We start from the raw sequence: 110,309 nt of genomic DNA, 5'->3' as shown, positions 1-110,309 counted from the left end.
CGGCGGTCTCCAGCGCGGCCCGGTAGCCGTCGACCCGGGCGCGGCTGCACATCATCCTCGACGGCCCGCTGATCGCCCCGATGCGGGTGTGGCCGAGCTCGACGAGGTGGCGGGTGGCGGCGAGCCCGCCCTGCCAGTTGGTGGCGCCGATCGAGGGCACGTCGGCGCCCGGGTCGCCGGCCGGGTCCATCACCACGAACGGGATGGATCTGCTGGTCAGCAGGGCGCGCTGGGACTCGTCGAGCCCGGAGAGGACCAGGATCACGCCGTGCGGGCGACGGGCGGCGACCTGGTCGGCCCAGGTCCGGCCGGGGGTGAGCCGACCAGCGCTCTCGCTGAGCACGACACTCAGCCCCGCGTCCCGGGCCACGTTCTCCACGCCCCGGATGACCTCCATCGCCCAGGCGCTCTCCAGCTCGTGGAAGACCAGGTCGATCAGGGGCGAACGGGAGGCCTCGGCGCGGCGGCGCCGGTAGCCGTAGGCGCGCAGGAGTTCCTCGACGCGGGTGCGGGTGGTGGGGGCGACGTCGGCACGGCCGTTGAGCACCTTCGAAACAGTCGGAGCGGAGACACCGGCCTGACGAGCGATTTCGGCGAGGGTCGCGGTCTGCGTTCCTGCGGGCTTCGGAGGCTTCATGCGGGCGATCGTATCCCTGCGCGCCCTCTTGACGAAGACCTTGTCCCGCCATAGGTTCCCGGAACATTCGGTGTTAGTCCCGAAACATTCGTGACGAAATACTCGTGAGCAGAGACGGGAGTTACATGACAACCGCTCCTTGGCGCGACTCCGCCCTGCCCGCCGCCGCCCGCGTGGACGACCTGCTCGCGAGAATGACCCTGGAGGAGAAGGCCGCCCAGCTGTACGGCGTATGGGTGGGTGCCGCCACGGACGGCGACGGCGTCGCCCCGCTCCAGCGCGAGATGACCGCCGACTACGACTGGGACGAGCTGATCACGCTGGGCCTCGGGCAGCTGACCCGCTCCTTCGGCACCGCCCCCGTCGACCCGGCGCTGGGCGCGCAGGCACTGGCCCGCGCCCAGCGCCGCATCGCCGCGGCGGGCCGCTTCGGCATCCCGGCGGTCGCCCACGAGGAGTGCCTGGCGGGCTTCACGGCCTGGGGCGCCACCGCCTACCCGGTGCCGCTGGCCTGGGGCGCGACCTTCGACCCGCAGCTCGTCGAGGAACTGGGCCGGTGCATCGGCCGCGACCTGCGCTCGGTCGGCGTCCACCAGGGCCTCGCGCCCGTCCTGGACGTCGTACGGGATCCGCGCTGGGGCCGCGTGGAGGAGACGATCGGCGAGGACCCGTACCTGGTCGGCACGATCGGCACGGCCTATGTGCGGGGCCTGGAGTCGGCCGGGGTCGTCGCCACGCTCAAGCACTTCGCCGGGTACGCGTCCTCGGCGGGCGGGCGGAACCTGGCGCCCGTGCGGGCCGGGATCCGGGAGTTCGCGGACGTCACCCTGCCGCCCTTCGAGATGGCGCTGCGGGAGGGCGGGGCGCGCTCGGTGATGGCGGCGTACACCGAGACGGACGGCGTCCCCGCGTCGGCCGATCCCGGCCTGCTGACCGAACTCCTGCGGGAGGAATGGGGGTTCACGGGGACGGTGGTCGCCGACTACTTCGGCATCGGCTTCCTCGAGACCCTGCACCGGGTCGCCGGTAGCGAGGCCCAGGCGGCGCGTCTGGCGCTGGAGGCGGGCATCGACGTGGAGCTGCCCACCCTCAAGTGCTACGGAAAGCCGCTGGTGGCGGCGGTACGGGAGGGCAGTGTCCCCGAGGCGCTGGTGGACCGGGCGGCCCGCCGGGTGCTGACGCAGAAGTGCGAGCTGGGCCTGCTCGACGCGGACTGGCAGCCGGAGCCGTCCGGCCCGGTCGACCTGGACTCGGCGGCGAACCGGGCGCTGGCCCGCCGGCTGGCCGAGGAGTCGGTGGTGCTCCTCGACAACCCCGACGGCCTGCTGCCGCTGGTCCCCGACACCCGTATCGCGGTGGTCGGCCCGCGCGCGGCCGACGCGCTGGCGATGCTCGGCTGCTACTCCTTCCCGTCCCATGTCCTCACGCACCACCCCGAGGTGCCGACGGGCATCGGCATCCCGTCGGTCCTGGAGGCGCTGCGCGCCGAACTCCCCGACGCCAAGGTGACGTTCGCGGAAGGCTGCGGGGTGTCCGACCCGGACGCCTCCGGCTTCGAGGAGGCGGTGGCCCGCGCGGCCGAGGCCGACGTGTGCGTGGCGGTGCTCGGCGACCGGGCCGGGCTGTTCGGCCGGGGCACCTCGGGCGAGGGCTGCGATGTCACGGACCTGCGTCTGCCCGGCGTACAGGGCGATCTGCTGGACGCGCTGATCGCCACCCGGGTCCCCGTGGTGCTGGTCCTGCTGACCGGCCGTCCGTACGCCCTCGGCCGCTGGCACGACCGACTGGCCGCCGTGGTCCAGGCGTTCTTCCCGGGACAGGGGGGCGGTCCGGCCGTGGCGGGAGTGCTGTCGGGCCGCGTGAACCCCTCGGGCCGCCTCCCGGTGAGCGTCCCGCACGTGCCCGGAGGCCAGCCGTGGACGTACCTCCAGCCGCCGCTGGGCCTGGCGGACGAGGTCAGCAACCTCGACCCGACACCCATGTACCCCTTCGGCCACGGGCGCTCCTACACGACGTTCGGGTGGGAGGACTTCGCGGGCACGGATCCGGAGATCGGCACGGACGGTTCGTACGACATCGCGCTCACGGTCCGCAACACCGGCGACCGCGCCGGAGCGGAGGTCGTCCAGCTGTATCTGCACGACCCGGTGGCCTCCGTGACCCGCCCGGACGTCCGCCTGATCGGCTACCGGCGGGTGGCACTGGAGCCCGGAGAAGCGGCCCGGGTCGCCTTCCGCTTCCACACCGATCTCTCCGCGTTCACCGACCGTTCGGGGCGCCGGGTGGTCGAACCGGGCGCGCTGGAACTGCGGGTGGCGGCATCCAGCGCGGACGTACGGCACACTGCACGGCTGAACCTCACGGGGCCGGCACGGGAACTCGGCGCCGACCGCCGGCTGCGGTGCGAGACAGCCGTGACGGCGGTCGGCTGACGAAAACACCCCTGCCCCCCCGGAGAACCGGGGGGGCAGGGGTGACATGGAGCGCCGGGCAGGCCTTGCACCTGCATTTCCCCGCAGGAAGCGGGGCGTCTTTCCTTGGACCACCAACGCACTGTGTCCGGACCGGTTTCCCGGCCGTTCACGTGTGATGATCATAGCGCATGGACAGCTGCGCGCACCACTCGGCGGTCGCCCCGGGCCCGGCCCGCCGCCCCGGCTCACCGGTGCGGCCCGCGAGGTCCGCGTCCCGGTCCGCGCGAAGAACTCGGGTCACTGGCCGGCACCGACCGACTCGAACCGCCAGCGGTGCACGGCCCGGGCGGCCAACTCCCCGTCCGGCTCGGGCAGTTCGGGCAGCTCGGCGTCGTACTCCGCGTCCCACCAGGTGATGACGAGGACACGGTCCTGCGGAGCGCGCAGGGTCTCCCGGCGCAGCGGCTCCCGGGCGAGCTTCTGCGCCCGGGTCCAGGCCAGCAGTGCTTCACCGCGCCCCGCCACCGCGCGGGCCTCCCACATCAGGGCGACCGTCACGAGTGCAGGTTCTCCTTGCTGACCTCGTGGACGTGGTCGTGGCCGGGGACGTGCGGGTCGGTCACCGGCAGGGAGGAGTCCGCCGACAGGTCCCAGCTGGAGGCGGCCCGGTTCCGGGCGACCATCTCGGCGCCGAGGGCGGCCACCATGGCGCCGTTGTCCGTGCACAGCTTGGGCCGCGGGACGCGCAGCCGGATGCCGGCGGCCTCGCAGCGCTCCTGGGCGAGGGCGCGCAGACGGGAGTTGGCGGCCACGCCGCCGCCGATCATCAGGTGGTCGACGCCCTCGTCCTTGCAGGCGCGCACGGCCTTGCGGGTCAGCACGTCCACCACGGCCTCCTGGAAGGAGGCGGACACGTCACGGACCGGGACCTCCTCGCCCGCCGCCCGCCTGGCCTCGATCCAGCGGGCCACGGCCGTCTTGAGGCCGGAGAACGAGAAGTCGTACGCCGGGTCCCGCGGGCCGGTCAGGCCGCGCGGGAAGGCGATGGCCTCCGGGTCGCCCTCCTTGGCGTAGCGGTCGATGACCGGGCCGCCGGGGAAGCCCAGGTTCAGCACGCGGGCGATCTTGTCGAAGGCCTCGCCCGCCGCGTCGTCGATGGTCGAGCCCATCGGGCGCACGTCCGAGGTGATGTCCGAGGACAGCAGCAGGGAGGAGTGGCCGCCGGACACCAGCAGCGCCATCGTCGGCTCCGGGAGCGGGCCGTGCTCCAGCTGGTCGACGCAGATGTGGGAGGCGAGGTGGTTCACGCCGTACAGGGGCTTGCCGAGGGCGTAGGCGTACGCCTTCGCCGCCGAGACGCCGACCAGCAGGGCGCCCGCGAGCCCCGGGCCCGCCGTCACCGCGATGCCGTCCAGATCCCTGGCGGAGACACCGGCCTCCTTCAGCGCGCGGTCGATGGTGGGCACCATCGCCTCCAGGTGGGCCCTCGAGGCGACCTCGGGCACCACCCCGCCGAAGCGGGCGTGCTCGTCGACGCTGGAGGCGACGGCATCCGCCAGCAGGGTGGTGCCGCGGACGATGCCGACGCCGGTCTCGTCGCAGGAGGTCTCGATCCCCAGGACCAAGGGTTCGTCAGCCATTGCTCTCTGTGCTCTCTGTTCCTTGTTCGGGGGTGGAACCGGTGGCGGAGCCGCCGTCGGGTTCCGTGGTGAGGCGCATCACCAGGGCGTCCACGTTCCCCGGCTGGTAGTAGCCGCGCCTGAAGCCGATGGGCGTGAAGCCGAAGCGCTCGTACAGCTTCTGCGCGCGGACGTTGTCCACGCGGCACTCCAGCATCACTTCGGAGCACTCGAAGGCGGACGCGGCCCGCAGCAGTTCGGCCAGCAGCACGCCGCCCAGGCCGGTGCCCTGGAGGTCGCGGGCGACGGCGATGGTCTGGATGTCGGCCAACTCGCCCTGCGCGGCCAGGCCGGCGTAGCCGACGATCCGGCCGCCCGTCTCGGCCACGACGTACCGCCGGGTCGCCTCGGAGCCCCGGGAGTGGGCCAGCTCGGACCAGAACATGCCCCGCGACCAGGCGTCCTCGGGGAAGAGGTCCTTCTCCAGCTCCAGCACGGGGTCGATGTCCCACCAGCGCATCTCGCGCAGTCGGGGGGTTGCGGGTTCGGTCACTTGGGGGTGACCACCTTGTAGTTCTTGGGGACCTGGGCGTCGGGGCGGCGCAGATACAGCGGCCGGGGAGCCTGGAGTTCCTCGCCCGCGGCCAGCTTCCCGGCGGCCAGCGAGGCGAGGGCGGCGGCGGAGACGTGCTCGGGCGCGTGCACCTGCGGGAAGGCGTCGGGGTAGAGCAGGGCGCCCGCGCCGACGGCCGGGAGCCCCGCCACCCGCTCGGCGATGTCGGCGGGCCGGTCGACGGCGGGGTCGGTCAGCCGGGTGCGGGAGTCGGCGTACTTCGCCCAGTAGACCTCCTTGCGGCGGGCGTCGGTCGCCACGACGAAGGGGCCCTTCTCGATGTCGGCCGCATAGGCGAGGGCGTCGAGCGTGCACAGGCCGTGCACGGGCACGCCGAGCGCGAGCCCGAACGTGTCGGCGGTCATCAGGCCGACGCGCAGCCCGGTGTAGGGGCCGGGCCCGATGCCTACGACGATCCCGGTGACGGCGTCGAGCTTCAGCCCGGCCTCGGCGAGCACGCGGTCGACGGCCGGCAGCAGCAGCTCGCCGTGCCGGCGCGCGTCCACCTGGCTCGAGGAGGCGATGACGTCCGTGCCGTCGTGCAGCGCGACGGTGACGGCGGGGGTGGCGGTATCCAGAGCGAGCAAGAGCACGCGAACAGCCTACGGCTCCAGCGCGTACGCGGCGGCCGTCCCGGCCAGGTGGTCACCGACTGCTACCGTCTGCATAAAGTTCTGTACGAAGTACGACAAATGATGTGATACGGCGAAGCGAGACAGAGGTGGACGTACGTGGCAGGGACCAGCGCGGGAATCGTGGCCGGCCTCACCGCGGCGGCCGTCGGTACGGTCGGCTTCCTCGCCTACCAGGCCTCCGCCACGGTCCCGGCCGGCCTCGGCGACAAGCCCCGGGCGAGCGCGTCACCCGTGGTCAAGGCACCCAGGGACAGAAGGAACCCCACCGCGCTGCCCGCCGTCTCCGGATCGGGTGAACGGGTCGTGTACTCGGTGGACGACGACCGGGTGTGGCTGGTCGGCGAGCGCAACCGGGTACTGCGCACCTTCAGGGTGAAGCCCGGCCGGGTGGATCCGTTCCCGGGCGCGTACGTGGTGACGTCCCGCTCGCACGCGGTCACCGGCACCGACGGCGTTCCCGTCGAGCACGTCGTGCGCTTCACCAGCGTGGACGACGTCGCCATCGGCTTCAGCGCCGCCGTGAACCCGGACCTGACCCCGGCACCGGACCCGACCGTGCGGACCGGCGGCATCAGGGAGACCCGGGCGGACGGACAGGCGATGTGGATGTTCGCGACGATCGGGGTACCGGTCGTCGTGGTCAGGTAGGGCGCGGGGACCGGGCCCGATGGCCCCAGCCCGATGGCCCTATGCCGCGTCGCGGTGCCGCTCCGCCGGCTCCTGCCGGTCCGGCTCGGGGGCCTGCGGGGGGTTCGAGATCGCCTTGGCAGCCGCGCAGGAGGCCAGCAGGTCGCGCATGGACACCCCGGCGGACAACACGGGCGGCCGCCGCGGCGCCGTGGGCTGAGAAGCGGGCATGGGACGCCTCCTGAGGTGCGGGGGCGGGCGTAGTTAGGCAGACCTAACTACGGGCTGGATACCATGTCATCACGGCTGCCAGGCCCGGCGCAACATGTTGCCGACAGCTTGTCGGAAAGTGTCGGGCGGTCTCAGGCCGCCAGTGCCTCCAGGTCCACGGACGCCCACCGCGCCCCCAGACCGGTGAGGGTCACATGCCGTACCTCGTCGGTGGTGTCTCCGACAGCGCGGTGGATGACGATCTGCAACCGGTCCTCGGTCAGCTCCTCGACCTTGCCCTCGCCCCACTCCACGACGATCACCGAGTCGGGCAGTGAGACGTCCAGGTCGAGGTCCTCCATCTCGTCCAGGCCGCCGGACAGCCGGTAGGCGTCGGCGTGGACGAGCGGCGGACCGTCGCCCAGCGACGGATGGACACGGGCGATCACGAAGGTCGGCGAGGTGACCGCGCCGCGCACGCCGAGCCCCTCGCCCAGCCCGCGGGTGAGCGTCGTCTTGCCCGCGCCGAGCTCACCGGTGAGCATCACCAGATCGCCCGCGCGCAGCAGCTTGGCCAGGCGGCGGCCCAGTTCCCGCATCTGCTCCGGGGAGTTGACGGTCAGCTGGGTCTCAGCGGGGTTGTGCGGTGCTGCTGGTGCTTCCATAGCCACTTACCGTAGCCCCTGCGGGCACGGCACCCGCGCGGGTGAGGAGGTCGGCGAGGCGGTCGGTGACCACTTCCGGGTGCTCCAGCATGACCAGGTGCCCGGCATCCGGCACGAGGACCAGTTCGGCCTCGGGCAGCAGGTCGGCGATGGCCTCGCTGTGCTCGCTGGGCGTGACGAGGTCCTGGACCCCGGCCAGCACGAGCACCGGCATGTCGGTGAAGCAGGCGAGCGCCTCGGTCTTGTCGTGGTCGGTGAACGCCGGATAGAACTCGGCGACCACGTCGATCGGCGTGGACTCGATCATGCGTTCAGCGAACCGGGCGATCGCCGGGTCGACGTCCCGTCCGGCGAACGAGTACCGCTTGATGATCCCGGCGAACAGGTCGGCGGTGGCCCGCCGCCCCTTCTCCACCAGCGCCGCCTGCTGCCCGAGCGCCTTCAGCACCCCGGGGAGCACCCGGCGCACCGCGTTGACGCCGGCGACGGGCAGCCCGAAGTTGACCTCGCCGAGCCGTCCGGACGACGTACCGACGAAGGCGGTGGCGACCACCCGGTCCCGGATCAGCTCCGGGTACAGCGCGGCCAGCGCCATCACCGTCATCCCGCCCATGGAGTGCCCGACCAGCACGATCGGGCCCTCGGGCACGGCCGCGTCGATGACGGCCTTGAGGTCGCGCCCGAGCTGGTCGATGGTGAGCGGCACCCCGTCCTGGACCTGGCCCACGCCCCGCGCCGAGCGGCCGTGGCTGCGCTGGTCCCAGTGCACGGTGCGTACGACGCCGCGCAGGGCGGCGCGCTGGAAGTGCCAGGAGTCCTGGCTGAGGCAGTAGCCGTGGCTGAAGACCACGGTGACCGGGGCGGGCGCCTTGCGGCCGAAGAGACGGCGCCGGCGCGGGGAGAGGTTCGGGCCGCCGGCGTCGGGCTCGACGTCGTCGACCTCGTAGTACAACTCGGTACCGTCGTCGGCGTGCGCCTTGCCCGGGGTGCCGCGCAGCGCCCCGAACGGACCCGTCGAGTCCAGCGCCAGCCGGGCCTTCCTGCGCATCCCCCGGCCGACGGTCATCCGTTCGATGGCGACACCGGCCGCCGCGCCCGCGGCGAGCACACCTATCGCGGCACCGGCGAAGCCGGTCGCCCTGCGCCAGCTTCCGGCCGCCCCCGCGGCGGAGGCGACGACGGCCGCGGCGGCGACGTCCGCCACGTCCGCCACGACCTCCGCACTGCTCTCGCTCACGTACCGCTCCTCATCACGACTGCTGCTGCCGTCACAGGTGTCACGGGTCTCACCGGGGCCATGCCACGGCGAGTTCCCTCCGCGCGGGTTACCCGTCCTGCCGGTCCGGTTCCCCGTTCACATAGACGCGAGGAACACGCGTTCCGATGCGCGTGACGATTTCGTACGCGATCGTGCCGGACGCCTGCGCCCAGTCCTCGGCCGTGGGCTCGCCCCGGTCGCCGGGCCCGAACAGCACGGCCTGCGCTCCCGCCTCGGGTTCGTCTCCCCCGAGGTCGACCACGAACTGGTCCATCGCGACCCGCCCGGCGACCGTACGCCACTTGCCGCCGACCAGGACAGGGCCGCTGCCGGAGGCGTGCCGGGGGATGCCGTCCGCGTAGCCGACCGGCACCAGGCCGAGGGTCGTCTCGCCCGGGGTGATGTAGTGGTGCCCGTAGCTGACGCCGTGCCCGCCCGGTACGTGCTTCACCAGCGCCAGCGACGCCGACAGCGTCATCACGGGACGCAGCCCGAAGTCCGCCGGGGTGCCGATCTCCAGGCTCGGCGAGATCCCGTACAGGGCGATGCCGGTCCGCACGAGGTCGAAGTGGGTCTCCGGCAGGGTGAGCGTGGCCGGGGAGTTGGCGATGTGCCGCACCTCGGGGCGCACGCCCCGCCCCTCCGCGTACGCCAGCATCTCCCGGAAGCGGAGGAGCTGGGCGTCGATCGAGGGATGCCCGGGCTCGTCGGCGGAGGCGAAGTGCGACCACAGCCCGGTGATCCGGACCAGCCCCTCGCGCTCGGCGTGCAGGGCCTCGGCGACGAGTTCGGCCCAGTCCGGTCCCGGCTGGCAGCCGTTGCGGCCGAGCCCGGTGTCGGCCTTGAGCTGCACGCGCGCGGGCCGGCCTGCCTGCCTGGCCGCCTCGACGGCCTCCCGCAGCGCCCACATACCGCTGACGGACACGTCGATGCCGGCCTCGATCGCCTCCCGCCACGGCCCGCCCGGGGTCCACAGCCAGCACAGGACCGGCCCCGGCAGCCCGGCCGCGCGCAGCGCGAGCGCCTCCTCGGGTGTGGCGGTGCCGAGCCAGCTCGCGCCCGCCTCGACGGCCGCGCGGGCACAGGGCACCGCCCCGTGGCCGTACGCGTCGGACTTCACCACGGCCATCAGGGCCGACTTGGGCGCGCGGGCACGCAAAGCCCGTACGTTGGCCCGCAGGGCGGCCAGGTCGATCTCGGCGCGGGCGCGCAGGGGCGCGGTCGGCACAGGTGGTCTTTCAGTCATCGCGCCCCCAGTGTCTCAGAGGCCCCCGGCAACCTCCGGGCGCAGGCCCCTCGCACGGTCTAGGAGCCGGGCCTGCGGCCCCACACGAATACCCGGTCGCCCTTCTTCAACACGCCCCACAGCCTGCGCGCGTCGGCCAGCTTGAGGTTCACGCAGCCCCAGGAGCCGACGGTGGTGTAGATGCTGCCGTAGACGGCGTGGAAGGCCTGGCCGCCGTCGAAGAACTGGGCGTACGGCATGGGTTGGTTGTAAAGGGTCGACCAGTGGTTCTTGTGCCGCCAGTACACGGTGTGCCACCCGGCCCGGGTGGCGTACCCCTTGCGGCCGCTGCGCATCGGCACCGGCCCGAACACCACCTTCTTGCCCTTCTGCACCCAGGTGACCTGCCGGCCCAGGTCCACGCAGGCGACCCGGTAGGTCCGAACCGGGCACTTCTTGGCCGCGTTGGGGTTCTTCTTCGCCGAGATGAGCATCATCTGCGCCCAGGTGACGGGTCCGGCGAAGCCGATCGCGGGCTTGATCTTGTGCTTCTTCTGGAAGTTCCGGATGGCCTTGCAGTCCGCCCCGGACTGCTTCCCGTCCACCTTCCGCTTCAGCCACCGCTCGACCTGCCGCTGGTAGGGGCCGGTCTGCTTGCTGCACGCCACCTTGGCGACGGCGTCACCGAGCGGCACGTACTCGATGAGGTCGTACGTCCCCGGCGCCGCGTCCCGCGGCTCGACGGCGTCCTCCTCGGGGCTCGGCGTGTACACCTTCGGCGGCAGCATCTGGTCGGGGGTGTCGAACTGCCAGGGCTGCTGCGGGCCCGGGGGGACCCCGGGCACCAGTTCGGTCATGGCGCCCGCGGCGGGCGGCGGGGACGCCGGGGTGGCGGCCCGGGTGGTCCCGGCCGTCGGGAGGACGGTGGCGGCGGCCAGGAGCACGGCGATGACCCGGTAGGCGGTGACCTGGTAAGCAATATGTCCATATTTCACACGATCAGCCAAGCGGCCCGCTCCCCCGAATCCCGGCAGCCGCGCGGGCAGGTCACCCGAGGGGTGGACGCCGCCCGCCGGGAGACGCCGGCCCGTACGTCAGTCGCGTACGTCCCGCCAGGCCTCCGGAATGGCCGCCGCCACGTCATGCGCCCCCGCCGGCGCCCCGTCCGCCGCGTACCGGCCGGCGAGGCCGTGCAGGTACGCCGCCGCGCTCCCCGCGTCCAGCGCCGACAGCCCCGACGCCAGCAGCGACCCGGCCAGCCCCGACAGGACGTCCCCGCTCCCGGCCGTGGCCAGCCAGGGCGTGCCCGTGGCGTTCACCCGTACGGCCCCGCCCCCGGCGTCCGCGACCAGCGTGGTCGACCCCTTCAGCAGCACGGTCGCCCCGTACAGCAGCGCCAGCTTCCGCACGGACTCCAGCCGTGCCCCTTCGACCTCCTCGCGGGCCACACCGAGCAGCGCGGCGGCCTCACCGGCGTGCGGGGTCATCAGCGTCGGCGCGGTGCGGGCCCGTACGGCGTCCCGGTCCGCGAGGCGCAGCCCGTCCGCGTCGATGAGCACCGGCACGTCCGTCTCCACCACCTCGGCGACGGTGACGGCGTCGTCCCCGGCGCCGGGCCCGACCACCCACGCCTGCACCCGCCCCGCCTTGTGCGGCCCCTGGTCGGAGACGAGGGTCTCGGGGAAGCGAGCGATCACGGTGTCCCCGGCGGGCCCGACGTAGCGCACGGCGCCCGCCCCGCCGCGCAGGGCACCCGACACCGCGAGGACGGCCGCGCCCGGATACCGCGCCGACCCGGCCGCGATGCCGACGACACCCCGCCGGTACTTGTCGCTCTCGGCGGCGGGCCGGGGCAGCAGGCGGGCCACGTCGGCGTGCTGAAGGGCCTCGAGTTCGGCCTCGGGGGGCAGCTCCAGCCCGATGTCGACGAGGCGGACGGTCCCGGCGTACTCACGGGCGGGGTCGATCAGCAGGCCCGGCTTGTGCGTCCCGAAGGTCACCGTCAGGTCGGCGCGGATCGCGGCCCCGCGCACCTCGCCGGTGTCCGCTTCGACCCCGCTCGGCAGGTCCACGGCGACGACGGCGGCACGGGAGACGCGGGCGGCCTCCGCGAGCGCCTCGGCGTCGGGGCGCAGGCCGCCCTTCCCGCCGATCCCGACGATGCCGTCGACGACGAGGTCGGCCCGGGCGACGAGGTCCTCGGCGGAGCCGCCGGGGCCGGCGACGGTGCCGCCCGCGCGGCGCAGTGCCGCGAGGCCACCCGGGTGGGTGCGGTCCGGGCTCAGCAGAACGGCCGCGACCCCGGCGCCGCGCCGGGCGAGCCGGGCGCCGGCGTACAGGGCGTCCCCGCCGTTGTCGCCGCTGCCGACGAGGAGCACGACCCGGCGCCCGTACACCCGCCCCAGCAAGTCCGCACAGGCGGCGGCCAGTCCGGCGGCGGCCCGCTGCATGAGGGCGCCGTCGGGGAGCCGTGCCATGAGCTCACGCTCGGCTGTCCTTACCGTCTCTACGCTGTACGCGGTACGCATGCGATCGAGTCTGCCCCGGATCCGGCCGCGCCTGCACCCCGAGCCCGGATCCGCTCACCCCTCCGCGACCACCACCGCCGACGCGACTCCCGCATCGTGACTGAGCGACACATGCCAGGACCGCACCCCGAGTTCGGCCGCCCTGGCCGCCACCGTGCCCTTCACTCTCAGCCGCGGCTGACCACTGTCCTCGACGTACACCTCCGCGTCCGTCCAGTGCAGCCCCGGCGGCGCGCCGAGGGCCTTGGCGAGCGCCTCCTTCGCGGCGAAACGCGCGGCGAGCGAGGCGATGCCCCGGCGCTCCCCGCTGGGCAACAGCAACTCGCTCGCGATGAAGAGCCGGTCGGCCAGCCCGGGCGTACGGTCCAACGACACCCGGAACCGGTCGATCTCGGCCACGTCGATACCGACACCGATGATGGTCATGGCGGGCAGCCTATGGCGACGGGCAGGTCCACGGGGCGCGGAACCTACTCCACCGTCACCGACTTCGCGAGGTTGCGGGGCTGGTCCACCTCGTTCCCCCGGGCGGTGGCGAGCTCGCAGGCGAAGACCTGGAGCGGGACCGTCGCCACCAGGGGCTGGAGCAGCGTCGGGGTCGCCGGGATGCGGATCAGGTGGTCCGCGTACGGGGCCACCGCCTCGTCGTCCTCTTCCGCGATCACGATCGTGCGCGCGCCCCTGGCCCGGATCTCCTGGATGTTGGAGACGATCTTGTCGTGGAGGACGGAACGGCCGCGCGGGGAGGGCACCACCACGACCACCGGCAGATCGTCCTCGATGAGCGCGATCGGGCCGTGCTTGAGCTCGCCCGCCGCGAAGCCCTCGGCGTGCATGTAGGCGAGCTCCTTGAGTTTCAGGGCGCCTTCGAGGGCGACCGGATAGCCCACGTGCCGCCCGAGGAACAGCACCGTGTTCTTCCCGGCCAGGGAGCGCGCGAGCGACCGTACCGGCTCCATGGTCTCCAGCACCCGCTCGACCTCGGCGGAGATCTGCGACAGGTCGCGGATGACGGCCCCGATCTCGTCGCCCCACTTGGTGCCCCGGACCTGGCCCAGGTACAGCGCGACCAGGTAGCACGCCACCAGCTGGGTGAGGAACGCCTTCGTCGACGCCACCGCGATCTCCGGGCCGGCGTGCGTGTAGAGCACCGCGTCCGACTCCCGGGGGATCGTCGAGCCGTTGGTGTTGCAGATGGCCAGCACCTTGGAACCCTGTTCGCGGGCGTGGCGGAGGGCCATCAGCGTGTCCATGGTCTCGCCGGACTGGGAGATGGCGATCACCAGGGTCTGCGCGTCCAGGATCGGGTCCCGGTAGCGGAACTCGCTGGCCAGCTCCACCTCGCACGGGATGCGCGTCCAGTGCTCGATGGCGTACTTGGCGATCAGGCCGGCGTGGAAGGCAGTACCGCAGGCGACGATGACGACCTTGTCCACCTCGCGCAGCTCCGAGGCGCTGATCCGGACCTCGTCCAGGGTCAGTGAGCCGGCCGCGTCGATGCGGCCCAGGAGCGTATCGGCGACCGCCTTGGGCTGCTCGGCGATCTCCTTGAGCATGAAGTAGTCATAACCCCCCTTTTCCGCGGCCGAAGCGTCCCAGTCGATGTGGTACGAGCGGACGTCCGCGGGACGGCCGTCGAAACCGGTCACCGTCACGCCGTCGCGGCGCAGCTCCACCACCTGGTCCTGACCCAGCTCGATCGCCGACCGCGTGTGGGCGATGAACGCGGCGACGTCCGAGGCGAGAAAGGCCTCACCCTCTCCAACGCCCACCACCAGCGGGGAGTTCCGCCGCGCGCCCACGACCACATCCGGTTCGTCCGCGTGCACCGCGACCAGCGTGAACGCCCCCTCCAGACGGCGGCACACCAGCCGCATGGCCTCCGCGAGGTCGGCGCTGGAGGAGAACTCCTCGGCGAGCAGATGGGCGACGACCTCCGTGTCCGTCTCCGAGGAGAGGTCATGGCCCCGCTCCGCGAGTTCCGCGCGCAGCGCCGCGAAGTTCTCGATGATCCCGTTGTGGACGACGGCGACCCGGCCCGCGTTGTCCAGGTGGGGGTGCGCGTTGGCGTCCGTCGGGCCGCCGTGTGTGGCCCAGCGGGTGTGGCCGATGCCCGTCGACCCGGTCGGGAGCGGCCGGTCGACCAGTTCCTTCTCCAGATTGACCAGTTTCCCGGACTTCTTCGCGGCGGCCAGGCCGCCGTCCGCCAGCACGGCGACGCCCGCCGAGTCGTAACCCCGGTACTCCAGCCGCTTCAGCCCGGCCATCACGACCTCGAGCGCCGACTGCGACCCCACGTATCCCACGATTCCGCACATGCGCCGCAGCCTACGACCCGAAGCCGGTCCAAAACTGTCTCCGCGTGCCCGAAATCGGAAATTCTCAGGGCACTTACCACCCTCGCAGGATCGATTGCAGCCATGTGCCGCACTAGAGCCGCGGCTGGGCGTGACCGACCCCACCCGCCACGCCGTTCAAACTCCGTTAACAATGGAATGTGATCTCTCCGGTCTCCTCGATGCCCCGGAGCGCCCACCGGCACAGGCCGGAGGCGACTCCCTACGTCGATCTCACTCGCGCCGAGTGGAGCGCGCTGCGCGACAAGACGCCGCTGCCGCTCACCGCCGAGGAGGTCGAGAAGCTGCGCGGTCTCGGCGACGTCATCGACCTCGACGAGGTGCGCGACATCTACCTCCCGCTGTCCCGGCTCCTCAACCTCTACGTCGGCGCCACGGACGGATTGAGGGGGGCGCTGAACACGTTCCTCGGCGAGCAGGGTTCCCAGTCGGGCACACCCTTCGTCATAGGCGTGGCGGGTTCGGTCGCCGTCGGGAAGTCGACCGTCGCCCGCCTGCTCCAGGCGCTGCTGTCCCGCTGGCCCGAGCATCCGCGCGTCGAACTGGTGACGACGGACGGGTTCCTGCTGCCCACCAGGGAGCTCCGGGCCCGCGGCCTGATGTCGCGCAAGGGCTTCCCCGAGTCGTACGACCGCCGGGCGCTCACCCGCTTCGTCGCCGATATCAAGGCGGGCAAGGACGAGGTGACGGCGCCCGTCTACTCCCACCTCATCTACGACATCGTGCCCGACCAGCGGCTCACCGTCCGGCGGCCCGACATCCTGATCGTCGAGGGGCTCAACGTCCTCCAGCCCGCGCTGCCCGGCAAGGACGGCCGCACCCGGGTCGCTCTGGCCGACTACTTCGACTTCAGCGTGTACGTCGACGCGAGCGGCGAGGACATCGAGCGCTGGTACCTCAACCGGTTCAAGAAGCTGCGCCAGACCGCCTTCCAGAACCCCTCCTCCTACTTCCGCAAGTACACCCAGGTCTCCGAGGAGGAGGCCCTCGACTACGCGCGGAGGCAGTGGCGGACCATCAACAAGCCGAACCTGGAGGAGAACATCGCCCCCACCCGGGGCCGCGCCGCCCTCATCCTCCGCAAGGGCCCGGACCACAAGGTGCAACGGCTGAGGCTGCGGAAGCTTTGACCGCTACCCTGCGGGCATGCTGCACCTGCGCCTGATCACACCGGCCGGCAAGACGGACGACGTGGTACGCCTGATCGAGAAGACGGTCGGCACCACGCATCTCGCCGTCATCCCCGGCGCCGCCCGCAACCCGGCCGGGGACATCGTGATGTGCGACGTGGCCCGGGAGGCGGGCGACGAACTGCTGACCGGGTTGCAGCGGCTGGGCATCGACAGCACCGGCTCCATCGCCGTGGAGAACATCGATCTGTCGCTGTCCGAGCGGGCCGACAAGGCCGAGGCGGAGGCGCCCGGCGAGGGCGCGGACGCGGTGCTGTGGGAGCACCTGACCGACGCGACGCACGAGGAGTCGACGCTGTCGGTGACCTACGTCGCCTTCATAACCCTGGCCACGATGATCGCGGCCTGTGGTGTGGTGCTCGACAACGCGATCCTGATCGTGGGCGCGATGGCGGTGGGACCGGAGTTCGGGCCGCTGGCGGGCATCTGCACGGCCCTCGTACGGCGTGCCCCGCGCCTGGCGGTGCGCTCGCTGACCGCGCTGCTGGCAGGCTTCGCCTTCGCGATGCTGGTGACCGTCGGCTTCACGTACTTCATGGACGGCGTCGGCCTGTTCACCAAGGTGCAGCTGGAGGCCGAGCGGCCCAACACCAACTTCATCTACCGGCCGGACGCCTTCTCGTTCGTCGTGGCCGTCCTCGCCGGCGCCGCCGGCACCCTGTCGCTGACCTCGTCGAAGTCGGGGGCCCTGGTGGGCGTGGCGATCTCGGTGACCACCGTCCCGGCCGCCGCGAACGCGGCCGTGGCCTGCGCGTTCACCGAGTACCACCAGGCCTGGGGCTCGACCGAGCAGCTCCTGCTGAACCTGCTGGGCATCGTCCTGGCGGGCACGCTCACCCTGCTGGCCCAGAAGTGGTTCTGGGCCAGGCAGCGCGAGCGCGCCCCCGAACTCGGCTAGCCCAGCGCCGATTTCACCGCGTCGGCGAGCCTGCCGGCGACCGAGCGTGCCTGGTCGATGTCGGCGGCCTCGACCATCACGCGCACCAGCGGCTCCGTGCCGGACGGCCGCAGCAGCACGCGGCCGGTCGAGCCCAGCTCCCGCTCCGCTTCCGTCACCGCGGCGGCGAGGTCGGCGGAGGTCTTCACCCGGGACTTGTCGACGTCGGGCACGTTGATCAGCACCTGCGGCAGCCGCTCCATGACCGAGGCGAGGTCCCGGAGCGTACGGCCGGTCTGGGCGACGCGGGCGGCGAGCAGCAGGCCGGTCAGCGTGCCGTCGCCGGTGGTGGCGTGGTCGAGGATGATGACGTGGCCGGACTGCTCGCCGCCGAGGGCGAAGTCGTGCCGCTTCATCTCCTCCAGGACGTACCGGTCGCCGACGGCGGTCTGCACGAGGTGGATGCCCTCGCGCTCCATGGCCAGCTTGAAGCCCAGATTCGACATCACGGTCGCGACGACGGTGTCGGAGCGCAGTGCGGAACGCTCCCGCATCGCCAGCGCGAGCACGGCCAGGATCTGGTCGCCGTCCACCTCCTCGCCGGTGTGGTCCACGGCGAGGCAGCGGTCGGCGTCGCCGTCGTGGGCGATGCCGAGGCCGGCGCCGTGCTCGATCACGGCGGCCTTCAGCTTGTCCAGGTGGGTGGAGCCGCAGCCGTCGTTGATGTTGAGGCCGTCCGGCTCGGCGCCGATCGTGATGACCTCGGCACCGGCCCGCGAGAAGGCCTCGGGCGAGACACCGGCGGCGGCGCCGTGCGCCTCGTCGAGGACGATCTTCAGTCCGTCGAGGCGGTTCGGGAGCACGCCGAGCAGATGGCTGACGTACTGCTCGAAGCCCTGGTCGTACGACCGTACGCGCCCGACCCCGGCGCCCGTCGGCCGCTCCCAGGGTTCGCCGTGGCGGTGCGCCTCGTACACGGCCTCGATCCGGTCCTCCAGCTCGTCGGCGAGCTTGTGGCCGCCGCGGGCGAAGAACTTGACGCCGTTGTCGGGCATGGCGTTGTGGCTGGCGGAGAGCATGACACCGAGGTCGGCGCCGAGCGCGCCGGTGAGGAACGCCACCGCGGGTGTCGGCAGCACACCGACGCGCAGGACGTCCACGCCCGCGCTCGCGAGGCCCGCGACCACGGCGGCCTCCAGGAACTCCCCGGACGCGCGCGGGTCCCGTCCGACCACTGCCTTCGGCCTGTGGCCCTCGAAGGTGCCCGCCTCGGCCAGCACGTGCGCCGCTGCGACGGAGAGCCCGAGCGCCATCTCGGCCGTCAGATCCGCGTTGGCGACACCGCGCACGCCGTCCGTGCCGAAGAGTCGTCCCACTTGTCCTCCTGAGGAAGCGTCAGTTGCGATGGCGGTCGCCGCCTGAACATCGGATCACACTAGCCTTTGAGCGTCTTGTGTCGTTATACGCCGTTGGGCTCGGATAAACGAACGCCCCGACGGCACAGTGGCGTGCCGCCGGGGCGTTCGGAGTACGAGCAGGCAGCTGTGATTAGCGCTTGCTGTACTGCGGGGCCTTGCGGGCCTTCTTCAGACCGGCCTTCTTGCGCTCGACCGCACGGTCGTCGCGCTTGAGGAAGCCGGCCTTCTTCAGCGGGCCGCGGTTGTTGTCGACGTCGGCCTCGTTCAGCGCGCGGGCGACACCGAGACGGAGCGCACCGGCCTGACCGGAGACACCGCCACCCGCGATGCGGGCGATGACGTCGTAGCGGCCCTCGAGCTCGAGCACCTTGAAGGGCTCGTTGACTTCCTGCTGGTGCACCTTGTTCGGGAAGTAGTCCTCGAGGGTGCGACCGTTGATCTTCCACTTGCCGGTGCCCGGGACGATCCGGACACGGGCGATGGCGTTCTTGCGGCGGCCCAGGCCGGCGGCCGGCTGGGGCTCGCCGAAGCGGGACGCGAGGGACTCGGAGGTGTACTCGCCCTCGACGGGGACCTCGGACTCGGTGGTGTAGCTCTCGATGTCGATCTCTTCGATCGGCTGCTCGGCAGTGGTCTCGGCCACGATTCTCCTCAGATTCTCTTCAGTCTTAGGGGGTGGCCGGACTTACTGCGCGACCTGGGTGATCTCGAACGGCACCGGCTGCTGGGCAGCGTGCGGGTGCTGGTCACCCTTGTAGACCTTCAGCTTCGAGAGCATCTGACGGCCCAGAGTGTTCTTGGGAAGCATGCCCTTGACGGCCTTCTCGATGGCCTTCTCGGGGTTCTTGTCGAGCAGCTCGTCGTAACGGACGGAGCGCAGACCACCCGGGTAGCCGGAGTGGCGGTACGCCATCTTCTGGGTCCGCTTGTTGCCGGACAGGTGCACCTTGTCGGCGTTGATGATGATGACGAAGTCACCCGTGTCAACGTGGGGCGCGTAGATCGGCTTGTGCTTGCCACGCAGGATGGAGGCCGCAGTGGAGGCCAGACGGCCCAGGACGACGTCCTGAGCGTCGATGACGTGCCACTGGCGCGTCACATCGCCGGGCTTGGGGCTGTACGTACGCACGGTTCGTAGCCTTCGCTTCGAGTGAATGGTCCTGAACAGGTCACCGAAACGATCACGACAGCCTGTACCGCACGGCGGCGACGCATACCGCGTACGTGGGGTCGCTGGTCATCGGCCCGGTGGACCGGTGTAAGGGCCCGTCCCGTGAGAATGAGCAAGCCAATACACAACGAACAGGCAGGATACCCGTGGCGCCGCGCCCCGGTCAAAACGGGCTCGCTGCCGCTGGGCTCCGCCGGTTCTCACGTCCAGTGTAGGCCGCCTCGCCACTGGGGCCGCCGCCTCCGCGCATCGGCCCTGAACGGGCCTCGCCCTCGAACGCCGGACGGGCTGGGTGATACGGGCCCGGGCGGGACGCCGGCGGAACAGGGAAAACAGGGGGCCGTGGTCGAGCCGGTCGTGGGTGGGGTTGCGGCGAAAGGTCCCCTATCGCACCTGGTAGAGGCGCACCAGCATCCCCCGCCCCCCGTCTAAGATGCGCCCCATGAGCTATGGGCAGGGGGGACCCCAGTCCCAGTGGGATCCCTGGAAACCGAACTCGCAGCAGCCTTGGAACGACGGCGGTGACGGCCGGTCCCCGGACTGGGCCGCGCTCGCCGATGCCTCGGAAGCGCGGCACAAGCGGCGCAAGGTGCTGTTCATCGGCGGCGGCGTCGTCGCCACGGTGGCGATAGGCGCTGCCGTCGCGATGAGCGTCGTATCGGCGAACAAGGACAACAGCGCCTCGGGCCAGCCCTCCGACCTGCCCGCGAGCGCCTCGCTGCCCAGCGGCTCCGCGTCGGCGCCGTCCTTCGAGCCCACCAGCGCGCCGCCGCCGCTGGACCCGAAGGACTTCATAGCCAGCGCGAAGAAGGACACGGCCCCGCTCAGCGCGGAGACGCTCTTCCCGGGCACCCAGCTGACCATGGGCGAGACCGTGTACAAGAAGGGCCCCACGGCCGACACGACGAACTGCGCCTCGGTCGCCGGCGGCACCCTCCCCAAGGTGCTCACCGGCAACGGCTGCACCCGCCTGCTGCGGGTGAGCTACACCAAGGACGGTGTCGCGGTGACCGTCGGTGTCGCCGTCTTCGACACCGAGGCCAAGGCCACCAAGGCCAAGGGCGAGGCCGACAAGAAGAGCATCGTGAAGTCGCTGTCGGGCAAGGGCGTCAAGGCGTTCTGCGACTCCGCGGTCTGCCGCTCGACGACCAACTCCTACGGCCGCTACGCCTACTTCACGATCGCCGGTTTCACCAACGGCAAGGACGTGACCACGAAGGACACCAAGGTGTTCAGCGCCGGTGACGACCTGGCCGAGTTCACCTTCCGGCAGATCCGCCGCCGGGGTGAGGCACAGGCCTCCGCGGCGGCGAACCAGTAGCCGGTCGGTGAACTAGGGCCGTCGCTTCAGGCGCAGTCTGATCGGCACCACCGCCGACTCCAGCTGCGTACGCAGGGTCATCTTCGAGACCCCCTCCGTGCGCTCCTCGAAGCGGATCGGGATCTCGACGGCGCGGTGGCCCGCCCGTACGGCCTTGTACTTCAGCTCGACCTGGAAGCTGTAGCCCGCGCTGTCCAGCGAGGCCAGGTCCACGTCACGCAGGGTGTCGGCCGACCACAGGTTGAAGCCGGCGGTGATGTCGTGGATGGGGGTGCCGAGGATGGTGCGCGCGTAGCGGTTGGCGAACCGGGAGAGCAGGACGCGGTGCGCGCCCCAGCCCTCGTCCAGCGAGCCGCCCTCGACGTACCGGCTGCCGACGACCAGGCCCGCCCCGGAGGTCACGGCCGCCTCCAGCATGCGCGGCACGGCCTCCACCGGGTGGCTGCCGTCGGCGTCCATCTGGACGACGTACTCGGCGCCCTCCTCCAGCGCGGCGGTCATGCCCGCGGTGTAGGCCCGCCCGAGCCCGTCCTTCTCGGTGCGGTGCAGCACGCTCATCCGGCGCCGCCCGGCCCCGTCCGCGTTGTACTTCTCCGCCAGCTCCTCGGCGACCCGCCCGGTGCCGTCCGGACTGGAGTCGTCGACGATCTTCAGGTGCAGCCCGTCCAGCGGCAGCCCGAGCACCGCCTCGGCCATCCGCGGCACGTTCGCCGCCTCGTTGTACGTCGGCATCACCACGGTGATCGGTACGCCGTTGCCCTGCCCCGTCATGCCTTCTCCCCTCGCGGCGCCGGTCTGCCCAGCGCCCGGAACCGCCAGCCCGCCGCGGTCCAGCGGTCCGCGTCGAGTACCCCTCGGCCGTCCACGATGTTCGGCCGGTTCACCAGCGCGGCCGCCCCCTCGGGGTCGAGCGCGCGGAACTGCGGCCATTCGGTCAGGTGCAGGACGATATCGGCCCCGCGCAACGCGTCCTCGGCCGACACGGCGTAGCCGAGCAGCGGGAAGGCCTTGCGGGCGTTGTGCATGGCCGCGGCGTCGTAGACGTTCACGTCGGCGCCGTCCAGGCGCAGCCGCGCGGCCACGTTCAGCGCGGGCGAGTCGCGGATGCCGTCGGAGTCCGGCTTGAAGGCGGCGCCGAGCACGGCGACCCTGGCGCCCAGGACGGCTCCCCCGCACAGTTCGCGGGCCAGCTCCACCACCCGGTCGCGGCGCCGCATGTTGATCGCGTCGACCTCGCGCAGGAAGGCCAATGTGGTGTAACTAACAGGTTTCGCAGCCTGCCGTGCCAGGCAACGACCGCTTGTTCCGCGCCTCCTTGTTCCGCGCGGCCAGCAGCTCGTCCGCGGGATAGCCGACCTCCTCCAGGGACAGCCCGTGCGGCCGTACGACATGCACCGCCGAGTCCCGCACCCCGGCCGCGAGCACCTTCCCCGGCCAGTCCGGCGTGCGGTGCCCGTCCCCCACGAACAGCAGCGCCCCGATGAGCGAGCGCACCATGTTGTGGCAGAAGGCGTCCGCACGGACGGTCGCGGTGATGATCCCGTCGGCACCCTTTTCCAGCCACAGCTCCTGGAGCGTACGGATCGTGGTCGCACCCTCGCGCTTCTTGCAGTACGCGGCGAAGTCGTGCTCGCCGAGGAGGTGCCGGGCGGCCTCGTTCATGGCGTCGACGTCCAGCGGCCAGTCGTGCCAGAGCACGTGGCCCCGCAGCAGCGGGTCGACCCCGCCGGGGTTGTCGGTGACGCGGTAGGCGTAGCGGCGCCAGATCGCGGAGAAGCGCGCGTTGAAGCCGCTGGGCGCCTCCCTGAGCGCCCACACCCGGACGTCCCTGGGCAGGCGCCCGGCGAGACGCTTGAGCAGTTTCCCGTGGTGCTCGACCCACACCTCCCTCGGCAGATCGACATGGGCGACCTGCCCGCGCGCGTGCACCCCGGCGTCCGTCCGCCCGGCCACGGTCAGCTCGTACGTCTCCCTGGACCGCGTGACCGTGCGGAGGGCGTCCTCGATCTCCCCCTGCACGGTCCGCCGGCCCCCGGCCTGCTTGGCCCAGCCGTGGAAGTCCGAGCCGTCGTAGGACAGGTCGAGGCGGACACGGACGTAACCGGGCGGTACTTCGTCACTCACGTACAGATCCTTTCAGGTACGCGAAAGCGGGCCCGCCCCGAAGGACGGACCCGCTCAACGCTTCGGCAGTGCCTCAGGCGTCCTTGTCGCCTTCACCAGCCGCTTCCGCGGCGGGCTCGGCGGCGACCTCCTCGGCCGGAGCCTCGGTGGCCTCCTGCGCCTTGGCCTCGTCGGCTTCCTTGACCGCACGCTTGGTGGCGGCCTCGGCCTCACCGGTCGCCTGCTGCGCCACCGTCAGCGCCTCGACCAGCTCGATGACAGCCATGGGCGCGTTGTCGCCACGGCGGTTACCGATCTTGGTGATGCGGGTGTAGCCACCCGGACGGTTCTCGTAGCGCGGGCCGATCTCGGTGAAGAGCGTGTGGACGATGCTCTTGTCCGTGATGACCTGGAGCACCTGACGGCGGTTGTGAAGGTCGCCCTTCTTCGCCTTGGTGACCAGACGCTCGGCGTACGGGCGCAGGCGGCGAGCCTTTGCCTCGGTGGTGGTGATACGGCCGTGCTCGAAGAGCGCCTTCGCGAGGTTCGCGAGGAGCAGCTTCTCGTGCGCGGCGCTGCCGCCCAGACGGGCACCCTTGGTGGGCTTCGGCATTGTTCTTCTCCTGTGTGTCTGCCCCGGCCGTATCAGGTACCGGGGTCAGTATCCGAGCAGGCGGTCGCCTGTCGGAGATCCGGAGGCAGCCCCCTAAGGGGCGCCTCCGGAAGGGGCGCGGGGCGGTGTCGATATGCGACTCCGTCGCGTGGGCGCGATCAAGCACAGCGCACCCACGCCCAAGTACGGACCGGAAGGCCCGAGCTCTTAGTACTGCTCGGTCTCCACGAACCCGGCGTCCGCGTCGTCGTCCGCGCCGAACGCGTCCGCCGCGGCGGTCGGGTCGAATCCGGGCGGGCTGTCCTTCAGGGCCAGGCCCATGCCGGCCAGCTTCGCCTTGACCTCGTCGATGGACTTCGCACCGAAGTTGCGGATGTCCAGCAGGTCGGCCTCGGAGCGGGCGACGAGCTCACCCACGGAGTGGATGCCCTCACGCTTGAGGCAGTTGTACGACCGAACGGTGAGCTCCAGCTCCTCGATCGGCAGCGCCAGGTCGGCAGCGAGCGCGGCGTCCGTCGGGGACGGACCCATGTCGATGCCCTCGGCGTCGATGTTCAGCTCGCGGGCGAGACCGAACAGCTCGACCAGCGTCTTACCGGCGGAGGCCATGGCGTCACGCGGACGCATCGCCTGCTTGGTCTCGACGTCGACGATCAGCTTGTCGAAGTCGGTGCGCTGCTCGACACGCGTGGCCTCGACCTTGTACGTGACCTTCAGAACCGGCGAGTAGATCGAGTCGACCGGGATACGGCCGATCTCCTGGCCCACCTGCTTGTTCTGCACGGCGGAGACGTAACCGCGGCCACGCTCGACCGTCAGCTCCATCTCCAGCTTGCCCTTGCCGTTGAGCGTGGCGAGGACGAGGTCGGGGTTGTGCACCTCGACACCGGCCGGGGGCGCGATGTCGGCGGCGGTGACCAGACCCGGACCCTGCTTGCGCAGGTACATCACGACCGGCTCGTCGTGCTCCGAGGAGACGACCAGCTGCTTGATGTTGAGGATCAGGTCGGTGACGTCCTCCTTGACGCCCGGCACGGTGGTGAACTCGTGCAGGACGCCGTCGATGCGGATGCTGGTGACAGCGGCACCGGGGATCGACGACAGGAGGGTACGGCGGAGCGAGTTGCCGAGGGTGTAGCCGAAGCCCGGCTCCAGCGGCTCGATCACGAACCGGGAGCGGAACTCGTCGACGACCTCTTCGGTCAACGAGGGACGCTGAGCGATCAGCATGTGTGGATCAGATCCTTTTTTCGTGGACGCCCGCTATTTGACGTCCGACGGAAACCGCACCCGTGAAAAGTGCGGGTGGTACTGCAAGGGTACGGGCGGTACGGCCCTTTTACGGTGTCCGTACCGCCCGGCTGTTACACGTGGGGGACAACCCCCACACCCCCGGCCGAAAACCCCGGAGGCGCAGCAAGCCCTTGAAGCGCAGACGTCAGACGCGACGGCGCTTCGGCGGACGGCAGCCGTTGTGCGGGGTCGGGGTGACGTCCTGGATGGAGCCGACCTCGAGGCCCGTGGCCTGAAGGGAGCGGATCGCGGTCTCACGACCGGAGCCCGGGCCCTTGACGAACACGTCGACCTTGCGCATGCCGTGCTCCTGGGCGCGGCGGGCAGCCGACTCGGCGGCCATCTGCGCGGCGAACGGCGTGGACTTCCGGGAGCCCTTGAAGCCGACGTGGCCGGCGGAGGCCCAGGAGATCACGTTGCCGGACGGGTCCGTGATCGAGACGATCGTGTTGTTGAACGTGCTCTTGATGTGCGCGTGGCCGTGAGCGACGTTCTTCTTTTCCTTGCGGCGCACCTTCTTGGCAGCGCCCTGACGTCCCTTGGGGGGCATCTCTTAACTCCTACGGGAGGTGGTCGGTCCTACAGCGAAGACCGTGGACAGAGGTCCGCTGCGGACTACTTCTTGCCCGGCTTCTTCTTGCCGGCGATGGCGCGACGCGGGCCCTTGCGGGTGCGGGCGTTGGTGCTGGTGCGCTGACCGCGGACGGGCAGACCGCGGCGGTGACGCAGGCCCTGGTACGTGCCGATCTCGACCTTGCGGCGGATGTCGGCCTGGATCTCGCGACGGAGGTCACCCTCGGTCTTGATGTTGTTGTCGACGTACTCGCGGATCGCGACGAGCTGCTCCTCGGAGAGGTCGCGAACGCGGGTGTTCGGGTCGACGCCGGTCGCTGCCAGCGTCTGCTGCGAAAGAGTCCGGCCGATGCCGAACACGTAGGTGAGGGCGATCTCCACGCGCTTTTCGCGCGGGATGTCAACACCGGAAACGCGTGCCATTCAATGGCTCCTGGTGATCTTCGGAGGTCTTCCGCAGGACCGGCTCCCAGCCGCCGTATCAGGTACGAACTGGGTCCCCGGCCTCCGGACCGGGGGTGTCGAGCCTTGATCGACTCGGGCCCTGCGTATGAACATATTCAGCTTGCGTCGCGCGAATCTCTGCGTCTGGTGCAGAGGGATCGGTCCTGCGTCAGCCCTGGCGCTGCTTGTGGCGCGGGTTCTCGCAGATGACCATGACCCGGCCGTGACGGCGGATCACCCTGCACTTGTCGCAGATCTTCTTGACGCTCGGCTTGACCTTCATTGGGTGAGGTTCTCCGGGTCAGTGCCATCGCTCCGGGCGGGCCCGGGGCTCGGGCAAGATCTACTTGTAGCGGTAGACGATCCGGCCACGCGTCAGGTCGTACGGAGACAACTCCACCACGACCCGGTCGTCAGGGAGGATACGGATGTAGTGCATACGCATCTTGCCGCTGATGTGTGCCAGGACCTGGTGGCCGTTCTGGAGCTCGACCTTGAACATGGCGTTCGGCAGAGACTCGACGACAGTGCCCTCGATCTCGATGGCACCTTGCTTCTTGGCCACGCTTCGCCCTTCGAATCGACTACCTTGATCGACTCTCCTGCTTCCCTTGCGGGCGCATGCGGACATGCGGGTACACGAGAGCCGACGAGTCAGTCTACGTCAGCGCACCCGGAAACACGAATCGGGAAGCCTGCCCGGCGCTCAAGATCGGTATGCACGGGAGCCGGGGGTGATCCGGGCCGTAGCCCGGGTCTTCAGGAAAGCCGGCCATTGTCAGGCCAGCGGGTCCGGGGCCGTGGCGATGCCGTGCTCGGCCAGCTTGGCCTTGCCTCCGTCGGGGGCCGTGAGGACCAGGGGGCCCTGGTCCGTGAGGGCGACGGAGTGTTCCCAGTGGGAGGACCAGGTGCCGTCAGTGGTGATGACCGTCCAGTCGTCGGAGAGGACCTCGGTCTTCGGGGTGCCCAGGGAGACCATGGGCTCGATGGCCAGGCAGAAGCCGGGGACCAGCTTCGGGCCCTTGCCGCGGCGGCGGTCGACGTAGTTCAGCAGGTGCGGGTCCATGTGCATCTCGGTGCCGATGCCATGGCCGCCGTAGTCCTCGATGATCCCGTAGCGGCCGCCGCCGGGCTTCGGCTGGCGGCGGATGTAGGTCTCGATCGCCCGGGAGACGTCGACCAGGCGGTTGCCCTGCTTCATCGCCGCGATGCCGGCCCACATGGACTCTTCCGTGACCCGGGAGAGCTCCACCAGCTCCGGGGCGTGACCGGAGCCGACGAAGGCGGTGTAGGCCGCGTCACCGTGCCAGCCGTCGACGATCGCGCCGCAGTCGATGGAGATGATGTCGCCGTCCTTGAGGACGACGTCGTCGGAGGGGATGCCGTGCACGACGACGTCGTTCACGGACGTGCAGATGGTGGCGGGGAAACCGCCGTAGCCCAGGAAGTTCGACTTCGCGCCGTGCTCGGCGAGCACCTTGCGGGCGACCTCGTCCAGGTCCTTGGTGCTGGCACCCGGCACCGCCGCCTCCCGGGTGGCCGCGTGGATCGCGGCGACGACCAGCCCCGCCGCACGCATCTTCGCGATCTGCTCGGGGCTCTTGATCTCCACTGTCAGCTCTGCCCTCTCACGGGAGTCCGGTCTTGTACACCACAACAGTACGGCCCCCGGCTGCGTGCCGACACGTGGTGCGCCGGTCACGGCCCGCCCCGGTCAGCGCCGGGTGAACAGCGGCGTCCAGCGGCTCTCGTCGCGCAGTTTCGTCGACCGGAAGCCGGAAAGCGGCGTGGTCCTGCCGTCCAGACCGACCAGGAGCAGCTGGTTGCGGAACTCACCCGAGCCGGGGTCGCAGCGCTCGGGATCGCACCGCCAGGCGATGAGGTGACTGTTGTCGGCCCACGCGAGCAACTCCTGGCCGGGAACCACCGCGGCCCGCTCGCCGGTCTTCACATCGCGCACCTCGGAGACGATCTTATCCCCTTCCCCCACGAAGGCGCCGGTCTCCAGCTTTCCGTCGGGGGACAGGACCGCCCCCGGGCCGGACTGGCGCGCCTCTTGATCCGGGGCCGGCGTCTCCTTGCCGCTCGCGTCGTAGAAGATCCTGCCCGCCTTGTTGTTGTTGCTGGGGGCCCACACCAGCTCCCCGTCACGGCTCCAGTGGAAGTCCTGACGCCCGCCGAGGGGGATCCTCTGCCCGCTCTTCTCGGCCGGCCGCTCGGCGAAGTCCGCCTTGCCGGAGGCGACATCGATCACATAGAAGCCGGTGCGACTCTGCTTCGGCCCCGGCACGGTCTTGTCGTTCAACCGGTAGGACGCGTCCTTGAACAGACCGTCCGGGTTGAGGCGGTACGCCGTCGCCAGCAGGCGTTTGCCGTCCGGTGAGAACTGCACACTGCCGACGCTCCTGTCGACCTTGATCCAGCGCTGCACCTTGCCCGTGGCCAGGTTCACCAGCCCTATCCGGTCGGCGGGCAGATCGCGCTCGAGCACCGCCGCGGTCCGCATCCCGGGGGCGACGGCCAGCCAGGCCCAGTCGGTCTTCTCGTATCGCCCGGTGGCCGTGTTGAGCAACCACCACTCGTAGGTGCCGATCGCGTTCCCGTTCGGCTGCTTCACGAGCTTCGCCGTGTAGTACGCCGAGACGGCGGCCTTCCCCGCCGCGATCAGCTCTCGAGGCGGCGACTGATCCGGGTGCGCCGCCACGCCCTTGACGTCGGTCACTTTCGCCGGCCCCCCATGCGTATCACCGCGGCGCAGGGCGAGCGGCACCGCGATCCCCGCGGCGACGACCACCGCGACGAGGCCTGCCACCACGAGGCGTCGAGTCTTGCGAGGGCGCGGCCGCGATCGTGGCCGTTCGGCGGAGTCCGCGGCCGGTCGCGCCTCCGGGGAGGACGTTTTGAACGCCGCGCGGGCATGCGGGTCGGGAGCCATGCTCGTACCTTCACGAGAGAGACGACTGGGACAGATCTGGTCGGCAGGTGTACGGACAACAGCGAAGGGGCTGCTCCCGCAACACCGGAGCAGCCCCTCTGGAGCGGATCTCTACCCACGAGCAGGTGCAGCATCAGCACGTGGGTCGAGAGCTAACGCGTCCGCGGTTTACTCGTTGAACCACTGCGGCGACCAGACGGCAGCGCCGCCACCGTTCCACCAGACCTGCATCTTGTAGACGGAGAGCTGGCCGATGTTCTCGCCCTTCTTGTCGCAGCCGGAGTCGCCGCCGTCGTCAAGGGTCCACAGCTGCGACTCGATGCCGGCGGAGTTCCGGACCCACAGGGCACCGGTCACCCCGTAACCGTCGGCCTTGGTGTCACAGACCGAGAACACGTCGCCGTCGTCGTGGAAGTGCATGTAACCACGGCCCGACGGAAGGTTGATCTGCTTGTCGCTGTCGGCCTGCGCCGAAGCGCCCAGCCCGACCACCAGGGCGGCGGACGCGCCGACCACCATGGCTGCACGCGCGAGCTTCGAGTTGATCATTACTTCTATTCCCCCAACAAGGTTGTGCGTCACCGGTGTTGCCGGTGAGGTCACATGAACACTATGTGGCCCATGCGTCGCATGTCCACATCAATTTCTTACCTCGTCGAGCATTGACAAAGGCTGCTCCGGCCCGTGGCCGGAGCAGCCTTGTACACAACACCACGGCCGCGGCGCCCCGGAGGGCGCCGCGGCCGGACGGTCCGCGATCTACTTGTTCTCGGCCGTTTCGCGCTTGAGCGCCTCCAGCGCGCGCTGCGTGATCTCGTCCACCGGGCCCAGCGAGGAGATCGTACGGACCAGCCCCTGAGCCTTGTAGTAGTCGATGATCGGCTCGGTCTGCGTGTGGTAGACCTCCAGCCGCTTGCGGACCGTCTCCTCGGAGTCGTCGTCACGCTGGTAGAGCTCACCGCCGCAGACGTCGCAGACGCCCTCCTGCTTGGGCGGGGTGTACGTCACGTGGAAGACGTGGGAGGAGTCCTTGCGGCAGATCCGTCGGCCGGCGATCCGCTTCACGACCTCTTCCTCGGGTACCTCGAGGTCGAGTACCGCATCGAGCTTGATGCCCTCGTTCTCGAGCAGCTCGTCCAGCGCCTCGGCCTGGGAGACGTTGCGCGGGAAGCCGTCCAGCAGGAAACCGCCCTCGGCGTCCGGCTGCTCCATGCGGTCCTTGGCCATGGCGATGGTGACTTCGTCGGGGACGAGGTTGCCGGCGTCCATGTAGGACTTCGCGAGCTTCCCGAGCTCCGTCTGCTGGCTGATGTTCGCGCGGAACAGGTCACCCGTGGAGATGTGCGGGATGCGCAGCTTCTCGGCAAGGCGTACTGCCTGCGTTCCCTTACCGGCGCCCGGCGGCCCGACGAGCACGATTCGCATCAGCGGAGGAACCCTTCGTAATTGCGCTGCTGGAGCTGGCTCTCGATCTGCTTCACCGTCTCAAGCCCCACACCCACGATGATCAGGATGCTGGTCCCGCCGAACGGGAAGTTCTGGCTTGCGTCGAAGCCGACCAACGCCATTGTCGGTACGAGAGCGATCAGACCCAGATACAGCGAACCCGGCCAGGTGATCCGGTTGAGCACGTAGCTGAGGTACTCAGCGGTCGGTCGGCCAGCCCGGATGCCCGGGATAAAGCCACCATACTTCTTCATGTTGTCGGCGACTTCCTCGGGGTTGAAGGAGATCGCCACGTAGAAGAACGCGAAGAACACGATGAGCAAGAAGTACAGAGTGATGTAAATCGGGTGATTGCCCTTGGTCAGGTTCTGCTCGACCCACGTCGCCCAGCCCGATTTACTGCCGGAGAACTGGGCCACCAGCGCCGGGATGTAGAGCAGCGACGACGCGAAGATGACGGGAATCACACCCGCCTGGTTCACCTTCAAGGGGATGTAGGTGGACGTACCGCCATACGAGCGACGGCCGATCATGCGCTTCGCGTACTGCACGGGGATGCGGCGCTGGGCCTGCTCGACGAAGACCACCAGGCCGACCATGACCAGGCCCACCAGGATCACGGTGCCGAACTCGATCCAGCCGCCGGCCAGGGTGCCCTGCTTCTTGATGGCCCACAGTGAGGACGGGAAGGTCGCGGCGATCGAGATGAACATCAGGATCGACATGCCGTTGCCGATGCCCCGGTCGGTGATGAGCTCACCGAGCCACATGACCACGGCCGTACCGGCGGTCATGCAGACGACCATGGTGATGGTGGTGAAGATCGCCTGGTTCGGAACGATCTGGCTGGCGGCCGAGCAGCTGCCGAACAGGGCGCCACTGCGGGCGGTGGCCACCAGGCCGGTGCCCTGCAGGATGGCGAGCGCCACGGTCAGGTAGCGGGTGTACTGCGTGATCTTCGTGGTACCCGCCTGGCCCTCCTTCTTCAGGGCCTCCAGGCGCGGAATGACCACGGTCAGCAGCTGAAGGATGATGCTCGCCGTGATGTACGGCATGATCCCGAGCGCGAAGATGGTGATCTGGAGCAGCGCGCCGCCGCTGAACATGTTGACCAGACCGAAGATGCCCTGATTGCCGGACGCCTCGGTCACGCACGTCTGGACGGCCTGGTAGTTGACACCGGGGATCGGAACGTGGGTACCGACTCGGTACGCCACGATGATGCCCAGCGTGAAGAGCAGCTTCTTGCGCAGGTCGGGCGTCCTGAACGCCCGGGCGAACGCGGTGAGCACGGTGCCTCCTGCGACCCCCGCGCAACTGCGTCAAGGGTGATGGTCTGAGTTTTCGACAAATACGTAACGGTCAACTGCCGCTCAGAGTGCCCGATGTGAGCACCCAGTGAAAGTGGGCAGTGCAGGCCACCTTACCGGCGAGACCGCCCCCTCTGGAACGACCAACCGGGGATACCCCAAAATGTGGGGTATCCCCGGTCGGGATCGCTCACGTCATCGAGGCGCCTGAGGGGTTCAGACGAGCTCGGTGACCGTACCGCCGGCGGCGGTGATCTTCTCCTTGGCGGAACCGGAGACGGCGTCGACCGTCACCTGGAGCGCCACGGAGATCTCGCCCTGGCCGAGGACCTTGACGAGGCTGTTCTTGCGAACGGCACCCTTGGCCACCAGACCCTCGACCGTGACCTCGCCACCCTCGGGGTAAAGCGCGGCCAGCTTGTCGAGGTTCACGACCTGGAACTCGGTCTTGAACGGGTTCTTGAAGCCCTTCAGCTTCGGGAGACGCATGTGGAGGGGCATCTGCCCGCCCTCGAAGCGCTCCGGAACCTGGTAGCGGGCCTTGGTGCCCTTGGTACCACGACCGGCCGTCTTACCCTTCGACGCCTCACCACGACCCACACGGGTCTTGGCGGTCTTGGCGCCCGGGGCGGGACGGAGGTTGTGGATCTTGAGCGGGTTCTGCTCCGCCATGATCAGTCGACCTCCTCGACCGTCACGAGGTGGCGGACGGTGTGCACCATGCCGCGGAACTCGGGGCGGTCCTCCTTGACGACCTGCGTGTTGATGCCCTTGAGACCAAGGGAACGCAGGGTGTCACGGTGGTTCTGCTTGCTGCCGATGTAGGACTTGACCTGCGTGATCTTGAGCTGCGCCATGATTACGCACCCGCCCCGGCACGCGCACGCAGCAGAGCCGCGGGAGCGACGTCCTCGAGCGGCAGACCACGGCGGGCCGCGACCTCCTCGGGACGCTGCAGGCCCTTGAGGGCCGCCACGGTCGCGTGCACGATGTTGATCGCGTTGTCGGAGCCGAGCGACTTCGACAGGATGTCGTGGATACCGGCGCACTCGAGCACGGCACGCACCGGACCACCGGCGATAACACCGGTACCGGGGGACGCGGGCTTGAGCAGCACGACGCCGGCAGCCTTCTCACCCTGGATGGGGTGGGGGATGGTGCCCTGGATCCGGGGGACCTTGAAGAAGTGCTTCTTGGCCTCCTCAACACCCTTGGCGATGGCGGCCGGCACCTCCTTGGCCTTGCCGTAACCGACACCCACGGTGCCGTCACCGTCGCCCACCACGACCAGCGCGGTGAAGCTGAAGCGACGACCACCCTTCACAACCTTGGCGACGCGGTTGATCGCGACGACGCGCTCAACGTACGCGGTCTTCTCGGCGGCAGCAGCGCCGCCGTCACGGCCCTTCCGGTCCCGCCGCTCGCCGCCACCGGCACCGCCACCGCGGCGCTGGGGTCCAGCCATTGGAATTACCTCTCTCTGTTTCCGCTAGCTACGGAACCGGCTCAGAACTTGAGCCCGGCCTCGCGGGCGGCGTCCGCCAGGGCGGCGATGCGCCCGGCGTACTGGTTACCACCACGGTCGAACACGACAGCCTCGACACCGGCGGCCTTGGCACGCTCGGCGACCAGGGCGCCGACCTGCTTGGCCTGCGAGGACTTGTCGCCCTCGCCACCGCGGACGGACGCGTCCAGGGTGGACGCGGACGCCAGGGTGTGGCCCTTGAGGTCGTCGATCACCTGCGCCACGATGTGGCGGTTGGAGCGGGTCACGACCAGACGGGGACGCTCCGCCGTACCGGCGATCCGCTTGCGGATCCGGATGTGACGGCGCTTGATCGCGGCGCGCTTGTAGGCGTCGCCCTTGAGGATCTTCTGCCCGTATGCCATGGCTTACTTACCCGCCTTTCCGACCTTGCGGCGGATGACTTCGCCCTCGTACTTGACGCCCTTGGCCTTGTACGGGTCAGGCTTGCGCAGCTTGCGGATGTTGGCCGCAACCTCGCCGACCTTCTGCTTGTCGATGCCCTCGACCTGGAAGCGGGTCGGGGTCTCCACCTTGAAGGTGATGCCCTCGGGCGCCTCGACGGTGATCGGGTGGCTGTAGCCGAGCGCGAACTCAAGGTTCGAGCCCTTGGCGGTCACGCGGTAACCGACACCGCTGATCTCGAGCTTCTTCACGTAACCCTGGGTCACGCCGGTGATCATGTTCGCCACCAGCGTGCGGGACAGGCCGTGCAGGGCCTTGTTCTGACGCTCGTCGTTCGGGCGGGTGACGTTCAGGACGCCGTCCTCACCCTTGACGATGTCGATCGGCGCGACGACGGTGTGGGTCAGCGAGCCCTTGGGGCCCTTGACCGAGACCGTACGGCCGTCGATGGTGACGTCCACGCCGGCGGGAACCGTGATGGGGAGCTTGCCAATACGCGACATAGCTGTTTCCTCCGTTCCCTTCCGCTACCAGACGTAGGCGAGGACTTCCCCACCCACGCCCTTCTTGCCGGCCTGCTTGTCGGTGAGGAGCCCGTGCGACGTGGAGATGATCGCCACGCCGAGGCCGCCCAGCACCTTCGGCAGGTTGGTGGACTTCGCGTACACCCGGAGACCGGGCTTGGAGATCCGCTTGATGCCCGCGATGGAGCGCTCACGGTTCGGGCCGAACTTCAGCTCGAGGACGAGGTTCTTACCGACCTCGGCGTCCTCGATCTTCCAGCCCGTGATGAAGCCCTCCTGCTGGAGGATCTCCGCGATGTGCGACTTGATCTTCGATGCCGGCATCGTCACGGAGTCGTGGTATGCCGAGTTCGCGTTACGCAGACGCGTAAGCATGTCTGCGATCGGATCAGTCATGGTCATGAATTGGCCTTCGGCCTCTCTCGCCGGGGTTTCCTGGTGCGCCATCCCTCTCCCCGATCCGAGACGGGACGGGTGCGGCGCGGTGGACCTACGGCGTAGTAAGTCGTACGGGCGGCAGACGCCCAACCCCACAAGCCTAAGGCATGCGGAGAAGGGCCCCTGCCGACCCAGATGCTTACCGAGAGCTTCCGGAATCCCTAAAAGGGGGATTACCAGGAGCTCTTGGTCACGCCCGGCAGCTCGCCACGGTGAGCCATCTCACGAAGGCACACGCGGCACAGGCCGAACTTGCGGTACACGGAGTGCGGACGGCCGCAGCGCTGGCAGCGGGTGTAGCCACGCACACCGAACTTGGGCTTGCGAGCAGCCTTGGCAATCAGAGCCTTCTTCGCCATCTCGCTCACGCCTCCTTGAACGGGAAGCCGAGGTGACGAAGGAGCGCACGGCCCTCAGCGTCGTTGGTCGCCGTGGTGACCACGGTGATGTCCATGCCCCGGGTACGGTCGATCTTGTCCTGGTCGATCTCGTGGAACATGACCTGCTCCGTGAGACCGAAGGTGTAGTTGCCACGGCCGTCGAACTGCTTGGGGGACAGGCCGCGGAAGTCGCGGATGCGCGGCAGCGCGAGCGACAGGGTGCGGTCCAGGAACTCCCACATGCGGTCGCCACGGAGCGTGACGTGGGCACCGATCGGCTGGCCCTCACGCAGCTTGAACTGCGCGATGGACTTGCGGGCCTTGGTGACGGCCGGCTTCTGACCGGTGATCGTGGTGAGGTCGCGGATCGCGCCCTCGATCAGCTTGGAGTCGCGGGCGGCGTCGCCCACACCCATGTTGACCACGATCTTGACGAGGCCGGGAATCTGCATGACGTTCTCGTACTTGAACTCGTCACGCAGCTTGCCCGCGATCTCCTCGCGGTACTTCTGCTTCAGACGCGGAGCAGTGGTGGTAGCCATCAGATGTCCTCACCCGTCCGCTTGGCAACGCGGATCTTGTTGCCTTCGTCGTCGAAGCGGTAACCGACACGCGTGACAACCTTGTTGCCGTCCTTCTCAACGACCAGCTGGACGTTGGAGACGTGGACGGGCGCCTCGGTCGTGACGATGCCGCCGGCCTGCGAACCGCGAGCGGTCGGACCGGCCTTGGTGTGCTTCTTGACCCGGTTGACACCCTCGACCAGGACCCGGTCCTCGCGGGGGTAGGCCGCGATGACCTTGCCCTGCTTGCCCTTGTCCTTACCGGTGATGACCTGGACCAGGTCGCCCTTCTTGATCTTCATGCTTACAGCACCTCCGGAGCCAGCGAGATGATCTTCATGAACTTCTTCTCGCGCAGCTCACGGCCGACCGGGCCGAAGATACGGGTGCCACGAGGGTCGCCGTCGTTCTTCAGAATGACGGCGGCGTTCTCGTCGAAGCGGATGTACGAGCCGTCCGGACGGCGGCGCTCCTTGACGGTGCGAACGATGACCGCCTTGATGACGTCACCCTTCTTCACGTTGCCGCCGGGGATCGCGTCCTTGACGGTGGCGACGATGACGTCACCGATGCCCGCGTAGCGGCGACCGGAGCCACCGAGCACACGGATGCAAAGGATCTCCTTCGCACCAGTGTTGTCGGCGACGCGCAGTCGCGACTCCTGCTGGATCACGTCTATCTCCTGATCGTCTGCCGGTTCCCGGCAGGGGCCTCAAGTAGAGGACCCCTGCCGAGCCTGGCGGAACTGACCTGCGGGGTTGGTCCCGCAGGAAATTACTTGGCCTTCTCGAGGATCTCGACGACGCGCCAGCGCTTCGTCGCGGACAGCGGCCGGGTCTCCATGAGGAGGACGCGGTCGCCGACACCCGCGGCGTTCTGCTCGTCGTGCGCCTTGAGCTTGTTGGTACGGCGGATGACCTTGCCGTACAGCGCGTGCTTGACGCGGTCCTCGACGGCGACGACGACGGTCTTGTCCATCTTGTCGCTGACGACGAGACCCTCACGGGTCTTGCGGAAGCCGCGGGCCTCTGCAGTCTGCTCAGTCACGTTGCTCTCACTCATCAGGCGCTCTCCACCGTCTCGATGCCCAGCTCGCGCTCACGCATCAGGGTGTAGATCCGCGCGATGTCCTTACGGACGGCCTTCAGCCGACCGTGGTTCTCGAGCTGACCGGTCGCCGCCTGGAAGCGGAGGTTGAACAGCTCTTCCTTGGCCTCGCGGAGCTTCGCCAGAAGCTCCTCGTTGCCCAGCTCGCGCAGCTCGGACGCCTTGGTACCGGCCGACATCACGCTTCACCTGCCTCGCGCTTGACGATCCGGCACTTCATCGGCAGCTTGTGGGCCGCGCGAAGGAGCGCCTCACGGGCGATCTTCTCGTTCGGGTAGGACAGCTCGAACATCACCCGACCCGGGTGAACGTTCGCGATCCACCACTCCGGCGAACCCTTACCGGAACCCATGCGGGTCTCGGCGGGCTTCTTGGTCAGGGGGCGGTCCGGGTAGATGTTGATCCAGACCTTGCCGCCACGCTTGATGTGGCGGGTCATCGCGATACGGGCCGCCTCGATCTGGCGGTTGGTCACGTACGCCGGCGTGAGGGCCTGGATGCCGTACTCGCCGAACGCAACCGTCGTACCGCCCTTGGCCTGACCACGGCGCTTCGGGTGGTGCTGCTTGCGGTGCTTGACCCTACGGGGGATCAGCATTTCGGTCAGGCCTCCGTTCCGCCAGTAGAAGAGGACGGCGCCTCAGCCGGAGCGGACGCGGGAGCCTCGGCCTTGGGGGCCTCGGCGCCGGCAGCCTGCTGCGGCTTGCGACCGCGCCGCTCGCCACCACGGCCACCACGGGCCGGGCGGTCGGCACCGCCACCGCGAGCCGGGCGGTTACCCGCACGGGCGGCAGCGTTCTCGGCGCGGACCTCGGCGATGTTCTTGACGTCGCCCTTGTAGATCCAGACCTTCACACCGATGCGGCCGAAGGTCGTCTTGGCCTCGAAGAAGCCGTAGTCCACGTTCGCACGGAGCGTGTGCAGGGGCACGCGGCCCTCGCGGTAGAACTCCGAGCGGGACATCTCGGCGCCGCCGAGGCGGCCACCGCACTGGATCTTGATGCCCTTGGCGCCGGCCTTCATGGCGGACTGCATGCTCTTGCGCATGGCCCGACGGAAGGAGACGCGGGAGGAGAGCTGCTCGGCGACGGCCTGGGCGACCAGCTGAGCGTCGGTCTCGGGGTTCTTGACCTCGAGGATGTTCAGCTGGACCTGCTTGCCCGTGAGCTTCTCGAGGTCACCGCGGATGCGGTCGGCCTCGGCGCCACGGCGGCCGATGACGATGCCCGGACGAGCGGTGTGGATGTCCACACGCACGCGGTCACGGGTGCGCTCGATCTCGACCTTGGAGATGCCGGCGCGCTCCATGCCGGACGTCATCATCCGACGGATGGCGACGTCTTCCTTGACGTAGTCCTTGTACAGCTTGTCGGCGTACCACCGGGACTTGAAGTCCGTGGTGACACCGAGCCGGAACCCATGCGGGTTAACCTTCTGGCCCATTACCGGGTTCCTTCCTTGCTGCTGACGACCACGGTGATGTGGCTGGTCCGCTTGCGGATCCGGTAGGCACGGCCCTGGGCACGCGGACGGAACCGCTTCAGGGTCGGGCCCTCGTCGACGTAGGCCTCGGAGATGAAGAGGCTGTCGACATCGGTGTGGTCGTAGTTGTGCGCGGCGTTGGCGATGGCGCTGTCCAGCACCTTGCCGACCGGCACGCTCGCGGCCTGCGGGGCGAAACGCAGGACCGCCTGAGCCTCCGTGGCGTCCATGCCACGGATAAGGTCCACCACGCGGCGGGCCTTCATGGGCGTGACGCGGATGTACCGCGCCTGGGCCCTGGCTTCCATGGTTGTCCTTCCAGTGTCTGTCATGGTCATTCCACCCCGCTACTAGCGGCGCTTCGACTTCCGGTCGTCCTTGACGTGACCCCGGAAGGTGCGCGTCGGCGAGAACTCGCCGAGCTTGTGGCCGACCATCGACTCGGTGACAAACACCGGGATGTGGGTCTTGCCGTTGTGCACCGCGATCGTGTGGCCGAGCATCGCCGGGATGATCATCGAGCGGCGGGACCAGGTCTTGATGACGTTCTTGGTACCGGCTTCGTTCTGAGCGTCCACCTTCTTGACCAGGTGGTCGTCGACGAAGGGTCCCTTCTTCAAGCTACGAGGCATCTCAACCCGTCCTTAGCGCTTCTTGTTCGTCTTGCGGCGGCGGACGATGTACTTGTTCGAAGCCTTCTTGGGCGAACGAGTACGGCCTTCCTTCTTGCCCCACGGGGACACAGGGTGGCGACCACCGGAGGTCCGGCCCTCACCACCACCGTGCGGGTGGTCAACCGGGTTCATCACGACACCACGGACGGTCGGGCGAACGCCCAGCCACCGCTTACGGCCGGCCTTACCCCAGTTGATGTTGCTCTGCTCGGCGTTGCCGACCTCGCCGACGGTGGCGCGGCAGCGCACGTCGACCAGGCGGATCTCACCGGACGGCATGCGGAGGTGGGCGTAGGCGCCCTCCTTCGCGAGCAGCTGCACGGAGGCACCGGCAGAGCGGGCGAACTTGGCACCGCCACCGGGACGGAGCTCGATCGCGTGGATCGTGGTACCGACCGGGATGTTGCGGAGGGCCAGGTTGTTGCCCGGCTTGATGTCGGCCCCGGGACCGTTCTCGACGCGGTCACCCTGCTGGAGGTTGCGCGGGGCGAGGATGTAGCGCTTCTCGCCGTCCGCGTAGTGCAGCAGCGCGATGCGCGCGGTGCGGTTGGGGTCGTACTCGATGTGCGCGACCTTCGCCGGCACGCCGTCCTTGTCGTGACGACGGAAGTCGATCACGCGGTAGGCGCGCTTGTGTCCGCCACCCTGGTGGCGAACGGTCACACGACCGGCGTTGTTACGGCCGCCCTTGCTGTGCAGCGGGCGGACCAGCGACTTCTCCGGCGTGGACCGCGTGACCTCGACGAAGTCGGCGACGCTGGCGCCACGACGGCCCGGCGTAGTCGGCTTGTACTTGCGGATTCCCATTTCTCAGTCCTCGTCCGATATCGGACGATCCGACCCGCTTACGCGGTCGGACCGCCGAAGATGTCGATACGGTCGCCCTCGGCGAGGGTCACGATCGCGCGCTTGCTGTCGGCACGCTTGCCGAAGCCGCTCTTGGTCCGCTTGCGCTTGCCCTGGCGGTTGATCGTGTTGACCCCGGTGACCTTGACCGAGAAGACCGCCTGGACGGCCTGCTTGATCTGGGTCTTGTTGGCGTTCGGGTCGACGATGAACGTGTACTTGTTCTCGTCGAGGAGCGCGTAGCTCTTCTCGGAGACGACCGGCTTCAGCAGGACGTCACGGGGGTCCGTGTACGACTTGCTCAGCGGGGTCTCGACGGTGTTCTTGCCCTCGGTGGCGTGGCGCTTCGCCTTGGCGAGACGCGCGGCCTTGGCGGCCTTGGCGGCCTTCGAGGCAATGCTCGGGTGACGCGTAGCCATCAGGCCTCGCTCCCTTCGGTGTCAGCGGCCTTGGGGCCAGACACGAAGGACTCGAAAGCGGCCTGGGTGAAGACCACGTCGTCCGAGACGAGAACGTCGTACGTGTTCAGCTGGCCCGGCTCCAGGATGTGGACCTGGGGCAGGTTGCGGGCGGACAGCCACGCGGCCTCGTCGGCGCGGTCGACGACCAGGAGCAGGTTCTTGCGCTCCGAGATCTTGCCGAACAGCGTCCGGGCGGCCTTCGTCGACGGGTTCTCACCCTCGACGACGCCGGAGACGACGTGGATGCGGTTGTGGCGGGCCCGGTCGGTGAGGGCGTGGCGCAGGGCCGCGGCCTTCATCTTCTTCGGGGTCCGCTGCGAGTAGTCACGCGGCTGCGGGCCGTGGACGACGCCACCGCCGGCGAACTGCGGCGCACGGGTCGAACCCTGACGGGCGCGGCCGGTGCCCTTCTGGCGGTACGGCTTCTTGCCGCCACCACGGACTTCACCGCGGGTCTTGGTCTTGTGCGTGCCCTGGCGGGCAGCGGCCAGCTGCGCGACGACGACCTGGTGGATCAGCGGGATGCTGATCTTCTCAACGTCGAAGATCTCCGCGGGGAGCTCGACGGAACCGGCCTTGTCGCCCGCCGGCGAAAGGATGTCAACAGTGCTCATCGGTTACCTCAGGCCCCCTTGGCCGCGGTGCGGACCAGGACGAGGCCGCCGTTCGGACCGGGAACCGCGCCCTTGATGAGCAGCAGACCCTTCTCCGCGTCAACGGCGTGGACGGTCAGGTTCTGGGTGGTGACCCGCTCGTTGCCCATGCGACCCGCCATGCGGAGGCCCTTGAACACGCGGCCCGGGGTGGCGCAGCCACCGATGGAACCGGGGGAGCGGTGCTTGCGCTGGGTGCCGTGTCCGGCGCCGAGGCCCTTGAAGTTGTGACGCTTCATGACACCGGCGAAGCCCTTGCCCTTGCTCTTGCCGGTCACGTCGACCTTCACGCCGGCCTCGAACACCTCAGCGGTGATCTCCTGGCCGAGCGTGTACTCGGAGGCGTCCGCGGTGCGGATCTCGACGAGGTGGCGACGGGGGGTGACGTCGGCCTTGGCGAAGTGGCCCTTGAGGGGCTTGTTCACCTTGCGCGGGTCGATCTCGCCGAACGCGATCTGGACGGACTCGTAGCCGTCGGCGTCATTCGTACGGACCTGGGTCACGACATTCGGGCCGGCCTTGACGACGGTGACCGGAACAACGCGGTTGTTCTCGTCCCACACCTGCGTCATGCCGAGCTTCTCGCCCAGGATGCCCTTGATCTGCTTAGCCATTCTCAGCCCACCAGCCTCAGAGCTTGATCTCGATGTCGACACCGGCCGGGAGGTCGAGTCGCATCAGAGAGTCAACGGTCTTGGGGGTCGGGTCGAGGATGTCGATCAGGCGCTTGTGCGTGCGCATCTCGAAGTGCTCGCGCGAGTCCTTGTACTTGTGCGGCGACTTGATGACGCAGTACACGTTCTTCTCAGTGGGCAGCGGCACCGGGCCCGCGACCGACGCACCAGTGCGGGTCACCGTCTCGACGATCTTCTTCGCCGAGGAGTCGATGACCTCGTGGTCGTAGGCCTTGAGCCGGATGCGGATCTTCTGTCCCGCCATGGCTACTCAGTAGTCCTGTCTCTTCTAACGCTCTGGAACCCGGCGGATTCCTTCTGCTGCCTTCGCTCCTCCGACCCACGCGGTCGGGTGTGTCGCGCTCCCGCCGACACAGATGTCCCTTGTTCGAACATCCCTGCGGAATGCGACGGCCCTTCCGGAACCGCGGACCAGGGACCTCAGGCCCACCGGGCGCCTGGCCGGTGCCGCGCCCACACTTCCCGGAAGATTCCCGTACGTCCGCCCCAGTGCTGCCATCAGGCAGTTAGGGCGACGAGTACTGTGGGACTCGCTTCCGGTCCTCCCGGCGGGAGGCGCGCAGCATCAACACTCGACCGAGCAACTCCGACAGTCTGCCATATGGGGCGGGGTGTCCGCCAATCGAGCCGGAGAGAATACCCCGAACGTGATGTAGGTCAAACCGATGGCCTCTGCGTGTCCGCCGCTCAGCGCGCTGAGCGCCGCGGTCACGCCGTCGCGGACGCCGGGCGCACCGCCGGGGTCGACACCGCCACACGGAGGGTGCCGTCGGCCGAGGGGGCCAGCTGGGCCACGGTCCGGTCCGCCGCGTTGCGGGCCAGGACCGCGGGGGCGCCGGCCGCGGTCGGGAGGGTCCGGACCGTCCACCCCGTGTCCTCCAGGTGGGCCTGCGCCCGTCCCAGCGCCTGTGCCATCGCGTCCTCCGCGAGCGGCTGGGTCGACCAGGCGTGGTGGGCGTACGTGTCCCCGCCGTCCTGGTAGGTGCCGAGGCCCTCCCCCTCCCGCGTGGGCGCGTGCCTGACCCGCAGTACGTCATAGAGGCGGCTGGAGTGGTCGAGGGCGCGGCGCTCGGCCTGCTCGTCGGAGGTGGTCTGCCGGAAGGAGGCCGGGTCGGCGGTGCCGGTGCCCTCCGCCGCGAAGCAGGGTGACGTCACGCTGATGGCCGCCAGTCCCTCGCCCTTGGCCTTGTCGACGATACCCGTGAGCGCGGTCATCCAGAAGTCGTCGGGCACGGTGCGCATGCTCACGGAGGGGAAGGGGTCGGACCAGTCTCCGTCCGAGTTCTGGAACTTGTAGCCCTTCTTCACCCAGGCGTCCCGGGCCTGGCGCACCAGCTTCTTCGCCGCGCTGCCGGGCACCCCGGTCAGCTGGTACGTGAGGGCGACCTGCCGGCGCTCGCCGGAGCTGTGATCGTCCGCGACGCAGGCGCCGACAGGCGACAGCCCTGTGCGCTTGAGGGTCGGCTTGGGGGACATGCCGTCCACGGCCTCGTGGATGACTTCCTCCGCGCGCTGGATTGCCTGCTGCTCGTCCATGGTGACCTGCTTCGATGGTGTACTGCCGCCGGTGTTCCCCGTCTGCCCCGACCCGCACGCCGCTACCGCGACCGTCAGCGCCAGCACGGCGACGGCCGACATCGTCCGGGACAGCCTCATGGGGTTCCTCCAGTCGCGATCTTCGCCATGTTCCTCAGGGAGTCACCCTCCCAGTACTGCGAGTGGGCGGGCATCAGACCGTCCGACCCCGGCAGCTCTCCGTCGGCGACCTTGAACGTCTGTCCGCCGAACTCGTCGGACGTGGGATCGTACCCGTACATGATCGAATGGTCGTCGAACAGCCGCGCGTAGGCCATCGGGTTCAGGGGTGCCAGCCGTCCGGCCGGCGGCGGGGCGAGGTTCACGAGGTCGTTCTTGGCCGTGGCCGCGTACACGTGGTCGGCCGGGATGTTCAGGTCCTTGGCGTGATTGACGCCCACGCCGGGACTGCCCACGAGGATCGCCCTGTCCACGGGCAGGTCGGGGTGGTCCCGCATGGTCTCGCCGGCCACGAGGGTGCCATAACTGTGGCCGAGGACCGTGGAGTTCACATCTCCGTTGTGGACGGTGTCGACGCCGGTCAGGAAGCTGTTCAGCGAGTCGCGGGCGTTGTCGGCGTACTTCGCATCGGTCGCGTCGCCCATGAGGTCCTGCGGGGCGTCGTAGCCGAGCCACATGATCGACGCCGTCTTGTGGGCGGGGTCGGTGACGCTCGCCTGGCCCTGGAGCAGTTCGGCGCGGCGGATGTCACCGTCGATGCTGCTCAGCTTGGTGCCTGTGCCGGGCACATAGGTCGCCACGTTGTCCGCGGTGTCGGGGTTGCCGATGGAGACGATGACGCGGCCGTTGTTCTTGTCGTCGAAGCCGAGCAGGTAAGGGCGGGTGCTGTCGTCGGCGTAGTTGTCGAAGCGGCTCTCGATCGCCTCCATGCCATCGAGCGGGCCCCGGGCGCTCTTCCGGGCCTCCTCCCAGTCCTTCCACGCCTCGCTCTCGACCTTCACCCCCTTCACCTCGGTGCCCGTCATCGGGTTGAAGTAGTTGGTGTACTTCTCGGGTTCGGGATGCTTCTTCAGCCAGGCGTCGTACTCCAGCTGCGCCTTGCCGTGGGCCTCGGAGAGCACGGTGCGGTTGGCCCCGTCACGCACGTCGGCCGGGAGTCCGTCCATCGCCCCGATCGAGTCGGGGTGGACGGCCGCGTAATCGGCCCGCTGCTCGTCGGTGAGGCCCTTCCACCACGCCGCGTTCTCCTTGGGGGTGCCGTGGGCGGGCGGGTGCGGGAGCGACTTCAGATAGTCGTCGGCGCCCTTGAGGACACCGCCGGTGTCCTTCTTCACGTCCGCCCAGTCACCCGCGGAGACGGTCAGGTCGTCGTCGGCCTTCAGCGCCCGCAGCTTCGGCGCCCACTTGTCGTCGGCCTCGGTGGCGTCCTGCAGGGCGCTGGCGACGCGGTCGGCGATGTCCTGGGCGAGCCTGAAGTTGGGGTTGGGGTCGAAGTTGCCCGCCTGGCGGTTGATGGCGGCCACCGTGGGGTCGGTGGTACCGGCGGCCGACCCACCCTTGGGGAGTTCGCCGTCGGTCTTGTCGCCGCCCGCCGGATAGGTCACCGAGCCGTCGGAGCCGACCGTGAACTTCGCGGCCTGCGCGTCCTCCAGCGCCGATTCGAGCTTCTTCTTGGCCGCCACGATCTCGTAACCGAAGGCGTCGAGCGCCGTGGCGACGAGACCGCACTCGACCTGGATGTAGTGGAAGTTCTGGGAGAGCGCCTGCAGTTGCTCGACGGCCGCGGTCGCGCCCTCACCCTTTAGGGACTGCCGCATGGCCCGGGCGACCTCGTTGTCGATCTTGTCCTGGGCCGAGGCGGCCATGTCACTCGTAGTGCGGTACCCGTCGGCCGCGTCGGAGTACTCACTCGGCTTGAGCGCCTTGAGCGTGGCGAGATCCATGACCCCCGGTCACTTCCCCTCGCCGCCGACGGCCGGCGTGTCCGCGTAGGCGATCTTCATGTTGCCGATCTCGGCCTTGATCGCCTCTTCGGTCTTCAGCTCGTTGTTGCCGGCCTTCTCCAGCACGTCCGCCAGCTTCTCGCAGCGGCCGATCACCTTGCGGACGTACTTCTCCCACGAGTCGTACACGTCCTTCTGGGCCGCCGCGGTCTGGCAGCCGGACCCCTTGCCGAGACCTTCCTGGTCGTCGGCCAGCTGTCCCAGGGCCTTGCCGATGCCCTCGCGCAGCGAGCCGACGCCGTGCCCGGCCCTGGCCCACACGGGCCGGTCCGACACGAGTGTGCCGGAACCGCCCGGATCCAGCGGAACGCTGTTCAACTGCATCTGAGATGACTGCCGTTCGGCCGCCGCGGCCTTGACCTGCTCCCACTCACTCCACGCCATGCGTGGCCCCCTCCCCGTGTCTTCCGGTCACCCCCGCGGACGAAGTCCGGGGCGCCGCACAGGCGTTCGGTGATCGTAAGTACCGTAGCGTGCCCCGGCCCGGGGTACGCGCGGGGCCGGGGCTCGCACGGAATCTCCACGTCCGGACCGTGATCGCGTCACACCCGCCTGCTCTCCAGCGGCCCCAGATACGTCGGCGTCAGCCCGCCCGTGTCGATCACCAACCTCTGCAGCACCACCGTCGGATCCACCATCCAGAACTTCAGCCGGTGCACCCCGGCCCGGCTCACCGGGTGCCGCGTCGCCGTGCGGTTCACGTTGTCGGAGGTGTTGCGGGCCCAGACCGCGTTGAGCAAGCCGTCGTCCGCGCCGACGTTGATGTCGACGGTCTGGATGTCTCCCCCGTCCAGGGACACCCCGTACCGCAACCCGCCCGTCGGCAGGGCCGGGTTCCGTGGTGACTGGTACGCCCACACCGTCACCTCCCCCGCCGACAACAGGCTGACCTCGTATTCCAGCCGCGGCGAAGATCCTCCGGGCGTCCGGCGCGCCCCCGTCACCGGCCATGGGGTCATCCCGGCCCCGGTGCGGCCGACACCGTCCAGCCGCCGCCACCCCCCGACCGCACGGACAGGGTGCCCCGCGTCGATCGCCACGTAACCGCCCGCCTCGACGAAGCCCCGTAGTCCCCTCGCCACCGGATTCTCCGCCATACAGGTCACGGTCACCGAACCCCCCGCCCCGCTGACCGTCAGTTCCGCCTCCGACCGGCCGACCGGGGCCCGCGACCAGTCCACCGACACCTCCACCCGCACCTGCTGCTCCACCCGTCCCCGCGGGGGGTCCACCACCAGCCACGGCGCCGAGGTCTCCACCCGGTAGTCGAAGGGAGCGCGGCCCCGGTTGTAGACCTCCACGTACTGCCGCGGCCGCGTCTGGTACGGGCTGAACTCCGGGAGTACCGCCTGCCGACCCGACGCACCGCCCGGCCACCACTCCCCCGAGTCCTCCGCGCCGTCCACCGACACGCCCAGGGCCGCGTCGGCCGGTACCTCCAGCCGCTTCACCGCCGGGAAGAGGACGTCGGGCAGCGCCACATTGTCCTTTTCCGGCTGCTGCCACGGCGCGTTCGGGCCGTACCGGTCCACGTCCCCGTAGTCGATGTGCGGCTGGGTCTGGAAGCCCTTCCATTTGCCCCCGGCCACTTCGGAGTCGAAGCGGTCGGCGAGTTCGAAGTCCTTCTCCAGTCCGGCTTCCGCCTCCGCCGCGCGGTCGTTCGTCGCCGCTCTGCCCTGCTCGGCGTAGAGGAGGTTCTGGTACTCCGCCTGCCGTAGCGCGTACAGGTTCGCGGTCGCCGCCACCTCGTAGCCCACCAGCTCGAACCACGCGTCCTGCGTCCCGGCCGGCAGCCTCCGCGCGATCCGGTCCGCCTCGCGCGCCAGGTCTTCCCACTCGTGCGTCACCCGTTCCAGCTCCCGGTGACCGAAGTAGTACGGGGTCTGCTGGTCGTCGTTGACCACCTGGCCGGCGCTGTCCAGCGTGATCCGGCGGTTGAGCAGCTCCGGCTTGCGGCGGGCCTGTAGCCGGCCGTACGCGGCCAGCACCTCCCCGATCGCCTCCGCCTGCCCGCCGCCGAAGTTCTGGCGGGCGTACCTCCGCTCCCACTCGCCCAGCCGGTCCAGGTCCCAGCGGTCCGGGTTCCAGGCGTAGGTGAGGAAGAACTCGGCCGGCAGTTCGTTGCCCTTGAGGTCGCCGACGTTCGCCACCCACAAGCCGTGGTTGCCGTAGGCGTGCGCCTGGTGGAGCTGGTCCCAGGTGTTGCGCAGGTTCGCCGTGTCGACCCACTTGTAGTTCCGGCCCGCGCCCACGTAGTCGAAGTGGTAATACAGGCCGTAGCCGCCACTCCTCGTCGGCTCGGCCGGGTCCGGGTGCTTGCGGATGTTGCCCCAGTTGTCGTCGGTCAGGACGACCGTGACGTCGTCCGGTGCCCGCAGTCCCCGGTCCCAGTACCGCTGCACCTCCTTGTACAGCGTCCACACCTGCGGGGTCTGCGACGCGGGCCGGCCCGTCACCTCCTCGATGATCCGGCGCTGCGTCGCGATGATCTCCTGCATGAGTTCGATGCCGTCGCCGTCAGGGAGGCTCGTGTCGCCGTTGCCGCGCATTCCCAGGGTCACGACGCCCTCGAAGTCCTCGTCCACCATGCGCTGGATGCCGGCGCGCCAGTACTTCTTGATCGCCTCGGCGTTGCGGCGGTACGACCACTCCCCCGTGCCGCCGTAGGGATCCTTGCCGCCGCTCGCGTGGCGGTTCCATTCCTCGATGCCGCGCATCATCGGCGCCTCGTGGGACGTGCCCATGACAACACCGTATGCGGCGGCGCGCCTGTGATTCTCCGGGTCGTCCTCCGCGAAGGCCCTGCCCCAGACCGCCGGCCAGAGGTAGTTGCCCTTCAGGCGCAGCAGGACCTCGAACACCTTCGCGTAGAAGTCCGCGTTGAAGCCGCCCGGGTATCCCGCCGCCTTGCCCGGCCCGAAGTACGCCGGCGCCCAGCTGCCCAGGGCCGGGTTCTCGTCGTTGATGAAGAAACCGCGGTACTGCACCGCAGGCGTGCCCTGCGTGTACCGGCCCGGCAGCACCCAGACGCCGCTCCTGCGGGTCGGGGGGACGTCGTCCCACCAGTGCCAGGGGGAGACGCCGATGCCGTACGAGACGTCGTAGACGCCGAAGACCGTGCCGCGCTGGTCGCTGCCCGCGATCACGAGGGCGCGTTCCACCCCTGGCATCGGATGGTCCACGACCGTCTGCAGCGAGGTCTCCCACTTGCCGCGCACGCCGGTGACGTCGAGCTTCCCGGCCGCGATCAACCCGTCGATCAGCGGGCTGCGGCCGATCGTACCCACGAGCACCGGATGCCGTCCGATGGTGGAGCCCGGCCGGACGCCGGTCACCCGCTCGATGTCGTCACGGAGGTCACCCGCAACCCGTACGACTCCGGGATGATCCTCCGCGCTGACCACCACCGGGGCGCCCACCAGGGAGAAGGCCCCGCCGGTGAAGGAGATGTACGCCCCCGGATCCGTCACCCGAAGGTCGCCGTCGCCCCCGGCCCACGCGACCGCGACCCCCGAAGACAGCGCCGGCACCGAAGCGAGCCCCGCCCCCAGCACAGTCCTGCGCCTGACAGACATGCCTCACCCCATCCACCCGAATTTGGTCAGCGGCATGACAAATGCTGAGCCGGAGCGGCACGAGGGGACAACGGGTCGTACGCGCCGAATAGTTTCGAACCCGGGCCCCCGGAACCGCCGGAAACCCCCGGACCCGCGGGAACCCCTGGAACCCCTGGAAGCCCTGAAGCCCCGAAGCCCTGAAGCCCTGAAAAAGCGAAGTGCCCGTACGACCGAAGTCGTACGGGCACTTCAGAGCTACCAGGCAGAGTCCTGCCGGGTCAGTTCAAGATCACTTGTTGATCTTGGTGACCTGGCCGGCGCCCACGGTCCGGCCACCCTCACGGATGGCGAACTTCAGGCCCTCTTCCATGGCGACGGGCTGGATGAGCTCCACCTTCATCTCGGTGTTGTCACCCGGCATGACCATCTCGGTGCCCTCGGGGAGGGTCACGACGCCGGTCACGTCCGTCGTACGGAAGTAGAACTGCGGACGGTAGTTGTTGAAGAACGGCGTGTGGCGGCCACCCTCGTCCTTGGAGAGGATGTAGGCCTGGGCCTCGAACTCGGTGTGCGGGGTGACCGAGCCCGGCTTGATGATGACCTGGCCGCGCTCGACGTCCTCGCGCTTGATGCCACGGAGGAGCAGACCGACGTTCTCACCGGCCTGGCCCTCGTCGAGCAGCTTGCGGAACATCTCGATGCCGGTGACCGTGGTGGTGGTCTTCTCGGTCTTGATGCCGATGATGTCGACGGTCTCGTTGACCTTGAGGACACCACGCTCGATACGGCCGGTGACGACCGTACCGCGACCGGTGATCGTGAAGACGTCCTCGATCGGCATCAGGAACGGCTTGTCGACGTCGCGCTCCGGCTCCGGAATGGCGGTGTCGACGGCGTTCATGAGGTCCAGGACGGACTGCGTCCACTCCTTGTCGCCCTCGAGCGCCTTCAGAGCGGAGACCTTGACGACCGGCAGGTCGTCGCCCGGGAACTCGTACTCGGAGAGGAGCTCACGGACCTCGAGCTCGACGAGCTCCAGGATCTCCTCGTCGTCCACCATGTCGGCCTTGTTCAGGGCGACGACGATGTACGGAACGCCGACCTGGCGGGCCAGGAGCACGTGCTCCTTGGTCTGCGGCATCGGGCCGTCGGTCGCGGCGACCACCAGGATCGCGCCGTCCATCTGGGCGGCACCGGTGATCATGTTCTTGATGTAGTCCGCGTGACCCGGGCAGTCGACGTGGGCGTAGTGACGCGCCTCGGTCTGGTACTCGACGTGCGCGATGGAGATGGTGATACCGCGCTGGCGCTCCTCGGGCGCCTTGTCGATGTTGTCGAACGGGGTGGCCTCGTTCAGCTCCGGGTACGCGTCGTGCAGCACCTTGGTAATGGCGGCCGTGAGGGTCGTCTTACCGTGGTCGATGTGACCGATGGTGCCGATGTTGACGTGCGGCTTAGTCCGCTCGAACTTCGCCTTCGCCACTGGGGTCCTCCTGTGGAGTGGTTCTGTACGCCTTACTTCATCGGCGCCAGGTGATCTTTGCTGTTAAGTCCCGGAACCCGGGGCATTCATCCTGTGATACGGCTGAATGCCCCTTGAGGCTCCGGAGTCAAGCCTAAAGCGTGAGAACGCTGAACGTTACTCGCCCTTGGCCTTCGCGATGATCTCCTCGGCGACGTTCCGCGGAACCTCGGCGTAGGAGTCGAACTGCATCGAGTAGCTTGCGCGACCCGACGTCTTGCTGCGGAGGTCGCCGACGTAGCCGAACATCTCCGACAGGGGCACGAGGCCCTTCACGACGCGGGCACCAGCCCGCTCCTCCATGGCCTGGATCTGACCACGGCGGGAGTTGATGTCGCCGATGACCTCACCCATGTAGTCCTCGGGCGTGGTGACCTCGACGGCCATCATCGGCTCGAGCAGCACGGGGCTGGCCTTGCGCGCGGCCTCCTTGAAGGCCTGCGAACCGGCGATCTTGAAGGCGAGCTCGGAGGAGTCGACCTCGTGGTAGCCACCGTCGATGAGCGTGACGCGGACGCCCGTCATCTCGTAGCCGGCGAGGATGCCGAACTGCATGGCCTCCTGCGCACCGGCGTCGACCGAAGGGATGTACTCCTTCGGGATACGGCCACCGGTCACCTTGTTCACGAACTCGTACGAGGCGTCGCCGCCCTCGATGGGCTCGATCGCGATCTGCACCTTGGCGAACTGACCGGTACCACCGGTCTGCTTCTTGTGGGTGTAGTCCACGCGCTCGACGGCCTTGCGGATCGTCTCGCGGTAGGCGACCTGCGGCTTGCCGACGTTGGCCTCGACCTTGAACTCACGGCGCATACGGTCGACCAGCACCTCGAGGTGCAGCTCGCCCATACCACCGATGATGGTCTGGCCGGTCTCCTCGTTGGTGTGCACCTGGAAGGAGGGGTCCTCCTCGGCCAGGCGCTGGATCGCGACGCCCAGCTTCTCCTGGTCGCCCTTCGACTTGGGCTCGATGGCGACCTGGATGACCGGCGCCGGGAAGTCCATGGACTCCAGGATCACCGGCTGCTTGTCGTCGCACAGCGTCTCACCGGTCGTGGTCTGCTTCAGACCCATGACGGCGATGATGTCGCCGGCGCCCACCGAGTCGATCTCCTCACGCTTGTTCGCGTGCATGCGGTAGATCTTGCCGATGCGCTCCTTCTTGCCCTTGACGGAGTTCAGCACCGAGGTGCCGGACTCCAGGCGGCCCGAGTAGACCCGGACGAAGGTGAGCTTGCCGAGGTGCGGGTCGCTCATGATCTTGAACGCCAGCGCGGACAGCGGCTCGTCCTCGGACGGCTTGCGCTTGACGACCGTCTCCGGGTCCTTGACGTCGTGGCCCTCGATGGCCTCGACGTCCAGGGGCGAGGGAAGGTAGCGCACGACCGCGTCGAGCAGGGGCTGGACGCCCTTGTTCTTGAACGCGGTGCCGCAGAACACCGGGGTGACCGTGGTGTCCTGGGACTTGCCGGACGCGATGGTGATACGACGGATCGCGGCGTACAGCTGCTCCACGGAGGGCTCGGTGCCCTCCAGGTACAGCTCCATGATCTCTTCGTCGTTCTCGGCCACGGCCTCGAGCAGCTTGCCGCGGTACTCCTCGGCAGCCTCGGCGTGCGTGTCCGGGATGTCGACGACGTCGTACATCTCGCCCTTGGTGGCCTCGGCGGACCAGACCAGGGCCTTCATCGTCACGAGGTCGACGACGCCCTTGAAGTCGGCCTCGGCACCGATCGGGAGCTGCATGACGATCGGCTGCGCGCCCAGGCGGTCGCTGATCATGTCGACGCAGCGGTGGAACTCGGCACCGGTGCGGTCGAGCTTGTTGACGAAGCAGATACGCGGAACGCCGTAGCGGTCCGCCTGACGCCACACGGTCTCGGACTGCGGCTCAACGCCGGCGACGCCGTCGAACACCGTCACGGCACCGTCAAGCACGCGCAGCGAACGCTCCACCTCGACGGTGAAGTCGACGTGGCCCGGCGTGTCGATGATGTTGATGGTGTGGTCGACGTCTTCCAGCGGCCAGTGACAGGTGGTGGCAGCAGAGGTGATCGTGATGCCACGCTCCTGCTCCTGCTCCATCCAGTCCATGGTGGCAGCGCCGTCGTGGACCTCACCGATCTTGTAAGACACACCGGTGTAGAACAGGATCCGCTCGGTGGTGGTCGTCTTGCCCGCGTCGATGTGGGCCATGATGCCGATGTTGCGCACCTTGGCCAGGTCAAGTGAAGTGGTAGCCATAAGGCTTCAGTCTTCTCTCGGTCTCGATGTGGGTAGCGACTACCAGCGGTAGTGCGCGAAGGCCTTGTTGGACTCGGCCATCTTGTGGGTGTCCTCGCGCTTCTTCACAGCGGCACCGAGGCCGTTGGAGGCGTCGAGAAGCTCGTTGAGCAGACGCTCGGTCATGGTCTTCTCGCGACGGGCGCGGGAGTAACCGACCAGCCAGCGCAGCGCGAGCGTGTTGGCACGACCGGGCTTGACCTCGATCGGAACCTGGTACGTCGCACCACCGACACGGCGGGACTTGACCTCGAGGGTCGGCTTGATGTTCTCCAGTGCGCGCTTCAGCGTGATGATCGGGTCGTTGCCCGTCTTCTCACGCAGACCCTCCATGGCGCCGTAGACGATGCGCTCGGCGGTGGAGCGCTTGCCGTTCAGCAGCACCTTGTTGATGAGGGAGGTCACCAGAGGAGAACCGTAGACCGGGTCGATGATGACCGGGCGCTTCGGGGCGGGGCCCTTACGAGGCATTCTTACTTCTCCTTCTTGGCGCCGTAACGGCTGCGAGCCTGCTTGCGGTTCTTGACACCCTGGGTGTCGAGCGAACCGCGGATGATCTTGTAGCGAACACCCGGCAGGTCCTTCACACGGCCGCCGCGCACGAGCACGATGGAGTGCTCCTGCAGGTTGTGTCCCTCACCCGGAATGTAAGCGGTGACTTCGATCCCGCTGGTCAGACGCACACGCGCGACCTTACGCAGGGCCGAGTTCGGCTTCTTCGGGGTGGTCGTGAACACACGCGTGCAGACGCCGCGACGCTGAGGGGAACCCTCGAGTGCGGGCGTCTTGTTCTTCTCGACCTTGTCCTGCCGGCCCTTGCGGACCAGCTGCTGGATCGTAGGCACTACTTCTCCGGTTTCTGTGTGCCGAATGGTGAAGCTAACCTGGAACGTCGCCGACCCACGCGGTCGGGTGTGTCGAATCCGGCAGACTCCCGCCGCAAGGCGAAAAGGGCGCAGATTACGGTGGCCAATGACGGCTCGCTATGCGGTTTGAAGGCACGCACGAGAGCCAGGGCACACCCCAGGCACAAGGTCTGAGCGTACCTACCTCACGGACTTCGGTCAAAACAAATGGAGTGCACCTCGACACGCCGGGTTCCCCGCCCACCCTGCTCTGATTCACCCCAGTTGTCCCGGGCACCAGAATGATCTTCCGCCAATGGCCGGTTCGCGCTCTTCCGCGCTCCGCGTCCGCGCGCTTTCTGTACGTTGATCCGTCCGTCGCGGGTAGCGGGTATTCGGGGGCCGAACATGACGACGTGGACACCGGCGTACTCACCGGACGACGGTGGTCTGGACGACCGCGTGCCGTTCCTGGCCCGGCTGGAGAGCGAGGACCGCTCGGGGCTGCTGGCCCTCGGCCGGACCCTGGACTTCACCCCCCGCACGGTACTGATCCGGCAGCACGAGCCGTCGGCGCACGTGCTGTTCCTGGTCACCGGCTGGACGAAGGTGACCGCGTCGGCGGCCAACGGCTACGAGGCCCTGCTGGCGCTGCGCGGCCCCGGTGACGTCGTCGGCGAGTCGGCCGCGCTGACCGGGCGCTCCCGCTCGGCGACGGTCACCGCGCTGGAGCCAGTGCGGGCGGTGGCGGTGGACCGCGAGCGCTTCCGGGACTTCCTGGGCCACTCCCCCGCCGTCTCCTTCGCCCTGCTCGGCCTCACCGCGGACCGCACCCGCGCGGCCGACCGGCGCCGGCTGGAATTCGCGTCGCTGAGCGTGCGGGAGCGGTTCGCGATCCTGCTCCTCGACCTGGCCCGCACCCACGGCCGCCGGACGTCGGCGGGCATCGAGCTCGCCGTACCGCTGAGCAAACAGGAACTCGCCGGTTCGGTCGGCGCCTCCCGCGAGATGGTCCAGCGCCTGCTGAGGGAGCTGCGCGACAAGGAAGCCGTCGCCACGGGCCGCCGCACGATGCTGATCATGCGCCCGGACATCCTCCGCCGGATCGCGGCGACGGACCCGGCGGCGGGCATCCCGTCACCACCGGGTCCGAGAGAACACTGACCTGCGGCTGCGCCGCTCCAAGTATCCAAGCCCCTCCGCCCTGCCGCCCAAAGGCACCTCCTGCCACACCGGTCACGCCTGCCCCAGTACGCCTTCTGTGTATCCCGTCACACTCCGAATGGGTCATCCGCCCTCACAGGGCCGCCCCTGTGGCCAGCAGGCTTCTGGTCTGCCCGGCCGACCCTCGAGAGGCGACGATGACCGACCCCGTGATCCGGACGATCCTGCTGCTGGACATCGAGAGGTTCAGCGACCGGGACGATGTGGAGCAGGCCTATCTGCGGCGGATGCTCTACGACATCACCGACCGCACGCTGGAGAGCGCGGGCATCGACGAGACCCGGCGGCTGCGGGCCGACCGCGGGGACTCGGTGATGGAGCTCATCGACGCGGGCGCCCCGGTGACCGCGCTGCTGCGGGCCCTGCTCACCGAGGTGCCGGCCCAGCTGCGGACGGTCAACCGCATGGCGTCCCGCTCCGCGCAGATCCGGCTGCGCGGCGTACTGGCCACCGGCTGGGTGGCCGTCGACGAGCACGACGGCTGGGTCGGCTCCGACCTCAACCACGCCTGCCGCCTGCTGGACGCGGACGTGCTGCGGGCCGCCCTGCGCGAACGCACCTGCGACTTCGCCCTGTGCCTCTCGAGCGCGCTGTACGAGGGCGTCGTACGCCACGACCACCCCGGCATCCCGGCCGCCGACTTCCACGGCGTGACCGTGGCCAGCAAGAACGGCCCGCTGACGGCGTGGTTGCACGGCCCGGTGCCGGCCATCGGCCGAGGGGCCCAGGACGCGGAAGACGTGACGGACCACCGTGGAACGGGGGAGGGGGAGGCGCCGGGCGGATCGGGGGACCGCCCGGCGCCGCGGGTGCCCATGCAGGGTGGGCCACCCGAGGACCGCCCGGCGCCGGAAGGACATCGGGGAGCCCCGGCGCCGGGTGCCGTCTTCAACTTCAACGGCGGCGCGCCGTCCTTCGGCGGCAGCCTGGTCGCGGGCGACCAGCACGGCGTCAGCGGCGGCACCGTCACCGGCGACGTCAGCCTGGGCGGCCACGAGCGGGGTGAGCGCGCTTGAGCACCCCGGAGCAGCCGGAGAGCGGCAGACCGGCCCCCGGAACCGCTCCGGAGGCCGGTGAGTCACCCGCCCCCGAGGAGGAGCGGCCGCGCCCCGCCGAAACGGACGAGGAGCGCGACCAGCCGCAGGACGCCTGGGCCGCCCGGCGCGACCTGATCGACCACAGCCCGCGCACCATGAACGTCGGCGACCGGTCCCGCTTCGGCGGCGGCCTGGCGGGCGGTGACCAGCACGCCGTGAGCGGCGGCCGGGTCACCGGCGACGTCATCATGGGCAGCAAGACCGAGTACCACTTCGCGATACCCGGCCTCTCCGCGCCCGCCGCCGCGTCCGGCGAGGTGCCGCCGGTCACCCTGGAACGCCTGGCGCGGACCTTCGTCGCCGACGAGGAGGTCATGGCCGGCCTGCTCGAACGGCTGCGCCGCGACCGTGTGCTGGTCCTGTCCGGCGCCCGTTTCACCGGCCGGCGCACCGCCGCCCTGATGCTGTTGCACCGCCTGGGCGCAGCACCGGTGCGGACCCTGGTCCGCGACACCGACCCGAGCGCGCTCGCCGAGCGGTTCACCGGGGAGGACCAGGCCCGCGGCTACGTGCTGTGCGACCTCGCCACCCGCCGCGACCGCCCGCTGCGCGAGCCGCACCTGCTCGCCGCCAGGGACCGCCTCGCCGAGCGGGACGCCTACCTGGTCGTCACCCTCGGCCCGAGTGCCGTACTGGAGGACGTGACGGCCGTCGAGTGGCGGCCGCCCGCCGTCGCCGAGGTCCTCGGCGCGCATCTGCGCACCCGTACCGACGAGGTGACCGCCGAGAAGCTGCTCGGGCTCACGGCCGTGACCGAGTTCCTGGCGCGCGGGCACCAGTTGCGCGAGGTCACCGCCTTCGCCCAGCTGCTCGGCCGGTACGCGGCCGGGGAGGCGTCCGAGCAGGCCGTCGCCGACTTCTCGCTGGTCTCGCTGGAGAACCAGGTCCAGGAGTGGTTCGAGGAGGACGAGAGCGCGATCCACCTGCGTGACAAGGCGTTCCTCGTCGCCCTGGCCGCCTTCGACGGCGGCCCGTACGCGCTCACCGCCGAACTGAGCGACCTGCTCTACCGCTTCCTTCAGGAGACCGAGAACCCCTCCCGCGTCCCGGAGGTCCCGGTCTTCGGCACGCACGTCGGCAAGCGGCTCCAACTCGCCCGCGCCGAGCGGTTCGAGGATGACGAGCACACCGAGTGGGGTCCGGTGACCCAGCAGAAGGCGAGGTTCCGCGACGAGCGGTCCTCCCTCGTCCTGCTGCGCGAGGTGTGGACCGGCCACCCCTCCGCCCGGCCCGCCCTGATCAACTGGCTGCGCCGGCTCGCCGACGACGGCCGTCCGCTGGTGCGCACCCGCGCCGCCTCCACCGTCGCCGTCCTCGCCCGCACCGACCTGCCCTCGGCGATGGCCCTGGTCATCGAGCCCTGGGCGACCTCCAAGCGGTTCCGGCAGCGGCTCGTCGCGGTCAACGCGCTCACCCTCGCCCACCTCATCGACACACCCAACGTCCCGCGCATCCTCGACGCCTGGTGCGAGGGCGACGACGCGCGGCTGCGCTGGGTGGCCGTGCGGTCGTACGGACTCATCGGCCCGGAGCGCCCGGAACAGGCGATGGCCGCGCTGCGCGGCGCGGTACGGCGGCTGTACGAGGACGGACCCGGTGACCTCGACGAGTCGATGGCCCGCGAACTCGCCGAGGCCGTCGAGCTGTTGCTGCTGTCTCCGGCCAGCGAGCGGGTCCTCGCCGAACTGCGCGACCACCTCGACGACGACCGTGCGGTCCGCGATCTCACCCTCGCCGGCTTCGTGGGCGCCTGCCGCCGCAAGGAGGGCGACGAGCGCTACGGCACCCCGCTGGTCCTCGCCTGGTACGCCCGCGCGGCGACCGCAGGGGACGCCCCGGTGCGGGACATCCCCTACCTGTGGCGGGCCGCGCTGGCCGACCCGGGCTCCACCCGGGCTGCGCTCGAGGTGCTGCGCGAGTGGGTGTGGATCGCCGACCGCGCCTCCGCCACCGAGTGGGCGCTGGCCGCCCTGCTGCCCACGCTCGTCACCACGCCCGCCGAGCACCAGCGGCTGAGCCATCTGCTGCGCACCATGCCCGGCGAGGACGGCAAACCCCCGCCCTCGGTGGCGGCCCGCCTGCTGACCACGCTTCCCAACCGCTGACCCACATCGCCACCACGCCCGCGCCCGGCCGCGGGACCGCCCCAGGAGATCCGCCCATGCCCACCTTCCGCCAGCCCGAGTGGCAGCAGCAGGCCGACCGGCACTCGCAACTGGTCGACCCGGTCCTGACCGTGCGCCAGCTCTCCCGCTTCGAGTTCAACCTCAAGTCGTACGTCCGTATCGACAACGCCCTGGTCTTCTCCACCTCCCAGGGCGAGTACAAGGCGTACCTGCCTCCGCTGCGGCCGACGCGGCCCGAGATCGTGGCGAACCGCTACACAGCCGTGTACGAGGTCGACATGGGTGTGCACCGGCACACCTCCGATCTGCTGCTGCCCAGCGACAACGACGCGCTCGAGTTCACGGTCGCGGTCGACCTGGACTGGCAGGTGCTGGACCCGGCCCGGTTCGTGGCCACCGGGCACCGGGACGTGCCCGCGCTGCTGCTGGGCGAACTCCAGCAGGCGGCGCGGCCGGTGACCCGCCGGTTCGCCGTGGCCGACAGCGCGGCGGCGGAGGCGGAGCTGCTGGAGCGGATGCGGTTGCTGGGTCCGCTCGGCGCCACCGCCGGTCTTCAGGTCACCTGGACGCTGCGGGTGCGCCGGGACCAGGCCAACATCGACCACGAGCTGCGCAAGCAGGCCATCGGGCACTCCGCCGACGAGCAGGTCCTCGTGGCGCAGCGGGGCATGGACATCGACGTGGCGGTCGACCTGCGGGGCCGGCAGCAGGACGCGCTACAGATCGAGCGGGCCATGGCGTACGGCCAGCAGCAGCAGGTCTACCTCCTCCAGCAGCAGCAGTGGCAGCACCAGCAGGCGCTGCTGGCGGGGCAACAGCAGATGGAGTTGCAGCGACTGGAAGCCGAGAAGATCAACTTCTACCAGTACCACCTCCAGCAGGGCGGCGTGCACGCCTGGGCGCTGCACCTGGCCCAGCACCCCGAGGACTCCCGGCTCGTCATGAACAGCATGCGCGAGGACCAACTGCGCATGATCCAGGCGCAGATGGAACTGGTGAAGCAGCTGCTGAACAGTGAAGCGGCGGAGAACTGGGAGCTGGAGGGCCCCAAGCAGCTGGCCCTGCGCACGGTCAACGACATCCTCAACCAGCGCCTGCCGGGAGTACCGCAGACGGCTCCGCCGCTGGCGCCGGGCGAGGGGCCGGTCTACCCCCAGGCCCCCGCGGAGGGAGCGCAGCAGCACGCGGCGCCGGGGGCACCCGACCAGTCCGGCGTCCCCGGCCCGTACGACGCTCCCGGCGTGCCGTCCGTCCCGGGTCCGTACGGGGCACCCGCCGTGCCGCCCGTCACCGGCCCCGTCCCCGGCGCGTACGGAACGCCCGGTCCGGGCCCCTACGCCGCGCCTCCGTTCCCGGGCGCTACGCCTGCCGCGGGCGCCTTTCCTCCGCCCTCGCCTGCCGCGGGCGCCTTTCCTCCGCCCTCGCCTGCCGCGAGCGCCTTTCCTCCGCCTCCAGCACCGCCGACCGCACCGCCGACCGCCCCGGCACCCGACCCGCAACCGCCCGTCGCCGCCCCCGCAGCCGTGCCCGCTCCCCCGCCCGCGCCGCCCGTCTGGGAGCCGCCGCCCGGATACGGGAGTGCTCCGACCCAGCCCGGCAAGGACTCGGAGGGCGACGGCTCATGACCGGCCCCGCCCCAGGCCCCGGCCCCGCGCCCACCATGCCCCCGCCGGATCCTCCCTCCCCGGCCGACCTCGTCCCCTTGTGCGAGCGGCTCCTCACCGAGTTGCGCAACGAGGTCGCCCGGGCCGACAGCAAGGCGTCCGTGCTGGTCGCGGCGCTGGGCATGACCGCGGGCGTGTTCAGCGGTCTGCTGGCCGGGCGGGGCTGGACGCCCTCGGAGCTGTCGAGCCCGGCCACGGCGCTGTGGTGGACCGGCACCCTGGCGCTCGGCTTGTCGCTCTTCGCCCTGCTGCTCGCCGTCCTGCCCCGCTTCCGCTCCGGGACATGGTCGCCAGGCCGCCCCCTGTCGTACTTCGGCGACATCCGGCAGGCCGTCCGGATGGGCCGGCTGGAGGACGCGCTCGTGGACACCCGGCGCGACCCGACGACCGGGCTGACGGCCGCCCTCGCCGAGATGAGCCGTATCGCCGCGCGCAAGCACCAGTGGATCCGTACCGGCCTGATCGCCTTCTGCACCGGCACGGTCCTGCTGCCCGCCTCCCTGCTGATCGGCTGACCCGCCGCTCCCCCAGCACGACGCACACCGCTCAAGAAGCACGAACGTAAGGAACGACCATGACCCAGCCGCCACCCTCCCCTTCGGAGTACCCGGGACACCCGTACCCGGGCCATCCGTACCCGCCGCAGTACCCCCAGGCCGCGCCCCAGTACCCGCAGGCAGCCCCGCAGTACCCGGCGTCCTCCGCCCCCATACCGCCCCAGTACCCGCAAGCCCCGCAAGCCCCGCAGTACCAGCAGCCCCCGCAGTACCCGCTCACGCCTCCCGCCGCCCCGCCGACCGCACCAGCGCCGGCGCCACCGGCCCCGCCGGCCTCGGAGGACGCGTCACACCCGCACCACATCAGCACCGACGCCCGCCGCGTCCACATCTCCAGCCACCAGCGCCACACGGACGCCACGGCGATCGGTGCCCTACTGCTCTATCTGCCGAACTTCCTGTGCAGCCTCTGCGTCGTCGGCCTGTTCTCCGTCTTCTTCGGCAATCTCGCGTTCCTCGTGATCCTGCTCTGGCTCGCCAGCGGCGCACTCGTCTTCCACCGCCCCACGGAAAGCGCCCTCGCGCGCCGTCTGCTCCGTTTGCGCTACCCCACTCCACAAGAACGAGCCAAACTCGAACCGGTCTGGCGGGAAGTCACGGCTCGCGCCGGCGTCGAGGGCCGCAACTACGAACTCTGGGTCGAGGACAGCGACGCCCTGAACGCCGTCGCCGCGGCCGGCCACATCGTCGGCGTCACCCGGTTCGCCATGAACAACCTCCCCAACGGCGAACTCGCCGCCGTCCTGGCGCACGAGCTGGGCCACCACGTCGGCGGCCACGCCTGGTCGGGGCTGCTCGGCTACTGGTACGCGCTGCCCGGCCGCGTCGCCTGGCGGGTCCTGAAGGCCGTCTCCTCCGTCGCCTTCCACGTCTCCAAGGCCTTCGGCTGCTTCGGTGTCGCCTTCGTCGTACTGGGCGTCGGCGGCCTCGCCATGGCGACCATCAGCACGCTGTACGGTCTGCCGCTGCTGATCCTCGGCGTGCCGTACGCGCTCGCAGCCGTCGGCCGCCGCTCCGAGCTGCGCGCCGACGAACACGCGGCCGCGCTCGGTTTCGCGCCCATGCTGGTCGGCGTACTGCACAAGCTGCACCAGCAGGAGGAGCAGGAGAAGGCCGCGATCACCGCGCTCAACGGCGGCGTCCCCGTCGAGGAGAGCGCCCTGGCCAAGCTGCTGTCCTCGCATCCGGATCACCACACGCGGCTGCACCATCTACAGCCGTACCTCCAGCAGTACGGCTGACCTGGTCCGTCAGACGGGCGTCATACAAGCGGAGCCGTCACGCGTGCGGGCCTGGCCCCCGGCGAACACACTGGGGCCATGCCCGCACCGCAGGAGCCGCCTCCGACCCCCCGGAAGCCGGCGCTCCTCGACATGGCGGCGTACATCGCGGCCCCCGGGACCGTCGCCGTCGGCCTGCTCTACTACGTCGGCAGCACCTACACCCAGGAGTACTACTCCACCCTCGGGGTGCCCGCCGACGATCTCCAGTTGTCCTACCAGAGCATGGCGGCCAAGGCGACGGGCCCGATCTTCTTCCCCCTGTGGTGCCTGCTGGCCGTCGGGCTGGTCACCCTGCTGACGCTCGCCTGGCTCGGACGGCGCCTGGCCGCGCCTGAGCACGCCGCCCTGCGCCGCGGCATGAGCCGCTGGCTGTTCGTCACCGGCGTGGTCATGGCGGTGCTGGGTTTCCCGGTCTTCTGGGCGCATCTGCTGTCCCCGCTGCCGGGAGGCCGGTGGCTGGACTTCCTCTCGCCGTTGATCGTCGCCGGGGGCGCCACGCTGGCCATCTTCGCCATCCAGCTGCACCTGGCTCGGAGCGGGACCCCGCGCGCCGGGCAGTCCCCCGGAGGTGAGCGGCTGTGGCTGGTCACCGGCGCCGTGCTCATCGGGTTGCTGACGATGAGCCTGTTCCTCCAGACGACGCAGTACACGGTGGCGGCGGGGCGGGACAAAGCCATCCGCGAAGCCGAGGGAGGCTACCGGCACAGCCTGAGCGTGGTGCTCCACTCGCGAGTGCGCCTGGCCCACAACGCCTCGCAGATCACTGTCGAGGACAAGGGCAGCGGGAGCGGACCGTACCGGTACCAGTACATCGGGTTTCGCATCCTCGCGAAGGCCCCCAAGCGCTTCTATCTGGTCTCCTGGGCCTCGCACTACACGGACCGCATCGTGGTGGTGCTGCCCGACGACGGCAACGTCTGGGTGGAGCTCCGTGGTGAGCAGGCCGCGACACTCAGGTGATACCGGCGGTGGGAGTCTCCGTCGCGTCGGGCTGGGGCGTCGGCGTGGTCAGGGAGTCGGTGGGCCCCGGGACCGAAGTCGTGGGCGAGGGAGAGGTCGAGGGGGAGGGCGAGAGCGAGGGCGAGATCGTCGTGGGCGGGGACGGCGTCGTGGGCCCCGGGGTGGTCGTGGACACCGAAGTGTCCGGGCTGGTCGTCCCGGGCCCGACCGCCTCCCCGATGAAACGCGCGGCGAAGGTGGGGCCCTGGTCGGTCCTGGCGGTCAGGGCCACTGTGAACCGCCCCGGATCCGAGGCGATGTGCTGGAGTACGACCTCGCAGCTGTCGCCGGGCAGCACTTTGACGTGGGTGCAGGCGTCCTGAGCGATCACGGCCTGCCCGTTGTCACTGGTGGCGGTGATGCTGTTGATGGTCATGGGCTGGTCGGTGGTGTTGACGAACGCCACCTTCCCGCCCACCGACTCGCCCACCGTTCCCGAGGGCAGGTGCATCGCCGACCCGCCTTGCTCGTCGGGGCTGCGGCCCGGGAACAGGGACGTCATCGTGGCCTCGGCTCCGGTCGCCTTCGCAGTGGACCGCCCCGCCACGCCGCTGTTCGATTTCTTGTCCTTGCAGCCCGCCACACCCGCCAACGTGGCGACCACCACGACCGCGGCAAGGCCACGAGCAACAGCAGACGTCATGACGTCAAACCTGGCACACCGGTCACCAGGAGCTCTCGGCGCGGCTCACCGACACGGCACGATCACTCGAAAGAACACCGGACAACGCCGAAGGGCGGCCACCCCGTGGGGTGACCGCCCTTCAGTGGACGTACGCCTTACTGGTTGTACGGACCGTAGTCGTAGTCCTCCAGCGGAACGGCCTGGCCGGAGCCCGTGCCGAACGGCGAGTAGTCGATGTCGTCGTAGCCGACGGCCGAGTACATCGCGGCCTTGGCCTCCTCGGTCGGCTCGACCCGGATGTTGCGGTAGCGGGACAGACCCGTACCGGCCGGGATGAGCTTACCGATGATGACGTTCTCCTTGAGGCCGATCAGGGAGTCGGACTTGGCGTTGATCGCCGCGTCCGTGAGGACCCTGGTCGTCTCCTGGAAGGACGCCGCCGACAGCCAGGACTCGGTCGCCAGCGAGGCCTTGGTGATACCCATGAGCTGCGGACGACCGGAGGCCGGGTGACCGCCCTCCTGGACCACACGACGGTTCTCGTGCTCGAACTTCGAGCGCTCGACCAGCTCGCCGGGCAGCAGCTCGGCGTCGCCGGACTCGATGATCGTCACACGGCGCAGCATCTGCCGGATGATGATCTCGATGTGCTTGTCGTGGATCGACACACCCTGCGAGTTGTACACCTTCTGGACCTCGCCGACCAGGTGGACCTGGACGGCACGCTGACCCAGGATGCGCAGCACGTCGTGCGGGTTGGTGGCACCCACGGTGAGCTTCTGGCCCACCTGGACGTGCTCGCCCTCGCTGACCAGGAGTCGGGCGCGCTTCGAGATCGGGAACGCCGTCTCGTCGCTGCCGTCGTCCGGCGTGATGACGATCTTCTTGGTCTTCTCGGTCTCCTCGATCCGCACGCGGCCCTGGGCCTCGGAGATCGGGGCGACACCCTTCGGGGTACGGGCCTCGAAGAGCTCGACGACACGCGGCAGACCCTGGGTGATGTCGTCACCGGCCACACCACCGGTGTGGAAGGTACGCATCGTCAGCTGGGTACCGGGCTCACCGATGGACTGGGCGGCGATGATGCCGACCGCCTCACCGATGTCGACCAGCTTGCCGGTGGCCAGCGAACGGCCGTAGCACATCGCGCAGGTGCCGACGGCGGACTCGCAGGTCAGGACCGAGCGGGTCTTGACCTCCGCGACGCCACGGGCCACGAGCTCCTCGATGAGGACGTCACCGAGGTCGGTGCCGGCCGGGGCCAGGACCTGACCGTCGACCACGATGTCCTCGGCGAGGCAGCGCGCGTACACGGACGTCTCGACGTTCTCCGCCTTGCGCAGCACGCCGTCCGCGCCGACCTCCGCGATGTGGAGCTTGAGGCCGCGCTCGGTGCCGCAGTCCTCCTCGCGGATGATGACGTCCTGGGAGACGTCGACCAGACGACGGGTGAGGTAACCCGAGTCGGCGGTACGCAGAGCGGTGTCCGCCAGACCCTTACGGGCACCGTGCGTGGAGATGAAGTACTCCAGCACGGACAGGCCCTCACGGAACGACGCCTTGATGGGCCGCGGGATCGTCTCGTTCTTCGCGTTCGACACCAGACCACGCATACCGGCGATCTGACGCATCTGCATCATGTTGCCTCGTGCACCCGAGTTCACCATCATGAAGATCGGGTTGGTCTTCGGGAAGTTGTCGTTCATCGCCTCGGCGACCTCGTTGGTCGCCTTGGTCCAGATCGCGATGAGCTCCTGCGTGCGCTCGTCCTTGGTGATCAGACCGCGCTCGTACTGCTTCTGGACCTTCTCGTCCTGCGCCTCGTAGCCCTTGACGATCTCCTTCTTCGCCTCGGGAACGACGACGTCGGAGATGGCGACTGTGACGCCGGAACGGGTGGCCCAGTAGAAGCCGGCCGCCTTCAGGTTGTCGAGCGTCGCCGCCACGATGACCTTCGGGTAGCGCTCGGCGAGGTCGTTGACGATCTCGGAGAGCTGCTTCTTGCCGACCTCGTAGTCGACGAACGGGTAGTCCTCGGGCAGCAGCTCGTTGAAGAGCGCACGGCCGAGCGTGGTCTTCAGACGGAACGGGTCACCCTGCTGCCACTCGCCCGCGGTGGAGCCGCTGTTGGCCGCAGTGCTGTCGGATGCAGCGCCCTCCTCGTGGGCCGACGGGGTCCAGCCGCGCGGCGGGATGGTGCCCACCGGGAAGCGGATGTCGACCGGCGCCTGGAGCGAGAGCTCCCCGGCGTCGAACGCCATGATCGCCTCGGCGACGGACGCGAAGGAGCGGCCCTCGCCCTTGACCCCGCGGCCCTCGGCGTCGGTGGTGAGGAAGAACGTACCGAGGACCATGTCCTGGGTCGGCATCGTCACCGGACGGCCGTCGGCCGGCTTGAGGATGTTGTTCGAGGACAGCATCAGGATGCGGGCCTCGGCCTGCGCCTCCGCGGACAGCGGCAGGTGCACGGCCATCTGGTCACCGTCGAAGTCCGCGTTGAACGCGGTGCAGACGAGCGGGTGGATCTGGATGGCCTTGCCCTCGACCAGCTGCGGCTCGAAGGCCTGGATGCCGAGGCGGTGCAGGGTGGGAGCACGGTTCAGCAGAACCGGGTGCTCGGCGATGACCTCTTCGAGGACGTCGTACACGACCGTACGGCCGCGCTCCACCATGCGCTTCGCCGACTTGATGTTCTGCGCGTGGTTCAGGTCGACCAGGCGCTTCATCACGAACGGCTTGAAGAGCTCCAGCGCCATCGCCTTGGGCAGACCGCACTGGTGCAGCTTCAGCTGCGGACCGACGACGATCACGGAACGCGCGGAGTAGTCCACACGCTTACCGAGCAGGTTCTGACGGAAGCGGCCCTGCTTACCCTTCAGCATGTCGCTGAGGGACTTCAGCGGACGGTTGCCGGGGCCCGTGACGGGGCGGCCACGACGGCCGTTGTCGAACAGCGCGTCGACGGCCTCCTGGAGCATGCGCTTCTCGTTGTTCACGATGATCTCGGGCGCACCGAGGTCGAGAAGGCGCTTCAGTCGGTTGTTGCGGTTGATCACACGGCGGTACAGGTCGTTCAGGTCGGAGGTCGCGAAGCGGCCACCGTCCAGCTGCACCATCGGACGCAGGTCCGGCGGGATGACCGGCACGCAGTCGAGCACCATGCCCTTGGGGCTGTTGCTGGTCTGCAGGAACGCGGAGACGACCTTCAGGCGCTTGAGCGCACGGGTCTTCTTCTGGCCCTTGCCGGTACGGATGATCTCGCGGAGACGCTCGGCCTCCTCGTCGAGGTCGAAGGACTCCAGGCGCTTCTGAAGCGCCGCGGCACCCATCGAGCCGTCGAAGTACGTGCCGAAGCGGTCACGCAGCTCGCGGTAGAGCAGCTCGTCGCCCTCGAGGTCCTGGACCTTGAGGTTCTTGAACCGGGTCCACACCTCGTCGAGGCGGTCGATCTCGCGCTGCGAACGGTCGCGCAGCTGCTTCATCTCGCGCTCGGCACCCTCGCGCACCTTGCGGCGCACGTCGGCCTTGGCGCCCTCGGCCTCGAGCTCGGCCAGGTCGGACTCGAGCTTCTTGGCGCGGGCCTCGAGGTCGGCGTCGCGACGGTTCTCGACCTGCTGGCGCTCCACGGAGACATGCGCCTCCAGGGAGGGCAGGTCGCGGGTACGGCGCTCCTCGTCGACGTACGTGATCATGTACGCGGCGAAGTAGATGACCTTCTCGAGGTCCTTGGGAGCCAGGTCGAGCAGATAGCCCAGCCGGCTCGGGACACCCTTGAAGTACCAGATGTGCGTGACGGGCGCGGCGAGCTCGATGTGGCCCATCCGCTCACGGCGCACCTTGGCGCGCGTGACCTCGACGCCACAGCGCTCACAGATGATGCCCTTGAAGCGGACGCGCTTGTACTTGCCGCAGTAGCACTCCCAGTCCCGGGTGGGGCCGAAGATCTTCTCGCAGAAGAGCCCGTCCTTTTCCGGCTTGAGGGTGCGGTAGTTGATGGTCTCGGGCTTCTTGACCTCGCCGTGGCTCCACTGACGGATGTCGTCAGCGGTGGCCAGGCCGATCCGGAGCTCGTCGAAGAAGTTGACGTCGAGCACTATGCGTCAATCCCTCTCAGGGTCGAAAGTCTTTGGTCTGATACGGGGGCCTGGGGGTCGGCGGGGCCCTGTGGGTGAGGGCCCCGCCGGACTCCCGTCAGACCTCTTCGACGCTGCTCGGCTCGCGCCGGGACAGGTCGATGCCGAGCTCCTCCGCAGCGCGGAAGACATCCTCGTCGGTGTCACGCATTTCGATGGACATACCGTCGCTGGACAGCACCTCCACGTTCAGGCAGAGCGACTGCATCTCCTTGATGAGCACCTTGAAGGACTCGGGGATGCCGGGCTCGGGGATGTTCTCGCCCTTGACGATGGCCTCGTAGACCTTCACGCGGCCGGTGACGTCGTCGGACTTGATGGTCAGCAGCTCCTGGAGGGCGTAAGCGGCGCCGTATGCCTCCAGCGCCCACACCTCCATCTCGCCGAACCGCTGGCCACCGAACTGGGCCTTACCACCCAGCGGCTGCTGGGTGATCATCGAGTACGGGCCGGTCGAGCGGGCGTGCAGCTTGTCGTCGACCAGGTGGTGCAGCTTCAGGATGTACATGTAGCCGACCGAGATCGGGTCCGGGAACGGCTCACCGCTACGGCCGTCGAACAGCCGCGCCTTGCCGGACGGGAGCACCATGCGCTCGCCGTCGCGGTTCGGGATGGTGTGCTGGAGCAGACCCGCCAGCTCGTCCTCACGGGCGCCGTCGAAGACCGGGGTGGCGACGTTGGTGCCCGGCTGGACACTGTCGGCGCCGATGGCCTGGAGGCGCTGCGCCCACTCGTCGGCCAGACCGGAGACGTCCCAGCCGCGGCTGGCGAGCCAGCCGAGGTGGATCTCCAGGACCTGTCCCGGGTTCATTCGGGACGGCACACCGAGCGGGTTGAGGATGATGTCGACCGGGGTCCCGTCCTCGAGGAACGGCATGTCCTCGATGGGCAGGATCTTGGAGATGACACCCTTGTTGCCGTGGCGGCCGGCGAGCTTGTCACCGTCGGTGATCTTGCGCTTCTGCGCGACGTAGACGCGCACCAGCTGGTTCACACCGGGGGGAAGCTCGTCGCCCTCCTCGCGGTCGAAGACGCGTACGCCGATGACCTTGCCGGTCTCGCCGTGCGGCACCTTCAGCGAGGTGTCACGGACCTCACGGGCCTTCTCACCGAAGATCGCGCGCAGCAGGCGCTCCTCGGGGGTCAGCTCGGTCTCGCCCTTCGGGGTCACCTTGCCGACGAGGATGTCGCCGGCGATGACCTCGGCGCCGATGCGGATGATGCCGCGCTCGTCGAGGTCGGCGAGGACCTCCTCGGAGACGTTCGGGATGTCCCGGGTGATCTCCTCGGGGCCGAGCTTGGTGTCACGGGCGTCGACCTCGTGCTCCTCGATGTGGATCGAGGAGAGGACGTCGTCCTGCACGAGGCGCTGCGACAGGATGATCGCGTCCTCGTAGTTGTGACCCTCCCACGGCATGAACGCCACGAGCAGGTTCTTGCCCAGCGCCATCTCGCCGTGCTGGGTGGCCGGACCGTCGGCGAGGACCTGGCCCTCGATGATCCGGTCGCCCTCGTTGACGATGACCTTCTGGTTGACCGAGGTGCCCTGGTTGGAGCGGGCGAACTTGGCCAGGCGGTACGTGATGTACGTGCCGTCGTCGTTGGCGGTGGTGATGTAGTCGGCGGAGACCTCCTGGACCACACCCGCCTTCTCGGCCTTGACCACGTCGCCGGCGTCGACGGCGGAGCGGTACTCCATGCCGGTGCCGACGAGCGGGGACTCGGACTTGATCAGCGGCACGGCCTGACGCATCATGTTCGCGCCCATGAGGGCACGGTTGGCGTCGTCGTGCTCGAGGAACGGGATCATGGCGGTCGCGACCGACACCATCTGGCGCGGCGAGACGTCCATGTAGTCCACGTCGTCACCGGCGACGTAGTCGACCTCACCACCACGACGGCGGACCAGGACGCGGTTCTCGGTGAACCGCAGGTCGTCGTTGAGGATGGCGTTGGCCTGCGCGATGACGAATCGGTCCTCTTCGTCGGCGGTCAGGTAGTCCACCTCGTCGGTGACCTGGCCGTCGACGACCTTGCGGTACGGCGTCTCGACGAAACCGAACGCGTTGACCCGGCCGTACGAGGCGAGCGAACCGATCAGACCGATGTTCGGGCCTTCCGGCGTCTCGATCGGGCACATGCGGCCGTAGTGCGAGGGGTGCACGTCACGGACCTCGAAGCCGGCCCGCTCACGGGAGAGACCACCCGGGCCGAGCGCGGACAGACGACGCTTGTGCGTCAGCCCGGACAGCGGGTTGTTCTGGTCCATGAACTGGGACAGCTGGCTGGTGCCGAAGAACTCCTTGATGGAGGCGACGACCGGCCGGATGTTGATCAGGGTCTGCGGCGTGATCGCCTCGACGTCCTGCGTGGTCATGCGCTCACGCACGACGCGCTCCATACGGGCCAGACCCGTACGGACCTGGTTCTGGATGAGCTCGCCGACGCTGCGCAGACGACGGTTGCCGAAGTGGTCGATGTCGTCGGTCTCGACGACGATCGTCTGACCGTTGTCGGCGCTCGTCTCGGTCTCGCCGGCGTGCAGCTTCACCAGGTACTTGATCGTCGAGATGACGTCCTCGACGGTCAGGACACCCGCGTCGAGCGGAGCGTCCGCACCCAGCTTCTTGTTGACCTTGTAGCGGCCGACCTTGGCGAGGTCGTAGCGCTTGGGGTTGAAGTAGAGGTTCTCAAGGAGCGTCTGCGCGGCCTCGCGCGTGGGGGGCTCGCCCGGGCGCAGCTTGCGGTAGATGTCGAGCAGCGCGTCGTCCTGGCCCTGGGTGTGGTCCTTCTCCAGGGTGGCGCGCATGGACTCGTACTCGCCGAACTCTTCAAGGATCTGCTCGGTCGTCCAGCCGAGCGCCTTCAGGAGGACGGTCACGGACTGCTTGCGCTTTCGGTCGATGCGGACACCGACCATGTCGCGCTTGTCGATCTCCATCTCCAGCCAGGCACCCCGGGAGGGGATGATCTTGGCCGAGAAGATGTCCTTGTCGGACGTCTTGTCGATGCTGGAGTCGAAGTAGACACCCGGCGAACGGACCAGCTGCGACACCACGACACGCTCGGTGCCGTTGATGACGAAGGTGCCCTTGTTCGTCATGAGCGGGAAGTCGCCCATGAAGACGGTCTGGGACTTGATCTCGCCGGTCTCGTTGTTGGTGAACTCGGCCGTCACGAAGAGGGGCGCGGCGTACGTGAAGTCGCGCTCCTTGCACTCGTCGATCGAGTTCTTCGGCGGCTCGAAGCGGTGGTCGCGGAAGGTCAGCGACATCGACCCGGAGAAGTCCTCGATCGGGGAGATCTCCTCGAAGATTTCCTCGAGGCCGGACTTGGTGGGGACGTCCTGACCGTTCTCCAGAGCCTCCTCGACCCGACTCTGCCAAGCGGTGTTACCGAGCAGCCAGTCAAAGCTCTCGGTCTGCAGCGCGAGCAGGTTCGGAACCTCGAGAGGCTCCTTGATCTTTGCAAAGGAAATGCGCAGCGGGGCGGTGCTGGCGCCGTTGTTCGTATTCGCGGTCGAGGCGTTGCGCGAGGCGGCCAAGAGGGGGTCCTTCCGAGGGCTCGGACTCACTACGCGCGTACCGGCCCCTCTCCCACGCATAGAGACAGACAGTGCCCATTTGGCCAAAGGGCCAGGTCAGGGAACGTTCGTCGTCGATGCTCGAGTGAGGGCAGACCCCTGGTGACGGGCAGGGGACAGCTAACAGGCAGCGCAAAGGGTCAGTGTAGCCACTTGGCCCACTGATGTCCAGTGCGGGTTTCTCGAGACCCTCGCCGTGCTCACCGCTCTTCCCAACGCCCTCGGCATGCCTGCCCTCAACGCACGTTGATACTGCCCTCTTCGCCGTCGATCCATGCCTCGGATTCGGATCCTTGTGACGACGCGTCCTGAGAATTGCGCGCTGCGTGCGGTTCGTCAAGGCCCCCCTGGCCCGAACCGGGGTACCCGGGGACAAGACGAAGATCACCTTACCCCTCACCATCGCAGGTGCAAGGTAACCGTGGCCGGACCCCGTAAAACGCGGAAGAGCGACCACCCGGATGGATGATCGCTCTTCGGTGCGTGACCGTTACAGCCCTACGGGACTGTTTCGGCCGTCGCTACGGTCTTGCCGACCGCGAAGGTGTTACTTGACCTCGACGGAGGCGCCGGCACCCTTGAGGGCCTCGGCGGCCTTCTCCGCGGCGTCCTTGGCGACCTTCTCGAGAACGGGCTTCGGGGCGCCGTCCACGAGGTCCTTGGCCTCCTTCAGGCCCAGGGAGGTCAGCTCACGCACGACCTTGATGACCTGGATCTTCTTGTCGCCGGCACCGGTGAGGACGACGTCGAACTCGTCCTTCTCCTCGACCTCGGCGGCGGCCGGGGCACCCGGGGCGCCCGGGGCGACGGCGGCGACCGCGGCGGCGGCGGTGACGTCGAACTTGTCCTCGAAGGCCTTCACGAACTCGGAGAGCTCGATGAGGGTCATCTCCTCGAACTGCGCGAGCAGGTCTTCCTGGCTGAGCTTCGCCATGATGGGCGATCCTTCCACTAATTCGGCTGGTGCCGGATGTACATGAGTGGCGGGCGTACGTTGGCCCGCTGCGACCTCTGCCGACTCATGCGGCCGGGGTCAGAAAGCGAGCCGAATTACTCGGCACCGCCCTGCTCGTCCTGCTTGGCGCGAAGGGCGTCCACGGTGCGGACGAGCTTCGAGGGAAGCGCCTTGAACAGCGAAGCGGTCTGCGACTGCTTGCCCTTCATGGCACCCGCCAGCTTGGCGAGCAGAACCTCGCGGGACTCGAGGTCCGCAAGCTTCTTGATCTCGTCGGCGGACAGCGCCTTGCCGTCAAGGACACCGCCCTTGATGACGAGATTCGGATTGTCCTTGGCGAAGTCACGGAGACCCTTCGCCGACTCCACCGGGTCACCGGTGACGAAGGCGACAGCCGTCGGACCGTTGAACAGGTCGTCCAGCGTGGTGATCCCGGCCTCGTTGGCCGCAATCTTGGTCAGCGTGTTCTTCACCACGGCGTACTGGGCGTTCTCACCGAGCGACCGGCGCAGCGTCTTGAGCTGCGCCACGGTGAGACCGCGGTACTCGGTCAGCACGGCAGCGCTGGAGTTGCGGAACTGCTCCGTCAACTCGGACACTGCGGCAGCCTTGTCGGGCCTCGCCATAGAGCCTCGGCCTCCTTCCGGGTGATTCGGACCGCGCGGACCCGAAGGAGGACTGGGGAAAACGAAACGCCCCGGCGCAGGCGCACGGGGCGGACTCGACCGGTCGCATGAGCGGGGACGCACCTGCTCCGGGAGTTCTTCCACGGTCACCTGCGCGGGTCGCCCGCATTTCAGCGGATCCTTCGGCCACCGCGCCCTCCTGCGAGTGCACGGCAACGACCAGCGGTCTTTGGCTTCTGTAGGAGAGTACGTGAACGGGCCACGGCCAAGCAAATCCGCCCGTTCGGATCCGTTCGCCCCGGCCCGTCCTCCTCCGCGTGGTCAGCCCTTGGCCGGCTTGAGCCGCTTGGTGAGGTCCGGGGTGTCGGAGGCGGCCGGGGCCTCGACCGTCACCCACCCGCTCGTCGTAGGCGAGGAAGGCGAGGGTGAGGTCGAGTTCGCCATGGCGTCCCCTGCCCCGCAGCCGCACCTGCCGGGCGCGGTCGTCGGAGCCGACCCACAGATCCAGGGTGAGCTCGTCCACACCCGTCGTCCGGTACGGCCTGAGGCTCCTGCCGGGCTTTATCTCGGCCTCGATCGCGTCGAGGCCGGCCGTGCCGGTGTAGTGGGTGGTGCGTACGCCGTCGACGGTCTCGGTGCCGGCGTCCTTCACGTGCTTCGCGGCGGTCAGGAAGGCGGTCTCCCGGGCCGGGTTCCGGCTGCGGCCCTCCCTCGGTATGCGACCGGTCGCCCGGTAGCGCAGGGAGGTGAGCACGCCGGTCTTCTCGGCGACCCGGGCGACGGCCGCGGCGGGCGTCGCCCGGGCCGCCGACGGGCCGTTCCCCCCGGGTACAGCCGACGGCGCCCCGGCCCGCAGTAGGCGGCGAGCGCGGCGGCGCCCGCGGACGGTCTCACGGAGTGCGGGTCAGGACGTGGTGCCGCTGCCCGCCACGGTCCCGGAGGACTTCATGAGGTCCTTGAAGTCCTTGGTGTCACTGGCCGGGGGCTCCTCGGCGGAGACCTTCACGCCGTAGTCGGTGTAGTACGCCGTACTGGTCATCAGGCCGGTCGTCATGTCCGCCTTCTCGACCTTCTTGACCAGCAGGTTCTGGTCGTTGACCCAGATGTCCACGGTGTCCGTGGTGACGCCCGCCTGGCTGAGCTGCTTCTTCAGGTCGGCGAGCTGGGAGGCGCTGAGGTTGCTGCTCTTGCCGGCGAGGTCGGCGACGTTCACCGTGCCCGAGTAGTGCGTGGTCTGCACACCGGCCACCTTCTCCTCGCCGACCTTCTTCACGTCGCCGGAGGCCAGCAGCATCTTCACCGACTGGTTCGGCGTGGTGTTCTGCATCTGGTCCTTGAGGTAGGCGCCCGACCCGCCGGCGAGCTTGGCGAGGTCGTCGTACGCGTACCTGATCCAGTGCTTGCCGCCGAACGACGCGGCGAACTTCTCGCTCATCTTCGCGTAGTAGGCGTCCGGCAGATAGCGGGCCTCCATCGACGTCGTGCCGGCCTTGCGCATCGCGTCGGCCATCTGGCCGCCGGTGTACGTGATGGTGAGGTCGCCCCGCATGCCGTCGCCCCAGGAGAGGGCGCCGTCGGCCTTCATGGACATCATGCCGCCGATGGTCGTGGTGGAGCGGACCTTGGCCGAGTCGGCCTTGTCGGTGGACTTCTCGGCGGAACGCAGGGCGGCGATGGGGCTGAGGTGCGTGATGCCGTTGCCGCCCGCCTTGTCGCCCTTTCCGGAGTTCCCGTCGTCGGTGCCGCAGGCGGCCACCCCGGTGAGCGCGGTCAGCACCGCGGCGGAAAGGGTCACCCGGCGCACGGTCGTGCTCTTCATCTCGTCCCACCCCTAAGCGAGTTGTGTGCCTGCACCGTAACCCAGGCCACTGACAGTCGTACGGAAGGTCGCACAAAGAAAGGACGGGCCCCGCACCTCGGAAGGTTGCGGGGCCCGCCCTTTTTTGTCACGTCGCTGACGCGGCTACCGGGGTGAGCGCGAGGCTCAGACGGCGGCCGGGTCCTCCTCGACGAGGAGGTTGCGGGTGCGGTTCGGGTCGACGGGGATGCCGGGGCCCATCGTGGTGGTGATGGCGGCCTTCTTGATGTAGCGACCCTTGGCGGCGGACGGCTTCAGACGGAGGATCTCCTCCAGCGCGGCGCCGTAGTTCTCCACCAGCTTGGCGTCGTCGAAGGACGACTTGCCGATGATGAAGTGCAGGTTCGAGTGCTTGTCGACGCGGAACTCGATCTTGCCGCCCTTGATGTCGGTGACGGCCTTGGCGACGTCGGGGGTGACGGTGCCGGTCTTCGGGTTCGGCATCAGACCACGCGGGCCGAGGACGCGGCCGAGGCGGCCGACCTTGCCCATGAGGTCCGGGGTGGCGACGACGGCGTCGAAGTCCAGACGGCCCTTCGAGACCTCGTCGATCAGCTCGTCGGCACCGACGATGTCGGCGCCCGCGGCACGCGCGGCCTCGGCACGGTCACCGGTCGCGAAGACCAGGACCCGGGCGGTCTTACCGGTGCCGTGCGGAAGGTTCACGGTGCCACGGACCATCTGGTCGGCCTTGCGCGGGTCGACACCCAGACGGAAGGCGACCTCGACGGTGCCGTCGAACTTGGTCGTGGAGGTCTCCTTGGCGAGACGGACGGCCTCGAGCGGGGCGTAGAGCTTCTCCCGGTCGATCTTGGCGTCCGCAGCGCGGAGGGCCTTGCTGCGCTTGCTCACAACTGCTCCTGTGTGTTCTGAAAGGAGTCGTGGTACGGGCCGAGCAGGCCCTGCCACGTGCGACCGGCTACGGCCGCATGACTACAACGGGGTGGGAATCAGCCCTCGACCGTGACGCCCATGGAGCGCGCGGTACCGGCGATGATCTTCGCCGCGGCGTCCAGGTCGTTCGCGTTGAGGTCGGGCAGCTTGGTCTGGGCGATCTCGCGGACCTGCGCCTGGGTGATCTTGGCGACCTTGGTCTTGTGCGGCTCGCCGGAGCCCTTCTCGATGCCCGCGGCCTTGAGGATCATCTTCGCGGCCGGCGGCGTCTTGGTCACGAAGGTGAAGGAACGGTCCTCGTAGACCGTGATCTCCACCGGGATGACCCAGCCACGCTGCGACTCGGTCGCGGCGTTGTAGGCCTTGCAGAACTCCATGATGTTGACGCCGTGCTGACCCAGCGCCGGGCCGACCGGCGGGGCCGGGTTGGCGGCACCGGCCTGGATCTGGAGCTTGATGAGCCCCGTGACCTTCTTCTTCTTGGGAGGCATAGCTCTCCGGGTCCTTTCGGTTCGGGTCCTGCCCGCTTCCAGGGACCACCCGGATGCAGGCATACCGCACAACGATAGCGGGTATTGATGTGCGGCCAAAAACCGCGCAGGTCAAACGACCGTCGAGCGTTCGCCCGACCTGCGCGGAAGCGGTGTGTGCGCCGCCGTCACCAGGAGAACCATCCAGGCGTGACGGTGCAGATCTGCGGCGTGTAGTCACACCTGTCCGCATCGTAGCCCGAGGGCGCGGGGCGCCGCGCGGCGGCCACCTCGGCCGTCACCGCTCCGATCCCGGCGGGGCATGACACAGCACGTACTGGCGGCCTGATCACGTCCCCCGCCGGCGCTCGAGGAGGGCGAGCGCCCCCAGCACCGAGCCGATCCCGATGACGTGCGAGGGACGCACGACGAAGCGGTGATCAGCTGATGTGCCCGCCATGGCTCCCCCGCGACGCGACAGGGCCCCTGCCCAACGGGAAACCGCTGTTCAGGGGCTCTGTCGGAGGCACGTTGGCCTGGTTCTGGCAGACCTAGTTCTTCTGGATCTGGTCGAAGGAGAGCTCGACCGGCGTCTCGCGGCCGAAGATCTCCACCAGGCCCTTGACCTTCTTGGAGTCGGGGTTGATCTCGTTGATGGTCGCCTGGAGCGTGGCGAACGGGCCGTCGGTGACGGTGACCGAGTCGCCGACCTCGAAGTCCAGGACCTGGACCTCGACCTTGCGCTGCGGCGCCGGCTTGCCCTCGGCCTCGGCGGCCTCGCGGGCGGCCTTCTCCTCCGCCTCCGGGGCGAGCATCTTGACGATCTCGTCCAGCGTCAGCGGGTAGGGGTCGTAGGCGTTGCCGACGAAGCCGGTGACGCCCGGGGTGTTGCGGACGACGCCCCAGGACTCGTTGGTCAGGTCCATGCGGACCAGGACGTAACCCGGCAGCTTGTTCTGCTTGATCGTCTTGCGGTCGCCGTTCTTGATCTGGACGACCTCTTCCTGCGGCACCTCGGCCTGGAAGATGTAGTCCTCGACGTTCAGCGAGACGGCCCGCTGCTCCAGGTTGGTCTTCACGCGGTTCTCGTAACCGGCGTAGGTGTGGATGACGTACCACTCGCCGGGCAGGGTGCGCAGTTCCTCGCGGAGGGCCTCGATCGGGTCGACCGGCTCGGCGGGCTCTTCCTCGACCTCGTCGGCCGCGGCCAGGGCGTCGGACTCGTCCTCGTCCTCGTCCTCGGCGGACTCGTCGGATTCATCCTCGATGTGCAGGGCGGCTTCCTCGGCAGCCTCACCCAGCGCGGCTTCCGCAGCCTCGAACTCGTCCTGCTCATCCGCGCCCTCGACGATGTCGAGCTCGTCGTCCACCGTCTCGGCGGCACTCTCGCGAGGCTCGGTGGCGTCGTTCAGGTTCGGGTCAGACACGATGGCTGCTTCTTCCTGGATACATAGGGGTGGAACATGCGAAAACGGGCGCCGGTACCACGGCGCCCTTCGCTCTTGGCTCAGCCGAAGACGTACTTGGCAGCGTGGTTGAGCCCATAGTCAATCACGGTCACCAGCGCGATCATGATGGCGACGAAGAAGATCACCACGGTGGTGTACGACGTCAGCTGGTTACGCGTCGGCCAGACGACCTTGCGGAGTTCCGCGATGATCTGGCGGTAGAAGGTCGCGAGACGCTTCAGCGGGCCCTTCTTGGCGCGCTTGCCGCCCTTGCGGGCCTTCTTGGTCTCCTGCACCTCATCCGCGTCAGGCGTGTCGATGGAGCCCACGGCGTCCGTCATTCGTCCTCACCTGATCCCGGGTCGTGGCCGTGCCGCGCCCGGTTCCTGAGCCGCACGGCGGTGCAATGCTGTACGTACATGCGCACACATCCTGGCGGTGTGTGTAGCAGGGCCGGAGGGACTTGAACCCCCAACCGCCGGTTTTGGAGACCGGTGCTCTACCAATTGAGCTACGACCCTTTGTGCGTTCCCCAACGTACCGCATCCGACCGGGTGCTCGGTGTGCACCGGCTGAGCCGCGGCTGCTGGAGGCCAACGAGGTGAGAGTGTACGTGGTCGCGGGCCCGGCGTCGAACAGAAAGTGCCCGTACGGGCTGTCCGACCGGAAGATCGTCCTGACCCGGGTTCGGATTCGGACCCTTGTTCACGGGTCGGCACGATCCTGTTCAGTGGGTGAAACCCGCGTGCCGGGCAGGTTTCCGGTCTGAAACGATGGCTCCATGAGCGCTGCAACCCCTCCCACCGAGCGCCGGGTCTCCGCCCGAGTCGGCGCGATCTCCGAGTCCGCCACCCTCGCCGTGGACGCCAAGGCCAAGGCCCTCAAGGCCGCCGGGCGTCCGGTGATCGGCTTCGGCGCGGGTGAGCCCGACTTCCCGACCCCGGACTACATCGTCGAGGCGGCCGTCGAGGCCTGCAAGAACCCCAAGTACCACCGCTACACCCCGGCCGGCGGTCTGCCCGAGCTGAAGGCCGCGATCGCCGCGAAGACGCTGCGCGACTCCGGCTACGAGGTCGACCCGGCGCAGATCCTGGTCACCAACGGCGGCAAGCAGGCCATCTACGAGGCCTTCGCCGCGATCCTCGACCCGGGCGACGAGGTCATCGTCCCGGCGCCGTACTGGACGACGTACCCGGAGTCGATCCGGCTGGCCGGCGGTGTGCCGGTGGAGGTCGTCGCGGACGAGACGACCGGCTACCGGGTGAGCGTGGAGCAGCTGGAGGCCGCCCGCACGGAGAAGACGAAGGTCGTCCTCTTCGTCTCCCCCTCGAACCCGACCGGCGCGGTCTACAGCGCCGAGGAGGCCGAGGCGATCGGCCGCTGGGCGGTCGAGCACGGCCTGTGGGTGCTGACGGACGAGATCTACGAGCACCTCGTCTACGGCGACGCGAAGTTCACCTCGCTGCCCGCGCTCCTGCCCGAGCTGCGCGAGAAGTGCATCGTGGTCAACGGCGTCGCGAAGACGTACGCGATGACGGGCTGGCGCGTGGGCTGGGTCATCGGCCCGAAGGACGTGGTGAAGGCCGCGACGAACCTCCAGTCGCACGCCACCTCGAACGTCTCGAACGTGGCCCAGGTCGCGGCCCTGGCCGCCGTCTCCGGCGACCTGTCGGCCGTCGAGAAGATGCGCGAGGCCTTCGACCGGCGCCGCCGGACCATCGTGCGGATGCTCAACGAGATCGACGGCGTGCTCTGCCCGGAGCCCGAGGGCGCCTTCTACGCGTACCCGTCGGTGAAGGCCCTGCTCGGCAAGGAGATCCGGGGCAAGCGCCCGCAGAACACGGTGGAGCTGGCCGCCCTCATCCTGGAGGAGGCCGAGGTCGCGGTCGTCCCGGGCGAGGCCTTCGGCACCCCCGGCTATCTGCGGCTGTCCTACGCGCTGGGTGACGAGGACCTGGTCGAGGGCGTGAGCCGGATGCAGAAGCTGCTGGCGGAGGCGCAGGACTGACGTCCGCCTCTCGCCACGGGGGCACCTCCCGACTTCGGGAGGTGCCCCCGCCCCTTTGTGCGAGCAAGACCACGTTCGGGGAATCCGCTACCAGGACGGCGGCGACGTACGGCAGGATCCTGGGATGCTGAGCTCTTCAGGGGGGCACCCCCCGAACCCCCCGTGTGTACGTGATGTATCTGAGCTGCCGAAAGCCCATCTGCACCTGCACTTCACCGGCTCGATGCGGCCGGGGACCGTCCTGGAACTGGCCGACAAGCACGGCGTGCGCCTGCCCGAGGCGCTGACCGAAGCCCTCACCAGCGGGGAGCCACCGAAGCTGCGGGCCACGGACGAGCGGGGCTGGTTCCGCTTCCAGCGGCTCTACGACGCGGCGCGCTCCTGCCTCAGAGAGCCGGAGGACATCCAGCGGCTGGTCCGGGAAGCGGCGGAGGAGGATCTGAAGGACGGCTCGGGCTGGCTGGAGATCCAGGTGGACCCGACGTCGTACGCGCCAAGGCTGGGCGGTCTGATCCCGGCCCTCGAGATCATCCTGGACGCGGTGGACACGACGTCCCGGGAGACCGGCCTGGGCATGCGCGTGCTGGTGGCCGCCAACCGTATGAAGCACCCGTTGGACGCGCGCACCCTGGCCCGGCTGGCGGTGCGGTACGCCGACCGGGGCGTGGTGGGCTTCGGGCTGTCCAACGACGAGCGGCGGGGCATGGCACGGGACTTCGACCGGGCGTTCTCGATCGCCCGGGACGGCGGCCTGCTCGCGGCCCCGCACGGCGGCGAGCTGACCGGCCCGGCCTCGGTCCGGGACTGCCTGGACGACCTGCACGCCTCGCGGATCGGCCACGGGGTGCGCGCGGCGGAGGACCCGCGGGTGCTGAAGCGGCTGGCGGACCGGGGCGTGACCTGCGAGGTGTGCCCGGCGTCGAACGTGGCGCTGGGCGTGTACGAGAAGCCGGAGGACGTGCCGCTGCGCACGCTCTTCGAGGCGGGCGTCCCGATGGCGCTGGGCGCCGACGACCCGCTGCTCTTCGGCTCCCGGCTCGCGGCCCAGTACGAGCTCGCCCGCCTGCACCACGGTTTCTCGGACGCCGAACTGGCGGAACTGGCCCGGCAGTCGGTCCGGGGCTCGGCGGCGCCGGAGAGCGTGAAGGCGCGGCTGCTGGCGGGCGTGGACGACTGGCTCAGTGGCCCGGGCGCTTGAAGTGGGTGTAGGGCGGATAGGACTTGAAGCAGATCAGGACGTCCAGGGGGTGGCCGCCGCCGGGTGGCTGGACCAGCGCCGGGAGCTCCGCCATCAGCGCCGAGTACCCCTTGGCCGCGTTCTTCTGGCGCGGTCCCCAGCCCGCCGCATGGGCGAAGTAGGTGGCGGTCTCGGCGAAGACGTCCCGGCTGCCGAAGAGGAAGAACGTGCGGGCGTGCGTGGCATGACGTAACTCGTCACGGAAGTCCGCCCGTTCCCACCGTTCGCGCCACCGAGCGGCGTCCCGGGCGGTGCGCGCCTCGTCGGTGCGGACGGTCAGCGGGGTGCCGTGGCGCAGCTTCTGGCGCAGTTCGGGCCACTGGCCGGGGCGCAGTCCGAGGGTGTGGTGGGCCAGGACGAGGTCGACCGGCTCGCCCCAGCCCTCGTCGGGCGGGACTCCGTCGCGCAGGGGCACGTGGACGATCGTGTGGCGGGAGTAGGCGGCGAAGGAGAACAGGCCCGCGAGCCGGTTCAGGCCGTCGTGATCGCCCAGCAGCATGCCGATCGGGTCGGGGGCGCTCAGGGAGGTGTGGCGCAGGGGCTGCCAGGGCTGGACGATCCGGCGCTCGTGCGGGCCGGTCCCCGGCCGGAACTGGCGCAGTCTCAGCCGCATACGGCGATTCCTGTCAGCAGCGTGCGGGCCAGCCGTCGGGCGAAGTCGTCCACGGGGGGCGGTTCGCCGTTGCTCGTGGCGTCGTAGGCGAAGGCCCGTTGGGCGCAGGCACCCAGGAGGAGGGAGGCGGCCGCGAAGGTGTCCGCGTCGGGGTGGACCCGGCCTGCGGCCTGTTCGGCGCGGAGGTAGGCGTCGAGGCCCTCGATGGGCATGTGCGGGCCCGAGCCCATCTGCCGCATCGCGTCGTCGTGGCGCTTCTTGAGCTGGGTCTCGGCGTAGAGGGAGGCCACGATCGGGAAGCTCTGCTCGTAGAACAGGGCCGCCTGTCGGGCGATCTCGGTGAGGTTCTCCTCCAGGGTGTGCCGGCCCGGCTCGGCGGTGAGGGCGCGCAGCAGTGGGGCGACTCCCGGGAGCCGTTCGCGGAGGACCTCTATGAACAGCTCCTCCTTGCTGGTGAAGTGCTTGTAGAGGGCCGCCTCGGAGCAGTCTGCCGCCCTGGCGATCTCCTTGGTCGTGGCGCGGGCCAGCCCGACGGTGAGCATGAGCTCGTGGGCGGCGTCGAGGATGCGGGCTCGGGCCGGTTTCTGCTGCATGGCGCCCAAGGATCCCATGGCCTCTCCAAGGATTCTTGACGAGTGGGTGAGTACTTACTCACTCTAGAGGGCAACAGGGTGAGTGAGTACCACCAACGGAGGAGTGGGTCATGAACCTCACCGTCTTCGGCGCCACCGGAGGAATCGGGCAGGAGGTCGTCCGTCAGGCGCTCGCCGCGGGCCACCGGGTCACGGCCGTGGTACGCGACCCGGCCCGGCTCGACGTGACCGGTGCGGGCCTGGAGGTGTTCCGTGCCGACCTCGCCGACCCGGAATCGGTACGCCCCGCGGTCGCCGGCCGGGACGCGGTCCTGTCCGGCCTGGGTGCCCGCAGCCGCAAGGACGCCGGGGTCGCGGCCCGGCTGACCCGTACTGTCCTGCGGGCCATGGAGGCCGAGGGCGTGCGCCGGGTGCTCGTGGTCAGCGCGGGGCCGGTGGGCCCGGAGCCGGAGGGGGACGGCTTCCTCGACCGCGGTGTGCGGGGGATCGTCTCGGCGCTGCTCAAGGACGTCTACGCCGACCTGCGGGAGATGGAGGACGAGCTGGCCCGCAGCGGCACGGACTGGACGTCGGTACGGCCGCCGCGGTTGCAGGACAAACCCCTCACCGGCTCGTACCGGACGGTCGTCGGCGGCTTCCCGCCCAAGGGGCGCTTCATCGCGCGGGCGGACGTGGCCCACGCGATGCTGGCGATGGTCGACGATCCGGGGACGGTGAAGCAGGGGGTCGGGGTGGCGTACTAGGCACACCCGGTAGCCGGTACCCGGCGCCCGGCCGCCCAGGGCCACCTACAGGCTGACGCCCACCGTCACGGGCTCGTTGACCAGCGTGATGCCGAAGGCCTCGTGGACCCCGGCGACGACCTCGCGGGCGAGGGACAGCAGGTCCTCGGTGGTGGCGCCGCCCCGGTTGGTGAGGGCGAGGGTGTGCTTGCTGGAGATGCGGGCGGGCCCGGTGCCGTAGCCCTTGGTGAAGCCTGCCTTGTCGATCAGCCAGGCCGCTGAGGTCTTGGTGTGACCCTCCCCCGCCGGGTAGGCGGGCGGCTCGACGCCGTCGCCCAGCCGCTGCCGCACGCGCGCGTGGAAGGCGTCGAACTGGGCGTCGGTGAGGATCGGGTTGGTGAAGAAGGACCCTGCCGACCAGGTGTCGTGGTCGTCGGGGTCCAGGACCATGCCCTTGCCGGCGCGCAGTTTCAGGACGGTCTCGCGGGCGGTGGCGAGCGCCACCCGGTCACCGGGGTCGACACCGAGAGCGCGGGCCGTCTCGGCGTACTTGACCGGCGCCGACAGCCCGTCCGCGTCCTCCAGGGCGAAGCGGACGCGCAGCACCACATAGCGCGCCGGGTCGGCCTTGAAGCGGCTGTGGCGGTAGGAGAAGGCGCACTCGTCGTTGGTCAGCGTGACCGTCTCGTGGGACCGGCGGTCGTAGGCGATCACCTCGGTGATGGTCGAGGAGACCTCCTGGCCGTACGCGCCGACGTTCTGGATCGGTGTCGCGCCCGCCGAGCCCGGGATACCGGCGAGGCACTCGATGCCCGCGAGCCCGGCCTCCACGGTGCGGGCGACGGCGTCCGTCCACACCTCGCCGGCCGCCAGCTCCAGTGTCGTACCGCGCAGTTCGAAGCCGGTGGTGGCGATGCGCAGGGCGGTTCCGTCGAAGCCCTTGTCGCCGATGAGCAGGTTCGATCCGCCGCCGATGACCAGCAGCGGCGTGCCGGTGGCGTCGGCCTCGCGGACGGCGTCGATCACCTCGGCGTCGGTGGTGGCGGTGACCAGTCGGGTCGCGGGACCGCCCAGCCGGAAGGTGGTCAGCGGGGCGAGGGGGGCGTCGTGGAGTTCCTGCACGCGCCCAAGACTACGAGACGGCACCGACAGCGCCGGGCACAGGCCGACGGCCCGGCGGGAAGCCGGGCCGTCATGGCATTTTCTGTACCCCACGCGCGCGCGTGGGTCTCATTTGAACCCTCCCTCAGCTGAAGCAGAGGGATTCCCGGCTCACGTCGCCTACGGGCCAGCGGCCCAACAGGTCTCACTCCAGGGCAGAGTGGGCATCTCGGACTCATTTCGGGCGCGTCCGGGGTCAGCTTCCGCGGTCAGTGGGGGGCGGCTTCGACGACCGGGGCGGGCGCCTGCTCGGCCACGCTCGCGGCCGGGGCTGCGGCGCGGCGCCGGCTCGGGATCAGCAGTGCCGCCGCTCCGGCGAGCGCCACGACCCCGGAGCCCGTCACCAGGGCGGGCTTCAGGCCGTCGACGAAGTTCTGCGCGGACTCGTAGCCGCCCTGCGCGGAGAAGATGGAGGACATGACCGCGATGCCGAGGGCGCCGCCGACCTCGCGCAGCGCGTTGTTGGCGCCGGAGGCGACGCCCTGTTCCTGCGGACGGACGCTGGACATCACCAGGTTGGCGGCGGGGGCGAAGTAGAGGGCCATGCCGATACCGCTGATGATCAGGCCGGGCAGCTGCGCGGCGTAGGAGACGTCGGCCGAGACGACGAAGGCCAGGTAGCCGAGCCCGACGGCCTGGAGGAACAGTCCGGTGGCGACGACCGGGCGGCCGCCGATGCGGTCCGAGAGGATCCCGGCGACCGGCGCGACGAGCATCGGCATCCCGGTCCAGGGCAGCATCCGGAAGCCGGCCTCGGTGGGCGAGTAGCCGAGCACGCCCTGCATGTACTGGCTGAGCAGGAAGATCGAACCGAACATGCCGACGAACATCAGCAGACTGGCCGCGTTGATCCCGGCGAAGGCGCGGGAGCGGAACAGCCGCATGGGCAGCATCGGGTTCTTGGCGCGGGTGCTGTAGAGGACGAAGCCGGCCAGCAGGGCGCCGCCCGCGAACAGCGCGGTCAGCACGACGGTGTCGGTCCAGCCGTCGGCGGGCCCGCGGACCAGGCCGTACACGATCCCGAAGAGCCCACCGCTGGCGAGCAGCGTGCCGGGGAGGTCGAGCGGGGCGCCGGTGCCGTACGACTCGGCCAGGCGCAGCCGGGCGAGCGGCAGCAGGGCCACACCGAGCGGGACGTTCAGCCAGAAGATCCAGTGCCAGGAGACGTGTTCGGTGAGGCTGCCGCCGATCAGCGGCCCGGAGGCGACCGCGAGGCCGTTGACCGCACCCCATATGCCGTACGCCATCCCGCGCTTGGCGGCGGGCACGGCCGCGGTCAGCAGGGTCAGCGTCAGCGGCATCATCACGGCGGCGCCGACGCCCTGGACGGCGCGGGCGGCGATGAGGGAACCGATGCCGGGTGCCATTGCGGCGGCCGCGGAGGCGCCGGTGAAGACGGTGAGCCCGGCGAGGAAGAGCCGGCGGCGGCCGAACCGGTCGCCGAGCGCCGCACCGAACATCAGCAGGACGGCGAAGGTGAGCGTGTAGGCGCTCACGGTCCATTCCAGGTCGTCCAGCGCGCCGCCCAGGTCCCGGCGGATCGAGGGCAGGGCGGTGGTGACGACGAGGTTGTCGAGGGACGCCATGAATCCGGCGACGCTGGTGATGACGAGGGCCCAGACGGTTCCCCCGCGCCGTGCGGTCGCATCTGCTGTCGTAGCTGCGGTCGCATCTGCTGTCGTAGCCGCTGTCTGCTGTGGCATCTCTCCCCCAGGGAGTGCTCGTGACCATCGGTTAGTTATTGATGACTAACTATTGCGGGCAAGCGGTGACGGCGTCACCCTCCGCCGCCCGCGCTACTTCTCCAGTCGGCCCATGGCTCGCGCCGACGGGTAAATCCCTTCCCACACCCGATGCTCGGGCGGAAACCCCATGGCCACCAGGCAGTTGATCAGCATCCCGCACGCCATGAAGTTCGTCGTCTCGTTCACGTCGGCCCCGAGCGGCAGGTGCACGGTGTCCCACAGGCGCATCCAACCGGCCCGCACGGACTCCCCGAAGGCGTGATCGCCTTCCGCGTCGGCGGCCGCGACCGCGATGTACATCTGCATCTGCATCTGAAGCCGCTCGGGCCGCTCCGCGATGACCTTGACGTACGCGTTCGCCATGGCCTGCTGGGCCTCTTCGCCCTCCAGCCCCTCGGCGGCCTCCTCGAAGGTGCGGATGGTGTCCTCGACACACCGCTCGGCCGCCGCGAGGAAGATCGCCTTCTTGCCCGGGAAGAGCCGGAAGAGATACGGCTGCGAGACACCGACCCGCTTGGCGATCGCCTCGGTGGACGTCCCGTGATAGCCGCCCCGCGCGAACTCGCTCATCGCCGCACGGATGACGCTCTCGCGCCTCTCTTCTGCGCTCATCCTGACCATGCAAGTAAGTTAGTGCTCAATCACTAACTCGGTCAAGGGTTCCACGACCGGCCGGGTCATGGGGTGCGCCCCGGTCGCGAACGGCGGTGGGCCGCCACCCGCTCACGGGTCGCGCAGCGCCGGGAGCAGTACCGGCGCTCGGGGCCCTGCCCCTGCGTGATGAATACGTTCCCGCAGGCGGGCGAGGCGCAGACCCGGCCCGGCGGACGCTGGTGGTCCCACACGAGGACGGCGAGCGCCAGGCACGAGGAGGTGAGGAGCCACTCGTCCCAGGGGGCGCCGTCATCACGGTCGAGGTGCGGATGCCAGGGCGTGCCGCCGCCGTGCGAGGTGAGGCGCAGCGGCCCCGCGCACTTGCGGAGGAGGCGGTTGAGAGTGGCGGCGGCCGTGTCCACGTCGTCGGCGGCGAAGACCTCGCGGAGCGGCACGGCGGTGGCGCGCATGCGCCCGACGTCCTGGGCGGTCAGGCGGAGGGGGCCGGTCTCGCCGTACTCGCGCAGCACGGCGGCGACCGCCTCCGGGTCCGGGTCCGGAACGACCGTGAGGGCGTTGACCAGGGCGGCGGTGCGGCGGGCGTTGGTGAGCACGGAGTGGCGGGTGGACCAGTCGGTGTCGCGGGAGGGCACGCCTGGAACGTAACGCATATTGAGCCGTTTTGAGTTACGTACGTAACGTCACGCCGATGGAAAAGCGTTACGCACATGTCTATCTGGCCGGGGCGACGGCCGCCCGGACCGGCGACGAGATGTCCGGGCCGGCGCTGCTGCTGGCCGGTTTCGCGGCCTCGGGCTCGGCCGCCGAGGCGTCGTCGCTGCCGGGGCCGTGACGGTCGCGGCGGCGGTGGGCGGTCCCGTGCTCGGGGTGTTCATCGACCGGGCGACGCGACCGGGCCGTCTACTGGCGGCCGCGCTGGCGCTGTACGCGGCCGGGCTGGCACTGATCCTCTCGGCGCTGGGCCGCCTGCCGCCTGCCCTCGTACTCGCGATCGCCGTGGGCACCGGCCTGTTCGGGCCGGCCCTGTCGGCGGCTGGACCGCCCAACTGCCCCGCGTCGTCCCGCCAGAGGGGTTGCCGCGCGCCACCGCGCTCGACGCCATGACCTTCGGCGCCGCGAGCCTGGCCGGCCCCGCCCTGGCCGGCATCGCGGCGGGGCTGCTGGGGGCTCCCGCCGCGGTCGTGCTGTCGGTGACGCTCATCGGGGCGGCGCTGCCGGTCGCCTGGACGCTGCCCGGGCGGCCGGGGACGGGAGCGGCGGTGCGTCCTGGTCCGCGCGCAGGCACGGTGGTGGGCGACCTCACGGCCGGTGTGCGGTGCATCGGCCGCAGCCCGTCCCTGGCCCGGGCCACGCTGACGTCGGTCGCCTCCTGTGCGGCGCAGGGCATGCTGATCACCTGCACGCCGGTACTGGGGGCACGGTCGCTCGGCGGAGCCGGGCGCGGCGCGTTGCTGCTCTCCGGTATCGCCGTCGTGTCCCTTGCCGCGAACGCCGTATTCGCCCGCCTCCCCGGCCGCGGGCTCACCCCGGACCGCGTGGTGCGTTCCGGCGCGCTCTTACAGGCCGCCGCTCTCACTCTGGCCGCGACCGGCCGCCCGGCGCCGCTGGCCGCCGCGGTCGTACTCGCCGGGGCGGGGCAGGGGCCGCAGCTCACGGCTCTGTTCGCGGTGCGGCACCGGGAGGCGCCGGAGCGGTTGCGCAGCCAGGTCTTCACCACCGGCGCCAGCCTGAAGATCACCGGCTTCGCCCTGGGCGCGGCGGTGGCGGGCCCGATGATCGGCCGGTCACTGCCGGGCACCCTGCTGACGGCGGCCGGGGTGCAGGTCGTGGGGGCGCTGTTCGGGAGGTGCCGGGCATCCGGCGGCTGAAGTGCGGGGCACACGGCAAGTAAGGGGCGCTCGCTATGGCGAGCGCCCCTTACTTGTGCCTCAGTACCTCAGTACCTCAGCACCTCAGTACCTCTGTACCTCTGTACCTCTGTGTCTCTGCACCTCTGTGTCTCTTACCTGGGCCTTCCGGCCGGCCGGTCAGGCGAGACGTACGACCGCCCGGGACATCCCCAGTACCTTCTGCCCGGCGCTGGTCGCCGTGAGGTCGACGCGGACGGTGTTGTCGTCGAGCTTGGCCGCGACCTTGGCGCTGACCTCGATCGTGGCGCCCTGGTCGTCGTTGGGGACGACGACGGGCTTGGTGAAGCGGACGCCGTACTCGACGACCGCGCCCGGGTCGCCGGTCCAGTCGGTGACCACGCGGATCGCCTCGGCCATGGTGAACATGCCGTGCGCGATGACGTCCGGCAGGCCCACCTCCTTGGCGAACTTCTCGTTCCAGTGGATCGGGTTGAAGTCCCCGGAGGCACCCGCGTACCGCACCAGGGTGGCGCGGGTCACAGGGAAGGTCTGCGCCGGCAGCTCGGTGCCGACCTCGATGTCGTCGTACGCGATCTTCGCCGTCATCGCTTCCTCACGCCTCCTCGTCCGCGGCACGCGCCACGAGCTTGGTCCAGGCGGTCACTACGTGCTCGCCCGCCTCGTCGTGGACCTCGCCGCGGACGTCCAGGATGTCGTTGCCCGCGAGGGACTTGATCCCCTCGATGGTCGAGGTGACCGAGAGCCGGTCACCGGCGCGCACCGGACGGGTGTAGGCGAACTTCTGGTCGCCGTGCACCACACGGCTGTAGTCGAGGCCGAGCTGGGGATCCTCGACGACCTGTCCCGCGGCCTTGAAGGTGATCGAGAAGACGAAGGTCGGCGGGGCGATCACATCGGGGTGGCCGAGCGCCTTGGCGGCCTCCGCGTCCGTGTACGCCGGGTTGGTGTCCCCCACCGCCTCGGCGAACTCGCGGATCTTCTCCCGGCCCACCTCATAGGGCTCGGTGGGCGGGTAGGTCCGCCCCACGAAGGACTGGTCGAGCGCCATGGGCTCGGCACCTCCTGCTTGCTCTACTGACCGGTACTAGTCGCTCAACGACGCGAGGCCGCCCCCGATCATCCGGGGGCGGCCTCGTGTACGAGCCTGATTTATCGCGTTTCGCGGTGCGCGGTGTGCGCATTGCAACGCGGGCAGTGCTTCTTCATCTCAAGACGGTCCGGGTTGTTACGCCGGTTCTTCTTGGTGATGTAGTTCCGCTCCTTGCACTCCACGCAGGCCAGCGTGATCTTCGGGCGGACGTCGGTGGCAGCCACGTGAGTGCTCCTTGACGAACGGGTAGGTTAATTCAACGCAAGAAAGAGTAGCCGATCGAAGGACCGACCCCGCAATCGGCTACTGTCAGTAGCGGTGACCGGACTTGAACCGGTGACACAGCGATTATGAGCCGCTTGCTCTACCGACTGAGCTACACCGCTTTGATGCGATCGGATCCCGCCTCGCGGCGGGAACCTCTCACACCAGAGCCCCAATACGGAATCGAACCGTAGACCTTCTCCTTACCATGGAGACGCTCTGCCGACTGAGCTATTGGGGCGAGCGATGAAGACATTACACGCTCGGCCGCCGTTCACCCAAATCCATTCCGGACGGCCCACCCCACCCCATCCAGCAGGGCTCTCTCCGGCCTCGTGCGCCCCTCCCGCGCACCCTCCGCATGCCCCGCGACCAGCACCCGGAGGGACGGACCACGCCGGTACGACTATTGCGCTCCTCCCCGCCAGGCGCGGCCCGCCACCCTAGGCTCGACTCACTCTGCGTGATCATGCGCCCGCTCACGCAGCCCCGAGTCCCTGGAGTGCGATGCCCGAGAGCCGACCGCAGCCGCCTTCCTCGCCGTCGGGACAGCCCGACGCGGCGCCCCTCCTGCTGTGCGGGGCGCGCCTGACCGACGGCCGGGCCGTGGACGTACGGCTGGGCGGCGGGCGCATCGAGGCGGTCGGCACGGCCGGCAGCCTGGCGTCCGGACCGACCCGGGCCGGCGGCGCGCGCGTGGACCTCGGCGGGTATCTGCTGCTCCCGGCCCCGGCCGAGCCGCACGCCCACGGCGACACGGCGCTGTCCGCCGACGACGACGGCCCGGTCTCCTACGACCCCGACGACGTCCAACGCCGGGCCACGGAGGCCGCCCTGCTCCAGTTGGGTCACGGGGCGACGGCGCTGCGGGCGCACGTGCGCGTGGGCGACGTCCAGGGGCTGGGCGCACTGGCCGCCGTACTGCGGGCGCGGCGCTCGCTGCACGGACTGGCGGAGCTGACGGCGGTGGCGGTGCCGCGCGTGCTGACCGGGGTGGCGGGGGCGGACGGGCTGGCGATACTGCGGGACGCGGTGAAGATGGGCGCCTCCGTGGTGGGCGGCTGTCCGGATCTGGACCCGGATCCGACGGGCTATGTGGAGGCGGTGCTGGAGATCGCCTCCGAGCACGGCAGCCCGGTGGACCTGCACACGGACGCCGCCGACCCGGCCCGCCTGGCCCGGCTCGCGGCGATGGCGGGCGGTCTGCGCCCCGGCGTGACGCTCGGCCCGTGCGCCGGTCTGGCCCGGCTGCCCGGCGAGGCGGCCTCACGCATCGCGGACCGGCTCGCGGCGGCCGGCGTGACGGTGGTGTGCCTGCCCCAGGGCGGCTGCGGGAACGTCGAGGGGCGGGACACGGCTCCGGTACGGCTGCTGCGTGCCGCCGGCGTGCGCGTCGCGGCCGGCAGCGGCGCGCTGCGGGACGTGTCGAACCCGGTGGGACGCGGCGATCCGCTGGAAGCGGCCTACCTGCTGGCCTCCCGTCACGGCCTGCGCCCCGCGGACGCCTACGACGCGGTCAGTGCCTCCGCCCGCGCGGCGCTCGGTCTGCCCGAGGTGCGCGTCGAGGCCGGGTTCCCCGCCGAACTCCTCGCCGTGCGCGGTGACCACCTCGCCGGAGCGCTGTCCCTTGCGTACAGCCGGATCGTGGTGCACCGGGGACGCGTGGTGGCGCGCACCAGCGCGGTGCGCGAGTACTGCAACTCGGCCGCGGCGGCGGAGCTGGGGCTGCCGCGACAGGGCCGGGGCGAGTTGTCCTGACCGCTGCCGCCCAGGCGGATGGTGCCGCACCGAAGTCGGTGCGGCAGATGCGGCCCTTCGGGCGTACGGTCGGAAACATGCGCATTGTCATCGCTGGTGGTCATGGTCAGATCGCGCTGCGGTTGGAGCGGCTGCTCGCCGGGCGCGGATACGAGGTCGCGGGCATCATCCGCAAGTCGGAACAGGGCGACGACTTGCGGGAGGTGGGCGCCGAACCGGTTCTGCTCGACCTGGAGTCGGCCTCGGTGGAGGAGGTCGCGGCGCACCTTCAGGGCGCGGATGCGGCGATCTTCGCGGCGGGCGCCGGCCCGGGCAGCGGCGCGGCCCGCAAGGAGACGGTGGACAAGGCCGCGGCCATGCTGTTCGCGGACGCCGCCGTCCGGGCACGGGTCCGCCGTTTCCTGGTCGTCTCGTCCATGGGCGCGGACCCGGCGCACCAGGGTGACGACATCTTCGACGTGTACCTGCGCGCCAAGGGCGAGGCCGACGCCTACGTCCGTGGCCTGGACGCCCTGGACTGGACGATCCTGCGCCCCGGGACGCTGACGAACGACCCCGGCACCGGCCTGGTCCGCCTGGAGGCGCACACCGGCCGCGGCTCGATCCCGCGCGATGACGTGGCGGCCGTCCTCGCGGAACTGGTGGACACCCCGGCGACGGCGGGCCTGACGCTGGAGCTGATCAGCGGGTCGACTCCGTTGACGGTGGCGGTGAAGTCGGTGGCGGGCAACTGAGATTAACGGCCGGGACCGGGCGCTGAGGCCGACGGCCGGCACCGGGGTGCTGAGGTTGACGGCCGGGACCGGGGCGCTGAGGTTGACGATCGGGACCGGGCGCCGAGGTTGAGGCCGGGACCGGGCGGCGGCGTGCGGTCAGAACAGGGGCAGCTGCCCGGGGATGTCCGGCAGCGCATACCCGTCCAACGACGGTTGTACGGCCCCCAGTTCCGCCTGCCGCCGTGACCCGGAGCACGAGACGAGCTCATCACCGCGCCGCGCCCCGGGCGGATCGTGCCGCGCGAACCGCCCGGCGACGACGGCGATTTCACGACGGCACACCGGGCAGGTTCTGCGCCGGGCGGACGGGCCGGACCGGGACGACACGGAGGACATGCAGCCAGTGTGCCCCGGGGCACTGACAACGCCATGAGTCACGAAGTGACGGACGTCACTCCATGAACCGAGGGCGCACGAGACCCACGCAAAAGACCCCCGCCTGACCTGCGTCTCCGCAGATTGGACGGGGGTCTTCCCCAGTGTGGCGGCGCCAGGATTCGAACCTGGGAAGGCTGAGCCGGCAGATTTACAGTCTGCTCCCTTTGGCCGCTCGGGCACACCGCCGGGGGGTGATGCCGGTCGAACCGCTTTTCGGCGGTGCTCCCCGGCAACGACGTAAACAATACCCGATGGGCAGGGGTGCTTCGCCACTCGGTTGATCGGCCCCTGGGAGACGCGGGGTGGCTAGGCTGGTGCGGATGCGGTCCGGCCCTCGTGCCGGGCTCGGCGGCGACCGCCGCGCACGCCGACACGCACCCGATACGCACCCCGATACAAGGAGCCACAGGACATGGCCGACTCCAGTTTCGACATCGTCTCGAAGGTCGAGCGGCAGGAGGTCGACAACGCCCTCAACCAGGCCGCCAAGGAAATCTCTCAGCGCTACGACTTCAAGGGCGTGGGTGCCTCGATCTCGTGGTCCGGCGAGAAGATCCTGTTGGAGGCGAACTCCGAGGAGCGGGTCAAGGCGGTCCTCGACGTCTTCCAGTCCAAGCTGATCAAGCGCGGCATCTCACTGAAGGCGCTGGACGCGGGCGAGCCCCAGCTCTCCGGCAAGGAGTACAAGATCTTCGCGTCCATCCAGGAGGGCATCTCCCAGGAGAACGCCAAGAAGGTGGCGAAGATCATCCGCGATGAGGGTCCCAAGGGCGTCAAGGCGCAGGTGCAGGGCGACGAGCTGCGCGTCAGCTCCAAGAGCCGCGACGACCTCCAGGCCGTGATCGCCCTCCTGAAGGGCCAGGACTTCGACTTCGCGCTGCAGTTCGTGAACTACCGGTAGGAGAGCACTCCACTGCGCGGAAGGGCGGGCACCCGGTGGTGGCCGCCCTTCCGTCGTGTCCGAGCCGACGGTCAGTCGCGCGAGTTGCCGAACAGGAGGCGGTAGACGATCAGCAGGACGAGCGAGCCGCCGATCGCGGCGGCCCAGGTGGCGCCGTCGTAGAAGTGCTTGGAGACCGGGTGGTCCAGCCAGCGGGAGGAGATCCAGCCGCCGATGAACGCACCCGCGATACCGATGAGGGTCGTGCCGATGAAGCCGCCCGGGTCCCGGCCCGGAAGCAGGACCTTGGCGATGGCTCCGGCCAGAAGTCCCAGGATGATCCAACCGATGATGCTCATGCCCTGAACCTGCCCTTCCGCGCTGTGGCCGCACTGTACGGCCCTTGAGAATTCGGTGAGGACCGTCTGTCCGTCGTGCGCGTGTTCGTGCCGTGTTGCTGCACAGGACGCCGCGGGCACACCGGGCGGTTGCATCGATCAGTAGGGTCCAGCGCATGACACCCTCCGGTTCAGAACTGCGCCGCACCCTGGGAGTGCGGGACGCCGTGGTCGTCGGGCTCGGCTCGATGGTCGGCGCCGGGGTGTTCTCCGCCCTGGGGCCCGCCGCCGGCGCGGCCGGGTCCGGGCTGCTGCTCGGGCTGGCCGTCGCCGCCGTGGTGGCCTACTGCAACGCCACCTCTTCGGCACGGCTCGCCGCCCTGTATCCGGCCTCGGGCGGCACGTACGTGTACGGGCGGGAGCGTCTCGGGGTGTTCTGGGGCTACCTCGCGGGCTGGGCCTTCGTCGTCGGGAAGACGGCCTCCTGTGCGGCGATGGCACTCACCGTCGGCGCGTATGTCTGGCCGGGACACGCCCACGTGGTGGCGGTCGCGGCCGTGGTGGCGCTGACCGCGGTGAACTACGGCGGTATCCAGAAGTCCGCCTGGCTGACGCGGGTGATCGTGGCCGTGGTGCTGGCGGTCCTCGCTTCCGTGGTGGTCGTGTGCCTGGCCTCCGGGCGGTCCGATGCAGGGCGGCTGGGCATCGGGCTGTCCTCGGGCGGGGGCGGCGTGCTTCAGGCGGCCGGACTGCTCTTCTTCGCGTTCGCCGGGTACGCGCGGATCGCGACCCTCGGCGAGGAGGTGCGGGATCCGGCGCGCACCATTCCCCGCGCGATCCCGCTCGCCCTGGGTATCGCGCTGGCCGTGTACGTGTGCGTGGCCGTCGCCGTTCTGTCCGTGCTCGGCGCGGGCCCTCTCGGGCAGGCGGAGGCGCCGCTGGCGGACGCGGTGCGGGCGGCCGGGGCGCCGGGGCTGGCGCCCGTGGTGCGGGTGGGGGCCGCGGTGGCCGCTCTGGGGTCGCTGCTCGCGCTGATCCTGGGCGTGTCGCGGACCACGCTGGCCATGGCCCGTGACCGCCATCTGCCCCGGGCGCTGGCCGCCGTGCATCCGCGATTCCAGGTCCCGCACCGTGCGGAGCTGGCGGTGGGCGCGGTCGTCGCCGTGGCGGCGGCGACGGTGGACGTACGGGGTGCCATCGGCTTCTCCTCCTTCGGTGTGCTGGCCTACTACGCGATCGCCAACGCCTCGGCCTGGACCTTGAGCCCGGCTCCGTCGGCACGTGTGGTGCCGACGGTGGGGCTGCTGGGGTGCGCGACGCTGGCGTTCGCTCTGCCGGTTGTCTCGGTCGTCGTAGGGGCGGGTGTGCTGGCCGTGGGAATGGCGGCCTACGCGGTACGGCGGTGGGTGGGACTCGGTACACATGATGCAGGTCGCCACTGACAACCGGGCGGCCCTGTGGACAACGAGCCGGTTGTGGACAACTGGGCGCGAGAGGAGTCGGCCTGAAAGGCAGTCAGGTGAGGTGGACGGCCGTCAGCGCGTCGCGAACGGCTCGTCCGACGGCACGATCTCGCGGCCCAGCGGGAACAGGGAGATCGGGATCAGTTTGAAATTGGCGATGCCGAACGGGATGCCGATGATCGTGACGCACAGGGCGATCCCGGTGACGATGTGGGCGATGGCCAGCCACCAGCCGGCGAGGATCAACCACAGGACGTTGCCGACGCAGGAGGCGGCACCCGCGTCGCGGCGCTCGACGGTGGTGTACCCGAAGGGCCACAGGGCGTAGACGCCGATACGGAGGGCCGCGATGCCGAACGGAATCCCGATGATCGTGATGCAGAGCAGCACGCCCGCGAGCAGGTAGCCGAGGAACAGCCAGAAGCCGCTCAGGATCAGCCAGATGACGTTCAGGATGGTTCTCACTGGTAACGACCTGCCATCTTCTCGAGCCGGGCGATGCGGTCTGCCATCGGCGGGTGCGTGGAGAACATCTTCGACAGTCCCTGTCCGGCGCGGAAGGGGTTGGCGATCATCATGTGGCTCGCGGTCTCGATGCGGGGCTCGGGGGGCAGCGGAAGCTGCTGGGTGCCGGTCTCGAGCTTGCGCAGGGCGCTGGCGAGGGCTAGCGGGTCGCCGGTGAGCTGGGCGCCGGAGGCGTCCGCCTCGTACTCCCTGGACCTGCTGATGGCCAGTTGGATCAGGGAGGCGGCGAGCGGGCCCAGGATCATGATCAGCAGCATGCCGAGCAGGCCGGGGCCCTCGTCGTCGTCGGAGCGGCCGATCGGGATCAGCCAGGCGAAGTTGACCAGGAACATGATCACCGAGGCGAGCGCGCCGGCGACCGAGGAGATGAGGATGTCACGGTTGTAGACGTGGCTGAGCTCGTGGCCGACGACACCGCGCAGTTCGCGCTCGTCGAGCATGCGCAGGATGCCCTCGGTGCAGCACACGGCGGCGTTGCGCGGGTTGCGGCCCGTGGCGAAGGCGTTCGGCGCCTCCGTCGGTGAGATGTACAGGCGCGGCATGGGCTGGCGGGCCTGGGTGGAGAGGTCGCGGACCATGCGGTACAGGGCCGGGGCCTCGAACTCGCTGACCGGGCGGGCGCGCATCGCGCGTAGAGCCAGCTTGTCGCTGTTCCAGTACGCGTACGCGTTCGTGCCGAGGGCGACGAGGACCGCGACGATCAGCCCCATGCGGCCGAAGAAGCTGCCGATGACGATGATGAGTGCGGACAGTCCACCGAGGAGTACTGCCGTCCTGAGCCCGTTGTGCCGGCGGTGCACGGTACGCCCTCCAAATCGTGCAGCGGGGGAACTCTTTGGTCCAGTGGACCCTCCCGCTCTGGTCAACGCCAGGTGGCCGCCGCGAGTTCCCTGGTACAGGCGGCGGCGCGTGTCGGCCGTGCGGGTGACGTGCCCTTATCGCCTCACGCGCGCGTGGAGCACGGGTGCCCCGTGCGCGTGTGGCGAGTCATCCGAACAGGCCGGTGGCCGCGAAGCGCAGGACGAGTTGGGGTGCGCCGGAGAGGACGACGCCGAGGACGCCGGTGAGGGCGAGCGCGGCGGTGAGGGGGGCCGGGACGCGGTGGCGGGCGGGCTCGCCCTCGGGGGCACGGAACAGCAGGGCCGTCCACTGGAGGTAGTAGAACAGCGCGATCACCACGTTGACGGCCATGACGACGGCGAGCCAGCCGAGGCCCGCGTCGACGGCCGCCGAGAAGACGGTGACCTTGGCGAACAGGCCGATGATGCCCGGGGGGAGTCCGGCGAGGCACAGCAGGAAGAACGCCAGGAGCAGTGCGGTCAGCGGGTTCGACGCGTAGAGGCCCCGGTAGTCGGTGATCCGGTTGAGGGACTTGGTACGGCCGACGAGCGCGGCCACGGCGAAGGCGCCGAGGTTCACGGCGGCGTACATCAGGGCGTAGGCGACGGTGGAGCCGATGGCCTTCTGGGCGTCCTTGGTGTAGCCGGCGGCGGCGATCGGCACCAGCAGGTAGCCGGCCTGGCCGACGGAGGACCAGGCGAGCAGCCGTACCGCGCTGTATGCGCGCGTGGCCTGCTGTCGCAGGGCCGCGACGTTGCCGACGGTCATGGTGAGGGCGGCCAGGACGGCGAGGGCCGGGCCCCAGACGTCGGCGTACGACGGGAAGGCGACGACGGTGACGAGGATCAGGCCGGAGAAGCCGACCGCCTTGCCGACGACCGACAGGTAGGCGGCGATGGGCAGCGGGGCTCCGACGTAGGTGTCCGGCACCCAGAAGTGGAAGGGGACGGCGGCCGTCTTGAAGGCGAAGCCGACGAGGGTGAGGACGACGCCGGTCTGGGCGAGGGTGTGGAGCTGTCCGTCGACGTGCTGGATCCGGTCGGCGACCTGGGTGAGGTAGAGGGTGCCGGTGGAGGCGTAGACGAAGCTGATGCCCATCAGGCTGACCGCGGTGGCGGTGACGGAGGACAGGAAGAACTTCAGGGCCGCTTCGGAGGACCGCCGGTCGCCGTGCCGGATGCCGACGAGGGCGAACGCGGGCAGGGAGGCGACCTCCAGGGCGACGATGAGGGTCGCGAGGTCGCGGGAGGCGGGCAGGAGGGCGGCGCCCGCGGCGGAGGAGAGCAGCAGGAACCAGAACTCGCCTTCGGGGACGCGTCGTCCGGCGTCCTTGAGCGCGGTGACCGACAGCAGGGCCGCGAGGAGGGCGCCGCCGAGTACGAGGAACTGGATGACGAGGGTGAACCGGTCGGCGGTGTAGCTGCACGCGTGCGTGGCGCCGGTGAGGCAGAAGGTGCTGCGGTCGCCGTCCAGGAGGGGCAGCAGCAGGAGGGCCGAGGCGGCGAGCCCGGCGACGGAGGCCCAGCCGAGTACGGCCTTCTTGGCGTCGGGCACGAACAGGTCGGCGACGAGGACGGCGAGGGCGACGACGGCTGCGAGGGTGGGCGGGGCGATCGCGAGCCAGTCGACGGACTGGACCACCGACTGGGCCAGGGGCTGGGCCAGGGCGCTCATCGGGTGCCTCCTGCGAGGAGCTGCTGCACGGCCGGGTCGGTCAGGCCGAGGAGGGCCTTCGGCCAGAGCCCGGCGACGACGGTGAGGGCGACGAGCGGGGTCCAGGCCGCGAACTCGTAGCTGCGGACGTCGGCGAGCTTCGGGACGTCCTGCGGTACGGCGCCCATGCAGACGCGGCGGACCACGACGAGCATGTACGCGGCGGTCAGCAGCGTGCCGAACGCGCCGATCGCCATGAAGGTGAGGAATGCGGGGCGGCTGAGGCCGGCGGCGGGTTCGAACGCGCCGAACAGCGCCAGCATCTCCCCCCAGAACCCGGCGAGGCCCGGCAGGCCGAGCGAGGCGACCGCGGCGAAGGCGAGCAGGCCGCCGAGGCGGGGGGCCTTGCCGTACAGCGCGGCCCCCGTCTCCTCGGCGAGGGTGTCGAGGTCGGTGCTGCCGGTGCGGTCCTTGAGCGCGCCGACCAGGAAGAAGAGGAGGCCGGTGATGAGGCCGTGGGCGATGTTGGCGAACAGCGCGCCGTTCACGCCGGTCGGGGTGGTGCTGGCGATGCCGAGCAGGACGAAGCCCATGTGGCCGACGGAGGAATAGGCGATGAGCCGCTTCAGATCGCCCTTCGCGCCCTGCTTGGCGAGGGCCAGACAGGCCAGGGATCCGTAGATGATCCCGACGACGGCGAAGGCGGCGAGGTAGGGCGCGAAGGTGTGGAAGCCGTCGGGGGCGATTGGCAGCAGAATACGGACGAAACCGTACGTACCCATCTTCAGCAGGACGCCCGCCAGCAGGACCGAGCCGACGGTGGGCGCGGCGGTGTGGGCGTCCGGCAGCCAGCTGTGCAACGGCCACATCGGCGTCTTGACCGCGAGCCCGATCCCGATCGCCAGAACGGCGATGACCTGCACGGATGTGGTCAGCGACCGGCCGTTGTCAGTGGCGAGTGCCACCATGTCGAACGTGCCCGCCTTGATTCCGATCAGGAGCAGGCCGAGCAGCATGACGACGGACCCGAGCAGCGTGAAGAGGATGAACTTCCAGGCGGCCTGGGTCCGCCCCTCGCCGCCCCAGCGGGCGATGAGGAAGTACATCGGGATGAGCACCATCTCGAACGCGAGGAAGAACAGCAGCAGGTCGAGGACGGCGAAGGTCGCGAGGGTGCCGGACTCGAGCACGAGCAGCAGTGCGACGAAGGCCTTCGGGGAGGGCCCCGAAGGCATCTTGAAGTACGAGTAGAGCGCGCAGAGGAAGGTCAGCAGCGCGGTCAGGACCAGAAGGGGGAGGGAGATGCCGTCGATGCCGAGGTGGATCCTCACGTCGAGTGCGGGGATCCAGCTGATGTCGGTCGTGGCCTGCATCTTGGACGGATGGTCGTGGTCGAAGCCGAGGGCGAGGACGATCGCGGCGATGAGGATCGCGCCGGTCACGGTGACGCCGTGCCGGAGCACGGCCTGCTCGGGCGACTTCCCCTTCAGTCCGGGCGGGGCGGGCAGGAGAGCGGCGACGGCGCCGAGGAGCGGGCCGACGACGAGGAATGCCAGAAGGAACTGCATCACTGACTCGTTGATATCGATCACGCCTGCTCACGCTCCCGAGGCGACGAGGAGTACGGCGACCGCCAGGACGACGGTGCCGGCGAGCAGCGCGCTCACATAGGTCTGCACGTTGCCGGTCTGGGCGCGCCGTACGGCGGCCCCGAGCAGTCGGGGCAGCGCGGCCGCGCCGCGTACGTAGGTGTCGACGACCTCGCGGTCGAGGAACCGGACGAGGCTCGCTCCGGCCTGGACCGGGCGGACGAACAGCGCCGCGTACACGGCGTCCAGGTGGAAGCCGACGGCCGCGTGCCGGTGCAGCGGGCCGAGCAGCAGACGTCCGGGGTCGGCCGGGTCGGGTGCATAGGCCACGCCGCCGTAGACGGGTGCGTGGCTGGCGATGGCCTCGGCCTCGACCAGTCCGGCGTCCCCCTCGGGGTGGGCGGCGACCGCGCCGAGCGGGACGCGTGCGGCGAGTGCGGTGGTGCGCTGCCAGGCGCCGTAGGTGACGATCCCGCCGACCAGGGCGAGGCCGGTGCCGAGGACGGACGTGATGAGGGTCGGGGTCAGGGCGCGGCCGTCGAACCAGTCGGGCAGCGCCCGGTAGGCGAAGCCGCCGAAGGCCAGGGACGGGACGGCGAGCACCCACAGCACCACGGTCATGGTGAGCGGCTGCCGCCCGTGTTCGGGGGCCTCGGCACCGCGCCCGCGGAAGGCCAGCAGCCACAGGCGGGTGGCGTAGGCGGCGGTGAGCAGGGCGGTGAGCAGGCCTGCGACGAGGACGAGCCAGCCCGCGGCGGCGGGGGCGTGCCCGGTGTGGCCGGTGGCGACGTGCTCGGCGGCGCCGAGGACGGATTCCTTGGAGAAGAAGCCGCTGAAGGGAGGGATCGCGGCGAGCGCGAGGAGCGCCACGGTCATCGTCCAGTAGGCGTCGGGGATGCGGTCGCGCAGGTGGCTCATGCGGGACATCGCGGCCAGCGAGTTGGTGCCGGAGGCGTGGATGATCACGCCTGCCGCGAGGAACAGCAGCGCCTTGAAGGCGCCGTGCGAGAGGAGGTGGAAGACGGCGGCGCCGCGGTCGCCGACGGCGAGTGCGCCGGTCATGTAGCCGAGCTGGCCGATCGTCGAGTAGGCGAGGACGCGCTTGATGTCGTCCTGGGCGAGCGCGGCGAGGCCTGAGCCGGTCATCGTGACGGCGGCCATGACGGCGAGGACGAGCAGCGCGGCCGAGGAGGCCTCGAAGACGGGGAGGAGACGGGCGACGAAGTAGACACCGGCGGCGACCATCGTCGCGGCGTGGATCAGCGCGGAGACGGGTGTGGGACCCGCCATCGCGTCGGGGAGCCAGGTGTGCAGCGGGAACTGCGCGGACTTGCCGGCCACGCCCGCCAGGAGCAGCAGGGCGATCAGCGTCGGGTGGTGCAGGCCGCCGCTCGCGACGGTGCCGAGGACGCGGGTGATCTGGAAGGACCCGGCGTCGGTGCCGAGCGCGAACAGGCCGATGAGGAAGGGCACGTCGCCGAGCTTGGTGACCAGGAAGGCCTTGAGGGAGGCGGCGCGGGCTTCCGGGGTCTCCCAGTAGTGGCCGACCAGGAAGTAGGAGCAGATGCCCATGATTTCCCAGCCGACCAGCAGCACGATCAGGTCGCCCGAGTAGACGACCAGGAACATCGCGGAGGTGAACAGGGAGACGAGGGCCGCGTAGGAGGGGTAGCGCGGGTCGTCGCGCAGGTAGCCGGTCGAGTAGACCTGCACGCAGGTGGCCACGACGCCGACGAGTACGGCGACGAGGGCGGCGAAGCCGTCGATGTGCAGGGCGAGCTCGATCGGGACCGAACCGGTGGGTGTGAGCTCGGTCTGGGTGTCGATGGCCGGGCCGCCGCCCTGGCGCACGGCGACCAGCACGGCCAGCACCAGGGAGACGAGGGGCGGCAGGACGGCGAGCGGGCGGGTGAAACCGGGGGCCGTGCGGCCGAGCAGCAGGCCGGCGGCGGCGCCCAGGAACGGCAGGAGGGGGACGAGGACGGCGAGAGTGGTCGTGGTCACGCGGTGGCCTCAGCCTTCTCGGCCGCTGGGGTGTCGGTGTCGGGGCCGTCGGTGCCGTGGCCCTCGGCGGTGTCGCGGAGCTTGTCGATGTCGGAGGTGCCGCGATTGCGGTACACGGCGAGGACGATCGCCAGGCCGATGCCGATCTCGGCGGCCGCGATGGCGATGGTGAACAGGGTCAGCGCCTGACCGGAATGCAGGGTCTCCCGGGCAGCCTTGCTGAGCCAGACGTCGAAGGCGACCAGGTTGAGGTTGACGGCGTTGAGCATCAGCTCGACCGACATCAGGACCAGGATCGCGTTGCGGCGGGCGAGGACGCCGTACAGGCCGGTGCAGAACAGGAGGGCGGAGAGCACGGCGGGATAGGCGAGGTGCATCAGCGGACACCTTCCTTGTCGGCCGGGTCGGTTCCCTTGCCGTCGCGGGCGCCCGGGACGGCGGGGCCGGTGTCGGCGGCCGCGTCCGTCTCCGCCTTGCGGGACAGGACGATCGCGCCGACCAGGGCGGCGAGGAGGAGTACGGAGAGGGCCTCGAAGGGGAGGACCCAGTTCTGGAAGAGGCTCGCGCCGGTGACCTTGGTCGAGCCGGCGGCAGGGCCGTTCAGGTCGATCCAGGTGGTGCGGAAGGCGTCGACGACCACCCAGACCAGGGCGGCCGCGGCGGCGACGGCCACGGTGAGGGCGGCCCAGCGGTTGCCGGAGTCGGCGTCCGGGGAGCGGCCGATGGGGGCCCGGGTGAGCATCAGACCGAACAGGAGGAGGACGACGACGGAACCGACGTAGATGAGGACCTGCACCCAGGCGATGAACTCGGCGGTGAGCAGCAGGTACTCCACGGCGAGACCGCCGAGGGTCACCACCAGCCACAGGGCGGCGTGCACCAGTTGCCGGGTGGTGACGGTGACCAGCGCGGCGCCGAAGGTGACCAGGCCGACGAGGAGGAAGGCGATCTCGACGCCGTTCGGGGAGAGGAAGCCGTGGGTCGCGGCGGCAAGGCTCACGAGTCCCCCTCCTGCGGCTCGGTCGGCTGGGCCTGGGCGGCCGCCAGCTTCTCGGCCGCCTTGCGGGCGGTGGCGATCTCCTTCGGTTCCTCCGCGCCCGTGTCGTGGGCGGGCGGGGGCGGGACCGTCCACATCCACTCGCGGAGCTTGTCGCGCTCGTGGGTGAGTTCGCGGATGTCGGTCTCGGCGTACTCGAACTCCGGGGACCAGAACAGGGCGTCGAAAGGACAGACCTCGATGCAGATACCGCAGTACATGCACAGGGAGAAGTCGATGGCGAAGCGGTCGAGGACGTTGCGGCTGCGTTCGCGGCCGCCGGGGGTCGCCGCCGGGACCGTCTCCTTGTGGGAGTCGATGTAGATGCACCAGTCCGGGCACTCGCGGGCGCACAGCATGCAGACGGTGCAGTTCTCCTCGAACAGCCCGATGACGCCGCGGGTGCGGGGCGGGAGGTCGGGCTGGACGTCCGGGTACTGCGCGGTGACGGTCTTCTTCGTCATCGTGCGGAGGGTGACGGCCAGGCCCTTGGCGAGGCCGGAGCCAGGGATGGGGGCCATTAGGAGATCACCACCTTGACAATGCCGGTGAGAGCGATCTGGGCGAGGGAGAGGGGCACGAGGAGGGTCCAGGAGAGTTTCTGCAACTGGTCCTCGCGCAGGCGGGGGTAGGTGACGCGGAGCCAGATGACGAGGAAGGCGAGGATCGCGGTCTTCAGCAGGGTCCAGAGCCAGCCGAGTCCGTCGGCGCCCCAGGGGCCGTGCCAGCCGCCCAGGAAGAGGACGGTGGTCAGGCCGCACAGGACGACGATGCCTGCGTACTCGGCGAGCAGGAACAGGGCGAAGCGCAGGCCGGTGTACTCGGTGTACGCGCCGAAGATGATCTCGGAGTCGGCGACGGGCATGTCGAAGGGCGGGCGCTGTAGCTCGGCCAGTCCGGCGACGAAGAAGACGACCGCGCCGACGATCTGCCAGGGCAGCCACCACCAGTGGAAGGCGTGGAGGATCCCGGGGATCGACACGGTGCCCGCCGCCATCGCCACCGAGGCGGCGGCGAGCAGCATCGGCAGTTCGTAGGCGAGGAGCTGGGCGGCGGTGCGCAGGCCGCCGAGGAGGGAGAACTTGTTGGCGCTGGCCCATCCGGCCATGAGCGAGCCGAGGACGCCGACGCCCATCACCGCGAGCACGAAGAACACGCCCGCGTCCAGGACCTGGCCGACCGCGCTCTCGCTCGGGCCGATGGGGATGGCGAGGAGTACCAGGAGGTACGGCAGGAGGGCCACGGCGGGGGCGAGCTGGAAGATGCGGCGGTCCGCGCCCGCGGGTACGACATCTTCCTTCTGCGCGAACTTCACGCCGTCCGCGATGAGCTGGGCCCAGCCGTGGAAGCCGCCGGCGTACATCGGGCCGAGGCGGCCCTGCATGTGGGCCATCACCTTGTGCTCGGTCTGACCGACGATCAGGGGGAAGGTGAGGAAGACGACGAACACGACCAGGAGTCGCAGGGCGACGTCCAGCGCGTCGTTCACTGCGGGCCTCCTGTGGGGTCGTTGCGGGTGGGGGACTCCTCGCCGGGCTCCGACTCGGGCTTGGGCCCGGACTCGGACTCGGACTCGGGCCCGGACTCGGACTTGGGCCCGGACTCCGGCTCGCGCGTGGCCTCCGGCTCGCGCTCGGACTCCGCTTCGTCGAAGGCCGGGCGGGCGTGGTGCCAGGGGGCGTCCGAGCCGCGCGGGGCGCCCGGTGCGTCCTGTGCACCCTCCGCGCTCTCCGCGCCCTGTGCATCCTCCGCACCCTGTGCACGCTGCGAGGCGGACCCCCCGCTCGCGCTGCGCGCCCGGCGTGGCCCGGCCGAGCCGGCGGTGTCCCGCTGGCCGGCCGAGCCCTCCGACGCACTGCGGGCCCGGCGCGGTGCCGTGGGCGGTGTCTCTGCGGGGGCAGCACCGGCGGCCGCGGCCTCGGTCGCCGCGGCCTCGGTCGCCGGGGCCTGGCTCGCCGATCCCTCCGCGGCGGTACGTGTCCGCCGCACCGGCCGCTCCCCCGCCGCGCGCGCGGGCCGCTCCCCGGTGGCCGCCGCGCGTCCCGCGCCTCGTGCCGGGCGGGCCGGGGGAGGGGGCAGCTGGCCCTTGAGGGGGCCCCACTCGTTGGGGTCGGGGACGCCCGGGGGAAGCATCTGGCGGCGCTTGGGGCCGCCGTGCCCAGCACCTGCCGCAGGCTCCCCCGGTTCCTTGGCGCCCGGCCAGGCCTTGGCGACCCGCGCGGCGAGGACGAAGTCCTTCCGCAGGGGGTGGCCCTCGAAGGTCTCGGGGAGGAGGAGGTGGTCCAGGGCGGGGTGGCCCTCGAAGTGGACGCCGAACATCTCGTGCGTCTCGCGTTCGTGCCAGGCCGCGCCCGCGTAGACGCCGACGGCGGAGGCGAGCGTCGGCGCCTCGTGCGGGACCGTGGTGCGCAGCAGGAGGCGGCGGACCGGGGAGAGGGCGACGACGTGCGCCGAGACGCGGAAGCCCGTGCCCGGTTCGTCGACCGCGCTCAGCCAGTCGAAGTAGGTACAGGAGAGGGTGGTGCGCGCCGTCTCCAGTGCCGGGATCCAGGAGGAGGGCGGTACGTCGACCGTCAGGACCTCGTAGGACTCCTCGGCCGTGGTCTCCGTACCGAAGAGGTCCTCGACGGGGGCGGGAAGCCAGCCGACGGTGGTCATCGGGCGTCACCCTCCCCGCCCGACGGCTGCGCCGGGGGCCGCACCAGGCCGCTCTGGAGGGCCGCGGTGGAGGGGCGCGGGGCTCCACCGGTGCCGTAGCGCTCGCCGAGCGACTCCTGGGCGATCTTCTCCTGGAGCTTGAGGATGCCCTGGAGGAGGGCCTCGGGGCGGGGCGGGCAGCCGGGTACGTACACGTCGACCGGGATGATCTGGTCGACGCCCTTCGTCACCGAGTAGGAGTCCCAGTACGGGCCGCCGCAGTTGCTGCACGCGCCGAAGGAGATGACGTACTTGGGCTCGGGCATCTGCTCGTACAGGCGCTTGACGGCCGGGGCCATCTTGTCCGTCACCGTGCCGGAGACCACCATCAGGTCGGCCTGGCGCGGGCCCGGTGCGAAGGGGATGACGCCGAGGCGGATGAAGTCGTGGCGGGCCATGGACGCGGCGATGAACTCGATCGCGCAGCAGGCGAGACCGAAGTTGAAGACCCACAGCGAGTAGCGGCGGCCCCAGTTCAGGACCACCTTCATCGGCTCGGGGGCCAGACGGGCGAGCGCGCCCAGCCGCTTCGGCTCGGGAAGCAGGACAGACTCGGAAGGAGTGGGGGTCACGTCCATGCCAGGACGCCCTTCTTGTATGCGTACAGCAGGCCCACGGCGAGGAAGCCGAGGAAGATGAACATCTCCACCAGCGTCGCCGCGCCGTAGCCGGGGGCGGCGAAGACCGTCGCCCAGGGGAACAGGAAGATCGAGTCGACCGCGAAGATCACGTAGAGGAAGGCGTAGACGTAGTAGCGGACCTGGGTGTGGGCCCAGCCCTCGCCGACCGGGTCGACGCCGCACTCGTAGGTCAGCAGTTTCTCCGGGGTGGGCACGACCGGCCGCAGCAGGCGGCCCGCCCCGAAGGCGACCGCGACGAACAGCACGCCGACCAGGGCGAGCAGTCCCACGACCGAATATGACTGGAAGTAGCCCGCCGCGACGACGGTCGAGTCCCCCAACATCTCCCGCAACGTGCGTCCCTCGCTCCCTGACCCGGTGACTGCGGTGAACCGGTGAATCGTCAACCATGGTGGTTGACGTGATTCGACGATGTGTACGCACGGGAGTCTAGGCCCTGATAAAGACAGGGTAAGCAGCCCGTCACGCCCTGAGACAGGCGAGCACGGCGAGGGTGGGGTTTTCCCCCGGGGACGGCGGCGGCAGACCTCATGGCGCGGCGGCGCCGTCCACGGCACGCTAACCCGTATGACCGCACCCGACCCCAGTGCCGACGAGCACCGTCTGCCGCCGGCGCGCTTCGCCTTCGACAAGCACACCTGGAAGGAGATCGCGCATCTCCTGGCCAACCTGCCGGTGGCGATCCTCGGCTTCACCTACGTCTGCTGCGCGCTCTTCGTCAGCGGCATCATGACGCTCACCGTGGTCGGCTTCCCGCTGCTCGCGGCGACCCTGATGGGTGCGCGCCTGCTGGGGAGGCTCGAGCGGGGCCGGGCCCGGGCCCTGCTCGGGGTGCGGGTGGAGGAGCCGACTCGGCTGCCGCTCAGGAAGGGCGGCGGGCTGTTCCAGCGGCTGTGGATGGCCCTGAAGGACCCGGTGGGCTGGCGGACGCTGCTGTACGACTTCATCCGGCTGCCCTGGGGCATCCTCACCTTCGTCATCACCTTCGCCTCGCTGTTCGTGCTGTGGCCGCTGCTTCCGTTCATCGCGCGGGGCCTGACGAACGCGGACCGGGCGATGGTGCGGGGGCTGCTGTCGCCCTCCGACGAGCTCGAGCGCCGTATCGCCGAACTGGAGTCCGACCGCGGAGTGGTGGTGGACACGGCGGCTGCCGATCTGCGGCGCATCGAGCGTGATCTGCACGACGGGGCGCAGGCCCGGCTGGTGAATCTGGCGATGGGGCTCGGCCTGGCGAAGGAGAAACTGCTGGAGGGTCGCGCCGACGACACCGTCGCCGCGATGGTCGACGAGGCGCACGGCGAGGTGAAGCTGGCGCTCCAGGAACTGCGCGATCTGGCGCGGGGCATCCACCCGGCCGTCCTCACCGACCGCGGCCTGGACGCGGCCCTGTCCTCCGTCGCCGCCCGCTGCACGGTGCCGGTGAAGGTCACCACCGACCTGGCGGAGCGGCCGGCCGCCGCGATCGAGGGCATCGCCTACTTCACCGTCTCCGAGCTGCTCCAGAACGTCAGCAAGCACAGCCAGGCGAGATCCGCCTCCGTCGAGGTGTGGCGGTCCGAGGACCGGCTGCTGATCCAGGTGGGGGACGACGGGCGCGGCGGCGCCCGGCTGGACGGCGGCACGGGGATGCGGGGGCTCGCGGAGCGGCTCGGCGCGGTCGACGGGCTCTTCGTCGTCGACTCGCCCACGGGCGGCCCGACCACGATCACCGCAGAGCTGCCCTGGCGGGACCGTACCCAGGCCCCCGGCCAGGGGTAGGGAAAACCCCCCGGCCAAGACGCCGACGGCCTCCATGGCCCGCCGACCTGCGCCGCAGCAGCCTGGACGTACGGCAACACAGCCGCCGACGAGGAGAACGGGACGACGCCGATGGCCACGGAGTACGGACAGGGGTACGGGGAGAGGTACGGGCACGGCGGCCGGCCCGGACGCCACGGCGCCGACGACTGGGGGCACCGACCGAACCGGCTGCCCGCCGCGCTGCGGGCGCCGCTGGAGGCCCGCAGCTGGCGCGAGTTCGGCTACGTCCTGCTGAACCTGCCGATCGCCGTCCTGACCTTCGGCTACGCCGTGACGCTGGTGGCGCTCGGCGCGGGCCTGCTGGTGACGTTCCTCGGCATCCCGGTGCTGGCCGGGGCGCTGGCGGGCTGCCGGGGCCTGGGGACGCTGGAGCGGGCGCGGGCGCGCGGGCTGCTCCGTCTGGAGGTGGCCGAACCGGAGCCGCTTCGGGTGCGCCAGAACGGTCCGCTGGCCTGGATGGGCGCGGTCCTGAAGAGCGGCACTTCCTGGCGGCACCTGCTGTACGCGCTGCTGCACTTCCCGTGGGCGGTGTTCTCCTTCGTCGTCGCCGTCGCCTTCTGGACGTACGGCTGGGCGCTGCTGACGTATCCGCTGTGGTTCTGGCTGTTCCCGATGTACGGCGGCCAGGGCGGGCTCCAGCTGTACGGCGACGAGCACCACCGCATCTACCTCGACAACCCGTTCGAGATCAGTGTGACCGCGCTGATCGGACTGCTGTTCACGCTGGCCACGCCGTGGATCGTGCGGGCGCTGACGATGGTGGACCGGCTGATGGTGCTGGGGCTGCTCGGGCCCTCGCGGCTGGCGAAGCGGGTGGTGGAGCTGGAGTCCGACCGGGGTGTCGTGGTGGACGCGGCGGCGGCCGACCTGCGGCGCATCGAACGGGACCTGCACGACGGCGCACAGGCGCGGCTGGTGGCGCTGGCCATGGATCTGGGGCTGGCGAAGGAGAAGCTCGCCGAGGACCCGAAGGCGGCCGCCCGCATGGTCGAGGACGCGCACGGCGAGGTGAAGACGGCTCTTCAGGAGCTGCGCGACCTGGCGCGCGGCATCCATCCCGCCGTCCTCACCGACCGTGGCCTGGACGCCGCCCTGTCCGCCGTCGCCTCCCGGTGCACCGTGCCCGTCCAGGTCGAGGTGGACCTCGCCGAACGGCCGGCCCCCGCCATCGAGGGGATCGCCTACTTCACGGTCTCCGAGCTGCTTCAGAACGTCAGCAAGCACGCCCGGGCCGCATCGGCCGGCGTGGACGTGTGGCGGTCGGAGGACCGGCTGATGCTCCAGGTCATCGACGACGGGGTCGGCGGGGCCGATGTGACCGCCGGGTCGGGGCTGGCCGGGCTCGCCGGACGGCTGGACGCGGTGGACGGGATCCTCGTGGTGGACTCCCCGGCCGGCGGCCCCACCCGGGTGACGGCGGAGCTCCCCTGGCGCCGTTGACGCGCGCCTTCCTGGACCCGTGTGCGCCCGAATCCGGGCGCGATCCGCTCCCGATGCTGGAATGCTGGACCTTCGTACGAACACGTGCGGACGGACCGGGACGTGGAGACGGGGCTGTGGGGGACCGGGAGATCGTGGAGGACAGGGTGCGGGTGGTCATCGCCGAGGATTCAGTGCTGCTCAGGGAGGGCCTGACCCGGTTGCTGACCGATCGCGGGCACGACGTCGTCGCCGGGGTGGGGGACGCCGAGGCGCTGATCAAGACCATTGACGACCTGGACGCGCAGGGCACCCTGCCGGACGTGGTGGTGGCGGACGTACGGATGCCGCCGACCCATACCGACGAGGGCGTCCGGGCGGCCGTGCGGCTTCGCAGGACGCACCCCGGGCTAGGGGTGCTGGTGCTGTCACAGTACGTGGAGGAGCGCTACGCCACCGAACTGCTGGCCGGTTCCAGTCACGGCGTCGGCTATCTGCTCAAGGACCGGGTCGCGGAGGTCCGCGAGTTCGTGGACGCGGTGGTGCGGGTGGCCCGGGGCGGCACGGCACTGGACCCGGAGGTGGTCGCGCAGCTGCTCGGGCGCAGCCGCAAGCAGGGCGTGCTCGCGGGGCTCACCCCGCGCGAGCGGGAGGTCCTGGGGCTGATGGCCGAGGGCCGCACGAACTCGGCGATCGCCAGGCAGCTGGTGGTCAGCGACGGAGCCGTGGAGAAGCACGTCAGCAACATCTTCCTGAAGCTCGGTCTGTCGCCGAGCGACGGAGACCACCGGCGGGTGCTGGCGGTCCTCACCTACCTGAACTCGTGACGGTACCTACCTGAGCTCATGACGGTCGGGACACCCGCGCGCAGCCGGTCGGAGCACCCGGGCGAATCGCTGTCCATCATGCGAATGGCCGAGGGAAGGCGACCCTAAGCGACGTAGGGTTGATCCTGGGAAGGTCCACGGGACGACCACGCCCCGGGCAGCCGCCTCGAAGGAGGTCCAGTTCAGTGACCAGCCAGGTCAGCAGCGCAGCGGAACAGGCCGACGGAGCAGTCGTAGGAGGGCCGCGCAAGCCGGCCGGGGCGAAGGGCGTCCGCCGTCTGGACCGGGTGATCATCCGGTTCGCGGGCGACTCGGGTGACGGTATGCAGCTCACGGGTGACCGGTTCACGTCGGAGACGGCGTCCTTCGGCAACGACCTGTCGACGCTGCCGAACTTCCCCGCCGAGATCCGTGCCCCCGCAGGGACCCTGCCGGGTGTGTCGTCCTTCCAGCTGCACTTCGCCGACCACGACATCCTCACCCCGGGGGACGCGCCGAACGTGCTCGTCGCGATGAACCCGGCCGCTCTGAAGGCGAACATCTCCGACCTGCCGCGCGGCGCGGAGATCATCGTCAACACCGACGAGTTCACCAAGCGGGCCCTCCAGAAGGTCGGCTACGCCGGCAACCCGCTGGAGGACGGCTCGCTCGACGGCTACAACCTCCACCCGGTGCCGCTGACGACGTTGACGGTGGAGGCGCTCAAGGAGTTCTCCCTGTCCCGCAAGGAGGCCGAGCGCAGCAAGAACATGTTCGCGCTGGGTCTGCTGTCGTGGATGTACCACCGTCCGACGGAGGGCACGGAGAGGTTCCTGAAGTCGAAGTTCGCGAAGAAGCCGGAGATCGCGGCGGCGAACATCGCCGCGTTCCGGGCGGGCTGGAACTTCGGGGAGACGACCGAGGACTTCGCGGTCTCCTACGAGGTGGCACCGGCGGCGAAGGCCTTCCCGGTGGGCACCTACCGCAACATCTCCGGGAACCTGGCGCTGGCGTACGGGCTGGTCACCGCCTCCCGGCAGGCGGAGCTGCCGCTGTTCCTCGGCTCGTACCCGATCACTCCGGCCTCCGACATCCTGCACGAGCTGAGCCGGCACAAGAACTTCGGTGTGCGGACCTTTCAGGCCGAGGACGAGATCGCCGGCATCGGGGCGGCGCTGGGGGCGGCCTTCGGCGGTTCGCTGGCCGTGACCACGACGTCCGGTCCCGGTGTGGCGCTGAAGTCGGAGACGATCGGCCTGGCGGT

118 protein-coding genes, 4 tRNA genes and 1 pseudogene (1 of these 123 running past the window's edge) are annotated in these 110,309 nt (G+C 69.8%); 26 read left to right on the top strand and 97 right to left on the bottom strand.

The features are described 5' to 3' along the window. Positions 1-637, bottom strand: the 5' portion of a protein-coding gene (locus tag ACWGJM_RS07770; RefSeq protein WP_453410755.1) for a LacI family DNA-binding transcriptional regulator. 395 nt of this gene lie to the left of the window's left edge; 637 of the gene's 1,032 nt are visible here — the first part of the coding sequence; its start codon is at positions 635-637; the stop codon falls past the left edge of the window. Positions 638-762: 125 nt separating this feature from the next. Between ACWGJM_RS07770 and ACWGJM_RS07765 the strand changes: the two genes are divergently transcribed. Then, a complete protein-coding gene (locus ACWGJM_RS07765; protein WP_453410754.1) occupies positions 763-3,069 on the top strand; it encodes a beta-xylosidase/alpha-l-arabinosidase in 2,307 nt (768 codons plus the stop codon). Between the two features lie 279 nt (positions 3,070-3,348). On the opposite strand, the gene ACWGJM_RS07760 is transcribed toward ACWGJM_RS07765, so the two are convergent. Genes ACWGJM_RS07760 through tsaB form a run of 4 tightly spaced genes read right to left on the bottom strand, consistent with a single transcriptional unit; the run spans position 3,349 to position 5,876 of the window. Further along, positions 3,349-3,609, bottom strand: a complete 261-nt coding sequence (locus tag ACWGJM_RS07760) for a hypothetical protein (RefSeq protein ID WP_453410753.1) — start codon at positions 3,607-3,609, stop codon at positions 3,349-3,351. Further along, entirely contained in the window at positions 3,606-4,691 is a 1,086-nt protein-coding gene (tsaD, locus tag ACWGJM_RS07755; RefSeq protein ID WP_453410752.1) for a tRNA (adenosine(37)-N6)-threonylcarbamoyltransferase complex transferase subunit TsaD, read from the bottom strand. The genes ACWGJM_RS07760 and tsaD overlap by 4 nt, the downstream gene beginning before the upstream one ends. Further along, a complete protein-coding gene (gene rimI, locus ACWGJM_RS07750) occupies positions 4,684-5,223 on the bottom strand; it encodes a ribosomal protein S18-alanine N-acetyltransferase (protein WP_453410751.1) in 540 nt (179 codons plus the stop codon). Before rimI ends, tsaD begins: the two co-directional genes overlap by 8 nt. Further along, complete coding sequence (gene tsaB, locus ACWGJM_RS07745) at positions 5,220-5,876, bottom strand: tRNA (adenosine(37)-N6)-threonylcarbamoyltransferase complex dimerization subunit type 1 TsaB (RefSeq protein WP_453410750.1); 657 nt, start codon at positions 5,874-5,876, stop codon at positions 5,220-5,222. The genes rimI and tsaB overlap by 4 nt, the downstream gene beginning before the upstream one ends. A gap of 138 nt (positions 5,877-6,014) precedes the next feature. On the opposite strand from tsaB, the gene ACWGJM_RS07740 reads away from it, so the two are divergent. Further along, positions 6,015-6,566: a hypothetical protein gene (locus ACWGJM_RS07740; RefSeq protein WP_453410749.1), complete on the top strand. Its 552-nt coding sequence runs from the start codon at positions 6,015-6,017 to the stop codon at positions 6,564-6,566. Between the two features lie 39 nt (positions 6,567-6,605). On the opposite strand, the gene ACWGJM_RS07735 is transcribed toward ACWGJM_RS07740, so the two are convergent. The 8 genes from ACWGJM_RS07735 to glmS form a co-directional block, all read right to left on the bottom strand. Further along, positions 6,606-6,776 carry a hypothetical protein gene (locus tag ACWGJM_RS07735; protein ID WP_453410748.1) on the bottom strand — a complete coding sequence of 57 codons (171 nt, stop codon included), beginning with the start codon at positions 6,774-6,776 and terminating at the stop codon, positions 6,606-6,608. A gap of 131 nt (positions 6,777-6,907) precedes the next feature. After that, positions 6,908-7,420, bottom strand: coding sequence for a tRNA (adenosine(37)-N6)-threonylcarbamoyltransferase complex ATPase subunit type 1 TsaE (tsaE, locus tag ACWGJM_RS07730; protein ID WP_453410747.1), 513 nt, complete (start codon positions 7,418-7,420; stop codon positions 6,908-6,910). Then, positions 7,386-8,657, bottom strand: coding sequence for an alpha/beta fold hydrolase (locus tag ACWGJM_RS07725; RefSeq protein WP_453410746.1), 1,272 nt, complete (start codon positions 8,655-8,657; stop codon positions 7,386-7,388). The genes tsaE and ACWGJM_RS07725 overlap by 35 nt, the downstream gene beginning before the upstream one ends. 88 nt (positions 8,658-8,745) lie before the next feature. Further along, positions 8,746-9,924, bottom strand: coding sequence for an alanine racemase (gene alr / locus ACWGJM_RS07720; protein ID WP_453410745.1), 1,179 nt, complete (start codon positions 9,922-9,924; stop codon positions 8,746-8,748). 59 nt (positions 9,925-9,983) lie between these two features. Then, positions 9,984-10,898, bottom strand: a complete 915-nt coding sequence (locus ACWGJM_RS07715; protein ID WP_453410744.1) for a L,D-transpeptidase family protein — start codon at positions 10,896-10,898, stop codon at positions 9,984-9,986. A gap of 99 nt (positions 10,899-10,997) precedes the next feature. Then, the gene (locus ACWGJM_RS07710) at positions 10,998-12,431 is read right to left on the bottom strand and encodes an NAD(P)H-hydrate dehydratase (RefSeq protein ID WP_453410743.1); all 1,434 of its coding nucleotides are present in this window, start codon (positions 12,429-12,431) and stop codon (positions 10,998-11,000) included. 54 nt (positions 12,432-12,485) lie between these two features. Further along, on the bottom strand, positions 12,486-12,857 hold the full coding sequence (locus tag ACWGJM_RS07705) for a holo-ACP synthase (RefSeq protein ID WP_453410742.1): 372 nt from the start codon (positions 12,855-12,857) through the stop codon (positions 12,486-12,488). A gap of 44 nt (positions 12,858-12,901) precedes the next feature. Beyond that, positions 12,902-14,749 carry a glutamine--fructose-6-phosphate transaminase (isomerizing) gene (gene glmS / locus ACWGJM_RS07700; protein WP_453410741.1) on the bottom strand — a complete coding sequence of 616 codons (1,848 nt, stop codon included), beginning with the start codon at positions 14,747-14,749 and terminating at the stop codon, positions 12,902-12,904. A gap of 200 nt (positions 14,750-14,949) precedes the next feature. Between glmS and coaA the strand changes: the two genes are divergently transcribed. Both coaA and ACWGJM_RS07690 read left to right on the top strand, forming a co-directional pair. Next, on the top strand, positions 14,950-15,918 hold the full coding sequence (gene coaA, locus ACWGJM_RS07695; RefSeq protein ID WP_453410740.1) for a type I pantothenate kinase: 969 nt from the start codon (positions 14,950-14,952) through the stop codon (positions 15,916-15,918). A gap of 16 nt (positions 15,919-15,934) precedes the next feature. Beyond that, a complete protein-coding gene (locus ACWGJM_RS07690; protein ID WP_453410739.1) occupies positions 15,935-16,876 on the top strand; it encodes a DUF389 domain-containing protein in 942 nt (313 codons plus the stop codon). On the opposite strand, the gene glmM is transcribed toward ACWGJM_RS07690, so the two are convergent. The 3 genes from glmM to rplM form a co-directional block, all read right to left on the bottom strand. Continuing rightward, positions 16,873-18,231, bottom strand: a complete 1,359-nt coding sequence (glmM, locus tag ACWGJM_RS07685) for a phosphoglucosamine mutase (protein ID WP_453410738.1) — start codon at positions 18,229-18,231, stop codon at positions 16,873-16,875. The genes ACWGJM_RS07690 and glmM overlap by 4 nt on opposite strands. Before the next feature lie 172 nt (positions 18,232-18,403). Further along, on the bottom strand, positions 18,404-18,916 hold the full coding sequence (rpsI, locus tag ACWGJM_RS07680) for a 30S ribosomal protein S9 (protein WP_100827765.1): 513 nt from the start codon (positions 18,914-18,916) through the stop codon (positions 18,404-18,406). 42 nt (positions 18,917-18,958) lie between these two features. Next, positions 18,959-19,402, bottom strand: a complete 444-nt coding sequence (gene rplM / locus ACWGJM_RS07675; RefSeq protein WP_037680366.1) for a 50S ribosomal protein L13 — start codon at positions 19,400-19,402, stop codon at positions 18,959-18,961. Positions 19,403-19,886: 484 nt separating this feature from the next. On the opposite strand from rplM, the gene ACWGJM_RS07670 reads away from it, so the two are divergent. Then, entirely contained in the window at positions 19,887-20,765 is an 879-nt protein-coding gene (locus tag ACWGJM_RS07670; RefSeq protein ID WP_453410737.1) for a hypothetical protein, read from the top strand. Between the two features lie 12 nt (positions 20,766-20,777). Here ACWGJM_RS07670 and ACWGJM_RS07665 read toward each other — a convergent pair whose 3' ends face one another. The 43 genes and pseudogenes from ACWGJM_RS07665 to rpsL all read right to left on the bottom strand — a co-directional run bounded on the left by ACWGJM_RS07665 (position 20,778) and on the right by rpsL (position 52,981). Beyond that, positions 20,778-21,536: a polyprenol monophosphomannose synthase gene (locus ACWGJM_RS07665; RefSeq protein ID WP_453410736.1), complete on the bottom strand. Its 759-nt coding sequence runs from the start codon at positions 21,534-21,536 to the stop codon at positions 20,778-20,780. Beyond that, positions 21,533-22,015, bottom strand: a pseudogene (locus ACWGJM_RS07660) (UDP binding domain-containing protein); the annotation flags it as partial. The gene ACWGJM_RS07665 and the pseudogene ACWGJM_RS07660, both read right to left, overlap by 4 nt. Positions 22,016-22,025: 10 nt before the next feature. Further along, positions 22,026-22,889, bottom strand: a complete 864-nt coding sequence (gene truA, locus ACWGJM_RS07655) for a tRNA pseudouridine(38-40) synthase TruA (protein ID WP_453410735.1) — start codon at positions 22,887-22,889, stop codon at positions 22,026-22,028. A 73-nt stretch (positions 22,890-22,962) separates the two neighbouring features. Further along, positions 22,963-23,481, bottom strand: coding sequence for a 50S ribosomal protein L17 (gene rplQ, locus ACWGJM_RS07650; protein WP_453410734.1), 519 nt, complete (start codon positions 23,479-23,481; stop codon positions 22,963-22,965). A 207-nt stretch (positions 23,482-23,688) separates the two neighbouring features. Then, positions 23,689-24,711: a DNA-directed RNA polymerase subunit alpha gene (locus tag ACWGJM_RS07645; RefSeq protein WP_003966937.1), complete on the bottom strand. Its 1,023-nt coding sequence runs from the start codon at positions 24,709-24,711 to the stop codon at positions 23,689-23,691. Between the two features lie 208 nt (positions 24,712-24,919). Next, the gene (gene rpsK / locus ACWGJM_RS07640) at positions 24,920-25,324 is read right to left on the bottom strand and encodes a 30S ribosomal protein S11 (protein ID WP_003956432.1); all 405 of its coding nucleotides are present in this window, start codon (positions 25,322-25,324) and stop codon (positions 24,920-24,922) included. Between the two features lie 65 nt (positions 25,325-25,389). Next, positions 25,390-25,770: a 30S ribosomal protein S13 gene (rpsM, locus tag ACWGJM_RS07635; protein ID WP_004984507.1), complete on the bottom strand. Its 381-nt coding sequence runs from the start codon at positions 25,768-25,770 to the stop codon at positions 25,390-25,392. A 190-nt stretch (positions 25,771-25,960) separates the two neighbouring features. Continuing rightward, the gene (gene rpmJ, locus ACWGJM_RS07630) at positions 25,961-26,074 is read right to left on the bottom strand and encodes a 50S ribosomal protein L36 (protein WP_003998809.1); all 114 of its coding nucleotides are present in this window, start codon (positions 26,072-26,074) and stop codon (positions 25,961-25,963) included. A 60-nt stretch (positions 26,075-26,134) separates the two neighbouring features. Further along, positions 26,135-26,356, bottom strand: a complete 222-nt coding sequence (infA, locus tag ACWGJM_RS07625; RefSeq protein WP_003948620.1) for a translation initiation factor IF-1 — start codon at positions 26,354-26,356, stop codon at positions 26,135-26,137. Between the two features lie 213 nt (positions 26,357-26,569). After that, on the bottom strand, positions 26,570-27,403 hold the full coding sequence (gene map, locus ACWGJM_RS07620) for a type I methionyl aminopeptidase (protein WP_453410733.1): 834 nt from the start codon (positions 27,401-27,403) through the stop codon (positions 26,570-26,572). A 102-nt stretch (positions 27,404-27,505) separates the two neighbouring features. Next, positions 27,506-28,606 carry a hypothetical protein gene (locus ACWGJM_RS07615; RefSeq protein ID WP_453410732.1) on the bottom strand — a complete coding sequence of 367 codons (1,101 nt, stop codon included), beginning with the start codon at positions 28,604-28,606 and terminating at the stop codon, positions 27,506-27,508. Between the two features lie 288 nt (positions 28,607-28,894). After that, positions 28,895-29,275: a hypothetical protein gene (locus tag ACWGJM_RS07610; protein WP_453410731.1), complete on the bottom strand. Its 381-nt coding sequence runs from the start codon at positions 29,273-29,275 to the stop codon at positions 28,895-28,897. 210 nt (positions 29,276-29,485) lie between these two features. Then, positions 29,486-30,151, bottom strand: a complete 666-nt coding sequence (locus tag ACWGJM_RS07605; RefSeq protein ID WP_453410730.1) for an adenylate kinase — start codon at positions 30,149-30,151, stop codon at positions 29,486-29,488. Next, positions 30,151-31,464 carry a preprotein translocase subunit SecY gene (gene secY, locus ACWGJM_RS07600; RefSeq protein ID WP_453410729.1) on the bottom strand — a complete coding sequence of 438 codons (1,314 nt, stop codon included), beginning with the start codon at positions 31,462-31,464 and terminating at the stop codon, positions 30,151-30,153. The genes ACWGJM_RS07605 and secY overlap by 1 nt, the downstream gene beginning before the upstream one ends. A 234-nt stretch (positions 31,465-31,698) precedes the next feature. Next, positions 31,699-32,154: a 50S ribosomal protein L15 gene (gene rplO / locus ACWGJM_RS07595; protein ID WP_023547373.1), complete on the bottom strand. Its 456-nt coding sequence runs from the start codon at positions 32,152-32,154 to the stop codon at positions 31,699-31,701. A 2-nt stretch (positions 32,155-32,156) separates the two neighbouring features. Continuing rightward, positions 32,157-32,339, bottom strand: a complete 183-nt coding sequence (rpmD, locus tag ACWGJM_RS07590) for a 50S ribosomal protein L30 (RefSeq protein ID WP_003974250.1) — start codon at positions 32,337-32,339, stop codon at positions 32,157-32,159. 2 nt (positions 32,340-32,341) lie between these two features. Continuing rightward, positions 32,342-32,947 (bottom strand): 30S ribosomal protein S5, encoded by a 606-nt coding sequence (gene rpsE / locus ACWGJM_RS07585; RefSeq protein ID WP_007494753.1) that lies wholly within the window; start codon positions 32,945-32,947, stop codon positions 32,342-32,344. A gap of 41 nt (positions 32,948-32,988) precedes the next feature. After that, on the bottom strand, positions 32,989-33,372 hold the full coding sequence (rplR, locus tag ACWGJM_RS07580) for a 50S ribosomal protein L18 (protein WP_067299854.1): 384 nt from the start codon (positions 33,370-33,372) through the stop codon (positions 32,989-32,991). A 3-nt stretch (positions 33,373-33,375) separates the two neighbouring features. Continuing rightward, positions 33,376-33,915, bottom strand: coding sequence for a 50S ribosomal protein L6 (gene rplF / locus ACWGJM_RS07575; protein WP_317444886.1), 540 nt, complete (start codon positions 33,913-33,915; stop codon positions 33,376-33,378). A gap of 24 nt (positions 33,916-33,939) precedes the next feature. Beyond that, the gene (rpsH, locus tag ACWGJM_RS07570; RefSeq protein ID WP_007494756.1) at positions 33,940-34,338 is read right to left on the bottom strand and encodes a 30S ribosomal protein S8; all 399 of its coding nucleotides are present in this window, start codon (positions 34,336-34,338) and stop codon (positions 33,940-33,942) included. Between the two features lie 209 nt (positions 34,339-34,547). Next, positions 34,548-34,733 (bottom strand): type Z 30S ribosomal protein S14, encoded by a 186-nt coding sequence (locus ACWGJM_RS07565; protein WP_003948630.1) that lies wholly within the window; start codon positions 34,731-34,733, stop codon positions 34,548-34,550. A 5-nt stretch (positions 34,734-34,738) separates the two neighbouring features. Continuing rightward, positions 34,739-35,296, bottom strand: a complete 558-nt coding sequence (gene rplE / locus ACWGJM_RS07560) for a 50S ribosomal protein L5 (protein ID WP_453410728.1) — start codon at positions 35,294-35,296, stop codon at positions 34,739-34,741. Continuing rightward, a complete protein-coding gene (rplX, locus tag ACWGJM_RS07555) occupies positions 35,296-35,619 on the bottom strand; it encodes a 50S ribosomal protein L24 (protein WP_030967306.1) in 324 nt (107 codons plus the stop codon). Before rplX ends, rplE begins: the two co-directional genes overlap by 1 nt. A gap of 2 nt (positions 35,620-35,621) precedes the next feature. Continuing rightward, on the bottom strand, positions 35,622-35,990 hold the full coding sequence (gene rplN / locus ACWGJM_RS07550) for a 50S ribosomal protein L14 (protein ID WP_003992364.1): 369 nt from the start codon (positions 35,988-35,990) through the stop codon (positions 35,622-35,624). A gap of 101 nt (positions 35,991-36,091) precedes the next feature. Next, positions 36,092-36,379 (bottom strand): 30S ribosomal protein S17, encoded by a 288-nt coding sequence (gene rpsQ / locus ACWGJM_RS07545; RefSeq protein ID WP_003992363.1) that lies wholly within the window; start codon positions 36,377-36,379, stop codon positions 36,092-36,094. Continuing rightward, the gene (gene rpmC / locus ACWGJM_RS07540) at positions 36,379-36,603 is read right to left on the bottom strand and encodes a 50S ribosomal protein L29 (RefSeq protein ID WP_003974259.1); all 225 of its coding nucleotides are present in this window, start codon (positions 36,601-36,603) and stop codon (positions 36,379-36,381) included. Before rpmC ends, rpsQ begins: the two co-directional genes overlap by 1 nt. Beyond that, entirely contained in the window at positions 36,603-37,022 is a 420-nt protein-coding gene (gene rplP, locus ACWGJM_RS07535; protein ID WP_132857211.1) for a 50S ribosomal protein L16, read from the bottom strand. The genes rpmC and rplP overlap by 1 nt, the downstream gene beginning before the upstream one ends. A 5-nt stretch (positions 37,023-37,027) precedes the next feature. Then, on the bottom strand, positions 37,028-37,867 hold the full coding sequence (rpsC, locus tag ACWGJM_RS07530) for a 30S ribosomal protein S3 (protein WP_453410727.1): 840 nt from the start codon (positions 37,865-37,867) through the stop codon (positions 37,028-37,030). Then, entirely contained in the window at positions 37,867-38,214 is a 348-nt protein-coding gene (gene rplV, locus ACWGJM_RS07525; RefSeq protein ID WP_006130776.1) for a 50S ribosomal protein L22, read from the bottom strand. The genes rpsC and rplV overlap by 1 nt, the downstream gene beginning before the upstream one ends. Positions 38,215-38,256: 42 nt before the next feature. Beyond that, on the bottom strand, positions 38,257-38,538 hold the full coding sequence (rpsS, locus tag ACWGJM_RS07520) for a 30S ribosomal protein S19 (RefSeq protein ID WP_019888752.1): 282 nt from the start codon (positions 38,536-38,538) through the stop codon (positions 38,257-38,259). Positions 38,539-38,550: 12 nt separating this feature from the next. Further along, a complete protein-coding gene (gene rplB / locus ACWGJM_RS07515) occupies positions 38,551-39,387 on the bottom strand; it encodes a 50S ribosomal protein L2 (protein ID WP_018543909.1) in 837 nt (278 codons plus the stop codon). A 38-nt stretch (positions 39,388-39,425) separates the two neighbouring features. After that, positions 39,426-39,845, bottom strand: a complete 420-nt coding sequence (gene rplW, locus ACWGJM_RS07510; RefSeq protein ID WP_453410726.1) for a 50S ribosomal protein L23 — start codon at positions 39,843-39,845, stop codon at positions 39,426-39,428. Then, the gene (gene rplD / locus ACWGJM_RS07505) at positions 39,845-40,501 is read right to left on the bottom strand and encodes a 50S ribosomal protein L4 (protein WP_453410725.1); all 657 of its coding nucleotides are present in this window, start codon (positions 40,499-40,501) and stop codon (positions 39,845-39,847) included. Before rplD ends, rplW begins: the two co-directional genes overlap by 1 nt. Positions 40,502-40,509: 8 nt before the next feature. Further along, on the bottom strand, positions 40,510-41,154 hold the full coding sequence (rplC, locus tag ACWGJM_RS07500) for a 50S ribosomal protein L3 (RefSeq protein WP_055517290.1): 645 nt from the start codon (positions 41,152-41,154) through the stop codon (positions 40,510-40,512). 16 nt (positions 41,155-41,170) lie between these two features. Then, positions 41,171-41,479, bottom strand: a complete 309-nt coding sequence (rpsJ, locus tag ACWGJM_RS07495; RefSeq protein ID WP_003948644.1) for a 30S ribosomal protein S10 — start codon at positions 41,477-41,479, stop codon at positions 41,171-41,173. A gap of 464 nt (positions 41,480-41,943) precedes the next feature. After that, positions 41,944-42,891 (bottom strand): hypothetical protein, encoded by a 948-nt coding sequence (locus ACWGJM_RS07490; RefSeq protein ID WP_453410724.1) that lies wholly within the window; start codon positions 42,889-42,891, stop codon positions 41,944-41,946. After that, complete coding sequence (locus ACWGJM_RS07485) at positions 42,888-44,714, bottom strand: alpha/beta hydrolase (protein ID WP_453410723.1); 1,827 nt, start codon at positions 44,712-44,714, stop codon at positions 42,888-42,890. Before ACWGJM_RS07485 ends, ACWGJM_RS07490 begins: the two co-directional genes overlap by 4 nt. Before the next feature lie 9 nt (positions 44,715-44,723). Beyond that, positions 44,724-45,158: a hypothetical protein gene (locus tag ACWGJM_RS07480; protein ID WP_453410722.1), complete on the bottom strand. Its 435-nt coding sequence runs from the start codon at positions 45,156-45,158 to the stop codon at positions 44,724-44,726. 158 nt (positions 45,159-45,316) lie between these two features. Next, complete coding sequence (locus ACWGJM_RS07475) at positions 45,317-48,349, bottom strand: glycosyl hydrolase 115 family protein (RefSeq protein ID WP_453410721.1); 3,033 nt, start codon at positions 48,347-48,349, stop codon at positions 45,317-45,319. 271 nt (positions 48,350-48,620) lie between these two features. Then, complete coding sequence (tuf, locus tag ACWGJM_RS07470; RefSeq protein ID WP_390741020.1) at positions 48,621-49,814, bottom strand: elongation factor Tu; 1,194 nt, start codon at positions 49,812-49,814, stop codon at positions 48,621-48,623. 156 nt (positions 49,815-49,970) lie between these two features. Then, on the bottom strand, positions 49,971-52,097 hold the full coding sequence (gene fusA / locus ACWGJM_RS07465; protein ID WP_453410720.1) for an elongation factor G: 2,127 nt from the start codon (positions 52,095-52,097) through the stop codon (positions 49,971-49,973). Between the two features lie 39 nt (positions 52,098-52,136). Continuing rightward, positions 52,137-52,607: a 30S ribosomal protein S7 gene (gene rpsG / locus ACWGJM_RS07460; RefSeq protein WP_003992340.1), complete on the bottom strand. Its 471-nt coding sequence runs from the start codon at positions 52,605-52,607 to the stop codon at positions 52,137-52,139. 2 nt (positions 52,608-52,609) lie between these two features. Continuing rightward, the gene (gene rpsL, locus ACWGJM_RS07455; RefSeq protein WP_003948652.1) at positions 52,610-52,981 is read right to left on the bottom strand and encodes a 30S ribosomal protein S12; all 372 of its coding nucleotides are present in this window, start codon (positions 52,979-52,981) and stop codon (positions 52,610-52,612) included. Positions 52,982-53,389: 408 nt separating this feature from the next. On the opposite strand from rpsL, the gene ACWGJM_RS07450 reads away from it, so the two are divergent. The 7 genes from ACWGJM_RS07450 to ACWGJM_RS07420 all read left to right on the top strand — a co-directional run bounded on the left by ACWGJM_RS07450 (position 53,390) and on the right by ACWGJM_RS07420 (position 61,892). Further along, a complete protein-coding gene (locus ACWGJM_RS07450) occupies positions 53,390-54,145 on the top strand; it encodes a Crp/Fnr family transcriptional regulator (RefSeq protein WP_453410719.1) in 756 nt (251 codons plus the stop codon). A gap of 197 nt (positions 54,146-54,342) precedes the next feature. Further along, a complete protein-coding gene (locus tag ACWGJM_RS07445; RefSeq protein WP_453410718.1) occupies positions 54,343-55,221 on the top strand; it encodes a hypothetical protein in 879 nt (292 codons plus the stop codon). Continuing rightward, a complete protein-coding gene (locus ACWGJM_RS07440) occupies positions 55,218-57,407 on the top strand; it encodes a hypothetical protein (protein ID WP_453410717.1) in 2,190 nt (729 codons plus the stop codon). Before ACWGJM_RS07445 ends, ACWGJM_RS07440 begins: the two co-directional genes overlap by 4 nt. A gap of 56 nt (positions 57,408-57,463) precedes the next feature. After that, positions 57,464-59,053 carry a hypothetical protein gene (locus tag ACWGJM_RS07435; protein ID WP_453410716.1) on the top strand — a complete coding sequence of 530 codons (1,590 nt, stop codon included), beginning with the start codon at positions 57,464-57,466 and terminating at the stop codon, positions 59,051-59,053. Continuing rightward, positions 59,050-59,607 carry a Pycsar system effector family protein gene (locus tag ACWGJM_RS07430; RefSeq protein ID WP_453410715.1) on the top strand — a complete coding sequence of 186 codons (558 nt, stop codon included), beginning with the start codon at positions 59,050-59,052 and terminating at the stop codon, positions 59,605-59,607. Before ACWGJM_RS07435 ends, ACWGJM_RS07430 begins: the two co-directional genes overlap by 4 nt. Before the next feature lie 59 nt (positions 59,608-59,666). Beyond that, on the top strand, positions 59,667-60,890 hold the full coding sequence (locus ACWGJM_RS07425; protein WP_453410714.1) for a M48 family metalloprotease: 1,224 nt from the start codon (positions 59,667-59,669) through the stop codon (positions 60,888-60,890). Between the two features lie 78 nt (positions 60,891-60,968). Next, on the top strand, positions 60,969-61,892 hold the full coding sequence (locus ACWGJM_RS07420; protein WP_453410713.1) for a hypothetical protein: 924 nt from the start codon (positions 60,969-60,971) through the stop codon (positions 61,890-61,892). Here ACWGJM_RS07420 and ACWGJM_RS07415 read toward each other — a convergent pair. The 12 genes from ACWGJM_RS07415 to ACWGJM_RS07360 form a co-directional block, all read right to left on the bottom strand. Then, positions 61,885-62,574: a hypothetical protein gene (locus tag ACWGJM_RS07415; protein ID WP_453410712.1), complete on the bottom strand. Its 690-nt coding sequence runs from the start codon at positions 62,572-62,574 to the stop codon at positions 61,885-61,887. The genes ACWGJM_RS07420 and ACWGJM_RS07415 overlap by 8 nt on opposite strands. A 137-nt stretch (positions 62,575-62,711) precedes the next feature. Beyond that, positions 62,712-66,650 (bottom strand): DNA-directed RNA polymerase subunit beta', encoded by a 3,939-nt coding sequence (locus ACWGJM_RS07410; RefSeq protein WP_453410711.1) that lies wholly within the window; start codon positions 66,648-66,650, stop codon positions 62,712-62,714. A gap of 97 nt (positions 66,651-66,747) precedes the next feature. Beyond that, a complete protein-coding gene (gene rpoB, locus ACWGJM_RS07405; protein WP_453410710.1) occupies positions 66,748-70,233 on the bottom strand; it encodes a DNA-directed RNA polymerase subunit beta in 3,486 nt (1,161 codons plus the stop codon). Positions 70,234-70,819: 586 nt separating this feature from the next. After that, positions 70,820-71,206 (bottom strand): 50S ribosomal protein L7/L12, encoded by a 387-nt coding sequence (gene rplL, locus ACWGJM_RS07400; protein ID WP_453410709.1) that lies wholly within the window; start codon positions 71,204-71,206, stop codon positions 70,820-70,822. A gap of 116 nt (positions 71,207-71,322) precedes the next feature. Further along, on the bottom strand, positions 71,323-71,853 hold the full coding sequence (gene rplJ, locus ACWGJM_RS07395; RefSeq protein WP_453410708.1) for a 50S ribosomal protein L10: 531 nt from the start codon (positions 71,851-71,853) through the stop codon (positions 71,323-71,325). A gap of 321 nt (positions 71,854-72,174) precedes the next feature. Continuing rightward, entirely contained in the window at positions 72,175-72,297 is a 123-nt protein-coding gene (locus ACWGJM_RS07390) for a hypothetical protein (RefSeq protein ID WP_453410707.1), read from the bottom strand. 460 nt (positions 72,298-72,757) lie between these two features. Further along, positions 72,758-73,672, bottom strand: a complete 915-nt coding sequence (locus tag ACWGJM_RS07385; RefSeq protein WP_453410706.1) for a hypothetical protein — start codon at positions 73,670-73,672, stop codon at positions 72,758-72,760. A 165-nt stretch (positions 73,673-73,837) separates the two neighbouring features. After that, positions 73,838-74,563 carry a 50S ribosomal protein L1 gene (gene rplA / locus ACWGJM_RS07380; protein WP_453410705.1) on the bottom strand — a complete coding sequence of 242 codons (726 nt, stop codon included), beginning with the start codon at positions 74,561-74,563 and terminating at the stop codon, positions 73,838-73,840. A gap of 98 nt (positions 74,564-74,661) precedes the next feature. Beyond that, a complete protein-coding gene (gene rplK / locus ACWGJM_RS07375; protein WP_453410704.1) occupies positions 74,662-75,096 on the bottom strand; it encodes a 50S ribosomal protein L11 in 435 nt (144 codons plus the stop codon). 530 nt (positions 75,097-75,626) lie between these two features. Beyond that, positions 75,627-76,502: a transcription termination/antitermination protein NusG gene (gene nusG / locus ACWGJM_RS07370; protein WP_453410703.1), complete on the bottom strand. Its 876-nt coding sequence runs from the start codon at positions 76,500-76,502 to the stop codon at positions 75,627-75,629. Between the two features lie 80 nt (positions 76,503-76,582). Then, positions 76,583-76,864: a preprotein translocase subunit SecE gene (gene secE / locus ACWGJM_RS07365; RefSeq protein ID WP_361455628.1), complete on the bottom strand. Its 282-nt coding sequence runs from the start codon at positions 76,862-76,864 to the stop codon at positions 76,583-76,585. 107 nt (positions 76,865-76,971) lie between these two features. After that, positions 76,972-77,044 (bottom strand) — tRNA-Trp (locus ACWGJM_RS07360). A 260-nt stretch (positions 77,045-77,304) separates the two neighbouring features. Here ACWGJM_RS07360 and ACWGJM_RS07355 point away from each other — a divergent pair. Beyond that, positions 77,305-78,531 carry a pyridoxal phosphate-dependent aminotransferase gene (locus ACWGJM_RS07355; RefSeq protein ID WP_361808982.1) on the top strand — a complete coding sequence of 409 codons (1,227 nt, stop codon included), beginning with the start codon at positions 77,305-77,307 and terminating at the stop codon, positions 78,529-78,531. A gap of 223 nt (positions 78,532-78,754) precedes the next feature. After that, positions 78,755-79,729, top strand: coding sequence for an adenosine deaminase (locus tag ACWGJM_RS07350; RefSeq protein WP_453410702.1), 975 nt, complete (start codon positions 78,755-78,757; stop codon positions 79,727-79,729). Here ACWGJM_RS07350 and ACWGJM_RS07345 read toward each other — a convergent pair. Both ACWGJM_RS07345 and ACWGJM_RS07340 read right to left on the bottom strand, forming a co-directional pair. After that, on the bottom strand, positions 79,710-80,381 hold the full coding sequence (locus ACWGJM_RS07345) for a hypothetical protein (protein ID WP_453410701.1): 672 nt from the start codon (positions 80,379-80,381) through the stop codon (positions 79,710-79,712). The genes ACWGJM_RS07350 and ACWGJM_RS07345 overlap by 20 nt on opposite strands. Next, positions 80,372-80,974 carry a TetR/AcrR family transcriptional regulator gene (locus tag ACWGJM_RS07340; RefSeq protein WP_453410950.1) on the bottom strand — a complete coding sequence of 201 codons (603 nt, stop codon included), beginning with the start codon at positions 80,972-80,974 and terminating at the stop codon, positions 80,372-80,374. The genes ACWGJM_RS07345 and ACWGJM_RS07340 overlap by 10 nt, the downstream gene beginning before the upstream one ends. 110 nt (positions 80,975-81,084) lie before the next feature. On the opposite strand from ACWGJM_RS07340, the gene ACWGJM_RS07335 reads away from it, so the two are divergent. Then, on the top strand, positions 81,085-81,717 hold the full coding sequence (locus tag ACWGJM_RS07335; protein WP_453410700.1) for an NAD(P)-dependent oxidoreductase: 633 nt from the start codon (positions 81,085-81,087) through the stop codon (positions 81,715-81,717). A gap of 45 nt (positions 81,718-81,762) precedes the next feature. Here the strand turns inward: ACWGJM_RS07335 and ACWGJM_RS07330 are convergent, their stop codons facing one another. The 4 genes from ACWGJM_RS07330 to ACWGJM_RS07315 form a co-directional block, all read right to left on the bottom strand. Continuing rightward, positions 81,763-82,818 (bottom strand): UDP-N-acetylmuramate dehydrogenase, encoded by a 1,056-nt coding sequence (locus tag ACWGJM_RS07330; RefSeq protein WP_453410699.1) that lies wholly within the window; start codon positions 82,816-82,818, stop codon positions 81,763-81,765. 248 nt (positions 82,819-83,066) lie between these two features. Beyond that, entirely contained in the window at positions 83,067-84,560 is a 1,494-nt protein-coding gene (locus tag ACWGJM_RS07325; protein WP_453410698.1) for an MFS transporter, read from the bottom strand. Positions 84,561-84,653: 93 nt separating this feature from the next. After that, complete coding sequence (locus tag ACWGJM_RS07320) at positions 84,654-85,223, bottom strand: TetR/AcrR family transcriptional regulator (RefSeq protein WP_453410697.1); 570 nt, start codon at positions 85,221-85,223, stop codon at positions 84,654-84,656. Positions 85,224-85,279: 56 nt separating this feature from the next. Continuing rightward, positions 85,280-85,867, bottom strand: a complete 588-nt coding sequence (locus ACWGJM_RS07315) for a CGNR zinc finger domain-containing protein (RefSeq protein ID WP_453410696.1) — start codon at positions 85,865-85,867, stop codon at positions 85,280-85,282. 38 nt (positions 85,868-85,905) lie between these two features. Here ACWGJM_RS07315 and ACWGJM_RS07310 point away from each other — a divergent pair, with 38 nt between their 5' ends. From ACWGJM_RS07310 to ACWGJM_RS07300, 3 genes are read left to right on the top strand one after another with little or no spacing between them, the layout of a single operon-like run. Next, positions 85,906-86,049 (top strand): hypothetical protein, encoded by a 144-nt coding sequence (locus ACWGJM_RS07310; protein ID WP_453410695.1) that lies wholly within the window; start codon positions 85,906-85,908, stop codon positions 86,047-86,049. Further along, positions 86,046-86,321 (top strand): hypothetical protein, encoded by a 276-nt coding sequence (locus ACWGJM_RS07305; RefSeq protein ID WP_453410694.1) that lies wholly within the window; start codon positions 86,046-86,048, stop codon positions 86,319-86,321. Before ACWGJM_RS07310 ends, ACWGJM_RS07305 begins: the two co-directional genes overlap by 4 nt. After that, entirely contained in the window at positions 86,291-87,085 is a 795-nt protein-coding gene (locus ACWGJM_RS07300; RefSeq protein WP_453410693.1) for an MFS transporter, read from the top strand. The genes ACWGJM_RS07305 and ACWGJM_RS07300 overlap by 31 nt, the downstream gene beginning before the upstream one ends. 159 nt (positions 87,086-87,244) lie before the next feature. Here the strand turns inward: ACWGJM_RS07300 and ACWGJM_RS07295 are convergent, their stop codons facing one another. The 5 genes from ACWGJM_RS07295 to ACWGJM_RS07275 form a co-directional block, all read right to left on the bottom strand. Continuing rightward, positions 87,245-87,673 carry a MaoC family dehydratase gene (locus ACWGJM_RS07295; RefSeq protein WP_453410692.1) on the bottom strand — a complete coding sequence of 143 codons (429 nt, stop codon included), beginning with the start codon at positions 87,671-87,673 and terminating at the stop codon, positions 87,245-87,247. A 7-nt stretch (positions 87,674-87,680) separates the two neighbouring features. Beyond that, on the bottom strand, positions 87,681-88,136 hold the full coding sequence (locus tag ACWGJM_RS07290) for an FAS1-like dehydratase domain-containing protein (protein ID WP_453410691.1): 456 nt from the start codon (positions 88,134-88,136) through the stop codon (positions 87,681-87,683). 101 nt (positions 88,137-88,237) lie between these two features. Next, on the bottom strand, positions 88,238-88,402 hold the full coding sequence (rpmG, locus tag ACWGJM_RS07285; protein ID WP_003948671.1) for a 50S ribosomal protein L33: 165 nt from the start codon (positions 88,400-88,402) through the stop codon (positions 88,238-88,240). A gap of 89 nt (positions 88,403-88,491) precedes the next feature. Then, positions 88,492-88,564: transfer RNA gene (locus tag ACWGJM_RS07280), tRNA-Met, on the bottom strand. Positions 88,565-88,610: 46 nt separating this feature from the next. Then, positions 88,611-88,683, bottom strand: a tRNA-Thr gene (locus ACWGJM_RS07275). Between the two features lie 266 nt (positions 88,684-88,949). Between ACWGJM_RS07275 and ACWGJM_RS07270 the strand changes: the two genes are divergently transcribed. Next, positions 88,950-90,200, top strand: a complete 1,251-nt coding sequence (locus ACWGJM_RS07270; RefSeq protein WP_453410690.1) for an amidohydrolase family protein — start codon at positions 88,950-88,952, stop codon at positions 90,198-90,200. A 77-nt stretch (positions 90,201-90,277) separates the two neighbouring features. Beyond that, positions 90,278-90,934: an NAD(P)H-binding protein gene (locus tag ACWGJM_RS07265; protein WP_453410689.1), complete on the top strand. Its 657-nt coding sequence runs from the start codon at positions 90,278-90,280 to the stop codon at positions 90,932-90,934. Positions 90,935-91,072: 138 nt separating this feature from the next. Here ACWGJM_RS07265 and ACWGJM_RS07260 read toward each other — a convergent pair whose 3' ends face one another. Further along, positions 91,073-91,312 carry a hypothetical protein gene (locus tag ACWGJM_RS07260; RefSeq protein ID WP_453410688.1) on the bottom strand — a complete coding sequence of 80 codons (240 nt, stop codon included), beginning with the start codon at positions 91,310-91,312 and terminating at the stop codon, positions 91,073-91,075. Between the two features lie 146 nt (positions 91,313-91,458). Next, positions 91,459-91,540: transfer RNA gene (locus tag ACWGJM_RS07255), tRNA-Tyr, on the bottom strand. 226 nt (positions 91,541-91,766) lie between these two features. On the opposite strand from ACWGJM_RS07255, the gene ACWGJM_RS07250 reads away from it, so the two are divergent. Next, positions 91,767-92,255 (top strand): YajQ family cyclic di-GMP-binding protein, encoded by a 489-nt coding sequence (locus ACWGJM_RS07250; protein WP_390741048.1) that lies wholly within the window; start codon positions 91,767-91,769, stop codon positions 92,253-92,255. A 71-nt stretch (positions 92,256-92,326) separates the two neighbouring features. Here the strand turns inward: ACWGJM_RS07250 and ACWGJM_RS07245 are convergent, their stop codons facing one another. After that, positions 92,327-92,593: a GlsB/YeaQ/YmgE family stress response membrane protein gene (locus ACWGJM_RS07245; protein WP_453410687.1), complete on the bottom strand. Its 267-nt coding sequence runs from the start codon at positions 92,591-92,593 to the stop codon at positions 92,327-92,329. Between the two features lie 155 nt (positions 92,594-92,748). Between ACWGJM_RS07245 and ACWGJM_RS07240 the strand changes: the two genes are divergently transcribed. Further along, the gene (locus ACWGJM_RS07240; RefSeq protein WP_453410686.1) at positions 92,749-94,014 is read left to right on the top strand and encodes an APC family permease; all 1,266 of its coding nucleotides are present in this window, start codon (positions 92,749-92,751) and stop codon (positions 94,012-94,014) included. A gap of 93 nt (positions 94,015-94,107) precedes the next feature. Here the strand turns inward: ACWGJM_RS07240 and ACWGJM_RS07235 are convergent, their stop codons facing one another. The 12 genes from ACWGJM_RS07235 to ACWGJM_RS07180 form a co-directional block, all read right to left on the bottom strand. Next, entirely contained in the window at positions 94,108-94,500 is a 393-nt protein-coding gene (locus tag ACWGJM_RS07235) for a YccF domain-containing protein (RefSeq protein WP_453410685.1), read from the bottom strand. Beyond that, positions 94,497-95,360: a zinc metalloprotease HtpX gene (gene htpX, locus ACWGJM_RS07230; protein ID WP_453410684.1), complete on the bottom strand. Its 864-nt coding sequence runs from the start codon at positions 95,358-95,360 to the stop codon at positions 94,497-94,499. Before htpX ends, ACWGJM_RS07235 begins: the two co-directional genes overlap by 4 nt. Positions 95,361-95,547: 187 nt before the next feature. Further along, positions 95,548-97,074 (bottom strand): NADH-quinone oxidoreductase subunit N, encoded by a 1,527-nt coding sequence (locus tag ACWGJM_RS07225; RefSeq protein ID WP_453410683.1) that lies wholly within the window; start codon positions 97,072-97,074, stop codon positions 95,548-95,550. Then, entirely contained in the window at positions 97,071-98,645 is a 1,575-nt protein-coding gene (locus ACWGJM_RS07220) for an NADH-quinone oxidoreductase subunit M (protein ID WP_453410682.1), read from the bottom strand. Before ACWGJM_RS07220 ends, ACWGJM_RS07225 begins: the two co-directional genes overlap by 4 nt. A 6-nt stretch (positions 98,646-98,651) precedes the next feature. Beyond that, a complete protein-coding gene (locus ACWGJM_RS07215; RefSeq protein WP_453410681.1) occupies positions 98,652-100,646 on the bottom strand; it encodes an NADH-quinone oxidoreductase subunit 5 family protein in 1,995 nt (664 codons plus the stop codon). Beyond that, entirely contained in the window at positions 100,643-101,023 is a 381-nt protein-coding gene (gene nuoK / locus ACWGJM_RS07210; protein WP_453410680.1) for an NADH-quinone oxidoreductase subunit NuoK, read from the bottom strand. Before nuoK ends, ACWGJM_RS07215 begins: the two co-directional genes overlap by 4 nt. Beyond that, a complete protein-coding gene (locus ACWGJM_RS07205; protein ID WP_453410679.1) occupies positions 101,023-101,646 on the bottom strand; it encodes an NADH-quinone oxidoreductase subunit J family protein in 624 nt (207 codons plus the stop codon). Before ACWGJM_RS07205 ends, nuoK begins: the two co-directional genes overlap by 1 nt. Continuing rightward, a complete protein-coding gene (locus tag ACWGJM_RS07200) occupies positions 101,643-102,203 on the bottom strand; it encodes a NuoI/complex I 23 kDa subunit family protein (RefSeq protein WP_453410678.1) in 561 nt (186 codons plus the stop codon). Before ACWGJM_RS07200 ends, ACWGJM_RS07205 begins: the two co-directional genes overlap by 4 nt. Beyond that, on the bottom strand, positions 102,203-103,171 hold the full coding sequence (locus ACWGJM_RS07195; protein ID WP_361809056.1) for a complex I subunit 1/NuoH family protein: 969 nt from the start codon (positions 103,169-103,171) through the stop codon (positions 102,203-102,205). The genes ACWGJM_RS07200 and ACWGJM_RS07195 overlap by 1 nt, the downstream gene beginning before the upstream one ends. After that, a complete protein-coding gene (locus ACWGJM_RS07190; protein WP_453410677.1) occupies positions 103,168-104,340 on the bottom strand; it encodes an NADH-quinone oxidoreductase subunit C in 1,173 nt (390 codons plus the stop codon). Before ACWGJM_RS07190 ends, ACWGJM_RS07195 begins: the two co-directional genes overlap by 4 nt. Next, complete coding sequence (locus ACWGJM_RS07185; protein WP_453410676.1) at positions 104,337-104,957, bottom strand: NADH-quinone oxidoreductase subunit B; 621 nt, start codon at positions 104,955-104,957, stop codon at positions 104,337-104,339. Before ACWGJM_RS07185 ends, ACWGJM_RS07190 begins: the two co-directional genes overlap by 4 nt. After that, positions 104,948-105,343 carry an NADH-quinone oxidoreductase subunit A gene (locus tag ACWGJM_RS07180; protein WP_453410675.1) on the bottom strand — a complete coding sequence of 132 codons (396 nt, stop codon included), beginning with the start codon at positions 105,341-105,343 and terminating at the stop codon, positions 104,948-104,950. The genes ACWGJM_RS07185 and ACWGJM_RS07180 overlap by 10 nt, the downstream gene beginning before the upstream one ends. A gap of 244 nt (positions 105,344-105,587) precedes the next feature. Between ACWGJM_RS07180 and ACWGJM_RS07175 the strand changes: the two genes are divergently transcribed. The 4 genes from ACWGJM_RS07175 to ACWGJM_RS07160 all read left to right on the top strand — a co-directional run. Continuing rightward, on the top strand, positions 105,588-106,778 hold the full coding sequence (locus tag ACWGJM_RS07175; protein WP_453410674.1) for a sensor histidine kinase: 1,191 nt from the start codon (positions 105,588-105,590) through the stop codon (positions 106,776-106,778). Between the two features lie 111 nt (positions 106,779-106,889). Continuing rightward, entirely contained in the window at positions 106,890-108,260 is a 1,371-nt protein-coding gene (locus tag ACWGJM_RS07170; protein WP_453410673.1) for a sensor histidine kinase, read from the top strand. Positions 108,261-108,406: 146 nt separating this feature from the next. Further along, entirely contained in the window at positions 108,407-109,066 is a 660-nt protein-coding gene (locus ACWGJM_RS07165) for a LuxR C-terminal-related transcriptional regulator (RefSeq protein WP_453410949.1), read from the top strand. Between the two features lie 185 nt (positions 109,067-109,251). Continuing rightward, the coding region (locus ACWGJM_RS07160) for a 2-oxoacid:acceptor oxidoreductase family protein (protein ID WP_453410672.1) at positions 109,252-110,309 on the top strand (1,058 nt) is incomplete at its 3' end.

Source organism: Streptomyces sp. NPDC054834, assembly GCF_053611185.1.
The sequence above is the reverse complement of the archived record's forward strand: the minus strand, read 5'-3'. Positions and strand labels throughout refer to the sequence as shown.

What these genes read in the sequence shown, in the direction of transcription:
- ACWGJM_RS07710 (WP_453410743.1), bottom strand. Translation starts at nt 12,431, where the DNA reads ATGCGTACCGCGTACAGCGTAGAGACGGTAAGGACAGCCGAGCGTGAG.
- ACWGJM_RS07190 (WP_453410677.1), bottom strand. Translation starts at nt 104,340, where the DNA reads ATGACCACCGTCGGCTGGCTTCCCGCCCCCGTCGAGGACCTCTTCGGT.
- ACWGJM_RS07490 (WP_453410724.1), bottom strand. Translation starts at nt 42,891, where the DNA reads ATGAGGCTGTCCCGGACGATGTCGGCCGTCGCCGTGCTGGCGCTGACG.
- ACWGJM_RS07265 (WP_453410689.1), top strand. Translation starts at nt 90,278, where the DNA reads ATGCGCATTGTCATCGCTGGTGGTCATGGTCAGATCGCGCTGCGGTTG.
- rplC (WP_055517290.1), bottom strand. Translation starts at nt 41,154, where the DNA reads ATGGCTAAGCAGATCAAGGGCATCCTGGGCGAGAAGCTCGGCATGACG.
- ACWGJM_RS07290 (WP_453410691.1), bottom strand. Translation starts at nt 88,136, where the DNA reads ATGGCGCTCGACCAGTCCTTCGTGGGGCGGACCTACCCGCCCACCGAG.
- rplB (WP_018543909.1), bottom strand. Translation starts at nt 39,387, where the DNA reads ATGGGAATCCGCAAGTACAAGCCGACTACGCCGGGCCGTCGTGGCGCC.
- rpsK (WP_003956432.1), bottom strand. Translation starts at nt 25,324, where the DNA reads ATGCCCCCCAAGGGACGTCAGGGCGCTGCCAAGAAGGTGCGCCGCAAG.
- ACWGJM_RS07605 (WP_453410730.1), bottom strand. Translation starts at nt 30,151, where the DNA reads ATGCGAATCGTGCTCGTCGGGCCGCCGGGCGCCGGTAAGGGAACGCAG.
- ACWGJM_RS07310 (WP_453410695.1), top strand. Translation starts at nt 85,906, where the DNA reads ATGGAAAAGCGTTACGCACATGTCTATCTGGCCGGGGCGACGGCCGCC.
- ACWGJM_RS07645 (WP_003966937.1), bottom strand. Translation starts at nt 24,711, where the DNA reads ATGCTGATCGCTCAGCGTCCCTCGTTGACCGAAGAGGTCGTCGACGAG.
- rplK (WP_453410704.1), bottom strand. Translation starts at nt 75,096, where the DNA reads ATGCCTCCCAAGAAGAAGAAGGTCACGGGGCTCATCAAGCTCCAGATC.
- ACWGJM_RS07350 (WP_453410702.1), top strand. Translation starts at nt 78,755, where the DNA reads ATGCGGCCGGGGACCGTCCTGGAACTGGCCGACAAGCACGGCGTGCGC.
- rplP (WP_132857211.1), bottom strand. Translation starts at nt 37,022, where the DNA reads ATGCTGATCCCCCGTAGGGTCAAGCACCGCAAGCAGCACCACCCGAAG.
- ACWGJM_RS07665 (WP_453410736.1), bottom strand. Translation starts at nt 21,536, where the DNA reads ATGACGGGGCAGGGCAACGGCGTACCGATCACCGTGGTGATGCCGACG.
- tsaE (WP_453410747.1), bottom strand. Translation starts at nt 7,420, where the DNA reads ATGGAAGCACCAGCAGCACCGCACAACCCCGCTGAGACCCAGCTGACC.
- rplQ (WP_453410734.1), bottom strand. Translation starts at nt 23,481, where the DNA reads ATGCCGAAGCCCACCAAGGGTGCCCGTCTGGGCGGCAGCGCCGCGCAC.
- ACWGJM_RS07325 (WP_453410698.1), bottom strand. Translation starts at nt 84,560, where the DNA reads ATGCCACAGCAGACAGCGGCTACGACAGCAGATGCGACCGCAGCTACG.
- ACWGJM_RS07200 (WP_453410678.1), bottom strand. Translation starts at nt 102,203, where the DNA reads ATGGCCCCCATCCCTGGCTCCGGCCTCGCCAAGGGCCTGGCCGTCACC.
- ACWGJM_RS07355 (WP_361808982.1), top strand. Translation starts at nt 77,305, where the DNA reads ATGAGCGCTGCAACCCCTCCCACCGAGCGCCGGGTCTCCGCCCGAGTC.
- ACWGJM_RS07245 (WP_453410687.1), bottom strand. Translation starts at nt 92,593, where the DNA reads ATGAGCATCATCGGTTGGATCATCCTGGGACTTCTGGCCGGAGCCATC.
- rplW (WP_453410726.1), bottom strand. Translation starts at nt 39,845, where the DNA reads ATGGCTACGCGTCACCCGAGCATTGCCTCGAAGGCCGCCAAGGCCGCC.
- rplJ (WP_453410708.1), bottom strand. Translation starts at nt 71,853, where the DNA reads ATGGCGAGGCCCGACAAGGCTGCCGCAGTGTCCGAGTTGACGGAGCAG.
- rplX (WP_030967306.1), bottom strand. Translation starts at nt 35,619, where the DNA reads ATGAAGATCAAGAAGGGCGACCTGGTCCAGGTCATCACCGGTAAGGAC.
- ACWGJM_RS07425 (WP_453410714.1), top strand. Translation starts at nt 59,667, where the DNA reads ATGACCCAGCCGCCACCCTCCCCTTCGGAGTACCCGGGACACCCGTAC.
- ACWGJM_RS07390 (WP_453410707.1), bottom strand. Translation starts at nt 72,297, where the DNA reads ATGGCGAACTCGACCTCACCCTCGCCTTCCTCGCCTACGACGAGCGGG.
- ACWGJM_RS07610 (WP_453410731.1), bottom strand. Translation starts at nt 29,275, where the DNA reads ATGATCAACTCGAAGCTCGCGCGTGCAGCCATGGTGGTCGGCGCGTCC.
- ACWGJM_RS07485 (WP_453410723.1), bottom strand. Translation starts at nt 44,714, where the DNA reads ATGGATCTCGCCACGCTCAAGGCGCTCAAGCCGAGTGAGTACTCCGAC.
- ACWGJM_RS07340 (WP_453410950.1), bottom strand. Translation starts at nt 80,974, where the DNA reads ATGCAGCAGAAACCGGCCCGAGCCCGCATCCTCGACGCCGCCCACGAG.
- rpsC (WP_453410727.1), bottom strand. Translation starts at nt 37,867, where the DNA reads ATGGGCCAGAAGGTTAACCCGCATGGGTTCCGGCTCGGTGTCACCACG.
- alr (WP_453410745.1), bottom strand. Translation starts at nt 9,924, where the DNA reads ATGACTGAAAGACCACCTGTGCCGACCGCGCCCCTGCGCGCCCGCGCC.
- ACWGJM_RS07415 (WP_453410712.1), bottom strand. Translation starts at nt 62,574, where the DNA reads ATGACGTCTGCTGTTGCTCGTGGCCTTGCCGCGGTCGTGGTGGTCGCC.
- ACWGJM_RS07315 (WP_453410696.1), bottom strand. Translation starts at nt 85,867, where the DNA reads ATGCGTTACGTTCCAGGCGTGCCCTCCCGCGACACCGACTGGTCCACC.
- ACWGJM_RS07705 (WP_453410742.1), bottom strand. Translation starts at nt 12,857, where the DNA reads ATGACCATCATCGGTGTCGGTATCGACGTGGCCGAGATCGACCGGTTC.
- ACWGJM_RS07180 (WP_453410675.1), bottom strand. Translation starts at nt 105,343, where the DNA reads ATGTTGGGGGACTCGACCGTCGTCGCGGCGGGCTACTTCCAGTCATAT.
- rplV (WP_006130776.1), bottom strand. Translation starts at nt 38,214, where the DNA reads ATGGAAGCCAGGGCCCAGGCGCGGTACATCCGCGTCACGCCCATGAAG.
- ACWGJM_RS07345 (WP_453410701.1), bottom strand. Translation starts at nt 80,381, where the DNA reads ATGCGGCTGAGACTGCGCCAGTTCCGGCCGGGGACCGGCCCGCACGAG.
- ACWGJM_RS07260 (WP_453410688.1), bottom strand. Translation starts at nt 91,312, where the DNA reads ATGTCCTCCGTGTCGTCCCGGTCCGGCCCGTCCGCCCGGCGCAGAACC.
- ACWGJM_RS07445 (WP_453410718.1), top strand. Translation starts at nt 54,343, where the DNA reads ATGACCGACCCCGTGATCCGGACGATCCTGCTGCTGGACATCGAGAGG.
- rplO (WP_023547373.1), bottom strand. Translation starts at nt 32,154, where the DNA reads ATGGCGGAGCAGAACCCGCTCAAGATCCACAACCTCCGTCCCGCCCCG.
- rplR (WP_067299854.1), bottom strand. Translation starts at nt 33,372, where the DNA reads ATGGCATACGGGCAGAAGATCCTCAAGGGCGACGCCTACAAGCGCGCC.
- ACWGJM_RS07765 (WP_453410754.1), top strand. Translation starts at nt 763, where the DNA reads ATGACAACCGCTCCTTGGCGCGACTCCGCCCTGCCCGCCGCCGCCCGC.
- rpsS (WP_019888752.1), bottom strand. Translation starts at nt 38,538, where the DNA reads ATGCCTCGTAGCTTGAAGAAGGGACCCTTCGTCGACGACCACCTGGTC.
- rplF (WP_317444886.1), bottom strand. Translation starts at nt 33,915, where the DNA reads ATGTCGCGTATTGGCAAGCTCCCCATCACGGTTCCCGCCGGCGTGGAC.
- ACWGJM_RS07690 (WP_453410739.1), top strand. Translation starts at nt 15,935, where the DNA reads ATGCTGCACCTGCGCCTGATCACACCGGCCGGCAAGACGGACGACGTG.
- glmS (WP_453410741.1), bottom strand. Translation starts at nt 14,749, where the DNA reads ATGTGCGGAATCGTGGGATACGTGGGGTCGCAGTCGGCGCTCGAGGTC.
- ACWGJM_RS07565 (WP_003948630.1), bottom strand. Translation starts at nt 34,733, where the DNA reads ATGGCGAAGAAGGCTCTGATTGCCAAGGCTGCTCGCAAGCCCAAGTTC.
- ACWGJM_RS07735 (WP_453410748.1), bottom strand. Translation starts at nt 6,776, where the DNA reads ATGCCCGCTTCTCAGCCCACGGCGCCGCGGCGGCCGCCCGTGTTGTCC.
- ACWGJM_RS07335 (WP_453410700.1), top strand. Translation starts at nt 81,085, where the DNA reads ATGAACCTCACCGTCTTCGGCGCCACCGGAGGAATCGGGCAGGAGGTC.
- ACWGJM_RS07320 (WP_453410697.1), bottom strand. Translation starts at nt 85,223, where the DNA reads ATGGTCAGGATGAGCGCAGAAGAGAGGCGCGAGAGCGTCATCCGTGCG.
- rpsE (WP_007494753.1), bottom strand. Translation starts at nt 32,947, where the DNA reads ATGGCTGGACCCCAGCGCCGCGGTGGCGGTGCCGGTGGCGGCGAGCGG.
- ACWGJM_RS07170 (WP_453410673.1), top strand. Translation starts at nt 106,890, where the DNA reads ATGGCCACGGAGTACGGACAGGGGTACGGGGAGAGGTACGGGCACGGC.
- ACWGJM_RS07250 (WP_390741048.1), top strand. Translation starts at nt 91,767, where the DNA reads ATGGCCGACTCCAGTTTCGACATCGTCTCGAAGGTCGAGCGGCAGGAG.
- ACWGJM_RS07450 (WP_453410719.1), top strand. Translation starts at nt 53,390, where the DNA reads ATGACGACGTGGACACCGGCGTACTCACCGGACGACGGTGGTCTGGAC.
- secE (WP_361455628.1), bottom strand. Translation starts at nt 76,864, where the DNA reads ATGACGGACGCCGTGGGCTCCATCGACACGCCTGACGCGGATGAGGTG.
- ACWGJM_RS07175 (WP_453410674.1), top strand. Translation starts at nt 105,588, where the DNA reads ATGACCGCACCCGACCCCAGTGCCGACGAGCACCGTCTGCCGCCGGCG.
- rpsG (WP_003992340.1), bottom strand. Translation starts at nt 52,607, where the DNA reads ATGCCTCGTAAGGGCCCCGCCCCGAAGCGCCCGGTCATCATCGACCCG.
- ACWGJM_RS07670 (WP_453410737.1), top strand. Translation starts at nt 19,887, where the DNA reads ATGAGCTATGGGCAGGGGGGACCCCAGTCCCAGTGGGATCCCTGGAAA.
- ACWGJM_RS07385 (WP_453410706.1), bottom strand. Translation starts at nt 73,672, where the DNA reads ATGAAGAGCACGACCGTGCGCCGGGTGACCCTTTCCGCCGCGGTGCTG.
- rpsQ (WP_003992363.1), bottom strand. Translation starts at nt 36,379, where the DNA reads ATGAGTGAGAGCAACGTGACTGAGCAGACTGCAGAGGCCCGCGGCTTC.
- nuoK (WP_453410680.1), bottom strand. Translation starts at nt 101,023, where the DNA reads ATGCACCTCGCCTATCCCGCCGTGCTCTCCGCCCTCCTGTTCTGCACC.
- rpmC (WP_003974259.1), bottom strand. Translation starts at nt 36,603, where the DNA reads ATGTCGGCCGGTACCAAGGCGTCCGAGCTGCGCGAGCTGGGCAACGAG.
- ACWGJM_RS07185 (WP_453410676.1), bottom strand. Translation starts at nt 104,957, where the DNA reads ATGGACGTGACCCCCACTCCTTCCGAGTCTGTCCTGCTTCCCGAGCCG.
- ACWGJM_RS07240 (WP_453410686.1), top strand. Translation starts at nt 92,749, where the DNA reads ATGACACCCTCCGGTTCAGAACTGCGCCGCACCCTGGGAGTGCGGGAC.
- rpsM (WP_004984507.1), bottom strand. Translation starts at nt 25,770, where the DNA reads ATGGCACGCGTTTCCGGTGTTGACATCCCGCGCGAAAAGCGCGTGGAG.
- rplE (WP_453410728.1), bottom strand. Translation starts at nt 35,296, where the DNA reads ATGGCTACCACCACTGCTCCGCGTCTGAAGCAGAAGTACCGCGAGGAG.
- fusA (WP_453410720.1), bottom strand. Translation starts at nt 52,097, where the DNA reads ATGGCTACCACTTCACTTGACCTGGCCAAGGTGCGCAACATCGGCATC.
- ACWGJM_RS07430 (WP_453410715.1), top strand. Translation starts at nt 59,050, where the DNA reads ATGACCGGCCCCGCCCCAGGCCCCGGCCCCGCGCCCACCATGCCCCCG.
- ACWGJM_RS07420 (WP_453410713.1), top strand. Translation starts at nt 60,969, where the DNA reads ATGCCCGCACCGCAGGAGCCGCCTCCGACCCCCCGGAAGCCGGCGCTC.
- ACWGJM_RS07270 (WP_453410690.1), top strand. Translation starts at nt 88,950, where the DNA reads ATGCCCGAGAGCCGACCGCAGCCGCCTTCCTCGCCGTCGGGACAGCCC.
- ACWGJM_RS07295 (WP_453410692.1), bottom strand. Translation starts at nt 87,673, where the DNA reads ATGACGGCGAAGATCGCGTACGACGACATCGAGGTCGGCACCGAGCTG.
- ACWGJM_RS07225 (WP_453410683.1), bottom strand. Translation starts at nt 97,074, where the DNA reads ATGAGCGCCCTGGCCCAGCCCCTGGCCCAGTCGGTGGTCCAGTCCGTC.
- coaA (WP_453410740.1), top strand. Translation starts at nt 14,950, where the DNA reads ATGCCCCGGAGCGCCCACCGGCACAGGCCGGAGGCGACTCCCTACGTC.
- ACWGJM_RS07475 (WP_453410721.1), bottom strand. Translation starts at nt 48,349, where the DNA reads ATGTCTGTCAGGCGCAGGACTGTGCTGGGGGCGGGGCTCGCTTCGGTG.
- rpmD (WP_003974250.1), bottom strand. Translation starts at nt 32,339, where the DNA reads ATGGCGCAGCTCAAGATCACGCAGGTCAAGTCCTACATCGGCAGCAAG.
- ACWGJM_RS07480 (WP_453410722.1), bottom strand. Translation starts at nt 45,158, where the DNA reads ATGGCGTGGAGTGAGTGGGAGCAGGTCAAGGCCGCGGCGGCCGAACGG.
- tsaD (WP_453410752.1), bottom strand. Translation starts at nt 4,691, where the DNA reads ATGGCTGACGAACCCTTGGTCCTGGGGATCGAGACCTCCTGCGACGAG.
- ACWGJM_RS07435 (WP_453410716.1), top strand. Translation starts at nt 57,464, where the DNA reads ATGCCCACCTTCCGCCAGCCCGAGTGGCAGCAGCAGGCCGACCGGCAC.
- rpmJ (WP_003998809.1), bottom strand. Translation starts at nt 26,074, where the DNA reads ATGAAGGTCAAGCCGAGCGTCAAGAAGATCTGCGACAAGTGCAGGGTG.
- rpsJ (WP_003948644.1), bottom strand. Translation starts at nt 41,479, where the DNA reads ATGGCGGGACAGAAGATCCGCATCCGGCTCAAGGCCTACGACCACGAG.
- rplL (WP_453410709.1), bottom strand. Translation starts at nt 71,206, where the DNA reads ATGGCGAAGCTCAGCCAGGAAGACCTGCTCGCGCAGTTCGAGGAGATG.
- rplD (WP_453410725.1), bottom strand. Translation starts at nt 40,501, where the DNA reads ATGAGCACTGTTGACATCCTTTCGCCGGCGGGCGACAAGGCCGGTTCC.
- rpsH (WP_007494756.1), bottom strand. Translation starts at nt 34,338, where the DNA reads ATGACCATGACTGATCCGATCGCAGACATGCTTACGCGTCTGCGTAAC.